This is a genomic window from Sphingobium sp. SG1 (genome assembly GCF_057063145.1).
The window spans coordinates 332,394-436,781 of record NZ_JBVVOJ010000001.1 but is presented as its reverse complement, the minus strand read 5'-3'; the positions used below and the strand labels follow the sequence as shown (position 1 = coordinate 436,781).

151 protein-coding genes and 10 tRNA genes (1 of these 161 cut by a window edge) are annotated in these 104,388 nt (G+C 54.2%); 128 read left to right on the top strand and 33 right to left on the bottom strand.

Going from position 1 to position 104,388, the window contains the following annotated elements; genetic code table 11:
- The 15 genes from AC0KVN_RS02515 to AC0KVN_RS02445 all read left to right on the top strand — a co-directional run.
- Positions 1-505, top strand: the 3' portion of a protein-coding gene (locus AC0KVN_RS02515) for a hypothetical protein (protein ID WP_483655570.1). The gene continues 2 nt to the left of window position 1, outside the view; 505 of the gene's 507 nt are visible here — the last part of the coding sequence; the start codon is cut by the window's left edge — 1 of its three bases falls inside, at position 1; its stop codon occupies positions 503-505.
- Between the two features lie 130 nt (positions 506-635).
- Positions 636-725 (top strand) — tRNA-Ser (locus tag AC0KVN_RS02510).
- Between the two features lie 10 nt (positions 726-735).
- Positions 736-844: transfer RNA gene (locus AC0KVN_RS02505), tRNA-OTHER, on the top strand.
- A 17-nt stretch (positions 845-861) separates the two neighbouring features.
- Positions 862-1,263, top strand: a complete 402-nt coding sequence (locus tag AC0KVN_RS02500) for a peptidyl-tRNA hydrolase (protein ID WP_483655569.1) — start codon at positions 862-864, stop codon at positions 1,261-1,263.
- 54 nt (positions 1,264-1,317) lie between these two features.
- The gene (locus AC0KVN_RS02495; RefSeq protein ID WP_483655568.1) at positions 1,318-1,581 is read left to right on the top strand and encodes a hypothetical protein; all 264 of its coding nucleotides are present in this window, start codon (positions 1,318-1,320) and stop codon (positions 1,579-1,581) included.
- Between the two features lie 185 nt (positions 1,582-1,766).
- Positions 1,767-2,699 (top strand): Gabija anti-defense Gad2 family protein, encoded by a 933-nt coding sequence (locus AC0KVN_RS02490; RefSeq protein ID WP_483655567.1) that lies wholly within the window; start codon positions 1,767-1,769, stop codon positions 2,697-2,699.
- Positions 2,700-2,790: 91 nt separating this feature from the next.
- Positions 2,791-3,051: a hypothetical protein gene (locus AC0KVN_RS02485; RefSeq protein ID WP_483655566.1), complete on the top strand. Its 261-nt coding sequence runs from the start codon at positions 2,791-2,793 to the stop codon at positions 3,049-3,051.
- 9 nt (positions 3,052-3,060) lie between these two features.
- Positions 3,061-3,231, top strand: a complete 171-nt coding sequence (locus tag AC0KVN_RS02480; protein WP_483655565.1) for a hypothetical protein — start codon at positions 3,061-3,063, stop codon at positions 3,229-3,231.
- A 327-nt stretch (positions 3,232-3,558) separates the two neighbouring features.
- Positions 3,559-3,981 carry a hypothetical protein gene (locus AC0KVN_RS02475; RefSeq protein WP_483655564.1) on the top strand — a complete coding sequence of 141 codons (423 nt, stop codon included), beginning with the start codon at positions 3,559-3,561 and terminating at the stop codon, positions 3,979-3,981.
- 410 nt (positions 3,982-4,391) lie between these two features.
- On the top strand, positions 4,392-6,596 hold the full coding sequence (locus AC0KVN_RS02470) for an AAA family ATPase (RefSeq protein WP_483655563.1): 2,205 nt from the start codon (positions 4,392-4,394) through the stop codon (positions 6,594-6,596).
- 94 nt (positions 6,597-6,690) lie between these two features.
- Entirely contained in the window at positions 6,691-7,374 is a 684-nt protein-coding gene (locus AC0KVN_RS02465; RefSeq protein ID WP_483655562.1) for an HAD family hydrolase, read from the top strand.
- 38 nt (positions 7,375-7,412) lie between these two features.
- The gene (locus AC0KVN_RS02460) at positions 7,413-8,303 is read left to right on the top strand and encodes a phosphoribosyltransferase family protein (protein WP_483655561.1); all 891 of its coding nucleotides are present in this window, start codon (positions 7,413-7,415) and stop codon (positions 8,301-8,303) included.
- Between the two features lie 136 nt (positions 8,304-8,439).
- A complete protein-coding gene (locus tag AC0KVN_RS02455; protein ID WP_483655560.1) occupies positions 8,440-8,619 on the top strand; it encodes a hypothetical protein in 180 nt (59 codons plus the stop codon).
- Between the two features lie 88 nt (positions 8,620-8,707).
- A complete protein-coding gene (locus AC0KVN_RS02450) occupies positions 8,708-8,899 on the top strand; it encodes a hypothetical protein (protein ID WP_483655559.1) in 192 nt (63 codons plus the stop codon).
- Positions 8,900-8,910: 11 nt separating this feature from the next.
- Positions 8,911-9,108: a hypothetical protein gene (locus AC0KVN_RS02445; protein ID WP_483655558.1), complete on the top strand. Its 198-nt coding sequence runs from the start codon at positions 8,911-8,913 to the stop codon at positions 9,106-9,108.
- Positions 9,109-9,207: 99 nt separating this feature from the next.
- On the opposite strand, the gene AC0KVN_RS02440 is transcribed toward AC0KVN_RS02445, so the two are convergent.
- Both AC0KVN_RS02440 and AC0KVN_RS02435 read right to left on the bottom strand, forming a co-directional pair.
- On the bottom strand, positions 9,208-9,588 hold the full coding sequence (locus AC0KVN_RS02440; protein WP_483655557.1) for a hypothetical protein: 381 nt from the start codon (positions 9,586-9,588) through the stop codon (positions 9,208-9,210).
- A gap of 58 nt (positions 9,589-9,646) precedes the next feature.
- Positions 9,647-9,970: a hypothetical protein gene (locus AC0KVN_RS02435; protein WP_483655556.1), complete on the bottom strand. Its 324-nt coding sequence runs from the start codon at positions 9,968-9,970 to the stop codon at positions 9,647-9,649.
- 72 nt (positions 9,971-10,042) lie between these two features.
- Between AC0KVN_RS02435 and AC0KVN_RS02430 the strand changes: the two genes are divergently transcribed.
- From AC0KVN_RS02430 to AC0KVN_RS02380, 11 genes are all read left to right on the top strand, one after another.
- Positions 10,043-11,236, top strand: coding sequence for a DUF4419 domain-containing protein (locus tag AC0KVN_RS02430; RefSeq protein ID WP_483655555.1), 1,194 nt, complete (start codon positions 10,043-10,045; stop codon positions 11,234-11,236).
- Positions 11,236-11,481 carry a hypothetical protein gene (locus tag AC0KVN_RS02425; RefSeq protein WP_483655554.1) on the top strand — a complete coding sequence of 82 codons (246 nt, stop codon included), beginning with the start codon at positions 11,236-11,238 and terminating at the stop codon, positions 11,479-11,481. Before AC0KVN_RS02430 ends, AC0KVN_RS02425 begins: the two co-directional genes overlap by 1 nt.
- Before the next feature lie 224 nt (positions 11,482-11,705).
- Positions 11,706-12,041, top strand: coding sequence for a hypothetical protein (locus AC0KVN_RS02420; RefSeq protein ID WP_483655553.1), 336 nt, complete (start codon positions 11,706-11,708; stop codon positions 12,039-12,041).
- Positions 12,038-12,268: a hypothetical protein gene (locus tag AC0KVN_RS02415; RefSeq protein ID WP_483655552.1), complete on the top strand. Its 231-nt coding sequence runs from the start codon at positions 12,038-12,040 to the stop codon at positions 12,266-12,268. The genes AC0KVN_RS02420 and AC0KVN_RS02415 overlap by 4 nt, the downstream gene beginning before the upstream one ends.
- Positions 12,265-13,044: a metallophosphoesterase gene (locus AC0KVN_RS02410; RefSeq protein ID WP_483655551.1), complete on the top strand. Its 780-nt coding sequence runs from the start codon at positions 12,265-12,267 to the stop codon at positions 13,042-13,044. The genes AC0KVN_RS02415 and AC0KVN_RS02410 overlap by 4 nt, the downstream gene beginning before the upstream one ends.
- 23 nt (positions 13,045-13,067) lie before the next feature.
- The gene (locus tag AC0KVN_RS02405) at positions 13,068-13,613 is read left to right on the top strand and encodes a hypothetical protein (RefSeq protein ID WP_483655550.1); all 546 of its coding nucleotides are present in this window, start codon (positions 13,068-13,070) and stop codon (positions 13,611-13,613) included.
- A gap of 38 nt (positions 13,614-13,651) precedes the next feature.
- Entirely contained in the window at positions 13,652-14,083 is a 432-nt protein-coding gene (locus AC0KVN_RS02400) for a hypothetical protein (protein WP_483655549.1), read from the top strand.
- On the top strand, positions 14,080-14,352 hold the full coding sequence (locus tag AC0KVN_RS02395) for a hypothetical protein (RefSeq protein WP_483655548.1): 273 nt from the start codon (positions 14,080-14,082) through the stop codon (positions 14,350-14,352). The genes AC0KVN_RS02400 and AC0KVN_RS02395 overlap by 4 nt, the downstream gene beginning before the upstream one ends.
- 58 nt (positions 14,353-14,410) lie before the next feature.
- A complete protein-coding gene (locus tag AC0KVN_RS02390; RefSeq protein WP_483655547.1) occupies positions 14,411-15,049 on the top strand; it encodes a hypothetical protein in 639 nt (212 codons plus the stop codon).
- A 70-nt stretch (positions 15,050-15,119) separates the two neighbouring features.
- Positions 15,120-15,908, top strand: coding sequence for an SPFH domain-containing protein (locus AC0KVN_RS02385; protein ID WP_483655546.1), 789 nt, complete (start codon positions 15,120-15,122; stop codon positions 15,906-15,908).
- A 29-nt stretch (positions 15,909-15,937) separates the two neighbouring features.
- The gene (locus AC0KVN_RS02380) at positions 15,938-16,747 is read left to right on the top strand and encodes a hypothetical protein (protein WP_483655545.1); all 810 of its coding nucleotides are present in this window, start codon (positions 15,938-15,940) and stop codon (positions 16,745-16,747) included.
- On the opposite strand, the gene AC0KVN_RS02375 is transcribed toward AC0KVN_RS02380, so the two are convergent.
- Both AC0KVN_RS02375 and AC0KVN_RS02370 read right to left on the bottom strand, forming a co-directional pair.
- A complete protein-coding gene (locus AC0KVN_RS02375; protein ID WP_483655544.1) occupies positions 16,748-18,217 on the bottom strand; it encodes a hypothetical protein in 1,470 nt (489 codons plus the stop codon).
- 10 nt (positions 18,218-18,227) lie between these two features.
- Entirely contained in the window at positions 18,228-19,493 is a 1,266-nt protein-coding gene (locus tag AC0KVN_RS02370; RefSeq protein WP_483655543.1) for an ADP-ribosyltransferase-containing protein, read from the bottom strand.
- Between the two features lie 47 nt (positions 19,494-19,540).
- Here AC0KVN_RS02370 and AC0KVN_RS02365 point away from each other — a divergent pair, with 47 nt between their 5' ends.
- The 11 genes from AC0KVN_RS02365 (at position 19,541) to AC0KVN_RS02315 (ending at position 24,956) form a co-directional block, all read left to right on the top strand.
- Positions 19,541-20,107, top strand: a complete 567-nt coding sequence (locus AC0KVN_RS02365; protein ID WP_483655542.1) for a hypothetical protein — start codon at positions 19,541-19,543, stop codon at positions 20,105-20,107.
- A 106-nt stretch (positions 20,108-20,213) separates the two neighbouring features.
- Complete coding sequence (locus AC0KVN_RS02360) at positions 20,214-20,609, top strand: hypothetical protein (protein ID WP_483655541.1); 396 nt, start codon at positions 20,214-20,216, stop codon at positions 20,607-20,609.
- A 228-nt stretch (positions 20,610-20,837) separates the two neighbouring features.
- A tRNA-Lys gene (locus tag AC0KVN_RS02355) sits at positions 20,838-20,916 on the top strand.
- A 9-nt stretch (positions 20,917-20,925) separates the two neighbouring features.
- Positions 20,926-21,003: transfer RNA gene (locus AC0KVN_RS02350), tRNA-Lys, on the top strand.
- Between the two features lie 139 nt (positions 21,004-21,142).
- The gene (locus AC0KVN_RS02345) at positions 21,143-21,970 is read left to right on the top strand and encodes an NUMOD3 domain-containing DNA-binding protein (RefSeq protein WP_483655540.1); all 828 of its coding nucleotides are present in this window, start codon (positions 21,143-21,145) and stop codon (positions 21,968-21,970) included.
- A gap of 61 nt (positions 21,971-22,031) precedes the next feature.
- Complete coding sequence (locus AC0KVN_RS02340; RefSeq protein ID WP_483655539.1) at positions 22,032-22,433, top strand: hypothetical protein; 402 nt, start codon at positions 22,032-22,034, stop codon at positions 22,431-22,433.
- Entirely contained in the window at positions 22,426-23,190 is a 765-nt protein-coding gene (locus AC0KVN_RS02335) for a hypothetical protein (protein ID WP_483655538.1), read from the top strand. The genes AC0KVN_RS02340 and AC0KVN_RS02335 overlap by 8 nt, the downstream gene beginning before the upstream one ends.
- Before the next feature lie 12 nt (positions 23,191-23,202).
- The gene (locus tag AC0KVN_RS02330; RefSeq protein WP_483655537.1) at positions 23,203-23,775 is read left to right on the top strand and encodes a hypothetical protein; all 573 of its coding nucleotides are present in this window, start codon (positions 23,203-23,205) and stop codon (positions 23,773-23,775) included.
- A 139-nt stretch (positions 23,776-23,914) separates the two neighbouring features.
- The gene (locus AC0KVN_RS02325; protein WP_483655536.1) at positions 23,915-24,082 is read left to right on the top strand and encodes a hypothetical protein; all 168 of its coding nucleotides are present in this window, start codon (positions 23,915-23,917) and stop codon (positions 24,080-24,082) included.
- Complete coding sequence (locus AC0KVN_RS02320; RefSeq protein WP_483655535.1) at positions 24,082-24,429, top strand: hypothetical protein; 348 nt, start codon at positions 24,082-24,084, stop codon at positions 24,427-24,429. The genes AC0KVN_RS02325 and AC0KVN_RS02320 overlap by 1 nt, the downstream gene beginning before the upstream one ends.
- A complete protein-coding gene (locus AC0KVN_RS02315; RefSeq protein ID WP_483655534.1) occupies positions 24,426-24,956 on the top strand; it encodes a hypothetical protein in 531 nt (176 codons plus the stop codon). The genes AC0KVN_RS02320 and AC0KVN_RS02315 overlap by 4 nt, the downstream gene beginning before the upstream one ends.
- On the opposite strand, the gene AC0KVN_RS02310 is transcribed toward AC0KVN_RS02315, so the two are convergent.
- Entirely contained in the window at positions 24,957-25,265 is a 309-nt protein-coding gene (locus tag AC0KVN_RS02310) for a restriction endonuclease subunit S domain-containing protein (protein ID WP_483655533.1), read from the bottom strand.
- A gap of 82 nt (positions 25,266-25,347) precedes the next feature.
- Here AC0KVN_RS02310 and AC0KVN_RS02305 point away from each other — a divergent pair, with 82 nt between their 5' ends.
- The 4 genes from AC0KVN_RS02305 (at position 25,348) to AC0KVN_RS02290 (ending at position 26,997) form a co-directional block, all read left to right on the top strand.
- Positions 25,348-25,704 (top strand): hypothetical protein, encoded by a 357-nt coding sequence (locus tag AC0KVN_RS02305; RefSeq protein WP_483655532.1) that lies wholly within the window; start codon positions 25,348-25,350, stop codon positions 25,702-25,704.
- A 185-nt stretch (positions 25,705-25,889) separates the two neighbouring features.
- On the top strand, positions 25,890-26,507 hold the full coding sequence (locus AC0KVN_RS02300; RefSeq protein ID WP_483655531.1) for a hypothetical protein: 618 nt from the start codon (positions 25,890-25,892) through the stop codon (positions 26,505-26,507).
- A 56-nt stretch (positions 26,508-26,563) separates the two neighbouring features.
- Positions 26,564-26,830, top strand: a complete 267-nt coding sequence (locus tag AC0KVN_RS02295; RefSeq protein ID WP_483655530.1) for a hypothetical protein — start codon at positions 26,564-26,566, stop codon at positions 26,828-26,830.
- On the top strand, positions 26,830-26,997 hold the full coding sequence (locus tag AC0KVN_RS02290; protein ID WP_483655529.1) for a hypothetical protein: 168 nt from the start codon (positions 26,830-26,832) through the stop codon (positions 26,995-26,997). The genes AC0KVN_RS02295 and AC0KVN_RS02290 overlap by 1 nt, the downstream gene beginning before the upstream one ends.
- Here AC0KVN_RS02290 and AC0KVN_RS02285 read toward each other — a convergent pair whose 3' ends face one another.
- Complete coding sequence (locus tag AC0KVN_RS02285; protein ID WP_483655528.1) at positions 26,998-27,753, bottom strand: ADP-ribosyltransferase-containing protein; 756 nt, start codon at positions 27,751-27,753, stop codon at positions 26,998-27,000.
- 203 nt (positions 27,754-27,956) lie between these two features.
- The gene (locus AC0KVN_RS02280; protein ID WP_483655527.1) at positions 27,957-28,511 is read right to left on the bottom strand and encodes a hypothetical protein; all 555 of its coding nucleotides are present in this window, start codon (positions 28,509-28,511) and stop codon (positions 27,957-27,959) included.
- Positions 28,512-28,618: 107 nt separating this feature from the next.
- Between AC0KVN_RS02280 and AC0KVN_RS02275 the strand changes: the two genes are divergently transcribed.
- Positions 28,619-29,248 carry a hypothetical protein gene (locus AC0KVN_RS02275; protein ID WP_483655526.1) on the top strand — a complete coding sequence of 210 codons (630 nt, stop codon included), beginning with the start codon at positions 28,619-28,621 and terminating at the stop codon, positions 29,246-29,248.
- Between the two features lie 193 nt (positions 29,249-29,441).
- On the opposite strand, the gene AC0KVN_RS02270 is transcribed toward AC0KVN_RS02275, so the two are convergent.
- The 3 genes from AC0KVN_RS02270 to AC0KVN_RS02260 form a co-directional block, all read right to left on the bottom strand.
- On the bottom strand, positions 29,442-29,666 hold the full coding sequence (locus tag AC0KVN_RS02270) for an Acb2/Tad1 domain-containing protein (RefSeq protein ID WP_483655525.1): 225 nt from the start codon (positions 29,664-29,666) through the stop codon (positions 29,442-29,444).
- Positions 29,667-29,703: 37 nt separating this feature from the next.
- Positions 29,704-30,156 carry a hypothetical protein gene (locus AC0KVN_RS02265; protein WP_483655524.1) on the bottom strand — a complete coding sequence of 151 codons (453 nt, stop codon included), beginning with the start codon at positions 30,154-30,156 and terminating at the stop codon, positions 29,704-29,706.
- 72 nt (positions 30,157-30,228) lie between these two features.
- Positions 30,229-31,869, bottom strand: coding sequence for a polysaccharide deacetylase family protein (locus AC0KVN_RS02260; protein ID WP_483655523.1), 1,641 nt, complete (start codon positions 31,867-31,869; stop codon positions 30,229-30,231).
- Positions 31,870-31,979: 110 nt separating this feature from the next.
- On the opposite strand from AC0KVN_RS02260, the gene AC0KVN_RS02255 reads away from it, so the two are divergent.
- Together AC0KVN_RS02255 and AC0KVN_RS02250 are read left to right on the top strand one after the other, a co-directional pair.
- Complete coding sequence (locus AC0KVN_RS02255; RefSeq protein ID WP_483655522.1) at positions 31,980-32,225, top strand: hypothetical protein; 246 nt, start codon at positions 31,980-31,982, stop codon at positions 32,223-32,225.
- 1 nt (position 32,226) lies between these two features.
- Complete coding sequence (locus AC0KVN_RS02250) at positions 32,227-32,910, top strand: hypothetical protein (RefSeq protein ID WP_483655521.1); 684 nt, start codon at positions 32,227-32,229, stop codon at positions 32,908-32,910.
- On the opposite strand, the gene AC0KVN_RS02245 is transcribed toward AC0KVN_RS02250, so the two are convergent.
- Positions 32,905-33,510: a hypothetical protein gene (locus AC0KVN_RS02245; RefSeq protein ID WP_483655520.1), complete on the bottom strand. Its 606-nt coding sequence runs from the start codon at positions 33,508-33,510 to the stop codon at positions 32,905-32,907. The two genes, AC0KVN_RS02250 and AC0KVN_RS02245, sit on opposite strands and share 6 nt — an antisense overlap.
- Before the next feature lie 78 nt (positions 33,511-33,588).
- On the opposite strand from AC0KVN_RS02245, the gene AC0KVN_RS02240 reads away from it, so the two are divergent.
- The 5 genes from AC0KVN_RS02240 (at position 33,589) to AC0KVN_RS02220 (ending at position 35,473) form a co-directional block, all read left to right on the top strand.
- A complete protein-coding gene (locus AC0KVN_RS02240) occupies positions 33,589-34,266 on the top strand; it encodes a hypothetical protein (RefSeq protein WP_483655519.1) in 678 nt (225 codons plus the stop codon).
- 4 nt (positions 34,267-34,270) lie between these two features.
- Entirely contained in the window at positions 34,271-34,546 is a 276-nt protein-coding gene (locus AC0KVN_RS02235) for a hypothetical protein (RefSeq protein ID WP_483655518.1), read from the top strand.
- A gap of 37 nt (positions 34,547-34,583) precedes the next feature.
- Positions 34,584-34,769, top strand: coding sequence for a hypothetical protein (locus AC0KVN_RS02230; protein ID WP_483655517.1), 186 nt, complete (start codon positions 34,584-34,586; stop codon positions 34,767-34,769).
- 64 nt (positions 34,770-34,833) lie between these two features.
- The gene (locus AC0KVN_RS02225; RefSeq protein ID WP_483655516.1) at positions 34,834-35,211 is read left to right on the top strand and encodes a hypothetical protein; all 378 of its coding nucleotides are present in this window, start codon (positions 34,834-34,836) and stop codon (positions 35,209-35,211) included.
- A gap of 4 nt (positions 35,212-35,215) precedes the next feature.
- The gene (locus tag AC0KVN_RS02220; protein WP_483655515.1) at positions 35,216-35,473 is read left to right on the top strand and encodes a hypothetical protein; all 258 of its coding nucleotides are present in this window, start codon (positions 35,216-35,218) and stop codon (positions 35,471-35,473) included.
- A gap of 614 nt (positions 35,474-36,087) precedes the next feature.
- Here the strand turns inward: AC0KVN_RS02220 and AC0KVN_RS02215 are convergent.
- Together AC0KVN_RS02215 and AC0KVN_RS02210 are read right to left on the bottom strand one after the other, a co-directional pair.
- A complete protein-coding gene (locus tag AC0KVN_RS02215; protein ID WP_483655514.1) occupies positions 36,088-36,597 on the bottom strand; it encodes a hypothetical protein in 510 nt (169 codons plus the stop codon).
- A 14-nt stretch (positions 36,598-36,611) separates the two neighbouring features.
- Entirely contained in the window at positions 36,612-37,082 is a 471-nt protein-coding gene (locus AC0KVN_RS02210; protein ID WP_483655513.1) for a hypothetical protein, read from the bottom strand.
- Between the two features lie 82 nt (positions 37,083-37,164).
- Between AC0KVN_RS02210 and AC0KVN_RS02205 the strand changes: the two genes are divergently transcribed.
- The 11 genes from AC0KVN_RS02205 (at position 37,165) to AC0KVN_RS02155 (ending at position 46,007) form a co-directional block, all read left to right on the top strand.
- Positions 37,165-37,614: a hypothetical protein gene (locus AC0KVN_RS02205; protein ID WP_483655512.1), complete on the top strand. Its 450-nt coding sequence runs from the start codon at positions 37,165-37,167 to the stop codon at positions 37,612-37,614.
- 162 nt (positions 37,615-37,776) lie between these two features.
- Positions 37,777-38,568: a DnaJ C-terminal domain-containing protein gene (locus tag AC0KVN_RS02200; protein ID WP_483655511.1), complete on the top strand. Its 792-nt coding sequence runs from the start codon at positions 37,777-37,779 to the stop codon at positions 38,566-38,568.
- Between the two features lie 69 nt (positions 38,569-38,637).
- Positions 38,638-40,989: an AAA family ATPase gene (locus AC0KVN_RS02195; protein ID WP_483655510.1), complete on the top strand. Its 2,352-nt coding sequence runs from the start codon at positions 38,638-38,640 to the stop codon at positions 40,987-40,989.
- Between the two features lie 361 nt (positions 40,990-41,350).
- Positions 41,351-41,692 carry a hypothetical protein gene (locus AC0KVN_RS02190; RefSeq protein ID WP_483655509.1) on the top strand — a complete coding sequence of 114 codons (342 nt, stop codon included), beginning with the start codon at positions 41,351-41,353 and terminating at the stop codon, positions 41,690-41,692.
- A 28-nt stretch (positions 41,693-41,720) separates the two neighbouring features.
- Positions 41,721-41,894, top strand: a complete 174-nt coding sequence (locus AC0KVN_RS02185; RefSeq protein WP_483655508.1) for a hypothetical protein — start codon at positions 41,721-41,723, stop codon at positions 41,892-41,894.
- Positions 41,895-42,244: 350 nt separating this feature from the next.
- Entirely contained in the window at positions 42,245-42,877 is a 633-nt protein-coding gene (locus tag AC0KVN_RS02180) for a RyR domain-containing protein (protein ID WP_483655507.1), read from the top strand.
- A 66-nt stretch (positions 42,878-42,943) separates the two neighbouring features.
- A complete protein-coding gene (locus tag AC0KVN_RS02175; protein ID WP_483655506.1) occupies positions 42,944-44,332 on the top strand; it encodes an ATP-dependent DNA ligase in 1,389 nt (462 codons plus the stop codon).
- The gene (locus AC0KVN_RS02170) at positions 44,329-44,712 is read left to right on the top strand and encodes a hypothetical protein (protein ID WP_483655505.1); all 384 of its coding nucleotides are present in this window, start codon (positions 44,329-44,331) and stop codon (positions 44,710-44,712) included. The genes AC0KVN_RS02175 and AC0KVN_RS02170 overlap by 4 nt, the downstream gene beginning before the upstream one ends.
- The gene (locus AC0KVN_RS02165; RefSeq protein WP_483655504.1) at positions 44,709-45,011 is read left to right on the top strand and encodes a hypothetical protein; all 303 of its coding nucleotides are present in this window, start codon (positions 44,709-44,711) and stop codon (positions 45,009-45,011) included. The genes AC0KVN_RS02170 and AC0KVN_RS02165 overlap by 4 nt, the downstream gene beginning before the upstream one ends.
- Complete coding sequence (locus AC0KVN_RS02160) at positions 45,004-45,378, top strand: hypothetical protein (protein WP_483655503.1); 375 nt, start codon at positions 45,004-45,006, stop codon at positions 45,376-45,378. Before AC0KVN_RS02165 ends, AC0KVN_RS02160 begins: the two co-directional genes overlap by 8 nt.
- A 47-nt stretch (positions 45,379-45,425) precedes the next feature.
- Positions 45,426-46,007: a hypothetical protein gene (locus tag AC0KVN_RS02155; RefSeq protein WP_483655502.1), complete on the top strand. Its 582-nt coding sequence runs from the start codon at positions 45,426-45,428 to the stop codon at positions 46,005-46,007.
- On the opposite strand, the gene AC0KVN_RS02150 is transcribed toward AC0KVN_RS02155, so the two are convergent.
- Complete coding sequence (locus tag AC0KVN_RS02150) at positions 45,991-46,740, bottom strand: SAM-dependent methyltransferase (protein ID WP_483655501.1); 750 nt, start codon at positions 46,738-46,740, stop codon at positions 45,991-45,993. The two genes, AC0KVN_RS02155 and AC0KVN_RS02150, sit on opposite strands and share 17 nt — an antisense overlap.
- A gap of 192 nt (positions 46,741-46,932) precedes the next feature.
- Between AC0KVN_RS02150 and AC0KVN_RS02145 the strand changes: the two genes are divergently transcribed.
- The 11 genes from AC0KVN_RS02145 (at position 46,933) to AC0KVN_RS02095 (ending at position 55,544) form a co-directional block, all read left to right on the top strand.
- The gene (locus tag AC0KVN_RS02145; RefSeq protein ID WP_483655500.1) at positions 46,933-47,421 is read left to right on the top strand and encodes a hypothetical protein; all 489 of its coding nucleotides are present in this window, start codon (positions 46,933-46,935) and stop codon (positions 47,419-47,421) included.
- Between the two features lie 87 nt (positions 47,422-47,508).
- Positions 47,509-47,757, top strand: coding sequence for a DUF2312 domain-containing protein (locus AC0KVN_RS02140; RefSeq protein ID WP_483655499.1), 249 nt, complete (start codon positions 47,509-47,511; stop codon positions 47,755-47,757).
- Between the two features lie 46 nt (positions 47,758-47,803).
- Complete coding sequence (locus AC0KVN_RS02135; protein ID WP_483655498.1) at positions 47,804-48,001, top strand: hypothetical protein; 198 nt, start codon at positions 47,804-47,806, stop codon at positions 47,999-48,001.
- A 72-nt stretch (positions 48,002-48,073) separates the two neighbouring features.
- A complete protein-coding gene (locus AC0KVN_RS02130) occupies positions 48,074-50,986 on the top strand; it encodes a DNA polymerase domain-containing protein (protein WP_483655497.1) in 2,913 nt (970 codons plus the stop codon).
- Between the two features lie 6 nt (positions 50,987-50,992).
- Positions 50,993-51,766 (top strand): hypothetical protein, encoded by a 774-nt coding sequence (locus AC0KVN_RS02125; RefSeq protein ID WP_483655496.1) that lies wholly within the window; start codon positions 50,993-50,995, stop codon positions 51,764-51,766.
- A gap of 283 nt (positions 51,767-52,049) precedes the next feature.
- Entirely contained in the window at positions 52,050-52,517 is a 468-nt protein-coding gene (locus tag AC0KVN_RS02120; protein WP_483655495.1) for a hypothetical protein, read from the top strand.
- Complete coding sequence (locus AC0KVN_RS02115) at positions 52,514-52,822, top strand: hypothetical protein (RefSeq protein WP_483655494.1); 309 nt, start codon at positions 52,514-52,516, stop codon at positions 52,820-52,822. Before AC0KVN_RS02120 ends, AC0KVN_RS02115 begins: the two co-directional genes overlap by 4 nt.
- 6 nt (positions 52,823-52,828) lie before the next feature.
- Positions 52,829-53,395: an HhH-GDP family DNA glycosylase gene (locus AC0KVN_RS02110; RefSeq protein WP_483655493.1), complete on the top strand. Its 567-nt coding sequence runs from the start codon at positions 52,829-52,831 to the stop codon at positions 53,393-53,395.
- Entirely contained in the window at positions 53,392-53,577 is a 186-nt protein-coding gene (locus tag AC0KVN_RS02105; RefSeq protein ID WP_483655492.1) for a hypothetical protein, read from the top strand. The genes AC0KVN_RS02110 and AC0KVN_RS02105 overlap by 4 nt, the downstream gene beginning before the upstream one ends.
- Positions 53,578-53,618: 41 nt before the next feature.
- Positions 53,619-54,320 (top strand): hypothetical protein, encoded by a 702-nt coding sequence (locus AC0KVN_RS02100; RefSeq protein ID WP_483655491.1) that lies wholly within the window; start codon positions 53,619-53,621, stop codon positions 54,318-54,320.
- Positions 54,321-54,380: 60 nt separating this feature from the next.
- Positions 54,381-55,544, top strand: coding sequence for a PIN domain-containing protein (locus tag AC0KVN_RS02095; RefSeq protein WP_483655490.1), 1,164 nt, complete (start codon positions 54,381-54,383; stop codon positions 55,542-55,544).
- Here the strand turns inward: AC0KVN_RS02095 and AC0KVN_RS02090 are convergent.
- Positions 55,541-56,728 (bottom strand): CCA tRNA nucleotidyltransferase, encoded by a 1,188-nt coding sequence (locus AC0KVN_RS02090; RefSeq protein WP_483655489.1) that lies wholly within the window; start codon positions 56,726-56,728, stop codon positions 55,541-55,543. The genes AC0KVN_RS02095 and AC0KVN_RS02090 overlap by 4 nt on opposite strands.
- Before the next feature lie 95 nt (positions 56,729-56,823).
- On the opposite strand from AC0KVN_RS02090, the gene AC0KVN_RS02085 reads away from it, so the two are divergent.
- The 5 genes from AC0KVN_RS02085 (at position 56,824) to AC0KVN_RS02065 (ending at position 61,435) form a co-directional block, all read left to right on the top strand.
- Positions 56,824-57,345 (top strand): AAA family ATPase, encoded by a 522-nt coding sequence (locus AC0KVN_RS02085; RefSeq protein ID WP_483655488.1) that lies wholly within the window; start codon positions 56,824-56,826, stop codon positions 57,343-57,345.
- Between the two features lie 34 nt (positions 57,346-57,379).
- The gene (locus AC0KVN_RS02080; RefSeq protein WP_483655487.1) at positions 57,380-58,207 is read left to right on the top strand and encodes a hypothetical protein; all 828 of its coding nucleotides are present in this window, start codon (positions 57,380-57,382) and stop codon (positions 58,205-58,207) included.
- 29 nt (positions 58,208-58,236) lie between these two features.
- Complete coding sequence (locus tag AC0KVN_RS02075; protein ID WP_483655486.1) at positions 58,237-59,757, top strand: hypothetical protein; 1,521 nt, start codon at positions 58,237-58,239, stop codon at positions 59,755-59,757.
- A 46-nt stretch (positions 59,758-59,803) separates the two neighbouring features.
- The gene (locus tag AC0KVN_RS02070; protein WP_483655485.1) at positions 59,804-60,637 is read left to right on the top strand and encodes a hypothetical protein; all 834 of its coding nucleotides are present in this window, start codon (positions 59,804-59,806) and stop codon (positions 60,635-60,637) included.
- Between the two features lie 246 nt (positions 60,638-60,883).
- Entirely contained in the window at positions 60,884-61,435 is a 552-nt protein-coding gene (locus AC0KVN_RS02065) for a phiTE_072 family protein (protein ID WP_483655484.1), read from the top strand.
- Between the two features lie 36 nt (positions 61,436-61,471).
- On the opposite strand, the gene AC0KVN_RS02060 is transcribed toward AC0KVN_RS02065, so the two are convergent.
- From AC0KVN_RS02060 to AC0KVN_RS02045, 4 genes are all read right to left on the bottom strand, one after another.
- Complete coding sequence (locus tag AC0KVN_RS02060; RefSeq protein WP_483655483.1) at positions 61,472-62,119, bottom strand: metallophosphoesterase; 648 nt, start codon at positions 62,117-62,119, stop codon at positions 61,472-61,474.
- Between the two features lie 34 nt (positions 62,120-62,153).
- Positions 62,154-62,618 (bottom strand): hypothetical protein, encoded by a 465-nt coding sequence (locus AC0KVN_RS02055; protein WP_483655482.1) that lies wholly within the window; start codon positions 62,616-62,618, stop codon positions 62,154-62,156.
- Positions 62,619-62,658: 40 nt separating this feature from the next.
- Positions 62,659-62,732 (bottom strand) — tRNA-Gln (locus AC0KVN_RS02050).
- Positions 62,733-62,951: 219 nt separating this feature from the next.
- Positions 62,952-63,359 carry a hypothetical protein gene (locus tag AC0KVN_RS02045; protein WP_483655481.1) on the bottom strand — a complete coding sequence of 136 codons (408 nt, stop codon included), beginning with the start codon at positions 63,357-63,359 and terminating at the stop codon, positions 62,952-62,954.
- A 63-nt stretch (positions 63,360-63,422) separates the two neighbouring features.
- On the opposite strand from AC0KVN_RS02045, the gene AC0KVN_RS02040 reads away from it, so the two are divergent.
- Complete coding sequence (locus AC0KVN_RS02040; protein WP_483655480.1) at positions 63,423-63,749, top strand: hypothetical protein; 327 nt, start codon at positions 63,423-63,425, stop codon at positions 63,747-63,749.
- Here the strand turns inward: AC0KVN_RS02040 and AC0KVN_RS02035 are convergent.
- Positions 63,706-64,128: a hypothetical protein gene (locus AC0KVN_RS02035; RefSeq protein WP_483655479.1), complete on the bottom strand. Its 423-nt coding sequence runs from the start codon at positions 64,126-64,128 to the stop codon at positions 63,706-63,708. The two genes, AC0KVN_RS02040 and AC0KVN_RS02035, sit on opposite strands and share 44 nt — an antisense overlap.
- The gene (locus AC0KVN_RS02030; RefSeq protein ID WP_483655478.1) at positions 64,125-64,622 is read right to left on the bottom strand and encodes a thermonuclease family protein; all 498 of its coding nucleotides are present in this window, start codon (positions 64,620-64,622) and stop codon (positions 64,125-64,127) included. Before AC0KVN_RS02030 ends, AC0KVN_RS02035 begins: the two co-directional genes overlap by 4 nt.
- A gap of 67 nt (positions 64,623-64,689) precedes the next feature.
- On the opposite strand from AC0KVN_RS02030, the gene AC0KVN_RS02025 reads away from it, so the two are divergent.
- Positions 64,690-65,058, top strand: a complete 369-nt coding sequence (locus AC0KVN_RS02025; RefSeq protein ID WP_483655477.1) for a response regulator — start codon at positions 64,690-64,692, stop codon at positions 65,056-65,058.
- Here AC0KVN_RS02025 and AC0KVN_RS02020 read toward each other — a convergent pair.
- Positions 65,055-65,774 (bottom strand): DUF4376 domain-containing protein, encoded by a 720-nt coding sequence (locus AC0KVN_RS02020; protein WP_483655476.1) that lies wholly within the window; start codon positions 65,772-65,774, stop codon positions 65,055-65,057. The genes AC0KVN_RS02025 and AC0KVN_RS02020 overlap by 4 nt on opposite strands.
- Before the next feature lie 304 nt (positions 65,775-66,078).
- On the opposite strand from AC0KVN_RS02020, the gene AC0KVN_RS02015 reads away from it, so the two are divergent.
- From AC0KVN_RS02015 to AC0KVN_RS02005, 3 genes are all read left to right on the top strand, one after another.
- Complete coding sequence (locus tag AC0KVN_RS02015) at positions 66,079-66,693, top strand: hypothetical protein (protein ID WP_483655475.1); 615 nt, start codon at positions 66,079-66,081, stop codon at positions 66,691-66,693.
- A 306-nt stretch (positions 66,694-66,999) separates the two neighbouring features.
- Positions 67,000-67,221: a hypothetical protein gene (locus AC0KVN_RS02010; RefSeq protein ID WP_483655474.1), complete on the top strand. Its 222-nt coding sequence runs from the start codon at positions 67,000-67,002 to the stop codon at positions 67,219-67,221.
- Positions 67,218-67,817, top strand: a complete 600-nt coding sequence (locus AC0KVN_RS02005; RefSeq protein ID WP_483655473.1) for a hypothetical protein — start codon at positions 67,218-67,220, stop codon at positions 67,815-67,817. The genes AC0KVN_RS02010 and AC0KVN_RS02005 overlap by 4 nt, the downstream gene beginning before the upstream one ends.
- 13 nt (positions 67,818-67,830) lie before the next feature.
- Here the strand turns inward: AC0KVN_RS02005 and AC0KVN_RS02000 are convergent, their stop codons facing one another.
- Positions 67,831-68,790 (bottom strand): hypothetical protein, encoded by a 960-nt coding sequence (locus tag AC0KVN_RS02000; protein ID WP_483655472.1) that lies wholly within the window; start codon positions 68,788-68,790, stop codon positions 67,831-67,833.
- A 42-nt stretch (positions 68,791-68,832) separates the two neighbouring features.
- Here AC0KVN_RS02000 and AC0KVN_RS01995 point away from each other — a divergent pair, with 42 nt between their 5' ends.
- From AC0KVN_RS01995 to AC0KVN_RS01975, 5 genes are all read left to right on the top strand, one after another.
- Positions 68,833-69,867 (top strand): DNA polymerase beta superfamily protein, encoded by a 1,035-nt coding sequence (locus AC0KVN_RS01995; protein WP_483655471.1) that lies wholly within the window; start codon positions 68,833-68,835, stop codon positions 69,865-69,867.
- On the top strand, positions 69,867-70,034 hold the full coding sequence (locus AC0KVN_RS01990; RefSeq protein WP_483655470.1) for a hypothetical protein: 168 nt from the start codon (positions 69,867-69,869) through the stop codon (positions 70,032-70,034). Before AC0KVN_RS01995 ends, AC0KVN_RS01990 begins: the two co-directional genes overlap by 1 nt.
- 214 nt (positions 70,035-70,248) lie before the next feature.
- Positions 70,249-71,532 carry an ATP-dependent DNA helicase gene (locus AC0KVN_RS01985; protein ID WP_483655469.1) on the top strand — a complete coding sequence of 428 codons (1,284 nt, stop codon included), beginning with the start codon at positions 70,249-70,251 and terminating at the stop codon, positions 71,530-71,532.
- 23 nt (positions 71,533-71,555) lie between these two features.
- Positions 71,556-71,975: a hypothetical protein gene (locus AC0KVN_RS01980; protein ID WP_483655468.1), complete on the top strand. Its 420-nt coding sequence runs from the start codon at positions 71,556-71,558 to the stop codon at positions 71,973-71,975.
- Positions 71,968-72,162, top strand: a complete 195-nt coding sequence (locus AC0KVN_RS01975; RefSeq protein WP_483655467.1) for a hypothetical protein — start codon at positions 71,968-71,970, stop codon at positions 72,160-72,162. The genes AC0KVN_RS01980 and AC0KVN_RS01975 overlap by 8 nt, the downstream gene beginning before the upstream one ends.
- Positions 72,163-72,195: 33 nt before the next feature.
- Here the strand turns inward: AC0KVN_RS01975 and AC0KVN_RS01970 are convergent, their stop codons facing one another.
- On the bottom strand, positions 72,196-72,582 hold the full coding sequence (locus AC0KVN_RS01970) for a hypothetical protein (protein WP_483655466.1): 387 nt from the start codon (positions 72,580-72,582) through the stop codon (positions 72,196-72,198).
- Between the two features lie 157 nt (positions 72,583-72,739).
- Between AC0KVN_RS01970 and AC0KVN_RS01965 the strand changes: the two genes are divergently transcribed.
- The 22 genes from AC0KVN_RS01965 to AC0KVN_RS01860 all read left to right on the top strand — a co-directional run bounded on the left by AC0KVN_RS01965 (position 72,740) and on the right by AC0KVN_RS01860 (position 83,002).
- Positions 72,740-73,261, top strand: a complete 522-nt coding sequence (locus tag AC0KVN_RS01965) for a hypothetical protein (RefSeq protein ID WP_483655465.1) — start codon at positions 72,740-72,742, stop codon at positions 73,259-73,261.
- A gap of 18 nt (positions 73,262-73,279) precedes the next feature.
- Positions 73,280-73,489 carry a hypothetical protein gene (locus AC0KVN_RS01960; RefSeq protein WP_483655464.1) on the top strand — a complete coding sequence of 70 codons (210 nt, stop codon included), beginning with the start codon at positions 73,280-73,282 and terminating at the stop codon, positions 73,487-73,489.
- A 236-nt stretch (positions 73,490-73,725) separates the two neighbouring features.
- Positions 73,726-73,800, top strand: a tRNA-Val gene (locus tag AC0KVN_RS01955).
- Between the two features lie 19 nt (positions 73,801-73,819).
- Positions 73,820-73,897: transfer RNA gene (locus tag AC0KVN_RS01950), tRNA-Ile, on the top strand.
- A gap of 22 nt (positions 73,898-73,919) precedes the next feature.
- Positions 73,920-73,994, top strand: a tRNA-Val gene (locus tag AC0KVN_RS01945).
- Positions 73,995-74,015: 21 nt separating this feature from the next.
- Positions 74,016-74,088, top strand: a tRNA-Ala gene (locus tag AC0KVN_RS01940).
- A 17-nt stretch (positions 74,089-74,105) separates the two neighbouring features.
- Positions 74,106-74,181: transfer RNA gene (locus AC0KVN_RS01935), tRNA-Ala, on the top strand.
- A gap of 837 nt (positions 74,182-75,018) precedes the next feature.
- Complete coding sequence (locus AC0KVN_RS01930) at positions 75,019-75,318, top strand: hypothetical protein (RefSeq protein ID WP_483655463.1); 300 nt, start codon at positions 75,019-75,021, stop codon at positions 75,316-75,318.
- 234 nt (positions 75,319-75,552) lie between these two features.
- Positions 75,553-76,071 carry a hypothetical protein gene (locus tag AC0KVN_RS01925; protein WP_483655462.1) on the top strand — a complete coding sequence of 173 codons (519 nt, stop codon included), beginning with the start codon at positions 75,553-75,555 and terminating at the stop codon, positions 76,069-76,071.
- 3 nt (positions 76,072-76,074) lie between these two features.
- Positions 76,075-76,656, top strand: a complete 582-nt coding sequence (locus AC0KVN_RS01920) for a hypothetical protein (protein ID WP_483655461.1) — start codon at positions 76,075-76,077, stop codon at positions 76,654-76,656.
- Between the two features lie 41 nt (positions 76,657-76,697).
- Positions 76,698-77,282, top strand: coding sequence for a hypothetical protein (locus AC0KVN_RS01915; protein ID WP_483655460.1), 585 nt, complete (start codon positions 76,698-76,700; stop codon positions 77,280-77,282).
- A gap of 40 nt (positions 77,283-77,322) precedes the next feature.
- Positions 77,323-77,565, top strand: a complete 243-nt coding sequence (locus AC0KVN_RS01910) for a hypothetical protein (protein ID WP_483655459.1) — start codon at positions 77,323-77,325, stop codon at positions 77,563-77,565.
- Positions 77,566-77,604: 39 nt separating this feature from the next.
- Entirely contained in the window at positions 77,605-78,387 is a 783-nt protein-coding gene (locus tag AC0KVN_RS01905) for a hypothetical protein (protein WP_483655458.1), read from the top strand.
- A gap of 25 nt (positions 78,388-78,412) precedes the next feature.
- Positions 78,413-78,826, top strand: coding sequence for a hypothetical protein (locus AC0KVN_RS01900; protein WP_483655457.1), 414 nt, complete (start codon positions 78,413-78,415; stop codon positions 78,824-78,826).
- A complete protein-coding gene (locus AC0KVN_RS01895; RefSeq protein ID WP_483655456.1) occupies positions 78,823-79,206 on the top strand; it encodes a hypothetical protein in 384 nt (127 codons plus the stop codon). Before AC0KVN_RS01900 ends, AC0KVN_RS01895 begins: the two co-directional genes overlap by 4 nt.
- A gap of 83 nt (positions 79,207-79,289) precedes the next feature.
- Complete coding sequence (locus AC0KVN_RS01890) at positions 79,290-79,685, top strand: hypothetical protein (RefSeq protein WP_483655455.1); 396 nt, start codon at positions 79,290-79,292, stop codon at positions 79,683-79,685.
- Complete coding sequence (locus AC0KVN_RS01885; protein WP_483655454.1) at positions 79,682-79,930, top strand: hypothetical protein; 249 nt, start codon at positions 79,682-79,684, stop codon at positions 79,928-79,930. The genes AC0KVN_RS01890 and AC0KVN_RS01885 overlap by 4 nt, the downstream gene beginning before the upstream one ends.
- 65 nt (positions 79,931-79,995) lie before the next feature.
- On the top strand, positions 79,996-80,631 hold the full coding sequence (locus AC0KVN_RS01880; protein ID WP_483655453.1) for a hypothetical protein: 636 nt from the start codon (positions 79,996-79,998) through the stop codon (positions 80,629-80,631).
- Positions 80,628-81,266 carry a hypothetical protein gene (locus tag AC0KVN_RS01875; RefSeq protein ID WP_483655452.1) on the top strand — a complete coding sequence of 213 codons (639 nt, stop codon included), beginning with the start codon at positions 80,628-80,630 and terminating at the stop codon, positions 81,264-81,266. Before AC0KVN_RS01880 ends, AC0KVN_RS01875 begins: the two co-directional genes overlap by 4 nt.
- Positions 81,263-81,676, top strand: a complete 414-nt coding sequence (locus AC0KVN_RS01870; protein ID WP_483655451.1) for an ASCH domain-containing protein — start codon at positions 81,263-81,265, stop codon at positions 81,674-81,676. Before AC0KVN_RS01875 ends, AC0KVN_RS01870 begins: the two co-directional genes overlap by 4 nt.
- Before the next feature lie 74 nt (positions 81,677-81,750).
- Positions 81,751-82,005 (top strand): hypothetical protein, encoded by a 255-nt coding sequence (locus AC0KVN_RS01865; RefSeq protein ID WP_483655450.1) that lies wholly within the window; start codon positions 81,751-81,753, stop codon positions 82,003-82,005.
- A 262-nt stretch (positions 82,006-82,267) separates the two neighbouring features.
- Complete coding sequence (locus tag AC0KVN_RS01860) at positions 82,268-83,002, top strand: class-II aminoacyl-tRNA synthetase family protein (RefSeq protein WP_483655449.1); 735 nt, start codon at positions 82,268-82,270, stop codon at positions 83,000-83,002.
- Between the two features lie 5 nt (positions 83,003-83,007).
- Here the strand turns inward: AC0KVN_RS01860 and AC0KVN_RS01855 are convergent, their stop codons facing one another.
- Positions 83,008-83,712 (bottom strand): LEM-3-like GIY-YIG domain-containing protein, encoded by a 705-nt coding sequence (locus AC0KVN_RS01855; RefSeq protein ID WP_483655448.1) that lies wholly within the window; start codon positions 83,710-83,712, stop codon positions 83,008-83,010.
- Positions 83,713-83,801: 89 nt separating this feature from the next.
- Here AC0KVN_RS01855 and AC0KVN_RS01850 point away from each other — a divergent pair, with 89 nt between their 5' ends.
- Positions 83,802-84,158, top strand: a complete 357-nt coding sequence (locus AC0KVN_RS01850; RefSeq protein WP_483655447.1) for a hypothetical protein — start codon at positions 83,802-83,804, stop codon at positions 84,156-84,158.
- Positions 84,159-84,218: 60 nt separating this feature from the next.
- Here AC0KVN_RS01850 and AC0KVN_RS01845 read toward each other — a convergent pair whose 3' ends face one another.
- Entirely contained in the window at positions 84,219-85,139 is a 921-nt protein-coding gene (locus AC0KVN_RS01845) for a hypothetical protein (protein ID WP_483655446.1), read from the bottom strand.
- Between the two features lie 197 nt (positions 85,140-85,336).
- On the opposite strand from AC0KVN_RS01845, the gene AC0KVN_RS01840 reads away from it, so the two are divergent.
- The 10 genes from AC0KVN_RS01840 to AC0KVN_RS01795 all read left to right on the top strand — a co-directional run bounded on the left by AC0KVN_RS01840 (position 85,337) and on the right by AC0KVN_RS01795 (position 91,188).
- Entirely contained in the window at positions 85,337-85,681 is a 345-nt protein-coding gene (locus tag AC0KVN_RS01840) for a hypothetical protein (RefSeq protein ID WP_483655445.1), read from the top strand.
- On the top strand, positions 85,681-86,469 hold the full coding sequence (locus AC0KVN_RS01835) for a cyclic-phosphate processing receiver domain-containing protein (protein ID WP_483655444.1): 789 nt from the start codon (positions 85,681-85,683) through the stop codon (positions 86,467-86,469). Before AC0KVN_RS01840 ends, AC0KVN_RS01835 begins: the two co-directional genes overlap by 1 nt.
- Positions 86,470-86,478: 9 nt before the next feature.
- Complete coding sequence (locus AC0KVN_RS01830; RefSeq protein ID WP_483655443.1) at positions 86,479-86,916, top strand: GatB/YqeY domain-containing protein; 438 nt, start codon at positions 86,479-86,481, stop codon at positions 86,914-86,916.
- Positions 86,917-86,937: 21 nt separating this feature from the next.
- A complete protein-coding gene (locus AC0KVN_RS01825; protein ID WP_483655442.1) occupies positions 86,938-88,869 on the top strand; it encodes a hypothetical protein in 1,932 nt (643 codons plus the stop codon).
- Positions 88,866-89,216, top strand: coding sequence for a hypothetical protein (locus AC0KVN_RS01820; RefSeq protein WP_483655441.1), 351 nt, complete (start codon positions 88,866-88,868; stop codon positions 89,214-89,216). The genes AC0KVN_RS01825 and AC0KVN_RS01820 overlap by 4 nt, the downstream gene beginning before the upstream one ends.
- 13 nt (positions 89,217-89,229) lie before the next feature.
- Positions 89,230-89,421 (top strand): hypothetical protein, encoded by a 192-nt coding sequence (locus AC0KVN_RS01815; protein WP_483655440.1) that lies wholly within the window; start codon positions 89,230-89,232, stop codon positions 89,419-89,421.
- Between the two features lie 63 nt (positions 89,422-89,484).
- Positions 89,485-89,823: a hypothetical protein gene (locus tag AC0KVN_RS01810; protein ID WP_483655439.1), complete on the top strand. Its 339-nt coding sequence runs from the start codon at positions 89,485-89,487 to the stop codon at positions 89,821-89,823.
- Positions 89,820-90,338 (top strand): hypothetical protein, encoded by a 519-nt coding sequence (locus AC0KVN_RS01805; protein ID WP_483655438.1) that lies wholly within the window; start codon positions 89,820-89,822, stop codon positions 90,336-90,338. Before AC0KVN_RS01810 ends, AC0KVN_RS01805 begins: the two co-directional genes overlap by 4 nt.
- Positions 90,339-90,451: 113 nt before the next feature.
- On the top strand, positions 90,452-90,670 hold the full coding sequence (locus tag AC0KVN_RS01800) for a hypothetical protein (protein ID WP_483655437.1): 219 nt from the start codon (positions 90,452-90,454) through the stop codon (positions 90,668-90,670).
- 62 nt (positions 90,671-90,732) lie between these two features.
- Entirely contained in the window at positions 90,733-91,188 is a 456-nt protein-coding gene (locus tag AC0KVN_RS01795) for a hypothetical protein (protein WP_483655436.1), read from the top strand.
- On the opposite strand, the gene AC0KVN_RS01790 is transcribed toward AC0KVN_RS01795, so the two are convergent.
- Positions 91,189-91,770 (bottom strand): hypothetical protein, encoded by a 582-nt coding sequence (locus AC0KVN_RS01790; protein WP_483655435.1) that lies wholly within the window; start codon positions 91,768-91,770, stop codon positions 91,189-91,191.
- Between the two features lie 38 nt (positions 91,771-91,808).
- On the opposite strand from AC0KVN_RS01790, the gene AC0KVN_RS01785 reads away from it, so the two are divergent.
- From AC0KVN_RS01785 to AC0KVN_RS01760, 6 genes are all read left to right on the top strand, one after another.
- Positions 91,809-92,120, top strand: coding sequence for a hypothetical protein (locus AC0KVN_RS01785; protein ID WP_483655434.1), 312 nt, complete (start codon positions 91,809-91,811; stop codon positions 92,118-92,120).
- Complete coding sequence (locus AC0KVN_RS01780) at positions 92,117-92,338, top strand: hypothetical protein (protein WP_483655433.1); 222 nt, start codon at positions 92,117-92,119, stop codon at positions 92,336-92,338. Before AC0KVN_RS01785 ends, AC0KVN_RS01780 begins: the two co-directional genes overlap by 4 nt.
- A 61-nt stretch (positions 92,339-92,399) precedes the next feature.
- Positions 92,400-93,689: a hypothetical protein gene (locus tag AC0KVN_RS01775; protein WP_483655432.1), complete on the top strand. Its 1,290-nt coding sequence runs from the start codon at positions 92,400-92,402 to the stop codon at positions 93,687-93,689.
- Between the two features lie 13 nt (positions 93,690-93,702).
- Positions 93,703-93,972 carry a hypothetical protein gene (locus tag AC0KVN_RS01770; protein WP_483655431.1) on the top strand — a complete coding sequence of 90 codons (270 nt, stop codon included), beginning with the start codon at positions 93,703-93,705 and terminating at the stop codon, positions 93,970-93,972.
- Between the two features lies 1 nt (position 93,973).
- The gene (locus tag AC0KVN_RS01765) at positions 93,974-94,366 is read left to right on the top strand and encodes a hypothetical protein (RefSeq protein WP_483655430.1); all 393 of its coding nucleotides are present in this window, start codon (positions 93,974-93,976) and stop codon (positions 94,364-94,366) included.
- The gene (locus AC0KVN_RS01760; RefSeq protein WP_483655429.1) at positions 94,366-94,737 is read left to right on the top strand and encodes a hypothetical protein; all 372 of its coding nucleotides are present in this window, start codon (positions 94,366-94,368) and stop codon (positions 94,735-94,737) included. The genes AC0KVN_RS01765 and AC0KVN_RS01760 overlap by 1 nt, the downstream gene beginning before the upstream one ends.
- 527 nt (positions 94,738-95,264) lie before the next feature.
- On the opposite strand, the gene AC0KVN_RS01755 is transcribed toward AC0KVN_RS01760, so the two are convergent.
- From AC0KVN_RS01755 to pncA, 3 genes are all read right to left on the bottom strand, one after another.
- Positions 95,265-96,203 (bottom strand): radical SAM protein, encoded by a 939-nt coding sequence (locus AC0KVN_RS01755; RefSeq protein ID WP_483655428.1) that lies wholly within the window; start codon positions 96,201-96,203, stop codon positions 95,265-95,267.
- 66 nt (positions 96,204-96,269) lie between these two features.
- Positions 96,270-98,012: an NAD+ synthase gene (locus tag AC0KVN_RS01750; protein ID WP_483655427.1), complete on the bottom strand. Its 1,743-nt coding sequence runs from the start codon at positions 98,010-98,012 to the stop codon at positions 96,270-96,272.
- Positions 98,013-98,047: 35 nt separating this feature from the next.
- Positions 98,048-98,662: a bifunctional nicotinamidase/pyrazinamidase gene (gene pncA / locus AC0KVN_RS01745; RefSeq protein ID WP_483655426.1), complete on the bottom strand. Its 615-nt coding sequence runs from the start codon at positions 98,660-98,662 to the stop codon at positions 98,048-98,050.
- A 62-nt stretch (positions 98,663-98,724) separates the two neighbouring features.
- Here pncA and AC0KVN_RS01740 point away from each other — a divergent pair, with 62 nt between their 5' ends.
- The gene (locus AC0KVN_RS01740; RefSeq protein ID WP_483655425.1) at positions 98,725-99,621 is read left to right on the top strand and encodes a hypothetical protein; all 897 of its coding nucleotides are present in this window, start codon (positions 98,725-98,727) and stop codon (positions 99,619-99,621) included.
- On the opposite strand, the gene AC0KVN_RS01735 is transcribed toward AC0KVN_RS01740, so the two are convergent.
- The 3 genes from AC0KVN_RS01735 to AC0KVN_RS01725 are packed head-to-tail and all read right to left on the bottom strand — an operon-like array spanning position 99,611 to position 103,042.
- Positions 99,611-100,918: a nicotinate phosphoribosyltransferase gene (locus tag AC0KVN_RS01735; RefSeq protein WP_483655424.1), complete on the bottom strand. Its 1,308-nt coding sequence runs from the start codon at positions 100,916-100,918 to the stop codon at positions 99,611-99,613. The genes AC0KVN_RS01740 and AC0KVN_RS01735 overlap by 11 nt on opposite strands.
- 26 nt (positions 100,919-100,944) lie before the next feature.
- Positions 100,945-101,946: a GIY-YIG nuclease family protein gene (locus AC0KVN_RS01730; RefSeq protein ID WP_483655423.1), complete on the bottom strand. Its 1,002-nt coding sequence runs from the start codon at positions 101,944-101,946 to the stop codon at positions 100,945-100,947.
- 31 nt (positions 101,947-101,977) lie between these two features.
- Positions 101,978-103,042, bottom strand: coding sequence for an NUDIX domain-containing protein (locus AC0KVN_RS01725; protein ID WP_483655422.1), 1,065 nt, complete (start codon positions 103,040-103,042; stop codon positions 101,978-101,980).
- Between the two features lie 283 nt (positions 103,043-103,325).
- Between AC0KVN_RS01725 and AC0KVN_RS01720 the strand changes: the two genes are divergently transcribed.
- Positions 103,326-103,682 (top strand): hypothetical protein, encoded by a 357-nt coding sequence (locus AC0KVN_RS01720; protein WP_483655421.1) that lies wholly within the window; start codon positions 103,326-103,328, stop codon positions 103,680-103,682.
- Positions 103,683-103,774: 92 nt separating this feature from the next.
- On the top strand, positions 103,775-104,284 hold the full coding sequence (locus AC0KVN_RS01715; RefSeq protein ID WP_483655420.1) for a hypothetical protein: 510 nt from the start codon (positions 103,775-103,777) through the stop codon (positions 104,282-104,284).
- The last annotated feature ends 104 nt before the right edge of the window (positions 104,285-104,388 follow it).

Sequence of the window (104,388 nt, the reverse complement as noted above, 5' to 3'; positions counted from 1 at the left end):
GAGCGCCACAAGTTACACAAAGCGCGCCGTAAGGAAAATCGCTGCGGAGAGTGCGGCAGAAAGTTTGGTGGCTGATATGCCAATTGGATATGGTGATGATTTCCCACTGATTCCTGATGATGCTGATCCGGCTGACTATAAGGAACCTCGTAGCTTCGACCGGATATTCAAAATCCATCATCCCGCCCACGGACGTACATCCGAAAGTTGGTCTGTCAATTTCTCAACCAGTTGGGGTGCAGAGTTCATGTTCGTGGAGAAATTTGAACGCAACTGGCTCTACTACGAAATTGCACCAGTTGTGACTGATTGGTTGGCCGAACATGCGACTGACGTGCTCGTGAGCGACATTGATCGCGGTGACTGGGGTGAGGGCATCCCGATAGTCACGGTCGATTTCGCCAAGGAAAAGGAAGCGGACGCGTTTGTTGAGCGCTTCGGTGTCAGGGTCAACGTGCTCGCTTATAGCGCTCAGGGTATGAGTAAACGTTATGGTCGTGAGTGATTGGATTACACTACTGATTGCACCGATGTTGGTATGTTGGTCGTGGCAGTCGTTTATTAACGAGCATCACAAATTTCACACGGTGCGACGCTGGGAGCGACCCAGCGGAGAGCGCAATATAAAACTTTAAGGAAGAGTGGCCGAGTGGTCGATGGCATTGTCTTGGAAAGGCAACGAACCCGCAAGGGTTCCGGGGGTTCGAATCCCCTCCCTTCCTCCATCATTTAAACGTGCGGATGGGTGAGCGGTCGAAACCCTCTGATGCGCTAATTCTGACCCGAGGTCGCGCATGACCGTTTGAGGGAGGAATCGTGGGTTCAAATCCCACTCCGTGCGCCATTTTTCAAAGGAGTAAAATGAGCGAAGGCAAGGAAGACCGCGTCAAACTCTACTGCATCTTCGCGATGGAGAGCGTAGAGAAGATGGGCGGCAACAGGGGCAAACTGACGGCTCAGGCCGGGCATGCCTATCTCCACAGCGTGTGGAACGCCATGGAGCATTTCCCCGATGATGTCGCGGCATATCGCGCCGGGCGCGCTTACAAGATCACGCTGGTCGTAGACACGGTTGAGGAGCTTGAGGCTCTGGAGGCAAAATATCGCGATCGCTGTGGCACTTCATTGGTGGTCGATGCTGGACTCACAGTGTTCAAGAACGAGGATGGTTCACCGCAGCCTACCGTGACATGTTTGGGTCTGGGACCCGTTCGCGATAGCGCATTGGAAAAAGACATCAGGCGGCTTCGCCCTTTGAAGTAGACTGTTGCCATGTCATCAAACGTGGTATAGATGCCGGGTAAAGGAGATCACGCCATGAGTTTCATCGGAGACTTTTCCACCCTTCCTGTCATCATCGACGCTCCCGGTCTGTATATGACCCGCGACGGCCGCCGGGTGAGGATCGACCGGATCGACCAGCGCCCGGAATTTCTCGCGCGCGGGTTTGCGGCCAAGGGTAGCATCGAGCGGATGTTCCGTGGGAAAATGAAGTTCCACGATTACAACATCTGGCACGTCAGCGGCCATGCCGGAGCATTGCGGGAACATCCTCGCGACATTGTGGCAAAAGCCGAATAGGCAGAGAAGCATATTCATATGGCAGAAGAGGCAGGGCAAAACCCTGCCTTTTTTGTTGGTCGTAATCACGGTTGTATGTTCATTCATTAAAATTGACTTCGCAAAAACCAAACTCGCATTGCTGGAGGTGCATTTGAACCAAGCAATTTGAGAGAAGGTATTTTGTGATTGAAAATCATCGTGGCATGAAGCGCAAGACCATCAAGGCTGTCCTTGCGAAGAAGTTCAATTCGTTTCTCGCCTCGATCGAGGACGACGAGGTCCGCAAGCTGGTGGGGAAGAACACGATCATCACCGGTGGGTGCATCGCTTCGATGCTTCTGGGTGAGAAGATCAACGATTTCGATCTCTACTTCACCAACAAAAAGACGGCGGAAGCCGTGGCGCGCTATTACGTGCAGCGTTTCCAGATCAAGAAGAAGAACGGTATCGACTGCATGATCGACGTCGAGGCGACCGACGACCGCGTCAAGATCGTGGTCAAGTCGGCCGGTGTCGCAAGTGAGGAAGGCGCGGACGCTCCCTACCAGTATTTCGAGAGCCAGCCCGAAGGCGATGCCGGTGGCTACGTGAGCGAGGTGATGAGCGACGCCGGAGAGATCGAGGACACCTATCAGGAAACCGAGGAACTGGCGCTGAACGTGGAAGATGAGGACTATCGCCCCGTGTTCCTGTCTACCAATGCCATCACGCTGAGCGGCAAGGTTCAGCTTATCCTGCGCTTCTTCGGCGACGCGGAGGAGCTTCACAAGAACTACGACTTCGTTCACGCGACCAACTATTGGACCAGCAATGATGGTAGCCTGACCCTGCGGCCGGAAGCGCTGGAAAGCCTGCTGTCGCGCGAACTGCGTTACGTGGGTAGCCGCTACCCCATCTGTTCGGTCATCCGCCTGCGCAAATTCATCAAGCGGGGATGGGTAATCAATGCCGGACAGATTTTGAAAATGATGCTCCAAGTGTCGGAACTCGATCTGACCGATCCGCTCGTGCTTCAGGAGCAGCTTACCGGCGTGGACAGCGCCTATTTCATCGAAGTGATGGGTAAGCTGAAGGAGCACGATCCCGACAAGGTCGATGCGGCATATCTGGTAGAGATCATCGACCGAATGTTCTAAATATAGACATTTCATAAAAGGTGGTGTTGAAGTGCTATCCACCTTGTGTTAATAATCTGGTCATTCGATAGCCCAATTGAGTGACCAGATTATGCAGACGATCCACATCCCGTTCGCCCATCATCTTGGCGCACTCCATTTCATGGACGCATTCGTGCGGTTCGATCTGGCGATCATGGCGCTGATGTTCCTGTTCGTGCCATTGGCCGCAGGAAAAATGTGTTTCACCGAATATCGGGAGTTCCAGCGTGGAACCGCCTATCCCGATACGCCTTACATGATCGGGTTCATCCTGCTCGCGACCATTGCATTTGAAGTTCTTGGTCTGAGTTTTGCCACCCAGATGATTTGACAGGAGGATATGATGGAGCAATCGACTGATTTCGTGCGTGGTGAATTTGCTGCGCTGGATTCCCCGACGGGGGATATCATCAAGCTGCTGAGGCACATCCCCGACCGCGCTTGGGAAGTGGAATTTCTCAACGGGAAACAAGAGGTTATCCAGTCGTACCGTGTCCATGAAATCGACTGATCGGCGTAAATAGACGATCGGGGCGGTAGGCCGCACCAGCATGCGAGGTATTATGCCTTTATCACACATCGGAGGTAGCAATGGGATACGCGGGGCTCTGCGTTATCTTGTTCGCCATCGTCTGGGTGATTGGAGGCGAGTTCCGGAGCAGAGCCAAGGATCGCGCGCAACGTAAGCGGCAGGGTCCAGATCGGTTCCGTTCCGTGACTTGGCTCTGAACCGACATGGCAGGGATAACGATGGCCGTGAGAGCAATCTCACGGCCATTTTCGTTATTGCATGCGGCGCGCTACGATCGGTAAGCTAAGGCTTTTACGGAGCCATTTGATGTCACCCGATCTGGATAAAAAGTTGCGCGAGCGGCACCCTCTGATTTTCGCAAAAGCACCAGTCCGGGGTAACAGAGCGCCCGACGGGTGGTTCGATCTCGTTGACGAAATGTGCTCCGCAATCGCCCCATATTGGGCTGAACATCTTGAAGTGATCCAGATCATGTCGAAATTCGGCCGCCTGCACTTCTACTTCAATGGCGAGTTTTACGACCATCCTGATCTCTATCAAACTATCGGCGGGTTCGAGACACGCAGCCGTTTGCTGTGTGAAGAGTGCGGCCGTCCATCAAATGGAACGGCGGAATTCTACGGGCATGTGAGAAATCTGTGCCCCAATCATGCAAAAGCGTATCGGAAAGCGAGACGGTTCAAGCTCTTCCATTCAGGCAGAAATATTGAAAACGCTGATTGGCTTTGAATACCCTTAAATTACCAACATTTGGGTAATTTGAGAAAATGGGTTTCTGGTCGAGTTTATTTAGGAAAAAGAAAAAGCCTCTTCAGCAGGCAAGTGTTTCGCGAGATTATGGATCGTCGTCTGGTTATGCCGGATCATCCAGCTATTCCAACAGCAGCTACTCATCACCGAGCAGCGATTACAGCTATGCGTCTTCCCTGTTCGATAGCGGCAGCTATTCGTCATTTGACAGCGGTAGCAGCTACTCCTCCTGTGATAGCAGCAGTTTCTCGTGCGACGCCGGTAGTTTCGGCGGTTGCGACTAAGGATGGGTGGGGAGGGTAGTCTCTCCCCATTCGTCGATTTAATTTTGACTTAAAATCGAGCGGCCTCCTAGCGTGGGGCATCTATTTGATAGCAACGGATTTGAAATGAGCAGCAGCTTCAGCATTAGCAGTGGAAGTATTTCGGCGACCAAAATTAGCCCCGGTAGTATCGGGGGAGGAAGAGTTCAGGGCAAGCCGCCTATTCGTGGCGGTGAGGGTGAAATGTCCGATTCCACTTTCTTCGGCAAGATGATCATCAACGCTCTGGCAAACTGGTCGGGTTGCTATGGTGATGACACTGTGATCCGTGCCGTCATGGAACGTCTCAGTGATGATTTTGGTGGGTCGTGGCGCGATCTGGTCGACCAGCGCGTCGAAGAATACCAACAGAAGGAAATTCAGAAGCACGGCAAAGAGTCGACGTATGTCCTCTATGACAAGGCGCTGAGCAAGAACGACATCGACCAGATCATCGAAGGCATCATTGCGCATGTGCCGTCACTGGCTCATCCGTTCCGTATTTCGAAAAGTTCTGAGATTATCGGTGATCTTCTGGACCTCTCCGATACCGAAAAGCTTATGATGGATTGCGCCGCCCGCTTCCACAGCGGCGGGGACTATGACTTCAACTTCGTTCTGTCCAAGGTTCATCGCATCGAGCGTTTCGAAAACAAGCCCGATGAAATGTTTGCAGTGCTGTTCGGCGTCGATGTTGATGACGTCCGTGAGGCACTGGACGGCTTTCTGTTCCGGGCAGGCATCTGCATTCCAGAAAACCGTGCCCCCAAGGCTTTCTTTTCGATCAACGCAGACATGGCCACCGCGTTCACGCATCGCGATCTGACCTATGACAACATCGACAAATTGCTTTTCCCGTCGATGATCGAAACCAACCTCACGGTGCAGGACTATTCCTACATCGAGAAGGAAATCGGCTATTGCGCCAATAGCATCAAAAAGGGGTTGGATGATCGTTCCACGGCAGTCAACATCATGCTCTGGGGCGAGCCCGGAACCGGCAAGACCGAACTGGCTTTCGCCATGGCGAAAACCTACGGGTGGAACCTCAAGGTCATCGGCGATATTTCGGTCGATGATACGCAGGAAAAGTCGCGGCACAACCGTATCGCTAGCCTGAAGCTGGCCACCAAGCTGTTCAAGCGCGACCCGTCGGTCGTTCTCCTGTTCGACGAAATGGAAGACCTGTTCAACAAGCAGGACAACAACGCAGCATTTTCCAAGGCGTTTATCAACCGGATCATCGAAACCACGCAGGTTCCGATCATCTGGACGACGAACTCTCTGGGGATCATTGGTAACGCTGGTCTGCGTCGCATGACCTACAACATCGGCGTGGAAAATCCGCCCGCTGAGGCGCGGGCGCGTATCTGGGGCAAATATGCCAAAGAATACGGTCTCGACCTCGACGAGGCCACTCTGAAGGCTTTTGGCGAGACGTTTGACGTCGCACCGGCACTGATACGTAATGCCTCGATGGTCGCGGGTGGGGCTCTGGACGTTGACGGGCGCGCAGACCGTGAAGCCATTTGCGAGATCGTCACGGCTCTCGATCGTCTGGTGAACTACGGATACAAACGCAATTTCAAGCTGCCATCGGAGAAGGATGAGGAAGAGAGCACCTACGACGCTTCCTGCTCTAACACGGACCGCGATCTGGGGGAGTTCACCGAAAAACTGCTGAAGGCCAAGCCGCATTTCAGCCTCCTCCTCTACGGTGTTTCGGGTTCGGGTAAGTCGCAGTTTGGTCAGGAACTGGCGAAACGGATGGGCAAGAAGGTGCTCCTGAAGCGCGGCAGCGACCTCCTTGGTATGTATGTGGGCGAGACGGAGAAAAACATCGCAAGGGCATTCTATGAGGCCAAGGAGAAAGAAATGCTCCTCCTGATCGACGAGGGTGATACCTTCCTGCGTAATCGTGACACCGCTGTTCGTAGCTGGGAAGTCAGCATGGTCAATGAAATGCTGACTCAGATGGAGACGTTCGATCAGCCTTTCGTCATGACGACCAATTTGAAGGATGATCTCGATACTGCAAGCATGCGTCGTTTCACCTTCAAGCTTAGGTTCGACTACATGCGCGCCGATCAGGTTGAGAAGCTGTTCCGTGGCTATTTCAACGCAGAAGCACCCGCTGCGTTGCTGCGTGAAACCATGCTCTCTCCGGGTGATTTTGCAAATGTGCAGCGTCAGGTCGATATCCTCAACATCACTGATGTGGATGAAATCACCGCGCTGCTGATCGAGGAAGTGAAAACCAAGCCGAATGCCCGGCGACCGGTTGGTTTCTGATCCGAAAGGGGAGGGCGCAGGCCCTCCCCATTTGCCGTTTGACTTCTTCATAATTTTGGGTAATCCCAACCCAACTTGATGAAGGAATTTTGATATGCGGCATATTTCGCTCGATTTCTGGAATACCGTAGGCGCAGCACCGGCCAGCTATGGCCTTGAGCGCACTTACCTTCTCGCAGATTTTTTCGGCGTCACCTTCGACGTCGCGAAGGCGACCTACAAGCAGGTCAAGGATCATTTCGACGATGCTGACGAGCGCACCGGCTCCAGCTTCACGCGCGACGAGAATTTCATCGCGCTGTTCCGCGCGTTCAACCGTGTGCCGGTACGAGGCGACCTCGATACTCTGATGCGCATGATGGACGGCATTTTCCATCGATGCCCGCCGGTCATCGCCCCCGCGTTGCGCGAACAATTGCTGCGGGCGCACGCGATGGGCATTACACTCAGTATCGGCAGCAACACCAATTTCATCATGGGGAGCGAAATTCGGGAAATCCTCGCAGGCATCCCGTTCGCCTTCATGGTGTTTTCGGATGAGGTTCATGTTTCGAAACCTCACCCGCATTTCTTCGACATCGTCGCCAAGGAAGTGAAGCGGGTCCGCCCCGACATCAAGTCGCGCGTGGATATGCTCCACGTCGGCGACAACATGGCATGCGATGTTCGAGGAGCCAAGGCAGCAGGAATTCCGGCGCGCCTTGTCCTTGACGCCAACAACACGGCCGAAGTCATTTCGGGCATGCTCGATGGCGTGATGCAGGCGAGCGCCGCCTGACCTTCATTTTATGACGTTCATTATCAGGGGTATATTTTATGACGCAATTGACCTTCGCTGCGCATGATTTCACCGTGGCCGATTTCGACGCCGGGCGACTTCCGTTCGAGCCGTCGGACTATTCCCGCCTCAAGTTTGGCTGTGATGCCACTTCGAAGAATTTCGGCTGGCAGGTTGCCGACCGGTTCTTTGCCGAGCACCGCGAGCTTCTGATGCGCCGTCAGGCGATCGTCGTTCCGTCGGCCTACAATTTCGTCCCCAATGCCGCCATGGTGATGGCCAAGCACATGATCGAGCGCCTCAATCATCTGCTGGCAGCGGCGGGCGGCCAGCCCGTGGAATATTCGCTGGTTCGCCGGAAGCTCACCTTCACCACAGACTATGGGTTCCTGTCGAAGGAAGAGCGGGTCGACATTCTCATGCAGGATCAGATGTATTTCAACGCCAGCTACGCGCGCGGCAAGACCATCATCTTCCTCGACGACATCCGCATCACCGGCACGAACGAACTGTGCATGAAGGCCCTGCTGGAGCAGGAAGGCATGCTCGACACCCATGACGTGGTCTATCTCTATTTCGCGCGGCTGGTCGGCGGCGATCGCCCCGAGGTGGAGGCCGCCCTCAATCTCAACAGCATCCGCACGCTCGATGAATATGTGGCGCTGTCGAAAACGCCGAAGCATCATGTGATCGTGCGTCCGATTAAGTTCGTGATGTCGCGACCGGTGACCGAGTTCATCCCCTATCTCAGCAGCGCGACGGATGACCATCTTCTGGCCATCTATTACGGGGCGATGGGCGAGGGCTATTACAATGCGCCCGGCTTCGTCACCAATTTCTCGCTGTTGCGGACCTTCCTGAGCGAACGTGGTCTGATCGATCCCATCGGCGTCGAGCCTGTGGCGGAGCCGCTGCTGGCCACCGCCTAAAATGCGACGAGCCGACCCGAATAGGGCTGGCGAAGTCATTGGAAACGCGGTAAACACAGATTGTCGTCCTCTCCCGGCTTTCCCCCCCCGGAAGAGGAGGGGGCGGCAATTTGATAGAGCTATTTTAGGTGACGATATGAACCGGAAGATTGTTTCGACGCGTCCGTCGTTCTGGCCGCAGTTCCATTATGCGCGCGTCCGCGCAAAGGCTGCCATCATCAACTGGATCAACAACCACCCGACGGCTTTTCTCAGCGGCATCGCTGGTGGGCTCTATGCCTACAGTCTCTACTCCCTGACGCTGCCGATCGTCTGAGCGCGACATGGGAGAGAAATGCACGTTTGCCGTTCAGGTGAATGGTGGAGAGGTCCGAAATATCGACGTCCTCACTGGGGTCTATGTTGTGGCTGCGGCAGCCGTGCCCGCCATATTGGGGCTGACCCAAGAACAGTATCCGCTGACGATCAACATATGGGTGGAGAACCTCCTACCCGATTATGGTCCCTACGACTATTACATCGCCTATCCCGGCGGCCCGGTTGCGTCCCTGATGATGATTGGCGGACAACTCACCGCTGTCACCAGTCCGCAATAAAAGAGGGCAACATGGAAGACGAACGATATCTGGGCTATGCGTCAGAGAGCGACTATCACGCGCACCACACCCTGCTGGCAATGCTTGAGTGCGAACAGGATCAGGCTGAGCGAGCGGAGATCAGTCAGATGATCGAGGAGATTGAGGCACGCGCGGACAAAGGGGCCGGTTGCTGCACCTGCACAGATCGCAGCGCGCTGCTGAGCTAAATAGTCCGCGCCGATATGAATGATCGGACAATACCGTTCTGCGGAGCGGGATTGGGTAAAGAACGGAAGCCACCAGAGACCTCTCTGGTGGCTTTTCTGTTAGACGGTGAGGGTGGCGGTGAACCAGTAGCGGCCTCGGCCGCTACTTACATGTCCGTCGCGAGTGGCCAGCGATCGCGCAATTTCGATGGCTTCCGATTTGCTACGAGCCCGAATGTCGGAATAGGGGATGCCGTTGACCTCGTCCCATGCCGGGTATTGGAAGCGCATGACGACGTCATAGATGTCGAACCCGATCGGCGTGGCGACCGGCGCAGCCGTCGGAGCCATCTCAGCTTCCTCACCGTTGAGCAGAGCCATGATTTCCTCCGGCGTGTCACGCTCGGGGAATTCACCGTCGATGGCAGCATAGTAGACGAACTTGTTCGGACCACGAACCAGAACACCAATGCGGGGATCAGGGAGAGTGTGACCGATCATGAGAGTTCATCCTTGCTGCGTTAGAGCCTCAATACTACTTTTTATGAGGTCTGGCAAGCTATGAAGTGACAAATCTGTTTTGGCGGACGAACGCGCCGACATCGATGTCGATCTCTTCATTCCATGCAGCAGCTTCGGCCTGCTCGATCACATATTCGATCGCGCGCTCGATGTCAGCCTCTGCCGTCATATGGCAGCAGTCACACGGAAATTCCCCATAAACCGTAGGCGAAAAGCCGTTACCCGGCCGGGTGATCGCACTGACATACCGACGGCCGTGGCATCGAGGGCATGGGACGTAGAGGGTCCCTTGGGCTTCCTGCTTGAGCAGGACGGCGAGTTCTTCGATGATTTTGCTCATAGGTGATATGAACTCGTCCATAGTCAGGCTTCAATTTAATATTGATGCGGCGATCGCGGCTTAGTTACGCCAGTGTCATCTGATGGAGATGATATGAAGATCGAACTCAACACCGCGCTTGAACCCACCCCACTGCGCACTGTGGACGCCGACCGGCTGATCAATACGCTGAAATGGAAACTGGGTCGAGATCATGATCACAATCTGCTGCGCTATACGCAGGCTGACGAAGCCATCCAGCATGAATCCTTCCTCTACATGGCGAGCGCAGCTTATAGCGCGCACCATGCGGTGAAGATCAATCCGCATGATCTCTGGTATATCGTTCTGTGTGAGATCGCCGCCACCATCAATGCCAATAGTGACGCATTCCGACACCTGTTCACCACGTCTTCGGAAAAGAAGGCGATCATGGTCCCGACCGGCGATGTCACGCATCTTCCGCTCGATGCTGTCATTGTTCAGCTTCGCGATCTGGTTCCGGGTGATGTCGACCAGTTCATCCCCGAATTCTCCACCCACACGAAAGCCTCGCGAACGGCGTGCTATGCGGCCTTCGCCGACGCCGTGAAATCCTACTACAGCTATATGACGTTCTGCTGCGGCCTGCCCGCGATAGAAATCGGTGGCACGGCCGAAGACTGGGACATCTTCGGCATGAACCTCACCGGTATAGCCATGACGCTGAAGCCGGTGCTTGATGCTCTGACGCCACCGAATGCGATCGATCGGCGCAGGGACGATAACCCGGCCCATTACGTGACGTCGGAATATTTCGCACGCGTCCTCGACCGCATCGAGATGATCTGCGCTCTGTTCGATGGCGGTCCTACCGATTTCGTGCAGGATTTCTACAGCCATCGCAATGTCGGCTCTGGTGGCGAAAAGGATGTTACGGGTTGGATCAAGGATTTCTACGTCAATCCGACCAGTCGGCTCGACAATTTCAACCCCTGCATGAGCATCGTCCCATACTCCAACATGGAGACGGGCCGCCAGTTCAACGCCATATTCGGCGCTTTCAGCAGCAAGGTGGAGGATGGTTTCCTCACCGCCGACTATGGACATGCGGTTTTTGAGCAGGTCGCGAAAGCCGATGCCAAACAGAATGATAAGGTGGGTTCTTCAACTCATTTTGAAGTCGAGAAAGTGATCGTGCACACGCAACCGGAGGCTCTCGAAGGTTGGACATTTGAGGTCGCCGATACGATCGAATGTACCGTGGGAGATGCTGCACAGGCAGAAATAGAGAAGGCGCTGGGCCTCGAAATTCTGAAGGATCGGTAATGGCAGAGGGACCAGATGATTGGCTGCGCTGGGCCACCGAGGAAATGGAACGCAGTAATGGCAGCAACTATGTTGAGCAGAAAGCACGCGCGGCAGCGATATGGCTCGGCCGTGATGAAGAGGAATGGGAAACTCTCATTCCTCTTCTCATAGCGATCGAAACGGGTCGCAAGAAAGCGATATGGATGGAGCGCCAGACCGAAGAATATCAGCAGGGTTTCGCCAATTATTTGATGAACCGCTGATGGGTGCGCCGCAGTTAGGGGATTATGTCCTCGACCAGCCATGCTCGCACTGCGACGGAAAGCTTTACGAGCCCGATCACACGCCGAGCTATCTCGAATTGCGGTATGCAAGCCCGCCCGCTTGCAGTCGGTGCGAAGGGTGGGGTCGAGAGATAGACTGGACCGATTATTACATCGACTATGATTTCTATTACGGCATCAAATGATTTGAGAAAGGCGATTTGATGGCAGACTATTTGGGCGAGACCCTATTTGAAGCGAAGGACACGCCATTCGCAGATTATACAGCCGCCGACTGGGCTATGTATTGGATCGGCAGCTATGGGCAGATTGACGGCTCGCACCATAAACAGTGGGTGCTTGATCAGGTTGCTCGTATCCTCAATGGCACACCGGTGATCATCAAGCAGGCGGCATGGTCGAATGGCGAGACCGAATGGCGTTGTGATTTGACCGAACCCACGCAGGATTATCTCGACTGGGTCGAGGTGATGCGAGGAGAGTGGGATGAAGACGAGGAGGAATATGAATATTGGTATGATGAGGGTCGAGCACCATGACTGACGAAGAAAGCAGTGAAGACTTCATCCGTCGGATGTGGGCCGTCGATCGCGATATGGAGCAGCCCGACGATGGATCGGAACTCCACTTCACTCTGACGCAGCGCGAATTTACGCGGCTCAGGGAGGGATACAGCTTGTTTTTGCAAAGTTTGCATGATCCCGCGCTTGACCGCGCGCGGGCCGTCATTATGCGGGCCGCTGCCCTCATCGAGAAAGAGCAATGATTAAAGTTGTATGTGCGTCAGACCTCCACGTTGATTTCGCCCAGCCCCGTATTGAATGGCCCGAAGGCGACGTTCTCGTCATTGCCGGTGACGTTGCCAACACGATTGGCGATGCGGTCAAGCATATCGGCCGGGCCGCGAAACATTATCGCTACGTCATCTACGTTGACGGAAACCATGAGGGGTATTCCAATTCCCCGCAGGGGCGCACGATCGAGCAGACGATTGGGCGACTGATCGCATTGCTCCCAAGCAACGTCATCGTCCTCGGTCACCATCGCCCCACGGTCGAAATCGAAGGCGTCCATTTCGTCGGTTGCAACGGCTGGTATTCGGCCGACTGCGTCGGTGACGTGGAGAAGAACAAAAACGTGTGGGCCGACGTCATGAACGACAAGAAATGGGTCGGCTTCGGCGGCATTGAACCCAAGATGCCATGGGATCATGCCATCGACGATGCCGCGTTGATGCGTGAGGCAATCGCCAGTCTCGATGATGGGAAGCCGATCGTCGCCGTGACCCATACCGCGCCCCATCGGGATATGGTATGGTGGAAGCCGCACGATCCGGAATGGGATGCTTCGAATGCCTTCTACGTCAATTCTCACATGTCTTCGATCATGGAGGAATATGGCGAACGGATCACAATGTGGGTGCATGGGCACACGCATTTTCGTCAGGAACGAATGATCCACGGCATTTACTGTCTGGCAAACCCTCGCGGCTATCCTACTCAAAATCCCGGCTGGGAACCCGCAGTCATCGAAGTGGGTTGATCGGCATCAGCAAAGGAAAACAGATGCGCTATTACTTCGCCTTGGCGTTGCTCTTGTCGACTCCGGCCACGGCCGCGACCAGTGACGCCTTTGGTCTCAGTCAGGGACAGGCGGAGAATGCCCTCAAAATCCATCGCAAGACTGGTCGCCACTCCTACGAAGTAAGGGTTCCTTCTCCGCTTTCGGAATTCACTTCCTATCAGGTCGCCGCGACGCCCAAAACCGGAGTTTGCAAAGTGGTTGGTGTGGGGCGCACCCGTTATAGCGGAGAGGACCTTAAGCGGGCGTTCGATCGCCTGTCGCAGGACCTGAGCCGCCGATATGGGCACGGGGAACGACTGGACATTCTCAAACCGAGTTCGACGCTGAGGGCGGATGCTCAGTGGCTGGACGCTCTCAAGAAAGGCGATCGGACGCTTTCCCTGCATTGGGATCGTTCGGAAGGATCGTCCATGCCTTCGTCGATCGAGACTGTGATGCTCGACGTGAATGCACTCAATGCACGGGGAGGCTACCTCACGCTGTCGTTTGAGTTTCGCAATTTCAGGCAGTGTCGCCCGCTCCTATAATATGGAGTTTCCACTGATGAGACGGTTATGCTCATGGGATGGAACCCTCTCTGATTGATGAAATGGCCGCGCAAGCACGCGCTACAGGTAATTCAATGCTCCTGCGATATGAGCGTTGGCTCAGGACGAAAACACCCTTTCGCCGTCTTGTGAGGCATCTGCACGAGCGCCTCAATCGTATCCAATATGATCCGCTCAACCCGCGCAATCGAAGCGTGGACAACCCGGAGGGTGATTTGTCAGCGGACGAGCATGCGATCGCGGCCAGCATCGAGGCGGACAAGACGTTGTTGGATAAGATCGAGACCTACTTTAGGCTACGGCCGGTGTCGACCAGCATTCTGGCATTCTTCGTCATCTCGGTCGCCGCTACCAGCGCGCGCAACAATCCAGAGAAGATCGTTACGGTCCTTCTCGTGATTTTTGCGGCACTACCCCTTCTGCTGAGCCGTCAGGGGGATTTCGAATGACCGACCGGATGAAACATAGCTGGGAGGGATGGGGGTGGGACGAGACCCGTTGTCGTCATTGTTACGTCAATGGCTATGACACTCAAACTGAATTCTGTGACGAAGTCGCTGGGGAGAAAATGGCGAAGGTGGAAAAGGCTGAGCGCCGCCATGCGGAAACAGAGGAGGCGATCGCGATCGCGCGCAATGCCCTGAATGGGGCGCAATGGGATTTGCTCGGTCTGAACCGGGTCGCACCCTATCGGGACAGCGACTTCATCAAAGTATAGGCCTTGCCCTCTATACCACTTTTGTGTAGTTGGGTCTGATATCGGAAGGACCCATTTCATGAAGCTCATTGACGCGATTAAGAACGTTATCATCCCCAACGATGCCAATGTGCGAGATTGGCAGTGTGATGCTGACTACGAGGCGGTCAATGAGTCCCTCGAAATCTTTAATATGTGGAGTGGATGGTCCGAAGAACTGAACAAGAGGATCAGGGCCTATCCTATCTATCAGTGGCAATGCACTGATACATGGGTTGGTCTGAAGGCCATTTACTTCGACGGCAAGCCCGCAGGCGCATCTTACCAGAGCGCCCGTAAGTCCAGCGTCAATGTGCGATGGCTGTCGCTGGAAATTGCGCGAGAGGTGCGGGAGGCTATCCTATCCACGGTCGAAACCAAAATCGATCTGATCAATCCCGAGGAGGATATCGGCGAAGATTTTTCCGTCCAATATGCGGGAGAGGCGCTGAGCGATGATGGCTTCTATCAAGGCCGCCCGGTGCGCGCGCTGGTCTACTATGAGAGTTACACCCAAACCACGCCCCAGCAATATCGCCGACCCGGTCATTCATATACGGAGAGCGTGCCGTATGAGGACCCGAAGAACCATTGCGTCAAAATTCTCGATGAGGGCTGCGATCGCGTCATTCCGGTCAATGAACTCCGCTTTCGGTTTAATGTGCGGGAACCGGGCTAATTTATATTTCCTTTGGGAGGCGTGGTTCGCTACGCCTTCCTTCTCTATTTGAGAAAAAGGAATTTGATAGATGCGTATTTTGGCGGCCAGTTTCTTGGCCCTCAGTCTTTCGGCCTGTTCGATTGTAGCCCCCGACAGTGGGCAGGAAGCCGTGCTGGTCCAGAAGCCGTGGTTCTTCGGCCATGGTGGCGTGGTCGACAAGCCTGTGACCACCGGCAGCACCATCACTGCGCTGTCCACCGACGCGATCTTCGTCGACGTGAAGCCAGTCCAATATAAGGTCAGCTTTGAGGACCTGATGTCGAGCGACGGCATCCCTCTGCACTTCGATGCCAGCATCCGCCTTCAGGTCACCAACTCGGTCGAAATGATCCGCCGTTTCGGTCCCGACTGGTATAAGTCCAACGTCGAGGTCGAATTCTCGAACCGCGTGCGGCAAGCTGTCCGCAACCACGGGATGAACGAAGTCGCGATCAGCACCACGGCGATCGACAGCATCGACACCGAGGTGACCGACGCTATGAACGCATATATCAAGAAGGCTGGTCTGCCGATCAATCTGATCAAGATCACCGTGGGTAAGGCCAATCCGCCCGATGCGATCAAGAGCCAGCGCATCAAGACCGCCGAGGAGCAGCAGCGTCAGGTCACGGAAGTGAATACGCAGAAGGCTGAAGAGAAGCGCAAGGCGGCCGAGGAATCCCGTGCCGCCGCAGACAACGCCTACCGGACCGCGATGAACCTCTCGCCGGAACAGTTCGTCGAACTGGAGCGGATCAAGATGCAGCGCGAGACCTGTCAGAAGGGCAATTGCACCTTCATCGTTGGTGACGGCAAGCCGGTCATCTCGACCCGGTAAGGGAAATTTGCCGGGGCCATAAATAGGGGATGGCAATCATCCTCTACCACGGCTCCGGCAACCCCGATCTCGCGCTCAACGACATCTCTATCATCGGCGGCGTCGAACGAAAGCAAGGCAACCGCTACGGCGGGTTCTACGCGGTTGACAAGGCCGGATATGTCCATGCGCTTGCATATGCACGAATGCAGGGTGGCGAACCCACAATGTATGAAGTCACGGTGCGTGACGACGCGAAAATCTGGGACAAGCCCGGCGACATTACGCGCCTGAAGGTCGGTGATATCGAGACATGGCAGGGGCAGGGGGTCGACATCGTTCGCGGCAAGGACTTTCGCGGTCAGGTCGAATATGCGATCATCAACCGTGATGTGATCATGGGGATGAAGGCACTGGCTCTGGTAGAAAGTCAGGATATGCGGAGCCTGATCAACAGCGTCCAATTGAACGAAACATTTCTCAACACGCTTCAGGTGAAATGCGACAGCGGGGGCGTGGTAGCCACGGATGTTTTCATCAATCCGACACGACGTGAAGTGATGAAGCTGGTCAACGAAGATGAATATGGCACCGTGAGAGCTTCACTCTATCCCGAATTAGAGGGGGTAGGGGAAAGCCTATTTGTCTGGACTGCAAGTCGTGTTCAGCACCATGATATGGATCATGCGCTGTTTGAAGGGCAGACGCAATATTACATCCGCTTGTTCTATGACCGCACAGGTCTCTCGACACATCAGCCGCCCGAAGAAGAGATCGAGGACATGGAGCGAGACATCATCATGCACTGCCCGCTCATTACGCGAGCGTTCGGTCCAATTTCCGATATCCAGTTTAGCTGATCAACCCCAGCGATATATGCGGGCGATGTCACTTCCAAGCGTGTCCTTATAGGCATAGCTGTTATAGAATGTGATATCGTCCGCGTAGGCTTCGAGCATCACCGCTATTCCGCTCATCTTGGCCACCAGCCCGATGAACGCCCGATAGTCCTCCTCATAGTAGAATTTGGACGAGTAGCCATCCACGCTGGGATGCACACCCTCAAGGTGCTGAGAAAATTGCGTCACGAGGCTATCGCGGAGAGTGTCCTGATCATCGTCTCCGCTGGTCCCCTGTGCGATGACCGATCGCCCAACGCGGACGGTGACCCGATAGCTCGCCTTATCCGGTCGACTGATGCAGGTGACGTCATAGGCGATCGTCGCCGGGCCAATCGGAACCAGCTTTTCTGCGCGCACGATCATCATTTTCGACGAGTTGGAAACCTCTGTCTTGATCGTATATCCGGCACTATCAGCGATCAGCGCCTTGACGCCTGCGATCGCATCCTTTTCGCCCAGCATTGGGGTGAAGAACATGTCCTTCTTCGCCTTGGCCAGACGGCCATATTTTTCGATGATCGTCGTGAAGAATGCCTTGGCATCGTCCATGCTCTCGTTTTTGAATTTGTGAGCCGGGTAGCGGAAGCTGTCATCGGCGCGGCCGAACTGGACCTCGACCCGAATACCGGAATCGAAGCTCGAAACCCACTCAACCTTGAACTGAGCCCCCTGATAGTTGAACGATAGGATAGGGCGCTTGTCCTTCCACACAAGGTCGCCGCCATATTGCCCACGCAGCATTTTCAGCAATTCAACAAAGGGATAACGCTGCCCGTCGAAGCGCTTGTCGTCGGGAACGATCTGGTGGCCGCTATCAACGACTTCAAACGCCTGCGGGGAAAAGGTGATCAACTGGTTGGGCTCATAATCGTGAATGATGCCCGTGCCATCATCCCAGATATAGGCCAGACCTTTGAGTGCCTTCGTTTGGGAGAAACCATCGAATTGGCGATGGTGACCCAGTGTGCGGACATATTCCCAAAACACATAGGCGGCGGGATGATCACCCTGCGGCGTGGTTTTCTCGCGGAAGGCAGGCCAACTCAAAACGCCCTCTGTCGGCCATTCATTGCGCGTCGCCAGTGCCTCGACGTCGGTCATGGTGATGCGTGACAGGCGGACGCCCGGAGCGGATTGATTGAGACGAACGATCGTCCAGTAGGGAAAGTTGGTTGCATACTGGAGGCCGTCAGAGAAGCGCTGGCTCTGCGCCAACCAATCGAGGCTGTAGAAATAGGTGCCATGGGGATCGGATGCGCCACCAACACGGAATCCCGTAGGCTTGACCCCTACCTTGGTCGACGAACCAAAATGAATGAACAGCCCCTGCTTCATATAGGGCTGGAGATCGCGCCAGAGCGGGGTCTGGTGCTGATATTCTACTTCGTTGATCTGGCTTTCGGACAGGAGGTCTATGAACTGGCGCATAGCCTATTTATCAGGCTCGTCTGATCTGCTTCGGCGAGAAAGCGACATAATGCGTGCTCACGAAGCCACCCAGCGGACTATCATGAATATTCCGCATGATCGCACCATCATGTCCGCGCGCGATCGCTGCGTCGATGACATCCCCGATCCCGCCCTCTTCGGACCGGATGCCGCCGTTGAAATTAACTTCAAGGGGGTTCTGGATCGACAGATGGGCGGCGATGACCTGCACGTTTTCCATGGGATCAGCCTGCGGGGCATCGGTCTCAAACTGTTCCCACGTCGCATAGGCCTGCTCATAGGCTTCCCAGTCCTGCGCGCGGCCGGTGCGCTGCGCGACGCGTTCAAGACGCTCTGATGCCAATCTAAGGCGCTCGCTTTCAGCTTCGAATGCATCCATGTTAGCGAAGACCTTACGGCCCGCGCCTTCGGCATATTGTTGCGCCTCGTCACGATCGTCGGTGAAGAAGAACCCATGGATCGCTCCAGCGCCCGCGCCGGTCACCATGCCGCCCTTGGCTTTGGAGAAAGTGTCGAATGTCTGGTTGGTGCCGTGGTAGACCGTGAGTGGGTGTCCGGTCTCATCGACCACTTTGCTGTTGCCGAACCACGCTTCAAAATCTGAACGTCCGTCCATCTCTCTCACTGGCGCGCTCTCAGTAACATCGTCATGGTCTCTACGGAATGTTCCTTTGTTGCCACCGTGTAGCATCGGATATTCCCCAGATATGAGTTCATTCTCCCATCCTTGAAAATGCGCAGCTTTGACCTGATCTGGACGGAAAATGACATATGAAGTATGACGCCCCTTATTGGCGACGTTAGTATCAGGGTGAATGATGCCATCATACCCATGGCTATGTGCATATTCGATCGCAAACATGATGGGCTCTCGGTTTGTCCGCAAAATCCAGTCGGCGTCTCTATTGGCATAAGCAGGGTGTACGAAATCACTCAACCCGTCAGGAAACACGGACGAGACTACCGCCATGTCGCGAAGATCGAGGGGGTTGCGGATGCGAAGGTAACAAGCCTTGATCTCACCTTCATCACCGTAGCCCTGATCTGCATATCCATACGCCACGCTTGGACTATCGGAGAACCATGTAGTTCCCGGCGCTATGCGCCAATTGGTTCCTCCATGATAAACGACCAGAGGATTGCCGTGATCATCAACGATTTTGCTATCGCTAAACCATGCGTTGAATGCGGGATTATTGGTGACGTCCTCGTAACCAATTGAAGCTTGCTCGACGATGTTGATGAAATTGCGCATAGGTCTATTTATCAGCTAGTGTTGGGCTTGCAATTTGAGAGAGCGATATGACCCCGATCCCGCACCATCCGCGAGCCGATGAACCGCATCCTGTATTGGATGCGCCACCTCCCTACTTCCTCTACGCCAATGACGGCGGTGGAAATCGTCGGATGATCGGATATCTAACGGACGCTGATCGCGCGCATGACCTGTTTGCGACGCTAAAAGATGCGGTTTCGCGTTACTGCGGATGGCATACAGTCATTCGAACGGATGGCATCGATGATCGACAGGACGCACTGAATACGCTGTTTGAGCTTGACCCGTGCTTTAAAGAAACCACCACGAACTACTATCTTCAAAGCGTCAACCAATATGACAATCTTGAACGATATACCTTCGAGGCAAATTCCAAGCAAACCAGCGAATATGAGACCCTCATCGCGGCCGGGTTTGACGATTATGCCGCTCGCTGCGCTCTCCGCACCGATGATGACGGCGGGTTTTGTCACGCCTATTTTTACAGCGACGGACAATGGCGATTCCAGACTGGTGGAAGTGACCTCGCTTTGGGCACCGGCGAGATTGTCAAATGCGTGCTGACCAAACGCCTTTATGCCGATCCGCGTTGAACCGGGTTATTATTTTTCTCACCTCACGTTGAATCCCGACGATGATCATTTGAACCGGATTCCTGAAGGAGCTATCTGCGGGTCATCGATCAAAAGGTGAGTGACAATGACAGATTTTGAGTGGAAAGAAGTAGAGCACCCGGTATTCGCAGAGGCATTCTGGGAAGCAAAACAGGAACATTGGACCGACACTCAAGACGATATTTCGTTCGAGCGCTGGTTCATCGGATATCAAGGTGACGCCCCCACGGTTTTCGCAGTTCATACGGATGACCATGAGAGCGGTTTCATCTATGACAGTCAGGGCGAAAGTTCGCGTAAGGCTGCCGAGATTGTTATCTGCTCGCTGGAGGGGTGGGGTGATGCGGAACTCTATTGGGACGCGATTACGGGCGACGATATGACACCAGCCATTGAAATGTTGGTTGATCAAATAAAGGACGCATGCCTATCAAAGCTGATGGCGGATAAAGCCAGAAATGACGCTGAAGAGGCAGAATAGGATGGAGGGGCATTGCCCCTCCTTTTTATTTGCGAAACATGTTGACACCAAATGAGCATTTTGACTAAATAACTGCATCATGACGAACACCCGTCCCCTTGACGCGCTCAAGCGCACTAAAGCGAAACGCTTCTAAGCGATAGGCTATGGCCTGTCGCAACGGCAGGTCTCGGGGTTTTGAACCATAGGGTTCAGTGACAATTCTTCCAAACTTGCCGGAAATGCTTGGGGTGATTAGCTCAGTAGGTAGAGCGGCGGTCTCTTAAACCGCGTCATTGGCTGGGTTCGAACCCCAGATCACCCACCAAATTTCCACGGGCGCGTAGTTCAATAGGTCTCAGAACCTTCGACTTTTAATCGATATGTCCCGGTTCGAATCCGGGCGCGCTCACCATCACATTTAATTCAAACTAAATATCCGAGTTAAAAATTCGGGTGTTCAGTTGTTTTATACAGTCTACAAAATTACAAATCTCATTAATGGTAAATTCTACGTCGGAATTCATAAAACCAGCAATTTGCTAGATAGTTATATGGGTAGCGGCCGTCGTATTCGTGACGCCATCAAAAAATATGGCGTAGAAAATTTCAGGAAGGAATATCTGGCGATTTTTGATAGCCATGCCGAAATGGTGGCACTTGAGGAGGAAATCGTTGATTCCGAATTTGTGAAGTCGGAGAATACCTACAATCTCAAATTGGGAGGCGTGTCAAAGAAAGGGTGGATTAACGGCTTCAAAGGCCAGTCCCATACGAAACATAGCCTTCAAAAAATATCAATGAACAGTCAGCGCTGTTGGGACGAAGGTGTTTTCGATAGAAAGATTATGGGAGAGAAAATTTCAAGATCGTTACGTCATCTCTATGCATCAGGGGCAATTGAGCCTTCGTTTAAAGGACGAACACATACGGACGAGGCCAGACAGAAGCAGCGGGAAGCTGCACTTGCGCGGGACATTAGCGGAGATAAGAACCCCAATTTCGGCACTTGTTGGATTTACAGATCGACCGATCACGCCAGCCAACGAATTAACAAATCCGATCTCGATATTTGGTTAGCAGATGGATGGATCAAAGGCCGAAAAATGGCTCCCGTCTCTAAGTCCGATAGCGATACCTCACTAAAAATCGATAAAACCGATAGCGATCCGGTCGCAGAAAGTACGCGAGCAAAAGGACGTTTTCAAAAGGTATCCGACGAAGATTATATAGTAGCTTTGAAGGAGCATCCATCCATTAGTAAAGCGCTCCAATCACTTGGTTTGCAGCCACGAGGGAAAAATTACACACGGGCAAAAAGGCTACTAGGCTATGCCGATGATGTGAAATTAAATACCAATGGCACCCCGAAGCCGGAATGAAATTGACTGCTTCAACTCTGGTTCCGTAGCATCACCTCTAATCAATTAGAGAACTGCTAGCATGAAGCCTTCCTATTACCATCGCATCAAAGCACTGGATCAGGCCGCGCGTGATCTCGATGATCCCAGCCTGCTGGCACGGAACGCTCTCCGTTTCGAGCATACGCGCGAGTTTGAGAGCGATAACTATGATGGCGGCGACTTCGTATATTACGCGACAGTCTGGATCGATGATTTGCTCATCTACACCTCGCGCCTCACTCCTGAAATTCCGGCTGGTCCGTGGGACGATCTCATCCCCGCAACACTGGCCCAGCTTGAATGCGAATATCTTGAAAGGTTGGACCAACAGCAGATCGCGAAGGAGAATGAGGAAGCTGCACGACGGGAAGCCGAAGAGCGCGCGCGCCTTGCCCCCTATGAGGCTGCTGCGGCCAAGCTGAGGGCACTGGGGTATGCCTAACGTCCCTCGTCGCTACACCCCCGACGATCTATCGCCCTTCCTCTGCATTCAGCCGATGAAAGCGGACGATCCGCGCATGTGGCGGCTGGTTACCCGTTACAAAATAGGGAAGGTGGGTAAATTCGAACCCAACGGCGATGGAACGTTCATCATGCGCGAAAGCGAGGGACCACAACTGGCCTGCGATATTATTGCCAGTGACGTGGATAGTTATGAACGCGTGGCTTCCATCGAGGAAGCCGAAGATCAATACATGTCTCATGCTATTTCCGCGATACGTCACAAAGACGATCGTAGGCGCTACGATTATATGACTGTTTTTGACCTAAACGTGCAAAGCACTGCCCTTGGTCAATATTGTCGACGTGGTAATGGCTGGATTGCGATGATGCATCCGACAATGTTCAATCGCATACGAATGAACCCAGAAGACCAACGGGATAACCGCGAAACGCAGTGGGATTTCATTCCCGAAGACGAGCAGATACAAATCGGTCGCTGGACCCTCGTTGCGACCGAAGATTATCGCGGAATCAACGTCTGGCTGTCAGACCATCTCCCCCGGAACGTAACCTACTGCGCCTATCGCGGCCTGCATCACGAATATAATGGGGGGATCAAAAATCAGATGGTCGACGGGATCGTCGTATCCCCTCGCGATGGGGAGTTCGTTCTCTCGCCAATCGGGACGAGTGAAGAGGGCATCCCGCTATCCCATTATATCAGTTGCTGGACACATCCGGAAATTGAGCCCTGACATAAATAACCTATGCGCAACTTCATCGACATCGTGACGGAGACAACCGACACCCTCACCAGCGACGAAACCAAATTCTGGTATAACGTCAATGAGCACCGTTTCATCGATCACGATATCGACACCCATCACACCCGGATGGTCGCACAGGAACCTGAGAATTTCGGACTCACGCCGGATGACGTGGCCCATCATCCACACGCGCATGGTGACTATATGGCGGGGTGGCAAAGCGAAGAAGAGTTCGATGACGAAAACGAGGCCGAAGAGGACGCTGAAATCTGGGCTGACAATAATGATATGGGGCTGTTCGCCAAAGCGTTCGCGCTTGGCTGGGTTCGGGGCGGCCATGAAATGGACATCATGTCATATCACGAGTTTGGCGAACTTCGGCACGAAGGACGCATCTATCTTCAATCACCCAATATCAAGGACCTGCGAAAAACCGTTCGAGCCTGTATGAAGCGCTGGCCTGATATTGAGGGTTTCCGCATTGAGAGTGAGGAGGTACCTTATTTCGAACTCAACGCGGATCAGATTGACCGATTTGTGAAATTCGGGACTGTCCCAAAACCGATCCGCTGATCAGCAGCATCCCGCTTTTCCACGATATCAGTTGCTGGACCCATCCCGAAATCGAACCATAATTCATACCACCTTTGATGAAATCGTTTGAAGTGTTACCCAGTCTTTGTTATACGGCGGTCAACAAAGGGGAAATACTATGGGCGTGAATGCAAGAATGGTCGCAACGATGATGAGCGATGCCGGTCTCGACAACAGCGCAATCGCGGACGCTCTTGCGTCTCTTCGTCCGATCGCAACCTTCGATGGTGCGCCCTATTATTGCCCCACCAAGGTGAGCCGCCTCATTTCGAAGCTGGTGGCCTGATGCGCGAACAACTGGTTTTTCCCGGCCACCCCATCCATCTGGCTCTCCAGATCATGGACGCATTTCCGTCATTGGAAGCCGCGCTCGCCCTGACTGAATGGCACTGGCATGCGGCTCTGAGTTGCCAGAAAGTCGATGGAACCGGTGGGGCGGTCTATATGGCTCTTGAGGCCCTCAAGGAGGCGGACAAGGGCACGCCCGAAGCTGCGTTCGAAATCGCGCAGGACATGTGGATCACTGCGCGTTCGTCAGGTGATTTCATTCAAAATATGGATGAGGGTGTCGCGCAAGGCGAACGGCTGCACGAAGAATTTCTCACCGTGGCATCCAAGTGGGGGAAGGCATGATCCGAGCATTGATTTGCGCCGCGCTGTTGATGGCAACCCCCGCTATTGCGGCCGACGAAAGTGATCGGTATGCAACTTTGCCGGGCTGGAACATCGTCCGCAATGATGGCAAATGCATCATGTATGGCTATTTCGATCGAGGGACCACTCTCGTAGTCGACTATAACCAGACACTGAACAACGCGGTGGTGATTGTAGCCGACGATGTTCTCGCGTCGGTCGAAGATGGGAAGGAATATCGGCTGAAGCTCATATTCGTTTCACCCCATGCCTATGATGATGGCTGGGGCATCGTAAAAGCCACCGGAACGGTGCTGGAGGATGGGGGCAAGGGATTGACCCTCAAGTTCAACGGCACGGATTTCCTCAACGATCTCGCCCGCTATTCCACATTCGCCCTGATGCGCGATGACGTGATTGTCGAGAGCCTGAGTCTCAAGGGCACGGCGCTGGCTGTGGCGAAACTGAGAGCGTGTGCCAACGAAGAAGCGATTGCCCACCCCAGCGATCCGCTGGCAGGCATGTGATCAGCCGATCGGGACGGCCTTTACATCATCGGCTTTGATGTTGACCAGCTTGGTCGTTCCGGTCGCATGTCCACGCCAGTAACCCTGCATGTGGACATATTCGAGCGCATAGTAGAGGAAGCGGGGCAGGAGAACTGATTTGTCCCGGATGGTCAGCCCGTAATTCTCAGGGGCGTATCGGTGGGTCGGCTTCCCTACTGCATCAATTGATCCGCGACGGACAAGCCAGATGTCAGCGTCGGGGTCGTCGATCTTTACGTCGACGAAAGCGCCGAGGCGCTGGATGACTTTTTCCATGAGATCACGCATGTGGTATTTATCCCGAACGTGATTTTCGACTTTCCCGTAACCTCGCGCCTATGATCGGCTCCGCAAAGGAGTTTCGATTTTAATGGCGACGTATAAGGGTTTCTGGATTGTGTTTACCGCCCGTGATGGCGAGGTTTTCCGTGATTATTGTCGTCGTGAGGATGAGCTTGGCGCAGCGGTAGTCGACGCGGCCAAAAAAATCGAGGCGAGGGGGATCGAACCCCGTGCACTTAAAGTGACCACAGAGGATGCGTCGGTTGAATTATCGACAGCGCGTCGCCTGTCCCGTCACTATTTCTTCCAGCATGCGCGCGATCGTTCACATCTGCGCAAGCCCGATAAGGGTAAGGCGATCAAGAAAAAGCACTATGCCCCTAAGGAGCGCCAGAAAGGCTCACGACGCGATCGTCGTGAAAAGCGTGCCCCGAACCCTAAATAGGGTTATGGTGCGCTCCTGCACGGTTTGAGGACGGATTTATGCGGAAGTTTATCGATGTGGTCGCAGAGAGTTTCGAGACTCATGGAGACCTTCGTATCCCGACCTATCCGGCGCGCGCATGGTCCCACATGCTGCATGAAAACCTCAATGAATATGATACCATCCCTCCGTTCGAATATGATCCGATGAACCTCAGCGACGGGGACTATGTCGGTAACATCAGCACCGGCATGGGGCAACTCAAGGTCTATCGCATGCAATTCGGCGCTGAAGTCATTTTCGGTACCGGGAAGGAAGGCGAGGACACCATCGCGGACATCACCATCGAATATCTCGGCGACGGCCTTGGGATGATGCGCAGCGTGTGGACTGCCGCCGAAGCGAGAGGGATGGGCGTGGCATCGGAGCTTGCCCTGTTCGTGCATGCCGTGGTCGGTATGACGATCCTCAACGACACCACCCTGACGCCACAGGGTGCGGCATTGAGGCAATCCCTGATCCGGTCGGGAAATTTTGAAGTGTCGATATTCGACATGAAATTCCGGAAATATCATAAACCCTCTGAGATTGGTTCCGAAACCGAGGATGGCGTGGTTATCCTCGATCCCAAGGATGACGACGAAGTCGACTATATGTGGGCACCCAACCATCAGGATGGCCAGCGTTTCTTCTGGGCGCTGAAGGCGAAGGGTAAGATCACGTCGGTGGTCGAGGGGGAGACCTACGAATATAGCGTTTCTCCGATGCATCACCGCCCCGGCGCAACGCGCCCGCCAAGATATTTTTACGGCGAGAACGATTAATATCGACAGTCGAAAAATGAGCCGTCTAGCCTCCAATCATTCAATGGAGGTATTTGATGGACTACGACGTAATCAAGGGTCAGGCTCAGGCAATCATCGATCGCCACACATTTGCCCGCTTCAACCCGTCGGTGAAAACTGCGATCGAAGCTGAGCTTCGCATGTGGCTCAAGAACCTTGCGCGGGCTGGTCATATGGATGACGTCAATTACTTCATCAGTGTCGACTACGACACCGCCTCTGGCGAGCTTTCGGCTTTCGTCTCCGATCGCAATCCCGATGAACCGCTGACCTTCATCATCGCAAGCCGGGCAACCAACTGATGGCTCTGACGATCTTCCTGCTGATCGTTGTGGTTCAGATATGGTCTGCGCTGACGATATACGGGCAGTCCGACAAGGGGGAGATGTCCTATCTCATCCCCTTCTTCACCATCGTCCTGCTCCTGCCGCTTGCAGTCATCGTGTTTGGCAAAGCCACTATCTGCTGATCAGGCGTCTTCGTCGATCGCGGTCGACCCACCGTCGAACGTGGTATTGCTGATCGCAGATTTGATCTGACCGGGAGAGAAGACGAAATAGGTCGTTGCTTTGTGGGGGGTGCCCTTATGGACATCCTTCACATTGCGAATGATCGCCCCGTCATACCCATTATCCTTGCCCCATTGTGCAATCTCATTTGTGGTTACGATCTCCTCGCGCTGCCATCCACGCGGCTTGAAAATAATATCATCCCACCGATCGCCTTTTGCATTCACTACAAGTGGCCGCTCAATCCGCAAGTAGACCGGCATGGTGTTTCCGCCCTCGTGATATTCTGGCTCTCTGATCTGCGGATTATCATGGAGGAACTGCATCTGTTCCGCAAAAGTTCCTGTTTTTATGAGATTGTAAAACTCATCGGCTAATGCTTCATTAGCGAAGCGGGCGACCGAAGCCTGTGCCATATAATAGCTCTGCGCTACTTCAGGATTGTCGGTAAAAACGAATGAACCTGTGGGTACACCGGTCGCGGCGTTGGAGTTGGATTTTTCTGGATCAAAGGCTTTGAAATCAGCCTGCGTGCCATGAAAGACAACCAGCGGTCGTCCTTCATTGTCGACCACCTTGCTCTTCCCGAACCATGCCCAGAAGCGCTCGACGACCGAAGGATCGGCTGAGATAATACGTCCGGTCGAGTTCATGACGGTTTTGGCTCTCTTCATCAATGAAGTGAGGCCTTCGACTAGATTAAGAAATTCACGCACGCAATCATTCTCCCGATGTATCCGCTATTTATTTTGACCGGGTGTTTGGGGACCAGATATGGTAGCCACTCATTTGATGAAGCGAGTTTGAAATGAATTTCCTGAAGAACATCACTGCCAATGAATGGGTCGCCGCAATTGCTGGCTTCGTGATCGGCGTCATGCTTATCTGAAATGGAAAGGGGGCCAACGGCCCCCTTTTTTTATCCGTAAATTTCTGCGAGAAACGAAAAGTTCACCAGCTTGGTGTAGAGGAGGTTGTGACAATTTGCCCGCACGCGAAAATTGTTCGACCCATCAATCTGTCCCTTGGTCAGGTAACGGGAGTCCTCGAAATACGCCTTTTTGTCGATCATCCCCATGACATAGCAATGGGTATATCGATCTGTGCTCTTGTCCCGTAGCAGCGACGTGAAAACGTAACAGTCGGCTCGCTGATTCGGATTGTAATTCGCAATGGATGCCTCATAGGTATCGTCGGGCACCACAGTGCGATCCTTCGTCTTCACCTCAAGCTTGATCTCCTCATACTGGACATCATGCTGGTAGGTATTGAGCGATTCAGTGCCGGGGATTGCCTTGAGGACGGCAGCTTCACCCAGCATTCCCGCCATGTTACCCTTACCACCGCGAATTGAATTACGCAGGTGGCCAATATCATTGGCGCGGGGCTGAGCCCATTCATACATCTCGTCCGTGATCGGAACACAGAGCCAGCCTTCTGGCGTAACAGTCACATCATCGTTATTGAAAAGCATTGCCTCTTACCTGTTGGTCGATAAGGCATACTACCAAAGGTGAAGTATCGATTGCGATATTAAGCCGCAGACGATATGACTATTTCGAACATTTGATGGAGTTTTGCGTGACCGTTTATCTGGAAGAAATCCCCGATGAGGCGATTGATCGCATCTATGCGTTCAACTGGCATCAGGAGAAAGCCGGGGATGGAGTGAAAATTCTCGACCTCCAGAAACACGACGTCATCAACGTCACGGTCAGCGGAACCGTCGACATCGACGGTGTGACACACGGCTTTATCATCGACGATGGCGATCGCGGCGGCACGGAAGTGATTGCGTTCGGTGATCCGGAATTTGTAGGGATTGCAGAGGAGCGCGAGCGACCGGAAAGCCCTACGTTCGTTCCTTTGCGCAAGAACCTCTTCCGCTACGCCAAGTTTTCAGTATACCTTCATATGCGCCAGTATCGGGATTTCAAGGACAAGGAACGCGGACTGTCCTATGACCGCTATTTCGCACCCGGCATGAAGACAGAAGGGCATTACCGGGAATGGGCAGCACAGCGGCATTTGGAGGTCGGATATCTCAGCAGCTTTCCAAAGGAGGTAGAGGAGATCGTTCGCGCATCCGACAACGGCTCGCTAAAGATTCATGACGCGATGGAGAAGCTTCGCGCCCTTTATCCCCCGGAGGAGACGGAACAGCAGGATCGTTTGCTCCGCGAATTCACTACGATGCTGATGGAACCATAAAAAATGGGAGGTCGCCCTCCCATTTCTCATTCCGGTAATTTCCGACGGTAAAGGCGATGGCTGGTGAACAGAGTGTCCGGCGCAGGTTCACCGACCATTCTCGCCGGATACCAATTTCGGTCCACATCCTGACATTCATCGCCCGGTTGGATGATCTCGCCGCTATGCAGCGGGCGATAGCGATCGTCCCACATCAGAGGCGCTCAGGCTTCGCCACTGCCTTCACCATGAACATGAAGCCAGTTTCGGCATTCGTTGCACCGATCGAGAGAAAGCGCTGATCATAAAGATCATTGCCCCGCATACGATCGACAAGACGATTGAACTGGGCCTCGAACGATTTGATCTCGTTCATCATGTTGATTTCTTCTTCGCTGAGGTCGCGATAGCCTTTGATGAGTTTGTGTTGATTATCCATATTCAATCATACCAAACCGACTATCGCCACTTCAATATTATGCGTCGATGCCGAGACTGCGAGAGATACCAGCAAGATGCAGCAATACCTGCTTGGTGCCCTCATCGGTGCGGGCCAGCGCGCGCGGCGTGCTATTCAGCGTAGCGGACATCTGGTCGACCCAGTCAAATGCCTTGTCTCGATCATTGAAAATATCGGCTGCTTTGAACAGGATCAGGGCGAGATTCTCCGACGCTTGTTCATTGGCCACCAACTGCTTTTCCTTCGCCTCGTAGAGGTCTGGGAGTCCTCTCAAATGCGAATTTTGCCATAGGTTCGCATAAGCTTCGGGAAGATACTGGTCGATCAGTTGCGGGAAAGCATTTCCGTCGAGGCAAGCCAGAGCCAGCGCGTGTTCACGCAGGCGGGAAAGCTGCGCAAAAGAGAGGGCGGCAACGATGGTCTCTTCGGGTATCAGCCCCTCGGCCGGGGCTTGGAATTCAAATCGCATTGGTCAAATGGCTCCTTAGGAAGGCCCATGGTAGCGATCAACCATGGGCCTTCTCAATATTTCTGGAGCCTATCAGGCGCGCGTGGGGCGCGTCTGATGCTTGTCCAGCCATTCGCTGGGAGTTTCGATGTCGAGCAGACCTTGTGTGCGGTATGCCGCCGCATAATCGAGAAGCGCTGCGAAATCACTTTCATACCAGAGCAGCGTATCGGCGGGAGGCGTTGTGCCGGTCCCGCCGGGGGCGATACCGTGGCAGAATAGATCGATGCAGACACCGTAGCGGACCGCAGAGTCGACGAGTTTCTTCGCCACGGCCAGCGTCTTTCCACCAAGGTTGACCGCACCATGACCGATCAGTTTGGGACCAGCATCGAACTCAGTGGGATGAATCCACCACGGCCATCCCGATCGTGCCATCTGGACGCCCTTGGATAGCAGCATGGCATCGGTCGAGACGTCATTGGCAGACAGCGGGTAGGAGAACAGGTTGCGCGCGCGCGTGAAGCCCTGCTTGTCGAAGATTGCGCGGGCCTGATCGTAGTCGGAGCCCAACCGTGCGGCCCCTGCGACCGTATAGTCGGGGTGATACATACCCTGACTGATCGCGTCCCAACCCGCGTTGTAGACGATCTGGAGGAGGCGACGGGAATTGGTGTCACCGTCGATCAGGTTGGCGTCACCGGCCCAATAACCCTTGATCGAACGAGCTTGCATGAGGGGAAGAGCCTTCTCTACGATCGACGTCTCGCCGAACCGGTCGAAGCCAATGCGGATCGCACCCTTAATGGGAACGGCCCGATGGTAGAAAATGCCATCGAGATAGACATCGGCCGCATTGCCACTGCTGGTCGAAATGCTGATCTGGATGCCGTTGATCACTTCATCAATCGCCTGCGAACCGGTGTTGACCCATGCCGATCCATTGGGTGCCGTGGTGCCATCATCATCGGGACGGATGGTGAGTTCGTTCCAGCCCTTGTGAAGCTGCCCGGCATAGGCCCAGCTAAACTCACGGCGCTTGGTTGCAAACGCGTCGGAGGAGAAACGGATCGAAACGCTGCCTTGGTCAGCGCCCCAATAGAGACGCAAGCCGACCAGAGCGACCTCGGACAGCTTGAAATTTGCTGGGACAGCAGCCGTGCGCGCACCGCCAAATGTGCCGCTGGTGGGTTTGCTTATGCGAAGACCCGCCGTGCGACCCGAAGGGGAGACAACCGGATAATTTGCCGTTGCGATCGTTACACCGGATGCCACGGCCCAATTGGTGTGGGTCGTGGTGGCATTCAAAATGGTGGGTAGAGCAGGGGCATAGCTATGGAATGCAATGGTGCCCGCGCCCACGGACTGAGCACTTTTAGCTCGCGCCCATGTCAGACGGGTTCCCTGAATGGTGAATAATGTGGTGCTGAAAATGCGCGCCACATTCTCAACGGGATCGCTTGTCCCCGTGACAAACTTTGTCACCTCGATCGTGCAGAGGGATGCGCGTGCCGCAGCCTGCGGGCCGGTTCCGGATATCAAAGCAGTGAGTTCGTCGGCGGTTCGCGCCAATGCGCAAATCTTGGTGATACTCCCATCCAGCGTCGCGACGCGGAACCGCGAGGTCCCCACCTGCTTGATAATCTGACCGGTGACTATTGCGGAACCGTTATGAAATTTGACCGCTAGTGCCCCTTTCTTCGTTCCAAAGTTGCGCTTGTTGATCGGGTGCATGAACATTCCTCTTAAAGTGGGCACCCATATTTATGAAAACCGGCCATACCGAAGTGCTTGACCCGCCGTCATTCTTCGGCGATAGCCCGGATCGATTTGATGGAGTTTATATGATGCTGAAACGCTTTTTCCGGGCAGGTGCCCCCGTCGTTGCGCCATCGCCGCGCGAACATCTCGAAGCACTCGAACATAGCCTCATGGTGAAGCGCTATTCGGCCATGAAGCTCATTCTGGTCAACGCCGACTGGGCCAAGCGGCAGGTCACGCGTGCAATGGCGGAATCGCATGCGTTGCAGTTCCAGATCACAGAGCAGCGCGCACTCTGTGAGCGCATGGACCCGAGACTGGCGGCCTGACATGCATACCAGCAGCATATTCGGCGTGATCGAAAATGAAGTCGAGAAGACGATCGGTCGCGCCATCGCGATCGACCAGACCCTGCCGCACGCATGGACCGCACACACGTTCAGCAGAAAGCTGATCCAGATTTCCGAAACCCGGTGCGTCGCCCGCCTTTCGACCAATGGTGAGGTCCTCAAGGAAGATAATACGTTCACCGATTATTACGGCTTCCTGACAAGCTTCTCCGACCCGTTGGAAACTGCATTTGGTTGGTCGAAGAAATATGATTGCGGGATAGATCGGCCATTCAAGGTCGAAGTCATTCTCATGGTCGACCGCCACTATGGTCTCCGCGCTGATGACGACGTGATCGGCCGCCCGCGTTATATGAGCATTCCCGATGACTGGGTCGACTGCACTGATGCGTCAGCGGCATCGGCAGTGGAAAACTGGATGAACGAGGCGGACTGGCGTCGCAAGATCGACCTTCGCGAACAACTGTCCTTTATCTGCGACTGGAAACCAAGCTTGGAGCTTACTCTGTGGTCCAGTGATTGGGGGACGCCACAAGAAAGCGTCGGCGATATCGAAGAGGTCATCCGTTCAGTCGGGCGCGATCTGCTGTCTCAGTCTGATCTCAAGAGCCGGGTAGATTACATCCATGAGGCGATTGAGGATGTCTTCAGTCTGGACTCATAATGAGTCCAGACCAGTGATGTCCCAGCGCTTGAGCATTCCCGCCTTCACTTTGAAGAACGGACTTGCCTCACCGGCAAATGATCGTTCACCCTCATAGTAATTGATCGGCATCCGCCGAAAATGCGAATGAGGCGTGAAATTGAACCACCCTTGAGGGGCGTAGATCAGCACGTCCCCGAGATTGGCGAAGCGTTTCAGGGGGACGCCAAAAAGCGTTTCAGGGCGTGGTTGGTCCCCCAAGGGCATTGCCGCATAGGCAGCTTTGCCCAGAAACCATTCGCTGCGCACGCCTGTGAAAAACTGGTCACCGGGCTTGAGGCTAATGGTTCTGAATACAGCTTGCGTGACGCGGTCATAGAACCCATCGAAGCCGGAAAATGGAATCTCACCCATGCGCTCGACGTGTGATTCCATTTCGGAAATGAGCGATCGGGTCGTGTGATCGATCATTCGCTGCTGGACCATGCGCTCAATGTCGAAATCGTCGACCAGCGAGCAGGCAATTCGCTCTGGTGGCTGCCCACCAAGTTCGACGAATTGTTCGTTCAGGGCTTTGTCGAAGTCGGTAGTGAATGGTTCATCTTGAAAATAACGTGACATAAGACACTTTAATATTTGCGCCTTTGCTAGGTCACTATTTTAAGCTATGAACTAGCTGACATATTTTATGGGATGATTATGGGCTTCCGCACGCTTCTTGAAATCAATCATGACACGTTCTCGAATGTTCTCGATATGAGAGAAAACTTCGCCGGGGCGGTGGACCGATACACAAGAGCAGCCGACCCGGATTCGGCAGCCTATCTCCAAGATGTTTTCGGTGTTCGGGTGGTGGCGCTGCGCCTGTCTGGTAATCCATATGTCGTCAGCAGCAAAGCAGACGGCTTCCCCGTAAAGGCACCGTTCGAAGAGGAACTGGCGGAACTTATCGTCCGTCGCGAAGCTGCCCTCAGCACCGCCCGCGCCATGTGCGCGAGACAAACAGGCAGACTGAAAATCGATGACCTGCTTGATGTCATCGCGGGGCTCGTCGAGATCATTGATGATCAGGAAATGCGCGACATCATGCGCATTCTCTTCGAACGCTATCGTGATATGCTCGACAGTCTCCCCGTTTTGCTGGAAGGCGACGAGCATTCTCCTGCGCATCTGAGATGGATGTGCGAAATTTCGCTCAACAATATCGCGGAATATCCGACCGACAAACTCAATAGATGGTTGTCCTACGTCCAATGCGACCTGACCCATCTCGGACTCACCACGGTGGAGACCGAAAGGAATTTCACCCGTCCGCTCTTCCATGCCTATTATGCGAAGAAGGGGTTGAGCAGACCACCGACGCTCGAACGGAATTGAGATCATGATGGAATTGAGGCAGGGTGTGGGTATGTTTGGAAATCAGGAATATTCGATCGAGTTCGTGGAGCCGGGTCGCGTGACCAGCACGATAGTCGACTTCAATTCGCTCGATGCGGCGATGTCGGGCGCGGAAAAATTTCGTGAACTGTTCGGCGGAAATGACTTCATCGGTATCATCAAATGGGATGCGAAACAGGCGTTCCCAACCTGTGAATGGATCGTGAACAAAAAGGGGGTGCTATCCCCGATTTTTTACGCTAGTAAGTCGATTCACTGACCGGGAGGACCCGGTCGTTAGCGAGGATTGGCGACTGGTGTCCACCGAATATCTGCTTGAGATCGGTATGAACGACGATCAGGAATATTTCGTCCGATCGCGTGCAAAAGTTCGTTTTTACTTCACCGGCGATAGCGTGGCCAAAGTGCTGGCAAAGGCCGCGAAGGCTCTGACCAAATACCAAGAATATGTGGCGGAATACCCGTCACGGGCTCGTCATTAGGTATTGAACAATTCGCTTCCTCATATAAAGTGGTGCTCCATTTTATGGAGCTATTGGAAGCGAAATGATTACCGAAGAGAAGCTTAATCTTCCACCCATCGCCGATGACGTTCTCGAAGAGCGGATGGCGCGGGTCACCCCCCTGATCAACCGAGGCGGCAAGCTGCACAGCTTCGCGGCTGTCGATCCCCGCAATACGGCGTTCAATTGGGACCCGAAGGACCTCGTCGAGGTGACTGACTATGCAGAACATAGTCGCTCGCGCACCCACCATAAGTGCGGCTATCATGCATTCTTCAAGCCGTCGATCGCAGAGGTTCTGGCTCAGTTGCCTGACGATCCGGAAATCGCGGGTTTCTACATTGATGAGGACCTGAACATCGATATCCTCCACGATGGCGATGGCCACGCCGCCACCACCGTATGGCTGCGGAGGGCATGAAGTAATGCTAAAGCATGATTATGGCCAGCGCGAAGACTTCGAGGAAGAGCATCCGGGGAACCGGTTACGGGCGCGCCTGAGTGACGTGGAGCGGCTCGATGATGTCGACGACGTCATGGCGGAACTCCTCTACACTGCCGCAGAAACGGGGATTTTCGAGGATTTCGAGAGCATCAGCATGAACGATGCGCTCACGATCGTGCGCCTCTGGAAAATCGCAGAAACGCTCAAACGGGCCGATCTTCCATCACTTCGAATGTGATTATTGCGCTCCCGGTCGTCGGTCTCATATTGTGCCAACATAGACATCGACGCTCGGGAGCCAGTCTCCCTGACAAGGCGGGCTATGGGAACATGACCGTAGACGGCCGGGGTGAGCGCCCCAGAGGGACAGACTAGCGACACCCACAGTAGGTGAGCGCAGCAATGGCCGCCCAGCGGAAATCCGCTAAAACCGCACTATAAGAAGAGTAGAGCTATGTCTGAAGCATTTGACATCTCTACGTCCGGTCGGTGTCCTCTCATTGCTCCGATCGGAAGCCAGTCCCAAGACTGAACCGTCATGATAGATCACGATACCTACCAGATGCGCATTTTGAACGCATCCTCGTTCGGGTGAGGTAGATCAAGAATGGGCGGCGCATGCTGGTCTCGCATGACCACCAGCTACATTGCGTAAGCCGCTAATGAGACGACTACACTCAAGGTCGCATTCCCCCCACAAACCCTGTGGGGGGAAAGAAGGCATCCTAGCCTAAGGTCACATTGTGGATGATTATCTTGAATTATAATAGATGAGGTGAATAGAACGTAGCTCTGCGGAGTGTATTCACCTCATCTGGAGCGTGGTGATACGTCACCACCTCCCTGCAATGATTAAGACTGATAGGTATCGATCAGTGCATTGCAGTCGGAATTGCTCACGTAGGGATAGCTTTCACGAAGCCCATGCGATCCCTTCTCATCCATCTCGACGTTGAATTCTGCCGTGCTATGGGGAGCAATGAAGATGCGGCTGGAGCCATCGCTCTCTTTTGCGTCAAAGACGAAACGGGCTTCGTAGGCCCCCGGTGCGTTCTTGTATTCGCCGCCGCGATCATCCGTGCTGTCGAACGTGCAAGCGACATAGATATAGGTGATGGGTGTGTCTGACGAATTGGTGAACCGGAATTTGCCCTTCAGTTCCGGATAGTCGCTGGGCGACGCATTGTAGAGGCGGTGCTCGAACGAGAAGCCCTGCTGCGCATTATCCCTCTGCACCGAGCGCGACTTCCACGCCGGATTACCCGTGATGGTGGCCATCCCCTTGGTGAACATGTCCCAGCCAGAAGACAGGACAGTGGCAATCAACGAGAAGACGATGATGATGCCGATAATAGCAGGCATTTTACTAACTCCGCTCAGAACACGTTGGAAGACTGAATGCGTTCGCCATCGCGAAGCTGACGCCGATCTTTGACCTCGTAGGTGAAATCGCAATCCTTGGGTTTGAAGTCGAAGGACCATGAGGCCGAAGCGGTTTCGCCGCCATTGACCGAAGGAAGGTTCGCACCGAGCGAATTGTCGCACTTCATACGAACGTTCAGCATGTCGTAGCGCGACCCGTTCTTGATCACAGCGTTGATCGTGCGAGGGTCCTTGGCGTCATATTCGAGATCATATTTGAGGCCGAACTCGACGGCCTCTTTCATCTGATCGTCGTTCGCGTCCTCGTTCCAGAACGGGGTGAGGATCACCCCGGTGATGATCAGGAAGAAGAAACTGGTGCAGATTACCCAGAAGTTGTTCCAGATGAAGGCGATGATCCCGCCGATGATAGCACCGATCAACGCGCCTTTGGCATGGGTATTCACAGATAGCCTCTCGAACATAACTTCAAATGCGATATCCTAGATATCACACTTCAAGTTCTCGTCAAGACTAAATATCTGCGTTCTTTGCATGGAGCAGGTTATGTTTGCAACGGCAATATCATTTTTGGTTAATATCCGAAAATATCTGCCATGGCTGGTAGTCGCGGCTCTGATGATCGGCGTCCACGCCTTCGGGTCAGGCCTTTATAAGGACTGGAAGCAAGGTATCGAGAAGGTGGCCTTCGAGAAAGGCATTCAAGACGAACGCTCTCGGCAGGACCAGATCGCGCGCAAGATCGAACAGGCGCTAGTTCCTCGACTTGACGCCATTGATGAGAAAGCGGGCAGGGACCTCGCCGCACAGTCGACCAAGGAAACGAAATACGTCGAGAGGATCGTTCATGAAGTTCAGACAAATCCCGATTATTCTAATTGCCGCGTCTCTGGCAGCGTGCTCGACGACCGAAACGCGATTAGACGGTCACTCGACGCCACCCTCGATCCCTCAGGTGGGCAAGGTTCTGGCGGAGAAGCCCAAGGCGCTTCCTGATCTGACCGATACGTCCATGGGCGCGCAGGTGCTCGATGCGACCGCGACAGATCGGAATTATAATGCACTGGCGATCCGCTATGTGCGACTATTGGAATGGATAGACTGTGTGCGGGAGGCATTTGCCTCTGACAAAACACCGGTCTGCGACAAAGGAGTAGAATGAAGTCACCGCATGTGGTGTTGGGTGTGGCTCCCAACGCGTCGAAAGAAGAGATCAAGTCAGCCTATCGGAAGCTGGTCAAGCAATATCATCCGGACAAAACCAAGGATGATCCGGATGCGACCAAGAGGTTTCACGAAATTCAGGCCGCATATGATGACCTGACTGATGAGACCAAGAAAAACGCCAAGCCGACGGCTCACGCGCCTTGGAGCGGGTTTCCGGGCGGGCATCCGTTTTCCGGCTTTGATTTTGCTGGGGGGCAGGCGAATTTTCAGTTTCGGCAGACTGCTCGTATCCAATGCGACATCTCTGTTGTGGATGCTTACAATGGTTGTAAAGTGTCGCTCGACATCCAGACGCCCGATGGGCGAAACCCTACCATTTTCGTGGATATTCCCGCTGGTATCCCGTCAGGGTCAACGCTTCGGGTAAACACGGATGATCCCTCCCTGACCAACATCGATCTGATGGTGATCGTGATGGTCATCCCCAGTGACCGCTTCGCCGTCAATGGCGCTGATCTGTTCACCAAAGTCGAGCTTTCGGTTTGGGATGCTCTACTGGGTGGTTCGTTCAACATTCCAACGATCGATGGCAATGTCGATGTCGTGATCCCACCGGCGATCAATCATGGTGCGACCATCGTAGTTCCGGCAAAGGGCATGCCGCTGATGGGGCAAGAAGGCGTCCATGGAGCGCTCAATGTAATCGTCGAAGTGGTGATGCCGACGCTGACGGACGCGCAAAGAGACGCGGTTCGTCGCATTAGGGACGGGGACGCAGAATAATATTGCATACGGGAAAAACGGCCAACTAGCCTGAATGGGAAGACATTGGGTTAGTGGAGTTTTTCCCGCATGAGTTTTAGTAAAGAAGTGTCCGCACTGATCACCGACGCAGCAAAGGTTGCCAAGCGTTTCGGCCAAGTGGACATCGCGCCGGAACACCTCCTGAGTGTCATGATCATCAATGATGAGATCATGGAATGTCTGGCGTATATGAAGGCCGATTATGCCGAACTGATCGCGAACCTTACAGAGCATCTTATCAGCCGTCGCGTCGAAGTAGATAACGCTCAACAGCCCATGCCTGACGGGCTTTGTGCGCGTATCATCGAAGCGGCCGTTGCCGCCGTGGATGAGGGCGAAGAAGCCACTGTGTTCGACGTGTTCTGGGAGTTTCTCAAACTGCCGTTCGACGAATGTGCCGCCACCGCAATGCTTCATGAGAGCGGTGCGACATCGTCTCTGATGGAGAGCTATGTTCGCAAGCTCCAGCAGGAGTATGAAGAAGCGACGCGCCGCATCTACTATTTCGGTCCCGGTAGTTTCACTTCATCGGTCGACTTCTCCGGCTACACTCTCAGTGGAAACGCGGTCGGGCCAGCGCCGACGAAGGATGAAAGCACGGATCAGGATAAGGCGATCGCCGAGGCGACCAAGACGCTCGACAAGCTCGCTATCAATCTCAACGAGAAGGCGAAGACGTCGGCCATCGATCCCTTGGTTGGTCGTGAAAAGGAAGTGGATGAGGTAATCCGCATCCTTCAGCGTCGCCGCAAGAATAATCCCCTGCTGATCGGTGAACCCGGCGTTGGTAAGACCGCCATTGCAGAGGGTTTCGCCCGCCGTATCGTTGAGGGGAATGTGCCTGAGATGTTTATCGGCCAGACCATCTATAATCTCGACATCGGCTCTTTGATCGCCGGGACCAAATTTCGGGGTGAATTCGAGGATCGTCTCGATCAGTTGATCAAGGCGGTTCAGACGCGCGGCGACGTCATTCTGTTCATCGACGAAATCCACCAGATCGTGGGTGCCGGTCGGACCGGTGATAGTGCAGTCGATGCGGCGAACATTCTCAAGCCTGCTCTGGCACGCGGAACCCTGCGTTGCATCGGGGCGACGACGTATGACGATTATACGAAGAATTTCGAGCGTGACCGCGCCCTTATTCGACGTTTCAAGCAGATCGCCGTTAATCCGCCATCGCGTGATGAAGCCAAGGCTATCCTCATGGGATTGCGTTCGCATTATGAGACGCACCACGGCGTGTCATATTCGGTGGAAGCCATCGAGGCTGCTGTTGATCTGACCGAGCGCTATATCCGGTCCGCTACGCTGCCTGACAAGGCGATCGACGTCATTGATGAAGCAGGTGCCCGTGCCGCTCTGGAGAGACGCAAGACGCCGATTTCGGCCGAGGACATCGAGCAGGAAGTGGCGACGATCGCCCGCATCCCGTTGTCAACCATTCGCGAGGATGAGGGGTTGCGCATCGTGTCGATGGGCGATCGTATTTCGCAGAACGTGTTCGGTCAAAAGGCGGCGGTGAAGGCAGTCAGCGATGCGATCAAGCTGTCGCGCGTAGGTCTGCGTGATGTCGACAAGACCGCCAGCAGCTTCATTTTCTCCGGTCCCACCGGCGTGGGCAAGACTGAGGTGTCGAAAGCATTGGCGGCCGAACTGTCCATCCCGCTCGTTCGGTTCGATATGAGCGAGTATATGGAGCGCCACAGCATCGCGCGGCTCATCGGTGCCCAGCCGGGTTATGTTGGATATGGCGACGGTGGTGCAGCGTCGGGTCTCCTGATTTCCGAGATCGAGAAGAACCCGCATTGCGTTCTCCTTCTCGATGAAGTGGAAAAGGCGCATCCGGACATTTTCAACGTTCTCCTCCAGATCATGGATGGCGCGCGCCTGACCAGCGGTTCGGGCAAGACCGTCGATTTCCGGAATGTCATTCTGATCATGACGACCAATGCAGGGGCGGCGAAGAAGGCCAAGGCTGCGATCGGCTTCACCGGTAGCAACGCAAAGGCCGATGAAGCCGCACTGAAGAAGTTCTTCGCCCCAGAGTTCCTCAACCGGGTTGATAAGATCATCGCGTTCGATCCTCTGGGACAGGATGACGTGCGGAACATCGTGACCAAGTTCATTGGTCGTCTTTCGGATATGCTGACCAGCCGTGAAATCGGCGTGGTTCTGCATCCCTGTGCGGCCGATTGGTTGGCGACCAAGGGTTTTGATGCTGAATTTGGTGCTCGTCCTCTGGCCCGTCTGATCGATGAGCACATCAAGCTCCCGATCGCGGACATGATTCTGCTCGATCGGCTTCCCGCTGGCGCTAAAGTGGTGCTGAAGGCGAGGAATGAAGTGATTGAAATTTCGTCCGAAATGCCAACACTTCTAGCGCTGGAGCCCTGCTGATTTTTTTCAAAAGGGTATTGTAGGCGGGTTCGAAGCCCGCTTATTTCGACGCATTCGAGAGTGATATTTGATTACGATATTTTAAATTCAGAGTGATTTGAGAGCGAAGATTCCACGACTTTTTGGTCAAGGGCCTCCGCAGCAACAGGCTGCATTTCTCAACACATTTATGGATTTCAGAAGGGTGGCGCTGACATCGCCATCTTCCTGTCCGTTATGTGGTTTTGCAGCAAAGAGCCGATTTGATCACCCGTATGCGTTGCACTCATATGGGAGACACACGGAGGGGTGATTGTGTTCCATGACCCCCTCCGGTTTTTCGGCTCTGGATTTGATGAAGACATTTGAAGGAGCGAATTTCATGAACCCCAAGCTGTTTGAAACCCTCGCAGACCGTGGCATCATCAATGGTGACACATTCCTCACCGCCAAGGTGCGCAATCAGGATGTTTCGGGTATTTCGCGCATCAAGTTTTCTGGCAATTTCCAGTATCTCGTCCACGTCGATGATGGTGACCGGATTGCCATCATGGGGAAGAGCGCGGACGGCCGCACGATAACTTTCTACCCTGAAGATATTCAGGAGATCGATGGTATGGAAATCCGGCGCATCGCGTGCATCTATGCTCTGGATGAAGAAGGTGAATCGCTTTCGCAGGCTCGTCGTCGTGGTCGCAAGCCCAAGAACCGCGTCGCCGCCTAAATAGTTGGTCCCCTCAGGAGATCAACTTATGAAAATCGTTAAGAAGACTGTCGTGATCGACTTTGCCAAGCTGGTGGGCGATCGCGATGCCGCTGGAATTGAGATCGGTGACGATCTCGTTGAGACTCTGGCGCAGGTTGCCGCTGAACTGACCGGCGGTTCGCTGGTCGTCGAAGCTGCGATCCTTCCGGACAGCGAATAATATGTCATTTCCGGGCATGACATTCATGGGTTCGACCGGAACCATGACCGGAGATCAGGTTCGCGTCGATGGCTTCCCCGGCCCGGCGCGAACCCGACATGTCGTTTCTGTGAGCGTGTCCAACTTCAAGGGGAGCGTGATCCTTGAGGGCACGCTTGTCTGTGCCCCCACTGATGCTGACTGGTTCGAGATACGATCGGAAACGTTGGATGTCACGGGTCAACAGACCATCGCATGGGCATTTGACAGTCGCACCATATGGCTGCGGGTTCGCGATGATGCAGTTGAGCGTGGATATGTGCGCCGGGTTCTAGTGCGTTGATAAGTATGGAAACGCATAGGAGAACTTCATGAGCGCCGAGACCCAGATTCCATGCTTCGTAAGCCTCAACGTCGAGCGCGAATTTACGCGTGAGGCGGTGTGTGAATGGATGGCTCTACTGGACGAGCACCTGCCGCCGGGCGTGCGGACAACTGTTCGCGTGGACGGGCGTGATGGTGGGTCGGCATATGTCCCGATGCTCTGCAAGGCATCGAAGTCGATGTATCGCTATATGGTGCCGTTGACGCGCCACCTGATTGAAGATGAGGCTCGCCCGATTGCAGAGGCGGCCAGCGCAGCCTTCCCGTTCGACTTCGATATCGTCGTGAGCAAATGCGAGATCGAGGCCGGTCTCGCCAAGGACAATATTAAGATCGAGGATGAGCGCTATAAGGCGATCTGCCAAGCATTTGCCAAGCGTCAGCACGAGCAATGGGTGAAGGATCGTCTTTCAACTGGCTGGCGTTATTCCACGACCATGAGCGTAGCCGATAAGACCAGCCCTATGCTTCGTAGTTGGGATGACCTCCCCGAAAGCCTGCGACAGGTCGATTACAAACAACCGCAGGCTATGGTCGACCTTCTGAACGATCAGGGTTATGCCGTGATCAGTAAGGATGAACTGGCGGCGATCTATAAATTGGTTCGCAACACGATTTAATTTTGACTTGATCGGATCGGCTTAAATACCGTCCTGAAATCCATTTGAGGGATTTCAGTAAATATCATGAAGTCATTTGAAATCGTCCGCGCAGTGCGTGAGACGTCATCCAAGACCGAAAAGCAGGCCATCATTGAAAAGGCCTTTCTCGACGGCAATCGCGATTTTTTCGTGGGCGCAAAGCTTGCATATGATGGCTTGGTCACGTTTGGCGTGAAAAAGGTCATCGAGTTCACCGAAGAAGACGATGGAACGCCCAGTGAGGTTAGCTTCGGTGACTTTGCGGTTCTTGCTCAGAGCCTTCGCCTACGCGAACTGACCGGGCATGCCGCGCGCGACGCCATCAACGCATTTGCCGATCGATGCTCCATTTCGGAATGGAATGATTTCTACCGCCGCATCCTGCTCAAGGACTACAAGGCCGGTATCACCGAGAGCACGATCAACAAGGCACTAAAGGCTGTCGCGAAGACGGACAAGAGCGCGCTCGATTATATCGTGCCGACCTATGCCTGTCAGCTTGCGCCCAGCGAGTCCTACAATCGCAAAACGATCAGCGAACTCAAGGGGCGTGTGTTCATCGATGTGAAGTGGGATGGCATGCGCCTCAATACGGTGCTGGACAAGGAAAACCGGACCGTTACTCAGTATACCCGTTCGGGTCAGGTGAAGGACAACTTCCCCCATATCACCGAGCCGATGCTGGCTCTGCTGGATGAGCTTCCGGCATCGATCATGCTCGATGGTGAGATCGTCGGTGAAGACTTCAACAGCCTGATGAAGCTGGCCACCAGCAGCGATGCCGATACGTCATCGTCGCGTCTCATGCTGTTCGACATCGTGCCTCTGGATGATTTCCGCGCAGGCCATTGCGCAAAGACCCAGCGGGAGCGTCACGATGCACTGTGTGCGCTTCAGGAAAGTGGTTTGCTCCAGAAACATCTGGGTGATCTGGCATTCGTCCTCCCCAAGGTCGAGATCGATCTCGATACGGAAGAGGGGCAGGCCGAAATCGCACGCATGTTCGACGATGTCATGGAAAAGCGCAAGATTTCCAAGAAATATGAGGGGCTGATGGCAAAGAAGCCGGATGCTCCTTATCGCTGCAAGCGCTGGGATGGCTGGGAGAAGGTGAAGCCGTTCGTCGATGCCAGCCTTGAAGTGATTGGTATGGAGCCCGGCGGCGCGGACACCAAGAACGCGAACAGCGTCGGTGCATTGATCTGTCGCGGCGTCGAAGGTGATATGATCATCGAGACCAAGGTTGGATCGGGCATGACGCAGGAAGAGCGCGATACGTGGTTTGCCAAGCCCGAACTGGTCATGGGTATGATTGCCGAAGTCGAGGGGCATGAATTCTCACAGGACGAAAAGGCCCGTGGGTCGAACGTCTGGTCGATGCGCCACCCTCGGCTGAAGGGCTGGCGCGGGTCCAAGCCGGGAGAAAAGCTGTGACCTTCACAGCATCACAGAAACTTCGCCATCTCGTTTTGCTCGCTGCTGCCAATTTCGAGGATATCGATCTCTCGGAAGTGACGCCGGAGAACATCGATGAACTCTACTATGATAGTAGCGCTTCCTCATATGGTGATGAAATCCGTGGCGGCAAAGTAGAGACCAATGTCGGTGCGCCTTATTCGCGACATTACGAGTCCAGTTCGGTCGCGGCCCAGTATCTTGACGGATCGTGGGTGGGCTGGACCTATTGGTATGGCGGCGGCAAACACGGGAGCCCGGAAGAGATCGAATGGATCGATGACGCTTACGACCTCGACTGTGTCGAGGAAGAGAAGGTGGTCGTAGTCCGGACCTTCACACGGAAAACGGGCGAATGATGAAATTCACCATCGGGGAGATTGCAGCGTCCATACGCTGCAATCTCTATCGCTCGGACCCCAACATGCCAGCCTATCCAGTTGGTATCGTAGAGGCCGTTCTAGCGCCCCTGTTCGACAATTGGGAGAACGAGTTGGCTCAGATGTCAGAACACGCCAAGGAGGGCTGGGAACTGGCTCACGCTCACATGTATCGTGCCGACGGATTGCGCGAGCAGGTCGAGGACCTTCTCGTTGAGAAGGAACGATTGGAAGCCCGGCTGTCCAGCCTTGAGAGCCGAAGCCTGCTTGATGGGTGAGGTGATCGAATTCCCCACGCCTGATCGAGGCTGGTGGAGCGCGCGGCCGTGGTTCACGACTGAAGAAGTCGGACATGTGCCGTGGAAGCGCATTGACCGGTGCACGAAATCGCTGGAGCGCATCGCGTTGTGGAAGGGGATGCCCCATATTGTGAAATGTGATGCAACTTCATACGATGCTTTCAACCGGTTTTCCGCCGCGCTGGAGGAGTTGATACGCATTGAGTTCCCGATGCAAAAGTGGACTACCCTACTGTATGACCGTCGCATTCCTGTGGCGCTGTTCCGCTGCCAGAAGGATGCAGACACTTTCGCCTGCTACCTAAGAGACAACTTTGCGTCGGGTGATCATTCGACGCGGGCATGAATAACTCGAAATCATAAAAAGGAGTATCGGGCAGGCCTAAATATGGCATGTCCGATAATCTCCACAACATGCGCTCGCGCCATGAAAAGTTCGAAACATTCCGCACGCCTGACTATTGTTTCGCCGAACTCTATAGCTACCGTCCCGAATGGTTTTCCGGCTCGGGCTTTGACCCTTCCGCTGGTGACGGCCGCATGCTGCGACATGTGATCGAGCAGGGCAACGTTGGTCCCCATTATGCCAATGACATCCGCGAAGAGGAACTGGCCACACTGAGTGCGATCCCGAATATGACGGCCACGGTGGGGGACTATCTGGAGATGACAGACCTCCCGGATGTTGATTTTCTCGTGACCAATCCACCTTTCACAAAGGCGGTTGAGTTCGTCCAGAAAGCACAAACGCACGTCAGCGGTCCGATCTGCATTCTCCAGTCGATCGCGTGGCAGACGACCAGAAAGCGCAGTGACTGGCTCAGGGGATCGGGATTGGCCTATGTGCTCAACATCACGAAGAGGCCGAAATGGGAGGTCGACAGCGGCGGGAAGGCTCCAAGCAACATCTGGGATTTCGCTTGGTTCGTATTCCTCCCCGGTCACACCGATCGCCCGATCATGGATTGGTTGTGATCGCCGCCTGATATAGAGCCACAACCTCTGCCTTTCCTATGCTGGGATTACCGGCCGTGTCATATTTGACCTGATCGAACGGCAGGGATTGCATCACTTCTATGACCGCCGGGATATCGGTTCGGATGAAGTGATGGCTCTCTCTACTGAGGTCGGCGACATTGGTCTTCACTCTACCGGCATTTACCCCGACCCTCTGTATTGCGAACGACGCATCCGCCTGTTTGACGAACGTGAAGTGTGCATGGGTGGTGGGCCGCTTTTCGTGGACGCGAACCTCATCACGGTGCTCCCATATCTGGAAGACGCAAGGGACGTCATAGGGTTCGCCGTCGGCGATGAAGGCGTGATCGGGAACTATCTCCTCATGGGTCAGGTGAAAATTGCGGTCCAACCGTTTGACCAGACTTTCCTTACGAAAAGTTCGCGGGACGATCATAGCTATGGCTTTTGCGAACTGAGCACTGTGGTTGAAAAACCGAACTGCAAGCGATGCGTTTTTACCAAATGGTGGATTGCCGATTACGATGATCGGTCTCTCGCAACCTATGTGAAGTTCCGGTTTGAAGTCGAAATAATCCATTTTGACTACACCGGTAAATTTGGGCTCCAGATCGCATCCGAAACTTTGAAGTGGCAAATGGGCGTAAAATGCACCCGTTCCTGCGCTTGGCTCTACATACTGATGTTCAGTAGGAACGAACCGTTCCATCGTAAAAGTGGCGTATTTCAAGGCAACTTCTGGATTTGTGTAAAACTGATCTAAGTGCATGAGTGCAGATTAGTTTCTGCACTTCAGCAACTTCAATATTCATATAACATCAAAGAACGGAAATTAAATTGACTGACGAAAGACGAGTACGAGATTTTAAAGTTACTGAAACAGAATGACTGTTTCGGGAGCTTATTTTAAGAAGGTTATTTTATGTCTCTCCATTATTTTCGCCCTATGGAATACTGCATCAACTTTGGTCGCGGAAAGTCGAAACAGGTCATCGCAAATGCATTTGCAAAAGGACAGGTTCGTGGTCTCGCGTTCGATGCGGTAGCAGCCGTTCTGCTGGGCGACGAAGTGGAATATGTCGATGAACGCGGATATGACTTCATCAGCAAGGGTTCGGGCAAGAAAATCGAAGTTCGGACCGTCCTGAACAATGGGCAGGCTGTTTTTGCTCCCAGTTCGAATTACGGCAAGGGTCGAAAGATCGACTATGCCGCATTTGCTGCCGAAGCAGAGGAGAAGGACTATTTCCTCGCCGAAACTGTGATGACCAGTAGTGGCGTCAAATATCGCGCAACACTCATCCCCGGTTCGATGGTCCGCGAAGAAGGACCAAATTGGAGCAGCGTCACAGTGAAGACTGTGTTCAATAATCTCAAGGACGATAATTTTGATCCAGTTCGAGGTTGGTAAAAATTGACTATCTGATTTTCGTTCAAATAGGGTTTGTTGGCCAATTAGATTTCGGCAAACCATATTTGATAGAAGGTATTTCAATTAATGACCAATGCAAGTGACACCGTTGCCGCCGAACAGCTTCGTCAGTACATCGAGCGCGTAGAGCGTCTCGAAGAAGAGAAGAAGGGCATTCAGGACGACGTCAAGGATGTCTACTCCGAAGCCAAGTCGCAGGGCTTCGATACCAAGACGATGAAGAAGATCATCAGCCTGCGCCGCATGGAGAAGCACGCCCGCGATGAGGCGGACGCCCTGCTGGAGACCTATCGCAACGCGCTGGACATGGCCTGATCTGGCTGAGGGGAGGGCGACCTCCCCTCATTTGATGGAGCCAAACATGAGCAAGAATATCTACATGGAAGATGTCGGTGAGATCGCACTGGAACTATCCGACTATCTGAAGGCGCAATATGGCGACGCGCTGAACAAGGAAGGCATCGATATGGATGCCGACGAACACTTCGTGAAGTTGCGGAACAAGATCGAGGACCTGCTCGACGAGTTCACCGAGGGTGAATATCAGAACTATAACTGATCATCAGCCAAATAAATAGACTTGAGCGCCGCCCACCCAATAGGGTCGGGCGGCATTTTATTGAGAGATTTGATGAGCTACGTTGACGCTTACTATGATCGTACCCGTGACACAATTCGTGTAGTCGAGCGGGTTAACGGAGAGCGTCGCTTTGTCGAACATGCGCCGGATCACTGTTTCTATTACACCCATCCGTCCGGCAGCCACCGTTCCATTTTCGGCGACCCTTGCAAGAAATACTCCAGCACCAGTTCGCGCAAATTCCGCAAGGAACTGATGACGGCGAAGGCCAACGCTCGAATGAAGGTGTTCGAGAGCGATATCCGGCCGACCTTCCGCAGCCTGTCCGACCATTACAAGGGCGCGGCTTCGCCGACGCTCAACGTGTGCTTTTTCGATATTGAGACGGACTGGCACCCGGTCCTTCGATATGCCGATCCCAGTGATCCGTTCAATGCGATCACGGCGATCACTCTATATTTGAGTCACGTCAACCGCCTGATCACTCTGGCGCTGTGTCCGCCCACCCTGACGATGGCGGAAGCCGATGCCATTTGCAGTCAGTTTCCCGACACGATCGTCTTTGATGACGAGCGGGACATGCTGCGCGCGTTCATCGATCTGATCGAAGATAGCGATGTCCTCTCGGGTTGGAACAGCGAAAGCTACGATATTCCCTATACGGTGAACCGTATCCGTCGCATTCTGAGCGAGGATCACGCGCGCAAGCTGTGTCTGTGGAACCAATCGCCGCGTGAGCGCGAATATATGCACTTCGGCAAGGCGGCGATCACGTTCGATCTGATCGGGCGCGTCCACCTTGATTACCTTCTGCTCTACAAAAAGCACGTCACGCAGCAGCGCCACTCCTACAAGCTGGACTTTATCGGTGAGATTGAAGTGGGAGAACGCAAGGTTCCCTACGAGGGAACGCTTGATGATCTCTACAAGAAGGAGTTCAAGAAGTTCATCGAATATTCGCGGCAGGACGTCATGCTCCTGTATCGGATCGATCAGAAGCTTCGCTACATCGAACTGCACAATCAGGTTGCGCACGCCAACTGCGTCGACCTCAAGACCACCATGGGTTCGGTGGCGCTGGTTGAGACCGCGATCATCAATGAAATGCACGACATGGGTCTGGTTGTCCCGGATCGGAAAGAGCGCGTCGAGCTTGCCGACATGCTTCATTCGACTGGCGAGCAGGGCGACTTCCATGATGACGATGATGACAATGGCGTCATCGGTGGGCGCACGCCTGTCGTAGGTGCATATGTCGTCAAGCCGAAGAAGGGGCTCCACGAGCACCTTGCCGGTATCGACATCAACTCCCTCTATCCGTCGGTCATCCGCGCGCTCAACATGAGCCCGGAGACGATCATTGGTCAGTTGGTCCCTGAAGAGACCCAGCGGATCATTGCGGAACGTGCTGCGCTGCTTGGTAAGTCGAAGAAGGCGGAGGCGTGGGAGGGCGTATTCAGTTCGTTTGAATATGGCCACATGATGGCGCGTGACGCTGCACCGATCACGATCAAATATGAAGACGGCCGCACGCGCGAAATGTGCGGTTGGCAGCTTCACGACTATATCTTCAATCCGAAGAACCATCTCTGCATTACGGCCAATGGTACGATCTTCCGCACAGATAAGGAAGGGATCATTCCCGCCCTGCTGGCGCGCTGGTACGCCGACCGTAAGAAGATGCAGGGGTTGTCCAAGGCCTTCAAGGCAATCGCCGAGGGCAAGGGTCGTCCGGACGGTTTCAAGAACGATGCCGACCTGATCGAAATCGGTGGTGCTCTCATCGTCGCTGACGGTGATTGGTTCAAGGCTGCCGATGACGAATATCTCCCGGCGATCAAGGCGCTCGCGCAGCTTTACGACCAGCGTCAGTTGGCGCGTAAGATTCTGCTGAACTCGCTCTATGGTGCCCTGTTGAACGAAGCCCTGCGCTTCTACGACGAACGTCTGGGTCAGTCCGTGACCATGACCGGCCGAATGATCGGTCGTCACATGGGTGCCAAGACCAATGAAGTGGTTGCTGGCGAGTATGACCCGATTGGCGAAGCCATCATTTATGGCGACACCGACTCCGTCTACTTCAGCGCGGTTCCGACCATCAAGCGCAAGCCGGATGATTTCGAGGGCTTCGAAGCCACCAAGGAAAACTTCATCGCGCTCTATGATGGTGTCGCCGATATGGTCAACGACAGCTTCGCCGAGTTCATGGACAAGCAGTTCAATACTGGTCTCGAACGTGGTGCCATCATCAAGGCGGGTCGCGAACTGGTCGCATCGCGCGGTCTCTTCATCAAGAAGAAGAAATATGCGGTGATGATCTATGACTATGAAGGCGATCGCACCGACACGAACGGTAAGCCGGGTAAGCTCAAGGCCATGGGTCTTGATCTCAAGCGCGCCGATACGCCGAAGATGATGCAGGACTTCTTGAGCGAGGTTCTGACCGACATTCTCACCACGGGAACCAAGGAGGACATTTTCGACAAAATCCGGGCGTTCCGTAAGACGTTCAATGCGCTTGATTCATGGGAGAAGGGGTCTCCGAAGGCGGTGAAGGGCTACACGGCTTATTCCAAGCGTCTGGAGCGCTCACGCGCTATGAATGCAACGGATCGCCGCCGCGTGACTGACGAGGCCAAGATCACGATACCGGGTCACGTTCGTGCGTCGATCAACTGGAACGCGCTGTGCGAAACCTACGGTGACCGTTACGCGACCCGGATCACTGATGGTGATCGTATCGTGGTGTGCAAGCTCATGACGAATGCCCACAACATGACCACGGTCGCCTACCCGTTCGATGAAGTTTATCTTCCGGGGTGGTTCAAGAAACTGGCATTTGACGATGACGCGATGGAAAACGTGATTATCGACAAGAAGCTTTCAAATCTCGTAGATGTTCTGGGTTGGGATTTGGACGAAACAAAGCCGAAGCCCGGAATTGAATATTTCACATTTCATTGATGGTATATGATGCAAGATTGTCTTCGGGAAATTATCAAGCTCAGTTCCTTCGCCAAGATCGAAGGTCTGAAGGTCATCGGAACTCCGCGTTCCACACGAGTCAGTGCGGTCGACGAAGATCGGGAACTGATTATCAACGTCGAGCTTAAGGAGCCGGTGCCGGAGTTTGAAGGGACTTTCGGCATCCCTCACCTGAAGCTTCTCGACAGCCTGCTCGGTTTTGACAAATATCAGAAGGGCACGGTTGAGATCAAACGGTTCACGCGGACCAACCGTGAGGAAGACGGAACGGAGAAAGTAGTGGAAGTTCCTCAGAGCATCACGTTTACTGATGCCAAGGGAGGCTCTGCGAATGTCTGGTTCAATCATGGCCAGTCGCTCCCGCCCGGTGCCGATACGGACAAGCTCCGGTGGGATGTTTCCTTTGAAGTGTCTAAGGGCGCAATCGCCGAGTTCAACAAGATGTCGTCGATCTTCTCAACCCCCGAGTGTCGTGTATTCGGCATGAAGACGGTGGATGGCGCGCTGCGGTTCACCTTCGGTATCGAGGGGGCCACAACCCACTATGGCGAGATGGTGTTCGAGGAGGGCGTTTCCGGAACTGTTGTTGGTAACCAATACTGGGATTCGGCGAAGTTCACCGCGTCGGTGAAGGCTGCTCTGGGAAGTGGCAATCCGATCACTTTATCGATCACCAATCGTCTGCTTTGTGTATCGACCGAGACCGAATTTGGTCATTATCGATATTTTCTGCGAACGCAGAAGGCTCCTGACGAATAATATTGCACCGCTTCAGCGGAGGCAGTAATTTTAAGTTCTCAAATCCAAGATTGTCTTGGTGACTGATCGACACAAGTCGAAAGGTCTGGTCCTCCTGCCAACCATTCACTTAGGAGGTGATTTCCATCGGTCGCGGCAGTGACTGCGGGAGGACATAGGAGCAAGGCTCCGGAAAGAGGAGGGCTGGTCCCTCCTCTTTTTTTGTCAGAAAAATAATGAAACCAGCCGCCGCGTTTTTCTAATGTCACTCCATTGGATTGGAGCAGATTTGATGACGAACGCTATGAGCATCACTGACGTCCTTGGTGCTGTCGATCGAGAGATCGAGTATCAGGACAAGAAATGGGGCGCTGACAAGGAACAGAGCCTCGCTGGTTACCTCATGATCATGAAGAAGGAGATCGACGCGGCGATCCACGGGTGGATGCATGATTCCACTGGTCGTAATTCGCCGCTGTCGGAGGTTCTCCAGACCGTGACGGTCGGTCTTCGCTGCCTTCAGGCATATGGTGTGGAGGGGAGCACCCGGTCGACCAATGACATCGTGCCAGCACGAGAGCCTGACGCACCCAAGACCATCACGCTTACGACTGCGTTTGAGCGATCGGTAGTTATCGGTGTTGCGATGATCATCGACGTCTTCCCATATGAACCGGACGTCGCCGGGAATGGTTCTTTGATCCGAACCAACACCGGGACGATTTTTGTCCAAGAGGACGTTGAAACGATCCAGCGGATGATGGCGGCATGAGCGGCCGGGTCTATGGTTTTGGTGTGCTCGCGCAGGGCCTCATGACCTATTTCGTGGGCCTGCATCAGACCGATGACGGTGTCGTCCCATCTGGTGCGATCGAGACGGTGCTTCTCGACGGCTGTCAATATGATGGCGAAGACCTGCGGGGCGCACCGTGGATTGGTGATTGGTATTTCACCCGCCGGGCAGATGGCCTTCTTGATCAGCCTAGCTGCTCATGGGCGTCCGACGCGCACTTTTCAGTTGCCGAAATGGTGACTGAAATCATCGAACAATTTGAGAGTGAACGGACGGTTCACTGAAGAGATATGATAGACCCATTTGATATTACGAATTTCGAACGTTCTGACGCTGAATTGGAAGAGTTTTTCCTCTTCTGTGCTGTGGTGGCGGGTAAGACTGCGACCACTCAGGCTAAGCTGCTTGACGGATTTCTCTCTGTCGTTTTCGGCAAATCCCCGTTCGACAAAATCAAGCGCTTGATCCGCAATGGATCGCTGCATGAGCATCTGAAGGAAAGCCGTCTCGGTCAATATAACCGGCTGTTCAAACTTTTCACTGATGCCGTTGAGCTTGATCTGCGAACCTGCACGGTCGAAGACCTTGAGACACTTCGCGGTTGTGGCCCGAAAACCGCTCGCATGTTCCTGATGCACACGCGTCCGGATCAGAAAATGGCTGCGATCGATACCCACGTCCTCAAGCATCTTGCCGCATTGAAAATTCGTGTCCCCAAGGCAACGCCGCCCGCCGGGCCGACCTATCGGCGTCTGGAGGCCGACTTCATCCGCCTTGCTGAAGAGGCCCAGATGTCGATCGCCGATTATGATCTCATGGTCTGGTCGAAATATGCCGGGAAGAGGGCTGCGGCATGAACATCGATGATATCATCGGCATGACCAAGGCGGATGCGATCGCGCTTCTGAAGGAGCACAGCATTTCATATCGGGTTCGCTCCACCGACGGTGTTGCCCATATTGGAACCGCTGACCTGCGGCCAGATCGGGTCAATCTGTTCATCGCTGACGGAAAAATCACTTCTTACCGGTTCGGCTAAATCACCGATGGTAAATAGTCGCACTTAATGAGGAGTATTTGATGTCCAAACTGATCCCCTTCAGGTGGCTTCCGGGTAGCTGGGGGCTCAAGGGTAAGGCTTATGAGCGGGCCGAAGCCGAATATCTCTATGAGGGTGAGACGCTAGAGCGCCACCTGATCGACATCGATTACCCGATCGATGATCCGGCTCTGGCTTCAGAACGGGCTGTAAAGCTCGCCACGCTCAATTTCGCCTATGGGCACTGTGATGAGTTCGAGCGTGATGAGCGATGCCTGAAGGCCACCATAGACGACGAGAAGGTGCTTCGTCAGGCACTCCTCAATCTGTCGCACGCTCATGGGAAGCTCACAGACTATGAGCATGAGCGAGCGATGGTCGAATTCAACTATGAGGATGAGATCGACCAGAAGATCGCTCTGTATGAAATCGACGTCCAATATGGGCATGTGACGCCGCAGATCGGCGAAAAGGAAATCGCAACCCTCAAGGGGGAATCGTGGGTCGGCGGCGACGGAAATTACGAGGGCGATGGCAAGATGCGCTTCGACTTCGAATGGAATGAGCAGTGGATCGAAGAACTCCGGCAGAATGGTTATGAGGGCGCGACGGACGAGATCGTAATGAAGAAATGGTTTGCAGCAATCTGCTTCCAAGAAATCATGTCCTCAAACCCAGATGGCGTTGAGCCGTGGGTTTACGATATGGCGCTGAATTCATTCCAGCGCGGCCAAGGCGAATAGGTCATTTAATTTTGACTATTGAGAAGCGCGCCAACTAACTTTTCCGAAAGGAGATTTTAGTTGGCGCGTTTTGTTATTGTTGATTTGAAGAATCTTTACACGCGGGCGATTAAGGCCGCCGGTCCAAAGGTGAATGCTTTCGATAAGGCCGGGTTTGGTCTCCACATCGCCTTCCAGAGCATGAACCGGCTCTATCGCGATTTCCGGATCGATCATATCGTGATCTGCGGGGAAGGGCGCTCATGGCGCTACGATATCTTCCCGGAATATAAGGCGAACCGTCGTCTCCTGCGCGCATCCATGACTGCGGCCGAGCGCGATGAAGACGCGATCATCAACGACACGTTCAATGAATTCACCGACTTCCTGCGCGACAAAACCCGCATGACGGTTTTGGCTGGTGGTCGCGGCGAGGGTGATGATTATATCGCTCGTTTCGTTCAACTTCATCGGCATGACGAGCATATCATCCTGTCCAGCGATAGCGACTTCATCCAGCTACTGGCCCCAAATGTCCGCATCTATGACGCGATGATGGAGCGTATCGTGACTGTCGACGGTGTGACCAACCTCGCCGGGGAGCCTCTCTATTTCTACGTCGATGGCGGCAGTGGCAAGCTCAAGGTTGGAGACCCCGTGCCGCTGGCGCGCCACAAGCACGAAGAGGCGGAAAAGATGAAGGTGAAGGATGCGGTCAAGAAGGGCAAGAAAAAGCCCTACGAACCCAAGCCATTTGAGTTTGAAGTGAAACCGAACTGGTGGCGCGAGGCTCTGTTTATCAAGCTGATCCGTGGCGACAGCGGCGACGGCGTTTTCTCGGCCTATCCACGCGTCCTTTACAAGGGGAGCAAGGACAAGATCGGAATTCGCGAAGCATGGGGCGACAGCGTCGAAAAGGGATATGCTTGGAATAACTTCATGCAGTCGACATGGGACAAGTTGGTGGGCTCAACGCCCGATGGCGAGCCTCTGTCTCAGAAGGTTACGGTCAGGGAGTCCTATGAATTCAATGAGGTGCTGATCGATCTTACCAAGCAGCCTGAGGATGTGCTGGCCGCATTGGATGAGGTGATCGTGGGGCAGTTGGTGAAGGAACCCAAGCCTACGCTGGCGTTTGATTTCCTCAAATTCTGCGGGAAGCACAATCTCCCCAAGCTCGGCGGAGAAGTGGGCGCTCATGCTCTCTACATGAACGCCCCCTATCCCACTGGCGATCTGGGCTAGTCGCCCATCCATTCAGGATAACCGAACTGAGGAGCGGCTGCCAGCAGTTGCTCCTTGGTCATCCGGTAATCGGAATGCCCCCACACGGCGCGCAGCCGCTTGAGCAACGTGCCCATATCCGGCCCCGGCTTCACGCCCGCCGCGATCAGATCATTCCCCGTTACGGGGAAGGTGGGGGCGGTCCAATCCGACATACGCTTCGCGGATGATGTCCGCCCACCGGCTTTGAGGGCTTCGATGACATAGTCGAGACGAACGCCATCGACTGCGACGTCGAACTTCATCTCTCGTTCGGTGCGAACGACATTGCGCAGCTTGAGAACCTGCGTGGCGCGATCCAGTTCGTCATTGGACCACTTCCACTGACGGGCAAGCTGGGGCAGGGCGAACGAATGGTGGCGAAGATACATCGCCATCAGCACCGCCGGATCGCTGGTATATTGGCGGGAGAACTGCATTTCATCCGCATCACCAAGCGGCAGGTCGATGTTCTCGCTGATGCCGAGATAATAGATTTCCTTGAAGATCGGACCCGGACGTTCGTAGGTCATGAGCTTGGAAATCTCCGACCAGACGCGCTCTCGCGAAATGCCCTTGAGTCCCTCAGCGTGCCGACGAGCGGCCAGTGCGGTTTCGTAGTCGAGCGCTGCATCACCGGCGATGCGCGTGTGGAACCGCAGCCAGCGAAGAATGCGCAGATAATCTTCGCGCATGCGATCATCCGGGCTGCCGACGAAGCGAACCTTGCGCTGTTCAAGATCGTTCTGGCCGCCATATGGATCGATCAGCGTGCCGTCGAACGCCAATGCCATGGTGTTGATCGTGAGATCGCGACGGCCAAGATCGTCCTCGATCGACCGAGTGAAAGTCATGTCAGCGTGACGGCCGTCGTGATTGGCCTCCGTGCGCAGCGTGGTGACCTCAAATTGATCATCGCCGACGAGGACCGTCACCGTCCCGTGCTGGAGGCCGGTCGGAATCCAGCGCAGCCCCACGCTGTCATAGAGCGCGATCTGCTCTTCTGGCGTGGCATCGGTGGCGAAATCGAAATCGGCGGGCATCTCGCCCAGCAGGGCATCACGCACTGATCCACCCACGAACCACAGGCTGTAGCCCGCGTCATTGAAGTGGGCATTCAACGTCCGCATGGAAGCCGTTGAGATTTTATCGATCAGTGTCGTCATGAAATAGCTCCTTGAATGCGCCATCATACCACTTTTAGTGAAAAGGGCAAAGAGAAATATTGAGTTACTGAACCTGACTTCTCCATCGTTCTTCGATGGAAAAGAAAGTAAATGCCTACGGTGGTAAGCCCACCTGTTATGTTCTCATTGGTCCTCCCGGTTGTGGTAAATCGACTTGGGTAAAGGAGCATTTGAAGACGGCTTGTAATCCGACTCATATTGCTTCGACGGATAATATCATCGAGGAGATCGCAGCCAGTAGATCGCTCACCTATAGCGACGTTTTTAAAACTTCATTCAAGGAGGCGGATCAGCGTTTTAAGGCTGAATTGTTCGAAGCTGCTCGGGACAATTATGACATCATCGTTGATCGGACCAATATGGGGGCAAAGGCGCGCGCTAAGATCGGTGCGTGGATTACCAGCCACACTGCAACCCCATATCGCATGGTCGGAGTCCTGTTTGAATGGCGGGAGGATGTTCTGCGTGAGCGCCTTGAGCGCCGTGCCCACGCCACGGGGAAGGATATCTCATGGGGCGTGGTCGAAGGGATGCTGGAAACCTATGCGGAACCGACCCGTGACGAGTTCGATCTATTGACAGTCGTGAAACTGTGACTTAGTCAGACATTTCACAAAACGGGTTATAGACATGACTGCTCCGCTCAATATCAAACCGACGGCCGCGTTGGAGCTTTTCTGGCAAATGGCCGACAAGCATGAGCGGATGCAGGCATTCTATAAGCTGGATGCGATGGTGGATTTCACGAACTTGCAGTTCTGGAAGACATTCTGGAGCATCTGGACGGGTCATGAGAGTATGTATCGCGACCATGAGGAGATTACGTCTCTTCTCGAATCCCGGCCGGGCTCCGATCCTACGATCGGTCTGAGCGCAAAGGAGCGGATGCGCCTGTCCCGTCTCCCCGACAAAGTCACGGTTTATCGTGGCTGCTGGGAGGGCAATCGCCATGGTTGGTCATGGACGCTGTCGAAACAGAAAGCGATTTGGTTTGCAGAGCGGTCGGCGGTAGATCGCAAGCCGATCGTGGTTCGCGCAAAGGTCGACCGATCTGATATCATCGCGTATCTCGATGGGCGTGGTGAAGAGGAGGTCGTGATCAACCCCACTCATGTCACGGATGGCATTCGAGTCACGCGTCTCTCACCCGTTCCGCTGTCGGTTCACAACAGTGCTCGGTTTTACCAATTGGCGCAGGGCGGGGGGTTGTTTAGCCCCGAGTTCGAAGTCGTTAAGGCACGGCTGATGGTTCGACACCATCTCGCACACGGCAACGGGGAAGACGCCGAATTTCTTGCCGATTTGACCAACGGCGAGGAGTTCTGTGAGCGTCTGGGGCTGGAGAAGCTCGCGTTCATTCGTTCGGTCAGGGACCAGTTGACCCGCTATCGCGCCGGTGACCCGGTAATGGTGGCGGAATTGACGGATATGCCCCCTATGGCCTTTTTTTCGATTTGAAATTACCCCGATTTGGGTGAAGGAATAACGTGCTTACCGGCTTTGCAGAAAACGGCGTGATTGTCATAACCGCAGCAGATAACCTGCGGGAATACAAGGTCAAAACCGGTGATCTGGCAGATCGTGGCCTTGAAACCTACTCCCCGTCCGTGGGTGATCTGACCAGCGATCCGATGTATCATGGCATGGTTATTCCGCCTTTCATTGTGCAGGCGGGCGACTTTGATGACCCCCTCAACATCATATCGCGTGAGGAAGCTGTAGAGCAGCAACATATTATGGTCTTCGATGAAGACGATGAGCACGCCGAATTGAATGAAATGTTTGCTCTGTATGAAGTGAACAAAACACGCCCAACCTATGCGTCGGGAGCGACCGGGTCCTTCGTAGTTTCCCCAGCGTCGATCATAGCCGAAGAGTGGGAGGAAGCTGACGCCGATATCGCGCAGATTTCCGATGTCCCTCAACCGTCTGAATTTTACTTCGTGTCTTATGCTCTTCAGGGAATGGGGACGGTCGTGGTCATCACATCTCGCCGTTTCTATGAAGGCGTGGAGCGCAGGCTTTATTCTCAGTGCCTGCCTGACCACCATCGCATCGAGCCGCTGATCGCCGGTATCATTCCGCCTTCTCTGGAAATGGAAATACTGCCCGGCTGCTTCCTTCATGCCGGATCGCCACTCGCGGCCAAGCATGAGATGTTGGCAGCGGGCTTCACCTACGATAGCGGTTTTGTCCGGAATGTGATTTCCGGTTCGTCTACCGTATCGACCGGTAACAGCCCGGAGGAAATATCCGAGGAACTCGGACTGTCGTTGCCGGTGCACCCTGATGAATTTGTCATGGGCTTGCAAGCACATGGTGACGGACACTCGACCTTCGTCATGATCGTCCCCGCTGTCCATCTGGCCCGCTATGGTGATCGCCCCTATGACGTGTTCCTCGATCCGATGATCGAGGAGTTCCTCCCTTTGGGCTATGGCGAGATTGCTCCCGGCGTGTTTGAGGTTTTTCGCGGTGTGGAGAAAGTGCGCGCGGAGCTAGTCGCTCTGGGTATGGTCTATGACGACCAGTTGACCGATATGCTGCATGAAGTCCTTTTCGGTGAAGTAGTGCCTCGGAGGAATGTTGAAGCGCCGATTGTTCCTGAGCAGGTTGCAAACCATCAATGGGATGCGCTGGCCGAGAACTATGATGCTTTTGATGAAAATGAGCGGATCGCGCTTCGCAAAACGTTCGTCCCACAGGAGTTTTTGTTCTACTCCTTCGAGGATTACGAGACGTCCAAGACGGTCATCGTGACTGCCCCCAAGGCTTATTTTGAGAAGCACGAGGGACTGTTCCCGCATGATCTTGGTCTGGAGGCTATGATGCCTCCGGGGATGTCCCATGTGACCCAGAATATTTTCGTAATGAGTGGGCTGGAGACGGCACACGCGACCATCTGGATGGTGAAGCAAGGGTTCGAGGAATCCATGACATTCATGATGTGGGGGAACTTGGCCCTATACGATCTTGGGTTGCTTAGCGACTTGGGTTTGACGCGCTAGAAATTAGTGGCTAGTTGAAGTGTAGCTAACACGATGGAGCTATTTTATGGAACTGATTTTAAAGGGAACAATGCAGGAACTCGGCGTCATGATGGCGCATCTGGGCAACGGTATCCTCACGGCCAAGATCGCCGAAGATGAAGCCGCGCTTGCTGAGCAGGCGGCCCTCGCTGCTCCGGTGCCTGAACCTGCCACGATCCCCATCAGTCTCACGCCGCCCGTCGACGCACCGCCGGTTCCCGAGCCGGTCGTCGAGCCCGCCGCAGTCGCCATTGCTGAGCCGCAGCGCAAATCCCCGGCCGCACCCAAGGCGACCAAGCCGTCGAAGAAGAAGAGCGGCACGAAGCGCAAGAGCAAAGTTCCCAATTTCCTGCTGCCCGGTGCGCCGTGCCGCGTCACGCTCGATGTGATCGAACAGCATCCCGGTATCACCAATCAGGAAGTCGCGGACGCAACCGGTTTCGACCTGAAGAAAGCTTCCAACTGCACCAATCGTCTCGCGACGCCCGGTGTGATCGCGCGTGATCCCAATGATCGGATGCGCGCACGCTGGTATACGGCAGCGGAGGTGCCCGCCCTTCGTGATGGTAAGGCGGCAGCCGACGCGGAGCCGGTGACCGAACAGGTCGCCACCCCTCCTGAAGTCACGCCCCCTCCCGCGCCGGTATCAACGGTTGTCGAAGAAGCGCCGCTTTCCGATCGAGCAATGGTGGTCATCCGCGAAACCCCCGGCCTGATGTCGCGTGAGGTCGGCGAGCGAATGGGTATTCCCTACAACAGTGTCACGGCGCTGATGACCCGCATGCGCAAAGCCAACTTGATCCGCTCCGAAGGGGAGGGCGGCGGTAGCGATCCTTATCGTTTCTACGCAGCCGATTAAAATTGCATCTCAGGGCGGTCGCTTTTTACGATCGCCCTGAGGTGATTTGATGACGAACCATTCTACTGTTTCCATTCTCGATACTGCGATTTCACTCCGCCGGGCGTTGATTTCGAAACACGCCCGCCGCGCGCGCGAACTGACCGCCGAAGAAATCAGCAAGCAGGGGCTTTTGCCTCGCTCTCATGATGAACGTCTTCGCTCTCTGGACCGGTGGATTGCGCGCCTCCTTGGTGGAGTTGCCCGATGATCCGCATGGCAAGCGCGAATACCTTTTACGTGCCGAGTTCACCCCACGAGGGTTGGGCATATATCTGCCTGTGTGACAAAACAGGGCTGGTAGCGATCCACAGCGATTATGGCAGCTTCGCCCATGTGTGGCTCCCGGCGTATCGCAGTGAGCATCTCTACGCCTTCCTGAAGGGCCTTAACCGGGACTATTTCATGGGTAAGATGATGGGGCGTGACTGGATGGTTCCAGATACAGCCCGCATGGCGAAGAGTGCGAAGCAAATCATCCTCCGCGCCCGGCGCGACAAAGAGATCGATTACCGCACGGCGCGCGAGGACTGGTGGTGCGCCGATGCCATCGAAGGGTGTAGTGAGATACACGAAATCGTCGACGCGATCAGCACCGCTGAAACGATCGGTAATTTCCTGTGGGAGCAAGATATCCCGTATCGACCGGATCAGCTAGGAACGCGCTTCTGGAACGAAGTGTGGCTCAAGTTCGTCGCCGCACTACCAAATGAGCGTTGGTCCGATGAAGGGGCGCAGTTGAGCTTCGATTTCAGTTGATAAAATGAGAGCCCCATCGCGATGATGGGGCTCTCTTTATGGTATCTGCATCAGGGTGAGGAAGCCATCCTCATACGCACCACCCGTGTCGATCCAGTAGACATTATTGCGGTTGATCGGTTGCTTGAGCGGCGTGTGGCCATGGACGACATAATCGATCCCTTTGATACCGTCGGGAAACGGATATTTGATCTGATCACGATCCCATAGACATCGATCTTCGAACCGTTCGGCTGCGACTTCAGCACTTGCCCAGTCATCAAATGGCAGGCAGGCGTGGATGATGCCGACATGGTTCCCGGCCGGGGTGTGAACTTCCAAAATGGTTGGCGCTTCGTCCCACAGAATGCGCACATGCTCGACCTGTTCTTCTGGCGGGAGGTCCATGAACCATTTACCGCCATTGTTGAGGTGGTTGCATGGCCGTCCCTTCGCAGTCAGGGCACATAGCTCTTCGTGGTTGCCGCGCACATGGTGGAACCATGGCTGCACCGCGTATTCGATCGCGAGGTGTGACTGAGGTCCGCGATCGACCAGATCACCGACGCTGAGTAGATGATCCTGTTCTTTGTCAAAAGAGACGGCTTCCAGTTTGGCTTCCAGTCGATCAAACCGCCCGTGAATGTCACCTACGGCAAAGACCCTGCGCGCATGGCGGAGGTCGAGTTGTTTCAAAATACCCATTGCCGATATTACCACACTTGATGCTGGCTATTCATTATTTGCGGCGGTTGCGGTTAACGATTTCCATCGACTTTGCAATGCTATCACGGATAGCAACCTGCTCAGGTGTAGGACTGGTCTTGATGCGAAATTCCGCATTGTTCTCGTCCAACATCCGGAATTCCGCTTCTTTTTCTGCCTGATCTATCGCGGCAGCTAGTCCGGAACAGGTCGACCGGAGATCGCCACCGCTAGCGGTTTCATATTTCTTGTGCGAGAGCCAATCTGCGCGCCGACTTGATTGTGTGCGGCGATATTCGATTTCGTAGACTTCTGCCCACGCTTTATATGTGTCTCCAGTCGCCCACGCTGTTATCGAGACATGAATGTCTGGTCGATCGGCGCGAGGAAACTCTTTCTTCATGCGCAGGATGGATCGATATCCATGCCCGGATTGAGGCCGGAGAGGGCGGTAACCCTTGGCTGTCAGGTGATCGATGATATCGCCGAAAGGTTCCATAACGGCTTAATACCACATTTTATGAGATAGTAAAGTGGTTTGGATGCCCCGGCCGGGATTGAACCAGCGTTCCAACATTCAAAGTGTCGTGTCTTACCATTAGACGACGGGGCAATGCCCGTCCTGAATATGGCGCTGTTTAGATGCCCTGCCACGGTTCGAACGTGGGTTGATAGGGTCAGAACCTATTCTCTTACCATTTAGAGGACAGGGCACCAAAACAGCGCCCATCAGGACGCAGTATCAGCGTTGCTGTCGTTGAGCCTCGAAGGGCAGAAGGGTAAGAAGGTTCGTCATGATGAATATATTTATACTTGCAGCGCAAATCGTTGGTCAAGAATTATTTTCCGCGCCCATCAGTTCCTTCGCATTTTCGATCAAGGCAGCGGCCTCTCTGCGATCAGCCTCAATCTGACCCTCGTCAAAACCATAATGGATCGCCGCTTCGATCAGTTCCTGTTCGGACACTACGCTGCCATCGGCGGGTGGCTCTATGCGACCATTCCAATCATAGACGGCATCACCGACGCGCGCCATCGCATGAACGAACGAATGAGTGACCAATAGCTGCGCCGGTAGCCCCATAGCGGCAAATTCGTCGTGAAGAGCCAGTGCCATACCCCAGCATCCACCTTCCTCCCAGTAGAAGCCATATTCGCCTGCGGCCACGGCATCCCACAAATGATAGGTGAAGGGCACGGTGTCATCGACGGTTTCGCAGAGCACTATCCAGTTACGCATGGGATATTTATCGCTTCGGCGCTGGCGTCAGGGATAAATAGCTCCGTATTTCAGGAGCATATTATGGACCCCAAGAGATTTGCCCAATTGGCCGGGCTTGACCCCGAAGAGCGGGAAATGGAACGCGCAAAGAACGTAGAAAATCTTATCCGCGCAGCGTTCGACCACATCGGTCTGACTATCAATTATAACAGCTATTCAGTTCACTACATGAGCAGCGATCGCGAGGCGGTGGTTAACCTTGAAGCATATTCGGTCAGCCTGCGTGATCTGAATAAGCTGGAGGCATCCGGTTTGTCGGATGAATATCATATCGCTTCATCCGGTGATGGCCTTCAGGTGACCTTCAAGGTGCATCCGGCACTGGATGACGCTCGGTTCGCGAATTAGATTCCATGATGGCGGGGAACGCTTCGAAGTCGACGGTGTTCTCCACTTCAAAATAGGGCTGGGCTACCAGCACCTGATTGGAATGAGCAGATCGCCGCCCGGCGCTCCGGTCGATTGACCATGTGACGTGATATATCAGTCCGTCAGGTCTTTTGTGGCTGGAATGTTCGGGCGTCGTGACATGGATGACCAATGCCTGCACACCCGCGTTGTCATCCACCGTTCCGATGACGCGAAAAGTGGCAGGTGGCGGCATCGTAACCTCACCGCCATGTTGGAGGGTGATGTGGTGTGCCACAATGTCAGGGTATGCGGGGGTAAACAGACTGAGCAATCGTTCGCGATCGCTTTCGGATAAGCGCCAGCCGGAGTATTTCATTTGCACCATCCCTGTTTGCGCCCGCCGAAATATGGCCGGGCCAAGCCTGCATCGATCAAATGGTCACCAAGCGATGTGCCATCCGACAGGGTGACGACGGCGTCAAAGCGTCCGCCGTATTTGTCGTGCTGAACAGCCGATAACCATACAATATATCCCTGCCCTCGTATTGACAGTCGTTCGCGAATGGGTAGGGAACTGCGCCGCAGCCGTTCGCTACGGTTGAGTAAGGAGATAGTGGTCTGATGTGCCTTTCGTGCGAGTGCTTTTTCAAATGCGCACTTGCCCCGCTTTTCGGGGGTATCGATTCCGCGAACACGCACTTTCCACGTCAAGTTGGGGAAGGGTGACCAGCCACTACCGTCGAAGGTAAACGTGTCGCCATCATACACCTCTGTGACTCGAACAGGAAAGCCGTATTTTTCCCGGCTAGTGTTTTGGGCTGATGCCGGTATGGTTGCGAGCATAGCAAACAGAATAAAATAACGCTTCATGCCATCACAATACCACGTTTTATTAACAATGCAAGTGCTTGAGGATTAACCAAGGGATGGTCCAACCATGTTAAATGGCGGCATACTGTTTGTCGATGATGATGCCGATCTGGTCGCAATGGCCAAGTCTGCATTGTCCTCCCATGGTTTCACTATTCGCGTCGCCGCGAGCGCCGATGAAGCTATTGGGATTGTCAATTCGGGCTTCAGCCCAGACATCCTATGCACCGATATCGTGATGCCGGGAGGATCGGGGGTAAACTTGGCCCGCGACCTGCGGAAGTTGATTCCGGACCTAAAGGTTTTGCTCATTACCGGGAAGGATGAGCAGGTACTTCCCGATAACATGCGTGATGGGTTTGACGTTCTGGGTAAGCCCTACTTGTTCAGCACGCTGGCGCGTCGCCTTCGCGCCATGGTTCCGCCACAGGATTAGGGCGTCGGTTCCGGTTCCTCAGTTGGTTCTTCCGGAGTAGGTTCTTCCGGAGTGGGTTCCGCCTCGGGCTCTTCGGTATTCCCGGTGCCCTCTTCAGGGGGCGTGCCTTCGCCTTCACCTTCGCCGGGTGCCTCGGGCTCTTCAGGTTTCTCCGGCGGCACAGGCGGGGTAGGAGCGGGGACACCTGCTGGCCAGCCCGATTTTACATCTATGGCGGCCAGTTCCGTGGTGGTGGTTGCATCCTGCGCTATCTGCATCAGCGCCCGTGAGCGATCGAAGCAACCCTGAAAATAGTTGAACGACGCGTCGGCAAGCGCATACATCATTTCGCGCGGAATGGTCACGAACTTACCGATCGACACCTGCCAATTGATAAAGAGGCGGTTCGGGTCTCGCTCCAGACCAGCTACCGCTGCCGTCATGTTCGCGACGGTTGTGGTATCAAGGGCGACCATCATTCCCATGAAATCAAATGAACGAGCGCGCTCCTTTCGTTCATTGTCGATCGCGAGCAGAACGTCCGGACGCATGACTTCGGTATAATAGGTATGGTAATTGTCAATGGTATCACGCATCGCATCATATGAGTCGATCGAATAGACCACATGAATTCCGTCTTCACGGATTTCCCATCCATAGTTGTTGGTCAGATTTGCCTTCTTGATAACGAATTCAACGTCGTAATCCAAAGGGATGATGCTTCTCGATCCGGTCATGCAAATTTCCTTCCTGTAATCGCTGCCTTGAAAGGATTATTTAGTGTCCTACCAGAGCATGAAGTCATTTTGTGAATATGCTCCATACCGAAACTGGTTCGACTCCCTCACTTCAACCATGGAGTGATGGGAAATTTTGCAACCGAGATTGTGTGTATGAATACCTAGAACCGCCATATGTGGTGGTTCGGTCGTGGTTTTCCGATAGGTGAAAACACTTCATACTACCAATGACGAATAACTTGACAATCTCGCCGGGGGCCGCGATTACACGGAGGACATTTGATTTCAGGGATTTTGAGACGTGAAGAAAGTTAATCTGAAGAAGGCGTCCGAACTCGCCCGAATGGCGATCGAGGCGGCTCGGGATGCCGAAGTGAAAACCACCGCACGGGTCACCATTTTCGATCGCGGTAGGACAACGGCGGCGCTGGAAGCTGCGCGTGACGAAATGCTGGATCAGGTCGAGCAGCCCATCGCCCTTCTGACCGTCGGCTACAATATTCGGAAGCTGCTGGCACACGCAAACGTATTGAGCGGCGTCAGTGATGTTCTCACTGATATCGCTCTCGTAGATGCGCGTATTGCGCGATACGCCAAAGTGACCGATGATATCACCCTGTATGGCGTGTCCGATGACAGCTTCGATGTTATCGCGGAGAAGATTTCCTACAGCATCCAGTTACGTGAACAGCAACTGGAGGGCAAGTCGGTCGGCGCGAATGCCAACGCGAACGAGACCATCACAGCAAGTCTGGTGACGAGCGAAGTCCGTGAGCAGTTTTCGCGGTCGGTGGCGGCTCTGAAGCTCGAACGCACTGATCTGCGTGATCAGCTTGCTGCACTGAATGCCAAGGAGACGGTCGAACTGACTGATGAAATGGTCTCGGTGCTCCAGTCTTACGGCCTGATGGCCTAACTTCTTGACGTGGGCCTTCGGGCTCACCGATGGGCACAGGGTGACCAGTGCGTTTCAGTGGCGATCCGTTTCGAGATGATCGAGACTTGGCAAAAGAGTAATCGTCGGTAATTAATTCACGTATGTGATTGCTTTGTTGCTCCGACGCGACACTCACCTTTTTGCAATTTGCTGCTTGATCCATTGATTTTTGTCATTTGTTTTTGGCGCTGGAACCGGTCGCCCTGTGTTTTATTCATTTGATCGGGGGATTTAATGAATTCTCATTTGAAACTTGTCCATGACAGCGACAATCATGGAGTTCCTATGGTTGACGGATTGCAGAGCACCAAGGGCGATATCATCACTCACGCGGTGCTGTGGGCGGCATGGAAAGATGCTTCCCAGCGTCTGGCCTCGCAGCATATCGCACCGGCGGCGCAGGTTCGCCTTGTGGAAACGATGGCCGCCGCGCTGGGGGAAGACGCCACGGAAACGCCGAGCGACGAAATCAACAGCATTCTGGCCATGTTGAGGATCGCGGTATGAGTATCCATCCCGGTCAGGCCAAGCACGTCATCGAACTGCTCGAAAATGTGTTGGTCCATCCATCATGGCATCTGAGTGACCGATCGGCAGTTCGCGAGATCGTGGAATTTCTCAAGCAGCCCGCAAAAATGGTCCGCCCAAGCGTGGACACGACCGAATGCGTCGATATACTTCAAGGGTTCATCGACCACCCTTGGTGGAAAGGGCTCGATCGTGATGCACTGCGAGCCGTAGTCGATGGCCTGAAGGCGCAAAGACTGACGATCCTTCCCACGCAGCCGAGCTTTGCCATTCCCGGTGAAGATATCATATTCAGTGCGCGCGGCGGATGGGACTATCAGGTCACATACGCCAAGACGATACTCACCGAGGGTGCCGAATATAGGGTTGAGGCACTGAATGTCGGCCGCAGCAGCAGCACCTACACGCTATCTGGTATTGAGGGACGGTGGAACACCAGCATGTTCGATTTCGCCGACCCTGATGCAGTGTTGTGGGAAGGCGACGAGGCTCGTAAGGCGCGCGACGATGTCATCTTGCGCAATTACGATTACATCCACGTACCGATGGGCGAATATGAGAAACTGGAAAGCTGACCTTGTGGCGGCATTACGAATAACCATACGTTATGCCGTCACGCATCCAGAATGTTAGATATTCGCATTGTGGGTTTTTATCCAAAATGCATCTGATTTTCAGATCGTCGATCGTGGCCTGCTGCCATTTTGTGTGACGATTGTTTGAATACGGGGTTGCTGGTTCGTGTTCGTGTCCAGCAATCTCATCAATTTTGTAGTGCCAAGGGCCTTGAAATTCTAAGACTATCTCGATCTTAGAGGCATCTCGGTTTTTCGCGCCTTCGTGGTCCAGAAAAACCACTAAGTCGTAGCTCACGTATTTTGATTTATGACACCAAGGGACTTGGATCATTTGAAAATATTCGTCACGTCCTTCCGCATTGAACATGCATAGATCAGGGTCAATGACACGGAATTCTATAAAATCTCGGATGAACTTTTCGGCTGCTTTCGAGCTATATGCGCCCATAACTCCGGGGTTTGCAACGCCATAACGCTCTAAGCAGGTTGCTGCCTTTTTAGCTTGCACTTCGGGCTTCAGTGCCGCAGCCGACAATTTGGAACGCCACTTTTCATCCAATTTACGACCTCGTAGCGCACGGGAAGTTTTCTGCGCCTTCGCTATCTTTTTTTCTGGTGATAGGGACGTTGTGGGTTGGTTGTAAGCGGCATTGCATCGGTAAGAACAAAAAGGGTTATATCCTTTCGTTGTGTTGACGAAGCGTGTGGGTTTTTTACAGTTGGTGCAGCCCGTTGAAACTTCCAGATCATGGGTCAAGCAATATATTGCCTCACCGATCGTTTCGGCATGAGGACACGCTGATCGGATATTTCTCATCAGTTCGGTGAGATTATGTCGCTCAATATATGAATGTCGCGCCGCTATTGGCTTCACAGTTCCGCGAGCAGTCAGTAAATGTTTATTGATCTGAAGCTTTAGAGCATCTAGCGACAGGGATGTGATTGGTGTGAGGCTTGTAAAATAGTTCATATCATTGATAATAGCATTTTTTGATAGAGAAATTGGAATACTATGATTATCACCGAACTGAGAAAGCAGGGGTTGATTTCCCCCCCAAAATTCCTCGACGAAAACACGGCCTATCTGTGTCGGATGGGGTCTGAAGCATATGGAGCGGCTATCGGTGGCGTGTCCGACGCTGATATTTATGGATTTGCAATTCCTCATAAAGAAGATGCGTTTCCGCATCTGGCGGGTTTCATTTCTGGTTTTGGAAGCACACCAAACCCATTCCAGCAGTGGTCTGAACAGCACATCAAAAGCAAGGATGGTCGGCACGAATATGACTTCACGGTTTATTCGATCATCAAATTTTTCCATATGGCTTATGACGCATCTCCGAACATCGTAGATGCGTTGTTCGTCCCGAGGCGCTGCATCATACATACGACGTCGATTGGTAATGTGGTTCGTGAGAATCGGAAGCTATTCCTGTCACGGAAGTTGAAGCATCGTTTGATGGGCTATGCATTCGCGCAGCTTTCGAAACTGAAGAATGCGGTGACCCCGTTCGTGACCTTCGTTCGGGAGCATGAGATCGATGCTCGTGTATTCGCCGATGAAAAAGGAACGGAGATCGATGAGTATTATCTCTCGTCGTTGAGCGAGAGTGATAAAGTGCAGTTTTACGAACTGTTCAATCAGTTTCCTATCAAGCAAAGCGCGCGCCGCAGGGCTGACATACTAAAAGTCGGCTACTCCACGAAAGAGGCGTATCATATCGTTCGACTGGCTCTGCAATGCGAGCAAGTCCTTGCAGAGGGGGACCTTGATCTGGAAAGGAACAGTCAGGTTTTGCTGTCGATACGTCGCGGAGAATGGTCGTTCGAGCGCCTAAATTCGTGGTTCGAGACTAAGGAGAAATCCTTGGAGGGGCTGTATGCCACATCTGTGTTGCCTCACAGCCCGGATGAGGCTGCGATCAAGCAGTTGCTCGTCGACTGTCTGGAAATGCACTATGGCAGTATCTCGACAGCGATCGCGCGCGACAGTTCAATCGAGATGGTGCTGTGGGACATGAAGGAAGTCATTGAACGGTATTCCTGATGACGATCTATCGGGATTTCGATCCTGCGGTCCTGCTGAGTATTTCGACCGGACGCATGTTCTGCGACTTCGTCGACTTGTCCGAAGGGATAAAGTGGCTCTGCGGGAACATTGAAGAGGACCTCGCCACGATCGGGGTTCTGCTGATGAACCCGATGGCTCAGTAACGCCTATGGGCACAGTTCCCGGATTTTCCACGGGAATGCCCAGATGATTGGGAGCCATTCGTTGCTGAGTTATCTTATCTCTATGGTGATAAAATAACGGTCGACGCAACAGTGTAAAAAAGGCCGCGCAGAGATGCTCGGCCTTTTTACTTTCGCCAAAATGGTCAAAAGAATAATATAGCCTTCGAGTATTCGCGATCACTACTGTCGCGACATGACCTTCAATCTATCTGAGCAGCAAGATTACGCGATCAAAGAGATCGTCAATTGGTATAATGACCCGCAGGGTAAGCAGGTTTTCTACTTGGGTGGACTGGCCGGAACCGGTAAGTCCTATTTGATCCCTGCGATTATCGATGCACTGGGCCTCGACGCTGAAGAGATCACTCTGTGCGCACCGACTGCCATGGCTGCACGCGTGGTGCGTGGGAAGCTGGAGGCCGCTGGATTGGTCGCCTCGGTTGCCACGATCCACCGCGCAATCTACCAGCCCAAGCTGCTCAAGGCTGAAGTGCTTGAGATGGAACTGGCCAAGACGCTGTCGTTCCTGCGCGCACAGCCCAACAATCAGGTACTTCAGGCCAAGGTGCGCCTTCTGGAGCAGAACCTCAATCAAGCCTATGACATCAACGATCTGAGCTTCCGGCTCAACCCAGATAGCACCGTAATCAATTCGCGTCTGGTGGTCGTCGACGAAAGCTCGATGGTGGGCCAGTTGATTGCGGCCGACCTCAAATCTTTCGGTGTGCGCATCATCGCGATCGGTGACCCCGGCCAGCTTCAGCCGGTTGATGACAAGCCCGGCCTGTGTGTGGGTAAACCCGACGCCCTGCTGACGGAAATCCACCGTCAGGCCAAGGACAACCCGATCATCCTCTACAGCCATCTCGTGCGCATGGGCGAGCAGATGCCGTTCGGGGATTACGGTCCGCTCAAGATCATCCGGGCCAAGGATGACGAATACACGTTCGCCAAGGATCGGACCGCGCAGATCATCTGCGGTATGAACCGCACGCGCTGGGACATCACGCAGTGCCTGCGTCTCATGGCTGGTTTTGAGAGCAATGCCCCTCAGATGGGCGAGCCGCTGATCGTCTGCAAGAATTCCAAGACGATCCCAAGCCTGATCAATGGCGCACATGTCACTTCAATGCGGGATCACCCCGATCTCGAAGATGGTAAGGCATCGTTCAAACTCCATCTTCAGGATGAGGATGAAGCCCGGCACGTCGTGACGGCCTATCAGGGCCTGTTTGAGGAGCATATCGGCCGCACGAAGAACTATGCCTCGGTCGACAAGAAGGCGCGCTTCGCTGCCCAGAAAAAGCACCATCACGTCGATTTCGGATGGGTGATGACGTGTCACAAAGCGCAGGGCTCTGCATGGCCCTCTGTCATTGTTCATGATGAGAGCAGAGTGTTCAGGGATGACGCCACCAATTGGCTTTATACGGCTGCTACTCGTGCCTCCGAGCAATTGATCGTTGTCTGCCAATGAGAACGTGTTCGAAGTGTCAGGTTATGAAAGACCTGACGGATTTTCCGCCAGACCGTCGCGCAAAAGATGGTTGTCAGGCGCGTTGTCGCATCTGCATTAACGAATGGATGAAGGTCCATTACCGTAAGAAACCGGAGTGGTCTATGTGGCGGCGTGCGAAGGCGCGCGCCGCTAAAAAAGGATGGGAATTTGACTTGACCGTCGAGGACCTTTCTCCATTGCCGTCAAAATGCCCCGTATTCCACGAGCCTCTAACTATATCAGATGGTGAGCAATCTCCGTGGGCTTACAGTCTCGACCGAATTGATAATTCGCGCGGATATGTGAAAGGCAACATCGTGATCATGTCCTACAAGGCCAACCGTTTAAAGAATGACGGCACAGCCGCAGAGCATGAAGCGATCGCAAAGTGGATGCGCGATCAGGAGGGAGGCGATGTTTGAGGTGCTTGGAATGGTCGCGCTCGGTCTGATCGCGATGTGGTTTGCCTATGCCGGTTTCGGTATTATCGTGGCCAGCCTGATTTTTGACAAGAACCGCACGGGAGCGGTCATAGGGCTGTTTTTCATCGGGGCGGCGGGCGTGTTGGCGAGCACGCTGGCATCACACATTTCGATCAGTGTGACATAAGGGCGGGGCCACGCGGACGTGGCCCCAGACCTATTAGAACTCGTCCTTGGCGGCTTCGTCCTTGTGGACCATTTTCAGGCGCTGCATGGCCTTCACAGTCATCTCACTGCTGTCACGCAGAAGGGAGATGAAGCCCTTCGACAACTGGGTGCGCTCGATGATGGTGAGGGTCTCGATGCTGCCGCGTAGGACCTTGCGGACGGCGCTGACGAACGGATCAAGCTTATCCACTTCCGGCAGAAGCTTGGCCAGTGCGCGGGCGTCGAGAGTGCCCGATAGAGCATCGTCGTCACCGGCGAGTTCCTGAACGATTTCGGCATTTTCGACGACTTCAATGTCATCGAAGATTTCTTCAGCAACCATCGGTTCGACGCTTTCGGCGAGAAAGGCCTTGTTGATGGTGTCGATATATTCACGCATATTTCATCCCCTAAGGTAGTAGGGGGTATTTAGCTCCGGTTACAGAAGCATCCGGGGAAGGCAGTTAATTGGTCATTTTTGACGCGTTAGGTGGCATAAAACCTCATATCTGACGATTAAAATTGCGTTGCGATGGTCGGTTGCGATTTATGGTCATATGACTAGCAAAATTAAACAGAACAAGTTCCTGTTGGAGCAGTTGCAGCAATCGCTACGCCCTATGAGCCAGCATGAACGTGATTTGGTCGATTATGTCGATAATCTGCCTATCGTGGAGGTGTCTACCGCTTCGCGCTCGGTAATCGAATGGATGCGGATGAAGCCCAATGAGTGTCATCAAAACACTGCTGCATACACGCGCCTCGACCCATCTAAATCTAGCAAGCAGGTTATGGGATGGATGGTAGATGAGGCGATATATGTCGCCCATTCTGTTATTGAAGTTGATGGACGTCTCACTTGCATTACGCCGAAATCAGACAACTTGCATAAATTTAGATTCGCCAAAGACCCGCGCATGGTTTGCGATATTGTGGAAATCACTGGTGGCATATCTGTTAAGCCAAAGCATCTTTCTGGGGAGTTTATGATTAATTTGCGTAGGAACCCGGAGTTGATTCGCGAGACTGCGTTACGAGCGCGTCGGCGCTTGCGTATGGGATTGAACCCATATTACTGAAGCAATGCGGGAGGTTTCTTGTCCCGCGCTCTTATCGATCGGGAAGATGGTCCATTCGCCTTCATCGCTTTCGAGCCTGAGCAGGGAATAACCATTGGGCCACACGGGGAGAAGTTGTTCGGTAAACATCAAATGTCCTTCATCAAGTCCGACGGCTATACCTCGTTTGATGAAAAGCGCAAAAACGATTTTTTAATTGTTGACATTCGAAACGAGCAATTTGTATAAATAAAAACATGAACAACCGTCCCTCCATTATCGCCCCTGTGGCAATTGTCGCGGCAGCCGCCGCGATTATCGTGGTCGCCTAGACCTCGGACGTGTTCTATGCGTCCGAGAGATCGGACGCCGGGAAGAAATCCCCATAAGTCCATTCTCTCAGTCGCAGCACAGGAACCTTGGTTTCTGTTAGGTTCTGATCGGCTACTGCACGGCGGTAGGGTTGATCGGGATAATCATGTGATGCGACCTTGGCGCAGTGGTAGCGCGTCCCGCTGACTTCGGGAAGGTCATAGGTTCAAATCCTATAGGTCGCACCAGATGATATGAATTGGTTGATGGGGTGTAGCTCAGCTTGGTCAGAGCATCGGTCCGATAAACCGGTGGTCGGCGGTTCAAATCCGCCCATCCCAACCAACTTGTAGATTGAATGAGGTGTGGCTCCGTGGCGCAGAAGTAGCGCAATCCCTTTACACGGGAAAGGTCGGGATGGCAGAATTCCCCGGAGCTACCATTTTTGTTGATAACCGTGAGAGGGGGATGGGCCGATGGGAACCCAGTCATCCCTTGCACGGAAGATGAGATCGGTTCGAGCCCGATATCCTCCACGGTTATCATCAACAATGGGGCCTTAGCTCATCAGGGAGAGCGTATCCTCGGCAGGGATAAGGCGATCGGTTCGAGTCCGATAGGCTCCACCATTTGTTTCAAGAAACCATAACTCCATCGATCATGATAAATAATCGATGGAAAAATCTTATGTCTGTCAATGCTGTAATCCTCCAAAATCTTATTCCCGATCTGATGTCCTTTTCAAGCACAGGCGGAAGTATGATCCAGAGTTTACCGAATATGTAGATGTTAGAAAAACAGCTAGGGAAGCTTACGAAGCGAATGGAACACCATGTGCGGAGCCTTTATGTGATGCGATCATTCCTTATGAAGTCAGAAACAAGCATCGCTACTGCTCACAGTCGTGTGCTGCCAAAGTTTCGAATAAGCTGCGGGAGCGATCCAGATTATCGTGCCGCCAGAATAACAACAGGCTGTGTGCAAAGGAATGTCGGCGTTGTGCATCGCCACTGAAGCAAAAGCAATTCAAATACTGTAGCCTTGATTGCTCGAAGGCGCAGGAACGAGAGCGCTTCGCGGCGAGACGCAAAAAGTTGGTTGAGGATTGGATATCGGGGAAAGCTACGGGATCGCTAGCAAATGGTGAACTCTCTATGTGGGCAAGAGAGCACACTATCGAACAGGCTCAGTTTAAGTGCAGCAAATGCGCATGGAGCGAGGTTCATCCGATAACTGGTCGCATTCCGCTTCAGGTTGACCATCGGGATGGCAACTATAAGAATAATTGCCCAGAAAATTTGAGAGTTCTCTGCCCGAACTGCCACTCATTAACCGCAAATTTCGGTAGCCTCAATCGAGGTAACGGCAGAACATATCGAGTTGATCGAATGAATAGAAGTAAATGATTGTAAGGAGGATGCAATGTCACAGCGGGAAGCCTAAAGCTTGGTAAGAATTTCAGAAAGATGGTGCCGATCTATGAGTTTTTTGCCCGTCACTGGAAGGATTGCCTGAATTTCGACGATACCGCTCTGCTCGAACTGTATGAGTTCGAAAGCATGGGGAAGGGATCGATCTCGCCTGACAATGGGTTCGCCGTGGGTAAAAAGTGGATGGACGTCGCGGTCGCGCAATGGCGTGAAGATATGTGGCGGACGCTCTGGCCTTGGGAGCTTTATGAGGACCCCGACCTGCTGGTTCCGGATTGGTGGCTGGACAAAGTGTTGGGTCCTGCTGCAAATCCGCGCACCGCTCCATATAAATAGTATACGTGGCGAATGGTTGTTTCCGCGTCAGAAACTGCTATATGGGGAGAGTAAATTTGCGATACGAGGATATTGTGGGCGAGGCAACGTTGCCTGTTGAGCGGGACGACCCGCTTCTCGATAATCCGTCAGTGAGAGAACTGATGCGTCTTGCTGCGCGCGCCGAAAAGGGTAGCACCACGGTAGTATCTGGCCTGACGAAAGAAGAGCGTCGCAAACGTCTCTGGGGGAAGGATGCTCGATAGACTTCGCTTACCACGAATTGAACGGAAGCCGAAGAAAGTCGAAATTGCCGGAACCCATGGCCTCCAGAGATCAGTGATCGTCACTGACGCGATGCAGGATATCCTCGACGAAATCATCACAAACATCGAGGCTGGAAAGGGGCTTGAAGAGCGTTTTTATCGCGCATCCGATGGTGACGACGAACTACTGCAAAACACTGGGATCATGCATATTCATCTAGGTGATCCGCATACGGCGGAATGCCTATATCTAATCCAGTATGACGACGTCGTATTACTACTGAAATTGAGCATGCACATAGAATTGCGTGATAAGCCTCGTGGTAGTGTGATGATGGGCCAGTTTGGTCGCCGGATCGATGATTTTGAAAACGCAGAAAAGGCCAAGCGTGTGGCGGCAGCGCAAGAGAAAGCGGCTGAAATGCAGCGCAGATTGGCTATCAGCCGAAAGGGTTTGCTGCCTCGCCGCAATCGGTCTGTGCCACCGCCAACAGATGATAATAAATAAGCCATGCGTGATATCATCAACATCGTCACCGAAAGTGGCGCAACCGTATCCATTCCTCGTTACTGGTATCGTGGGGTTGAGGATCACGCGATCCGACCATCACAGGTAGGTCGCCGTCAGCCTTTTGAAACGTTGCCGGATGAAATCCGGGACGACGTGGCTGCCGTGGCTGATACCGAAGCCTATCTGTTCCGGAATTATGATTTCCGTATCAGCAGAACATATAGCGGTATGTCCAATTGGGGCTTCGGTGTGTATCTCGCCTCGACGCCGCGCTGGGCCAAATTCTACGGGGATAATATCATTGTGGCGACGGTCGATCCCGGCGTCATTCTCCATATTCATCACCATGATTTTGTTCAACGAACGGAAGGAACCGCAGGTGGTCGTCTTGCCAACCTACTCTACGCCGAGACAAGCAGCATGCGCGAACAAGCGGCCATCATGTTCCATATGGTGAAGAAAATAAAGCGGGACGCAAAAGCACTTTATGTCCAGACTGATCCGGACGGTCAGGGGCAGATGTGTGTCTTCAATAAGGATTATGTCACCACCCAATTGGTCTTCAAATGGAAGGAAGACTGATCGCTGCGAATTTCGCTAGGACCTCTAGGCATAAATAAGCCATGCGCGATCTCATCAACATGCTCACCGAAAACCAGTCCATTGCCATCCCCCGCTATTGGTTTCGTGGTGTCGACGACAAAGGCATCAGTCCGTTCAGTCATTTCGGCCCCCGCGTCGATGCGACCGATCTGCCTATCGAAATCCAGAATGAAGTGGCGGAAAAGTGCGAGGACGGTCATATCGTCACGGGATATGACTTCCGCATCCGCCGCACCTACGATGGTATGGCCAATTGGGGCTTTGGTGTCTATGTGGCGCGCACGGTCGACTGGGCGGCCCGCTACGGTAAGAACATCCTTGTCTGTGAGGTCGACCCGAGCGTCATTCTCCATATCAATGCTTCGGATTTCTCAAAGCAGATCGAGGGCACGCCGGGTGGTGACCTCGCGATCAAACTCTACTCGATAGCTGACTATTATGAATGGTCGGATCAGGCGGCGAAGATGTTCAAGGCCGTCAAAACGATCAGGCGCGACGCCAAGGCGTTATTCGTCCAGACGCACGAGGATGGCGACGGTCAGATGTGCGTGTTCAACAAGGCTGCGATCAAGGCCAAATGGGTATTCCGAGCGAAGGACGATTGAAATATTGAAGCTAGGGAGCGGGGCTTCGTAGGGTGAAGCCATGTTTCACGACCCCGATAGCCGCATCGTCCTTGGCTTTGACCATGACGAGTTCCAAGATTGCGAAATCGGCGTAACCGCTGACAACCGCACCATCTACAGCTATGATCTGCTCATAGCCCATTTCGCAAGAATGCCCCAATTCACGCTCGATGACGCGATCGAATGGGTAGATTTCAACATTGTGGGCCTCATGCCGATGATTGTTGTCGACTTCGATGGCGACGAGGTTGACACCTCATAAAAGGTGGTATAGACGGTATATCAACGAAGGGAATTTGATATGTCGAGCTACAAGATCAAGCACGGTTCCAGCGAAGTCGTCCAGACCACTGTTTTCTCGTTCGACTATATCGAGATCAAGCCTGACATGTTCGCCTATCGGTGGAACAGCAAGACGTCGGCGTCGACGGCTTTGCTCGACGGGGTCACGGACGGCAAAACGGGCGTGACCAATCACGAAGGGCTGGAACGTCTGCGTGTCGGTGTTGTGCCGAACGATTTGCCCGGTTGGTGTTTCGTGACAGATGCTCTCTATGATGCATTGCTGCGGTTTGGATACACGGCAATTAGCCGGTCGGAATATCGCACGGACCTCAGCGGCAAGGTTTTCGCGGCCCTCAAAAAGGGTCGGCCTCTGGATCGTCTGTTGCACTTCAACAGCTACGACCACAGCATCCATCGTCTGGATGGAACGTTGCTGCCGTCGGCTGAATATTTCGACTACATCCAAGCTCGGATGCATGACGGATGCTACGATCTGGACAAAGCCATTGCGATTTTGCGCGAGCGCGACGACGTGACGTTTGTCGACGATCGCGGCGATGCGAGTGAGCCCCGGATCATGGCCGTGCCGGGCTACAACCGGAGTGACGAGCATAGGAACTATATCAATTTCTTCTTCTCGCCCAACCAAGAGCAGGCCGACCTGCTGCGTTTGGAACATGTCGATCGATATCGGGTGATTTTCGACCGCGACATGTTGGGACTGCGTACCGGTGGAGCGGCGCGGGTCAAGGAATTTTACGACACGGTCTATCTGGGCAGTGACGAAGACGACGATTGATCAACGCTGATTTGAGGAATTCGACATGAGCATTTACGAGGATGTGAAGGCGGAGTTTGCCGCCGATGCGCCGCCGATGGCGATCAAGAGCAATTTCAAGACGCTCTATGGCTATGCCAAGGGCGTGGCGCTGGGCACGTTTCCGGACAAAGCCGCTGCCACGGCGGCTGGTGCCACGACGACCGAGACGGTGGTCGATGAGGATGCCTACAAAGCAGCCAAGCGCAAATATGATGCGTTCTGGAGCCGGGTCCACGATGAGTGGTATAGTCGCGTGCGTGCCGAGCACCCGGAGGTCAATGACGAGGTGTTCGCTTCAGTCTACAGCATGGCCTATGATCGTGGTCATTCCTATGGCTTCAACGAGGTGGAGATGTATATCTCCGACTATGTCGAGTTTGCCGTGAAGGTGATTGCGGCCTCGAAGGTGGCGGCATGACCCGGCTCGCCTCGCGTCCATGGCTCCCCGGTGACCCACTCCCGGCCGTTGGTTCGGTCGTGATGGTCGCGGGGGCCAACTCCGACATCACGTCGGATCAGGATCGTTCCTATCAGGAACGTCGTGTGATCGGATACTCGCCCGACCTCAATTTCGTCTGTTTCCAGACGCGCGATTGCTGGCCGACCGTCGAGCGGCTCCCCAACTGCTGGTTCTTCGGCGACATCGTCGAGGAGGAGAGTAAGCCCGACGTGGAGAAGCTTCTCGCCGCCTTGACGAAAATCGCCAAGGGGCAGATCGACTGGGTGGCCATGTCGACAGATGACATGATGCAGATCGCCGAGGATGCGGTGAACGAGCATTTCTCAGCAAAATATTGACCGGCGCAGTCCGGCAATGGAAGGGTGCGTTGGGACCGGCGCATCCTTTTTCCTGTTCGGTCCATATTTGAGAGAGACATTTGATGCAGAAATCGATGATCTTGCTGGCAGCCGCTCTCGCGCTGTCGGCCTGTGGTCCGCAGCCCACCCAGCAGATGGCGCAGCAGCAGACCTATCGCCCGAACGTTCAGCCTGCCTATCAGGGCGAGGACTGTGACTTCGACGACATGCTCGAACGCGACGAGGACTGCGGCTTCCGCAAGCGTCGCAACCACTATGGCAGCCATTATGGTAGCCGTCCGACCCATACGGTCGTTCACCACTATGTGCCCCGGCCGACGACCAAGACGGTCTATCGTCCTGCCTACAGGCCCAGCCCGGCTGCATATCGTCCGAGCACGAGCAGCTTCAAGCCGAGCCGCACCACATTCTCCGCGCGCTCCATTTCTCCCTCGCGCCGGAGCAGCAGCCGCCGATGACCGATCCCCAACGTTACGAATTTTGCGCATGTGATCAGTGCGGCTGGTTCGGCAAGGTCACCGATCTCAATGATCATAGCACGCGCCCCATGGCCATGGATTTGGGCTTCTGTCCCGAATGCCCGGTCGACATTGAAGTCGATTTCATCATGACCAAATCGATGGCGATCGATTATCTCCGAAAGGAGTGCGATCAGACCGACGACGAGATTATGGCGGTAATGCAGATTTCTTCGCTCGATTGAGCAAATAAATTGAATCCACATGATGCCTTTTGATAGTCTCCATCAAATTTAGATGGAGACTATTTTTGTTTAACGTTGATATCCATAATCCCAGCTTCATCGCGCGCGTTGCAGCAAAATTCTTTGCCGCTACCCCTGACTGGGACAATCTTGATCGCGAAACCGCGATCTCCAATGCCGCCTTCATCTACAAGCACGGTATCGTTGAGTTCCGCAAGCGCGCTGAAATCGAGAATGGCACTGTCGCCACTTTCCATCGCATGCAGGTTCAGCAGGCGCAGGTTTCACTCCGGCAGTTCAAGCAATATAATCCTGCGCCGGAAATCCTCGATATCCGGCTTGGTGACGCGATCGTTGATCTGGAAAAGGCCAATCAGGAACTTCTGGCGTTCGACAACGATCATGATGCGATCACTCAGTTGAGTGATGATGCCGTAACCGCTCGTGCGGTCATCGCAAACCGTATCAACAAAGCCGAAGAGAAGATCGCCGAAACGCAAAAGACGATCGATGCTCTGGCTACGCTGACGGAGGACCTGCGCCTCTGGGAGATGCGGCTTACCAAGAGCGAGAAGCTGGTGGCCGAGGACACGCCGATGGAATATTTCCGCTGGTGTCTGTGGGTTGTTGCCAATCTCGATGAGATCAGAGCGGCTGCGGCCGGACCCGTCGCGGCCGGGAAGAAGGTGGTGGGCAAGTGAGCCTCGATCCCTATGTCGTTCTGCGCAGCATCACTGAAGCTGCGCCCCATATCACCGACGCGAACAATTACGCCATTTGGGTCCATTCGATTGTGAAAGAAGCCTTGGAACAGTCTGAAATGACGGCAGAACAAGAACCAGTTATCGCGGTTGACCCAGTGCGCCTCGAAGTGGTTTCCAGCCTGCTTTATGACTTCTTCTCGCCCTTTGGGGCGGACAAGGATTGGCAGAATGTGGAGATCGATGCCGCGTTCAAGCAGCATATCCGCAAGGGCGCGCAGGCCGTTCTGGAGCGGCTGGTTGACCAGTGGTTCCCCATCGACACTGCACCGGACAACGGTGAATCCGTCATGCTGCTCAATGCGGTAACTGGCGAGCAGGCTGTGGCGCGGATGATGTCGGTCAAGGAGCAGGAGCCCTGCTGGATTTTCGCTCAGGGCTTCACGGCAGAAAATTCGCAGATTTCGTTCCGGTTCAATGATCCCACACATTGGAAGCCGATCAGCACGGATCATCCCGTATGGGCGCGACCGGACGAACCGACGGTCGATCAGGTTGATGAAGTGGTGGCAGCAAAACCGGCCACTGACGCACCTTTTGAACAGGCTCAGCCTGTCGAGCCCATCGAACCGTGAAAGTGATTTCACTCTGGCAGCCCTTCGCCTCTCTGATTTTCGTAGGGGTGAAGGGCTACGAGACGCGCTCGTTCGTTTATCCGAAAAGTTTGGAGGGACAGCGAATTGCGATCCATGCGACAGCCAAATTCACGCCTGCCTCAATGATATCGGATGATCTCGATGCACTGTGCGTTGGCTATTTTGGTGAGGATTACCGCCATACCCTTCCGCGATCGGCCATTTTGGGGACGGTATGCTTGTCGGGTGCGCATAAAGCTGAAGACCTGAGAGATCAGATGAGCCCGGCAGAGTTGTGCGCCGGTGATTGGTCCGATGGCCGCATCGTCTGGAACCTGCGCGACGTTGAGAGGCTGGTTGAGCCTCTTCATAAAAAGGGTAATCAAGGCTGGTGGTCTTGGGAACCCTGAAGAAATAACTGGCGTTGTTGGTTCGCTTTCATTATTACCGATGTTGATTTGATAGGTGGATTTGAGAGATCGTTATGTCTGACGACGCCAGTGACCTTTGGTGGAAAGAATTCCAGCAGCACTATGACGACTTCAAGGTGTGCTTCGTGCGCGCCGGGGTGGGTTATCTGACCGATGATCTCGTCGCTGCCGTTGAAGAGGGCAATCTGGAGGAGACCCATGCGCTGCTGGATCAGTGCTGGTTCGCGGCCCCGGATGTTCCTGAAATCCATTCATGGCCGTCGTGGGGCGTCATGTGCGATCTGCTGAGTGATCCGCCTATCAAATGAAATATTATCGCATCCGACAGTTATCTAACGATGGTTACTGTCCACAATACCGCCATCGGTGGTCCCCGTTCTGGAACAATTTCCGGGCCGCTCATAGCGGCTTGGATGGCTACGTGTTTTCAGATGTGGTCAAGCCCACGATCGATGCGGCGAAAGATTATATCGACTCTGTGCGTGTCGCTAATATAGATACACGCAACCCAAAGGGCAATCCCCGCACGGTCGCGGCGATTGACGATCATACTAACCAATGGAGGTTTTTTTGAGCTACGCACTTCACGGCCTTGGTGGTCTACGTTTCTGGACCCCTGAGGAGGTCCGACGCCGGGATATCATCGAACGGACGCTGGTCAGCACCGTGGATGGCACGTTGCAGGACCTCAACCAGATGTGGCGCACGCTCAAGGTCGATACCCCGCTCATGATGCCGCGTGCGCGCATGAACGCAGCCTATGACAGCAGCGACATCTTCCTGCTTCAGGATGCACCGGGCGGCACCGATGAATGGGCCATGCGTGCGGAAACCACCGATGGCACCTATCAGATCGCCACGCAAATCCTGCGCGAGACGTCGGTGCGCGCACCGGTATGCTTCTATCAGGCTGGTAAGTCCTTCCGCCGTGAAACCAGCGACGGCGCTACGGCCGCGAAGCACCGCTACAACGAATTCTACCAGTTGGAATTCCAGTGCATCTTCAGCACGACTACTGCTGCGCCGATCGCCGAAACGCTGCGCTCGGCCCTGCTGCCGGTCGTTAGCCGCCTGACCGGCCGACAGGCTCGCCTGATCGCCAGTGATCGTCTCCCCGCCTATGCGACGGAAACCATCGATATCGAAGTCCTGCTCGATCCGACCGAGGAAAATCCGGAAGAATGGCGCGAAGTGGCCAGCACCTCGCGCCGGACCGATTTCCCGCAGATTCCGGGTCAGAAGTTCGAATGCACCGTGTTCGAAGTGGCGTTCGGATTAGATCGCCTCTGTGCTCTATCTGCGTAATTTTGCTAGGATGGGCGTAGAATTGCCCATCCTTTCATTCTGCCGCTGGCAGCAGGTTTGGCTGTTCTGGATATTCCGTAGGCAGTGTCCATTGGAAAATTTTTGCTTCTACACCACTCTCTGATGCTGACGAATTCCTCCCGTTCGCCGGACGGAGAAACCGCTATCCATTTCTTCGAAGCGTGGTTGTCGGCACCGAAGCGAGCAATTTTAGCTTTTGTCTCGGTGGTGTGAGGTCTAGAACGATTTTTCGCGGCCTCTGATATTTTTTTGCGAGCTTTCTCTGAGTGGCTTTTACCGTAGAAAGAATTGCGTTTACCAAGTGTCGCAACCCGTTTTCGATCTCTTGCTTCTTGTGACCAGTTTCTCTGCCTCCGGCCTTTTAGGCCGCCTTCTCGTAAATTCGTCAAAGAACCAGTTCCCAGATCAATCCGGCCTAAACGTGCAATGACCTCTTCTTCAATCATAAAAGCATCTACGCGGCTACCCGTGAAAATAATATCGATCTGAGGAGTTAAGCCTTGTTCAAGAATGTCAACGATCGCACCGAGTTTAGTCTTGTTTTCCCGCTTAGCTGAATTAGTTCCAGCAACGTAGCTTTCGGCTATATACAAATGGCGTAAATGCCGTTCCTGTTTAAGCGAACCAGCACCGACATAAAATATCTCTTTTGATATGGGATGTCTGTAAATGTAGGTGATGTACTGCATGGGTTACTCTATTTATATTCACTTACTCTAATATTATTGATAATAATATTTTTAATGGTGTGAAGGGATGAGAAATTGATATGAGGGATTTGGCTTCGCTGCTGGACCCGGAATTACTCGAAGCGATCGAGGAATGGGTACTCTCTTTTGAGCAGAAGATCAACGTCGGGCCGGTGCAGGGTGAACAAGACGAATTTGTCCAGTCCACGGCCGGTGCCACGGTCGACCTGATGCGTCACCTGCGGTCGATCATCACGCCTGATCCGGCCGACACTCAGGCCATGGCGTTGCGGGATGAGATAGCCAAGATCATCGCGCCTGAATGGTTTGGCGACCTGCTGAGCAATGGCAATCATATCCTCGACAACTATCCCGGCCAGCACAAGTCCTATCAGGATCGTGCGCGAGGTCAGGCCAACGTCATCATGGCGCTTTTGGGGCGCTGATCGCCCGAAACGCAAAAGGCCCGATCCGAAGATCGGGCCTCCTCCGCGACGAGCTTGTGATCAGAGGCCGAGCAGATCGACGATGCGCGCCCACTTGTCGGCCGTCATCGAAACCGTGACGGTCAGTTCCTCTCCGGCTGCGATTTCCTTTTCGGTCAGTTCGTCTTCCACGACCAGAGCGCCATCGAACAGGCCGAGCAGTTCGGCGCGCTCTTCGCGCAGCTTGATCTTCTCCGACTTGACGCGCTCGCCACCCTTGCCGCCGACGAACTTGTTCGAGGCCTTGGTGCGACCGGCCGCAGCGGCGTTGTCGACCGCTTCGCGCAGAACCGAAATGGTCTGCTCATCGTCGCGGCTGTTCGACAGGAACTGGGTCCATGCCAGCGAGGCGGTGATGCGCTCATCGCGGATCATCTGCTTCACTTCGGTCGGCAGGGCCTGATAGTCGAGCAGCGAGATCACGCGGCGCTTGTCGAGGTTGGCGCGGATGGCGATCTGTTCGACGCTGACGCCGAGCTTGACCATCTTCACGAACAGATCGCTCTGCTCCATCACCTCGAAACGCTTGCCCGAGTTCGAGGTAAGCTGGGTGAACAGGCGGTCGGCATCGTTGGTGAAGCGCTCTTCGGTGCGGACCGGCACGGTCTCGATGTTCGCGCCTTCAGCGCCGCCGGTGGCCTCGAACTTGGCGATCAGGTTGCGCACGGCGCGCAGGCGGCTCTCACCATTGGTGATGATGATGCGGCTGCCGAGCGTGTAGGCCTTCAGCGGCTCCTTGATGCCTTCGCTGGCGATCGAACCTTCGAGCCATTCGACGTGGGCGATGTTGGCCGGGCTGCTGAAATCGCGAGCGTTGAATTCGGGATCGATTTCGATCAGGCGGGGGTCGACCATGAAGACGTCCGAACGGCCAGCGGCCTGACCCTTGATGCCACCCTTGGTCTTGGCGGGGGCTTCCGAAGCGGTCGAGAGCATGTTCATATCAAATCCTTCCATCAAATTGAGACCGTCGCGGGGTCTGTGCCCCCTTCATACTCCATTTTATGAAGTTCGCAATAGGCAAAATGCACTTTTCTTTCACTTCATTCATCAAGACGGAAAAAAGTTGACCGAAAGCCGATTTACGTAGATGGGAGTCTCATTCGATGAAGACATTTGATGAGAAGGGAATTTGAGGCATGGAACTCGATCCTTATGACTGCGGTTTCCGGCCGGGCAAATTCATCACCGATCTGGTGGGTCGCGAGAATGGCTGGTATGTCCTCAAGCTGATCCTCAACAACCACCGTGGTCTCGACGGCTGCATGTATCAGCGCGATATCTATTCGTGGCTCTTCGATAATTGCGAAGATGGCGATTTCTTCATGCTGCACGGCCCAACGCCTGACGAGGATTATCCCTCGCTCGCTTTGTGCGAGGCCGATGGTAATAATTGCTATGTGCTGCTCAATCGGTTCGCCGATCTGATTGCCTTCGACAACAAATTCCGCGTTCGCGACATCGAGCAGATTACGGTTCACTGATGAAAATCTTTCTCGATGACACGCGGGTTAAGGTCAAGCCGCATGGTTGGGTCATTGTGCGCAACAGCAGCGATTTCGCCGATCTGTGTAACAATCCCCCTGAACCCATCTCTGAAATTTCCTTCGATCACGATCTGGGTAATGAATCGGAGACGGGGCATTGGTGCCTCCATCATGTGATCAACTGTGTTCTGGACCATCCTGAGCGGTGGACTGGTCTGGAACGCATCGTCATCCATTCGGCAAACGGCGTCGGCGTCGAAAATATGATCGCATTGGTTCGGAATGCGATCCGGGATATTCCAGCTTTCGCGAATGTGGCCTTGCACAAATACAGCCAGACGATGGCGACGGGATGGGCGAAAGAGCCGGACAATATCCGTATCGACCTGACAAGCGATCATACTCGCCATGCGGAAATCGGGCTATTGGCTGCTCGCCTCTGTTACGCCGATCCGGCGAATGCGGGGTGCCAGAATAGTATTTGCGTAGGTTCCTGTGCGGCTGTCGTCCCTAGCACGAAATATCTCGAACAAGCGTCTGAGCAGATATTCGCCAAATACTGGCAGGATCATGAGACCAAATTCTCAGCAAAGAGCTTGTGTCATACCACCAATTATGATACCGATCTTCGTGTGAATTCCTGCCACGCTCATAGCGATGGCGAATGTTCATGGGCTGGCTGTCCGCAATTGCGTGATGATGAGCCCGCCGTATCGGGTCGGCATTGTCCTTTGGACAAGGGCTGTCGCCGGTGCGGATACGACGATGACTACTGCCAATGTTGAGGGAAGAAGATGAGTGAACAACTGAAGAAGCTGCGCAGTGACATGATCGCGGCGATGAAGAGCGGTGACAAGGATCGCAAGAACGGCATTTCGCTGATCGTCAACGAAGTCAGCCTGATCGCCAAGAATGATGGCAATCGCGAGCCGACCGATGCCGACGTCATTCAGGCACTGAACCGGACGGTCAAGAAGGCCAACGAGACGCGAGACATTCTCGTCGGTCGCGGCGAAGATGTGTCGACGATCGATGCCGAGATCGCGCTGGCCATGGAATATCTGCCCAAGCAGATGTCGGCCGACGAACTCGAAGCCCTGATTGTGAGCATCCTCGACACCACCGATCGCTCCAAGAGCGCGCGCGGCATCGTGATGAAGACGCTCAACGCCGACCACAAGGGCGCGTTCGACAACAAACTGGCTGGCGAAATTCTCGGCCGCCTGCTTTAACGCCTATCGGAGGGCATGATCATGTCGAAGGATATCTCGTCGGTAAATCGCGAGCACGACCAGATCGTGCCCTCCGAAAGCCTGCTAGGACAGTGGTTCTGGGTCAAAGGCCGCGAAGGCGAATGGTTCGCCTGCGTGACTGAAGAGGGCAGCAACTATGTGAAGCTGTCCGGTATAAATGAAGGCCGGGGTGGCATCGAGCAGCGCATTCATCACAATGATATGGATGAGAAATTGCGCGCCGAAACCAACCCCAATGCCGTGATCACCGAACGTGTCGGCCATTTTCAGGCGGTGGCCGCCCAATTGATGACTGACGTGCAGGAACTCACTTCGCGTCTCGGTGTGGTTCCGACGAAGGCGATCGCCGATCAGTCCTCGTCCGGCATGGGCGCGCTCGCTGTCGTGTCCGAGCAGGCCGACACTACCGCCTACAAGCAGGCTCTGATCAAGGCGAAGAAGGAAACCCTTCCTGAATTGTTCAAGGAACTCGAACTCGCGAACAAAGCCGTAGCGGGCTGGATGGGCGCTCCCACCCTTTCGCTCATGGCAACGATGGTCCCGCTCAAGGAAACGTTGAGCCACATCGATACGCGGATCGAAACCATCTCGCTCTATGCTGGTCTCACAGAAGAGGCGGTGAAGTGCTGCGATGGCGATCCGGCCGGGCAATGGGAAAAACTCCACGTCATGCAGCGCCGCCTCTATATGGATGAGGAGTGCATGCTCTCCTACACCGGTGGCGGTATCGATATCAACGACATCGGCGAGTTCGACGAATGGATCGCTCGCCCAGAAAATCGCGATCGCCTGTTGCCCTTCCCCCGCACCATTGCGGCGTTTCGCGTTCGTCGCGATGAGAAGGAGCGCGGCGATGACGGCAGTTTCTTGGACGTTTTCGTCAAGTTCATGATGCGTGATGCGGACAAGAAAACGTTCTTCTACGTGCGTAATGGCGAGCAGGTCTGGCGCATCGATGCTGACTTCATGTTCCCGGAAATGATCTTCCCGGACCTGACGACGTTCGATCCCACGCAGCCAATGATGTTCAAAATGTTTGGCAACAGCATCGACGAAATCATTCCTCTGTCGCAATGGGAAGGGATGCGTGACGACTATCTGCGTGCAATGGAACAGTATGAGGAAAGGATGCGGGAATATAACGAATGGGAGGCGACCCATCCCGGTCAGCCGAACCCCCATCGTTATTATTCCGAACCGCGATCGCGCCATGATGAGTATAAGCGCCTCGACCCCAGCACCGTGTATTTCGATGATGCGTCATCGCACATCAGCGATGAGATCAAGCGCTACAACTGGATCGCGGTGATCATTCAGGGGTTGTTCGATCGGTCGCTGGTTCTGCATCCGCATCCTCCGGTGAAGGTCTGGGACCCGGCTAGTTTCTCCGCCTCGGTGAAACTCATCTATGACAGCACCACGCTGACCAGCGGCGAAAAGCCCGACTTCGCGGCATATCGTGCGAGCCTCAATGCACTGATCGATGAGGACAGCGTTCTGACCGGGCAGGAAGACTATTGGATGCGTGTATGCGCAGAGAAGCGCAACGAACAGTCGAAGAAAGATTCCTACCGCCACGGCAGCCGTCACAGCACCAACTACAGGCGTTATCGGCCATATGGCGATCCCGGTCCGGGCATGGTTGCTCTCGCAAGCAGCATGATGCCACGCGCGAAGAAGGCCAAGTTTTCATGGCGTAAGGAAGCGGAATGGCATCAGGAAGAAGGCAAGGCCCGCAGCATCACGGTCCCCTTTACCGAAATGCTCAATGTGTCGGCATACAAACCGGGTGATTTCAAGCAGTTCTTCCACGATCCCCGCACACGGATGGAATATCTCAAGTGGGCACCGCTGATGCTGGCAGCCGAAGATTATCATGCTGGTAAGGCGACGTTGGGAACGAGCAGCCGTATGCGGGATCAGTATCGATGATGGAGGAAATGAAAGGGTATCCAACGCCCGAGGTGTCATGGGCATGGATGGCTATCGTTACGATAGGCGGCGAGACATTCGAATATGGACTTCACTACCCCCTTGCCGATAGTGAAGACGCGGACGCGGTTGTCTCCACTTGCGTTCAGAATGGCATCGGTCACACGATCAATCTGTTGGGCTGGGACAAACCGTTGACGGCCAAGGGTAAACGCTACGTTGGTCGAGCGACGATCGCCTTTGATGATGCCGATGAAACCGTAAAGGACTATGACCCCGATACGATTTGCGTGGTCGATGTTACGGTCAATCAGGTGAACTATCGGCCGGAGAGCGAATTAATTTAACAGAGGTAATTTGATGATTTATGTTTTGTGGGCAATGTTCGAAGTCGTCATGTTTGGTGGCGCGGCTGTCACCTATTTCGGGCTGGATATGAACCAGTTTCCGTTGCTGCTGATCCCGATCGTGATGACGGTATTAGGTGTCATCGGTCTGATGCCCATTTTGGGTGATGCCGTGGGTGACATACTGGAAGCGATCGTAAACTAATAATATAGACATAGCCACGCCTGTATTTCTACCATCTCCGTAATATTTGAGAAGGTGGATTTGATGAGCGTGGTTTTCTATCGACTGATGTTTGAGCGCACTGCTGAGCGCGAACCGATCGACACCGTGGAGGATTTCCGCGCATGGGTCGATCGCAATCTTACTGGAATCAATAGCCTGTGTGCCGGTTACGGTATCCTCGACGCTGATAAGCGCACGGTCTCGCGCGGTGACCCTCTGTGGCAGGTTCTGGTCCGCCCTGAAGAGCAGGATGCTGATTTCAGCATCTTCGGCTACATGGCCAGCCACCAGTGGACCATCGACGGCTATCGCGTCCACCTGTGGATCAAGCCCGCGCCGGGCGAGAATGAGGAATATTTCCCTATCTGGACGCGCGCGTGAGTCGCAAGCTCAACACGGAATGGCAACCGGTCGGGCTCTACGATATCGAACGTCGGGACGGGTTGGTTGGTTTTCATCCACTCGTGGCAGTCGGTATATTCGATATGGACCTGCTGCTTGACGAACGACTTTATCAAAAGTGCAGGGCGAGGTGGTATCCCCAATCGTCCAAACACGCCGATACCCCTTGGTATCTGCATGAAGCCGGGAAGGGTGATCTCCACTGGATTTCCGAAGAGGATTTGCTTCGCTCGCAAGTGCGCTACCGGGCTTCCAAGAAAATGGACGCACACAACCGCTATGCTGATGAAGTAGAGGTTGGAGACTTTGTCCGGTGTAGCGGCTCACGAGACAAGCTTAGCTGGCGCAAGATAGTCGCCGTCCATGATTTCGTCATCATGGGGACGAAATATCGGGAGCCATTCGACGTCCCGGAATTCGCTACCGGGAACGGCAGCACCAACTTCATTCACACGATTGTCGAGCATCGAAAGGCTTCGGATTGCATAGTCTGATGGAACGCCTCTGGGGCTATTTGAACCGCACCGCAACCACGTCGGACTATGTGGTCTGGATCATGCTCTTCCCTTCGCTGCTGACTCTCCTATTCACGCTGCTCTGGTGACCAATGCGGAACATAATTGAATATCCAATCACGTTTGACGAAAAGATCGAGACGCTGGCGCGGCTGAAGACCGACTATGAAGAGTCAGGGATGATCGGTGGCGCGACCAGCCTCGTGCTCGATCTCATCATCAACGACCTCAATATGTTTGCTGATCGTGATCCGGGCTATCGCTTGCGGACATACCCGCCTGCGAAAAAGGTCAATGCTTGTGAAAGTTGATCCGAACAATCATACCACTCTTTATGATTGAACGGTGACCCTGAAACTGGTATCCCGATCGCATGAAAACGAAAAATCTCACAGTGCATGGTATGATTGTCATGCGGTCGAGCACCGATCCGGTAGGAGATCATTACCCCGGATATAATGGGCCGCAGCTTCGCGCTATCGTGGCGACCAAGACCAAGAAGGAGGCCGCTGAGCTTCTGGGCGTATCGCTGCACCATTTCAACGAGTATGCCTCGCCGACTGGGAACGATGCTGAACTTGCGGCGGCCTTATCTAAGCCGGGGCAGGTTTTTGCCGCCCCTACGCAATCGCAGTCTGATATCTATTTCGAGATCACGCGGCGACCTCCCATAATCCGCAAGCGGCGCAAGGCGGTGCCCTATACTCCGTCCGCGACCAAGCCGACGTTCACGCGCGAGGAAATCGAGGTCATCATGGATCGCTTCGCGATGGCGAATGATCTGGTAGGCCAAAGCATCGCGGACAAAGCCAAGCAGATGCTCGACTGATTATTCCGACGTCTTCACATACTCGATGCCGAGTTTCGCGCGCTGAGCCTTGATCGCTGCCGCCATATCACCAAGGTGGAAGGGTAGAACCTTCATCGTGCGCTGACCGTGCTTGCAAAGAATGCCTTGTAGGTGGGGGTTGCGGATCGAGGGGTAGCGAACTTCGGGAATGATCGCCATTCCAAGCTGGGTGTCTATATATTGCATGCCCCAGAACCGATAGGCAGGGCAGGTGCAGTGGAAGCGGATGTTGCCGCCCCATAGGAGCAGGCGTGCTGCCTCGACGGGTGAAATGCTGCTGTCCTTGACCTGTGCCATCCACTCCTTGAACTGGACGTAATTGTCCCAGCCGTTATATTTGTTCGGCACGAAAAACTTCATCACCGAACCCTTGTAGCCCTGATACTTCACATATTTGATCAGGTGGGAATAATCACGGTGCGGCAGGTCTCCCGGCGAGATCGCCGCCATGATGTCCTGATAGGTTTCTTCGTCCAGTCGAACCGGATGATCATCGCCGAAATAGGGGTGGAGGTGCTGCATAGGGATATTTATGCAGAGAATGATTGTTGCATAGATCATAAAAGGTGGTATGGTGCGGGAAACGTTGAGGTTATATCATGGCTATCTGGAAGCGCACGGACAACTGGCTTGCGGGGATCGCGCATGCGGATCATCCCAATCACACGATCACAGAGATAGCTGATCTCACCCCGGAAACGGCGCAGGCCGCGTTCGATGCCAGTTACGGGGCAGGGCGGTTCAAGGTGACCGATCATGGTTCTGTGATTACCGTCTGGAGCAATGATGGCTATGCAGCGCAGCTTCGGCGATACGCAGCCAATGCGCGGGATCGCGGTGACATGGAGCATGCGTGCAAAATGGAAGCCAAGGCGGCTGCGGTCGCTGTGCCCGGTTGGAGGCCGCAATGACCGAACCACGCTATGAATTCGTCAAAATTGACGTAGGTAAAATTTACATCATGGGAAGGGACGGTGGCCGCTATGGCATTCTTCACCATTTCGGCGATGATGTCTGGAGCATCGAGATCGCAGAGCATTACATGCAGATATCCGGGCTCGAAGCTGCAAAACGTCGTGCGAGCGCTGCGCTTGATGCCCTCCAGTCGGTGCTGCAAGCGATCGAATAATTCCCTCTTGCGCTAATCATAAAAAGTAGTAGAAGGGCCGTATTGGAACGGAGGACATTCGATGGACACGCAGGTTTCTCAGCCCGAAGGCACCAAGACGGTTTCGGTCATCGCGATCTACGCAGGTGAAGCCCGCGAGACGCTGAAGAAGCTTGCCAAGCGTGCGGCCAAATATGGCCAGACCATCGAATGGACCGAACGCGCCTATACCCGCGAAGTTGTCCGCAAGCTGTGGAACGGCAAGAAGACCGTCACGCTGGAAGACATGATCGATTTCGAAGTCACGGGTTCGGCTCCGCGTGTGGGTAAGTTCCGCTTCCTTGCCAAGCTCGAAGCCGAGAATGGCGGCATCATGATCTCCAGCGTCACTGGCGTCGAAATCGGCGATCTGGGCCGCGACTGGGACGGTCGCTGCGATCACTGCGGCGTGAAGCGCAACCGCTCCAAGGCATTCGTCGTCGAGGGCGAGGATGGCCGTCAGATCGTCGGCAAGTCCTGCCTGCGTGACTATCTCGGCACTGATGAGCCCGCTGGTTTGATCGCGCAGTTCGGCTACCACGCCAGCATCGACGCCATGGGCGAAGATGAAGACGGTTTTGGTGGCTGGGGTGGCGGTCGTTGGGAAGAGAGCACCCTTGGTGTTATCGCCGCCAGCCGTGCCGCGATCGCTCTGTGGGGCTGGAAGCCGCGTTCGGCCTGCGCTGAACATGAGCGCTCCACCTCCGACATGGTGCATCTGATTTATGGTCGTCGCTCGAAGCCCGACGCCGACCGCGATCGCCTGCTGGAGGAAATGAAGCTGCGCGGCGAACACTATGAGGAAATCGCCGAGAAGGTGATGGAGTGGGGCCGCAATCTCAATCCGCGCAATGATTATGAGCACAATCTGCGCGTCGCCATCGGCGGCAGCCACGTCGCGTTCAAGAACCTCGGTATCGCGGTTTCGGCATCGGCCGCCTACGATCGTCAGGTCGCCAAGGAATCGGAATGGGCTGCGAAGAAGGAAGCGGCGGTTAAGGCCAAGGCTGCTCTGCCCAAGAGCACTCATTTCGGCGAGATCAAGAAGCGCGCCAGCGTCATCGTCACGATCGACCGCATCATCGGTCTTGCGGACAATGGTTGGGGTGCCTCGATCCTCTACCTGATGCACACCGACGCCGGTCACATCCTGTCGTGGAAGACCTCGGCAAACACCAACACCGCAATTGATGGCCAGCGCCTCGAAGTCGGCAACCGCGTCCTCGCCACTTTCACTCCGAAGGAGCATGTGGAATATCGCGAGGAGGCGCAGACCCGGATCACCCGTTGCAAGGTGGAGGCAGAGCCGATGCCGGGAAAGTTGGCGGCCTGAAGGGGGAAGAACAATGACGAAAGTTGCCACAATGCGCGATCAACCCATAGAAGCTGATTTCGCCTATATCCGCCTGAAGGTGACCGACGACGAATGTGAGATCGTCCGCACCCATGTTGCCTGCGTTCTGCGCTCCGATTATGAGCGCGAACCCGAATATGTGACGAGAGGCGCGAAGGTCGAAGCCGAACAGCAGATGGGTCACGACCTGTTGCACCCTAAGGCCTATGGCGCTGAATATTTCCCCAACATCGAGGCGCTGCGTAGCGCACAAGGACACTGAGATGAAGAACGACCCCACCCCAATTCTGACCGCCGCCCGCGTCGAAACCATTTTTCGCGAATGCCTCGTCAGCGATGCCGAACTCCCCGATGCGCTGGTGGTCGAGATGATCACCTGCACGGTCGGCCTGCACAAGGAACGCCTCGAAGGTCACCGCGAGGAAATCGCTGCGATGCTGCATGAGCTTCCGGTCAATTTCCGGAAAGGTTCCGGCGACGGCTGGTCGTTTCTTCAGGCATGCGAGGATCGGCATGGTAATCAGTGGACCGGACTGCATCGGCGAATGGACGAACTGTTCGCGCTCGGCATTGCGACTGAGCAGGTCACTAGCCTCGTTCCGCGCGAAATGTGGTCGGTGCTCCCCGGTGGTATGCCCTACTTCATGGTGAACTGATGGCGGAGATCAAGGTGCGTGATCTGCCACCAGAGGCCAGCCGGGATGACATTGATCGGCTGGCTTATCGACTGTGGTCGATCCACCCAAAGGATATCCCGGCCGGAATGACCCGTGCCCGCTTCTATGCGGACGAAATTCGCAAGACGACGGGGAACGAACAAGCGATCATCCATAGGGAGGCGGTGGAGACGTCTCCCGGCCTCCGTGAGGCTCTTCTCGACATAGAGGCTGATCTCGTAGGGGTAGCGCGTTATCGCAACTGGAATGCCTTCCCTGTCGTCGTCAGCATGTGCAAGAAGGCGGCGAACAAGGCAGCGCAGGCTTTGGGGCGAAGAGTGCCGTTCGACGATCCATATGAAAAGGGGTGAAGCTAGGCTTCACCCCTTTTTTTGTGCCGCGACCAGAATCCCGATTCTCCACTGGCTCTTCCTGACTTCCGACCTTTCAGCGCGGATGACCTTTCCACTTGATGTGGCGAAGGCCCAAGCCAACAGGCGTGCAATTTATTGATCGTATCTTAACGCCCCCAGACCTTCGAAAGGGGGATCACCACACCACACGGCACAGGCGTAAAGTAGGTATTGGACTGCGGTCGGTCAATATTTGCTGAACACAAATTATCCCGCAAATCGCGATATTGTCGATTTGCGGGATAATTCTTTGACCATAGGGTCAACGCGTCAGAACGGGGAGGGGACTGGTCCTATGAACTGATCGTCGGCATAGTCTTCAATCCAATGATTTCCCTCTTGATCGATCGACCATACACCCAGTTCTCCCTCATATTCTCCGATGGTGAAGCGAAGGATGCTCACCACCGTGTAGAATGGCGGGTATTCCGTCCGAAGATACCACAGACCGGGCGTGATCTGGTCGTGGGGGACGTGCTGCTGGGTCATGCGGCCACCGGCGCATGCACGATTTCGCGGCCGTGACCGATGCTGGGACGAGCCAGATCAGGGTGCTCTTCCATCCACTGTTGGACAAACCACAGTTGCCCGCATCCGCCGCCGATCGTATCCTGTCCGGCCGGATCGAAAACGCGCGTGTCATAGCCCTGCTGGAGCAGTTTCTCGGCAAAGTCGACGGCCAGATTGCGCTGGTGGTCGTTGGTCGCAGGGAGGCCTTCGTTTCGCTCGCACACCACCGAAATCGTCGCGTTGAAGATCGCCGGATGATACAGGTCCGTGATGCGCTGAGCATCATCGACTGTGCTGTTGTTGTCGTGGGCGCAATAGTTGAAGAACGGCCGACGACCGGTCACGTCGAAGAACCGTTCTCCGCAATCGGCCATCTGTTGAAGGGTCAGTTTTTTCTTGAACGGAACCAGTTTGTCGCGAGCTTCGTCGGTCGATTCATGAACCGAAAACTGAAGGCCGATCGTCGGAATTTCGGTGGCCGCCATGAAAAGCGGTTCATAGTCGACATCGGGGCCGGAAGTTGAAATCAGCAGCGCGGCATTGGGGTAGCGCGCATAGAGTTCGAACATGGCCGGGATGAGGTGCTTCAGGTTGAGCAATGGCTCGCCCATCGACATGAACATGATCTGGAGACGTTTCATGTCGCTCGCGGCGATCCCGGTTTCTTCGATACAGTGGGCCGCCTGTGCCACGATCTCGTCGACGGACAGTGACCGGACGAAATAGTCGCCAGCGCCGCAGAAACGACATCCAACGGGGCACCCGCTCTGCGTCGAGATACAGATCACCGTGCGCTCAGCATAGGTGGGATACCGGTAGAGCACCGATTCCGCCACGGCATTGTCGTTGTTGTAGATGAATTTGGTGACGTTCTGGTCGGGGTCTTCAACCCGCTTGATCTGGCTCCAGACCATGTTCAATTGCTCCATCAAATAGGGTAGAAAAAAAAGGAGGAGGTCGTCAGACCCCCTCCCTGTGTATCATTCGCCGCCGTAGCGGTTCACGATCGGATAGCGACGGTCACGACCGAAGCTGTTGTTGGTGATCTTGGTGCCGGGGCAGGCCTGACGGCGCTTGTATTCGGCGCGGTCGACCAGCCCACGGACCCGCTTCACGACTTCAATGTCATGGGGCGTGTCGTGATCGTTGTTGCGATAGGCGACGATCTCGCTGTTGCTCAGTTCATATTCCAGCATCAGCTTGAGGATATCGTCCAGCACCGGGTAGGGCGGCAGGCTGTCGGAATCCTTCTGGTCCGGCCGCAGTTCCGCGCTCGGCGGCTTGCTGATGATCGCTTCGGGAACCACTTCGACCGCCCGGCCGAGGAAGCCCATCTGGAGCAGTTCGATCTGCGTCTGGTTATTGCGCCAGCGGCACATGTCCCAGACCGTGGTCTTGTAGCAGTCCTTGATCGGGTTGAAGCCACCCGACATGTCGCCATAGAGGGTCGAATAACCGACCGAGGTTTCTGTCCGGTTGCCGGTGCTGAGCAGCAACTGGCCTTCCTGATTGGAAATTGACATCAGGATGTTGCCGCGCGCGCGGGCCTGAATATTCTCGTCCGCGATGCCCTTGAGTTCGAGAATTTCGGGCGCACCGTTGTAATGACGCTGCTGCTGGCTGTAGGCCATCCGCAGAGCCTCCACGACGCCTTCGATGGGGATCGTGCGGATCGGTGCACCAAGGCGCTCAGCGGCCTCCTCAGCGTCGCTCAGCGAGTGATCCGACGAAAACTTCGACGGCAGACGCACCAGATCGACATTCTCCGGGCCGATGGCGTCACAGGCGATCGCCGCGACGATGCCACTGTCGACGCCGCCCGACATACCCAGCGTGACGCGCTTGAAGCCCTGCTTACCCATATAGTCACGCAGGCTCAGGACCGTCGCGCGATAGATGCTGCCGACGCTCGATGGCGTGACCACCGGATAGTCATCCACAGTGACCCGTTGGGGGACGTCGAAATCCCAGACGAACTGCGTTTCCTCGAAGAACGGAGCGGCGTAGAATTCACCGTCATAGGCGAACGAGCCGCCGTCGAAGACCAGTTCGTCTTGACCGCCGACCATATTGACGTAAAGGAAGGGCTTACCCGTTTCCTCGATCCGCTGCTTGATCACCTCGTGGCGAACGGCATTCTTGCCGATCTCGTAGGGCGAGCCGTTGATCGCGATGAGGAATTCCGCGCCCTGCGCCACCAGTTCCTGCGACACGCGCGGGTGCCAGCAATCTTCGCAGATCATGACGCCGATATTCACCGGACCATCGGCGGTCTGGACGACGATCGGGGCACCGGCCGACTGCGCCATCTGGAACGTGCGCAGTTCATCGAACACGCCATAGTTGGGGAGTTCGACCTTGTCGATCTTGCGCTCGTGACGCAGCGCGCCGTTCATGACGAAGGCACTGTTGCGGGCGACGCCGACCTTGGGGCCGGTGGGATTGCCTGCGCGGGTCGGCGCGCCGAAGATCAGCGTGGGACCGGCGACGAGATGGTTGGCCGTGACATGGTCCCAGATACGCGCGACGCGCTCGGTGACGGCGTTGAGGAAGGTCGGCCGCATGACGAGGTCTTCCAGCGGATAGCCGGTCAGCATGCACTCGGGCAGCACCACGACATCGACGCCTTCGAGGACGCCAGCATCATATGCCTTGATGATCTTGTCGGCATTGCCGTCGAGATCACCCACGACGGGGTTCAATTGTGCGACGAGAACTTTCATATCAAATGTTCCTATTCAAATAATAATTGGTGGTATCAGACGATCTGGACGCCCGCAAGCTCCATTATTCGGCTTTGCTCGGCGGCCGAACCATTGAGGTTGATCGCGCGAGTCATATTTTTCACCACGATCACGTCCATATTGGTGTGCTGGATTGCATCCAGCGCCGAAAAAGCGACGCAGAAATCATAGGCCAGCCCCACGATGAAGATGCGCTTGATCTTCTTGTCGTAGAGGAAACCACGAAGCCCGGTCGACGTCTCGCGGTCATTCTCATAGAATGCGCTGTAGCTGTCGACGAAGCGGTTCATCCCCTTGCGAATGATGAGCGACGCCGCGTTCACCGCAGGCATGACGTCGGGATGGAAATCTGCCCCCGGCGTTCCCGCAACACAGTGGTCGGGCCACATGGTTTGCTCGCCGTAGAACATCGTCTTGACCTCGAAGGGCTCGACCCCCTGCGTGCTGGCGAACGATGCGTGATCGGCCGGGTGCCAGTCCTGCGAGATGACGACATGTTTGAAGTCTTTCGCGAATTCCGCGATGCCCTTCATGATCGCGTCACCTTCGTTGACCGCGAGTGCGCCACCGGGGCAGAAATCATTCTGCGGGTCGATGATGAGCAGGGCATCATTGGGTTGGATATCCATCGTAGTTCCTCTAAAATCCGGTTGACTTTATAAAGTTATCATAAATAAGGCTATGGAATATAATGCCTTATGTCTATCTAATCGGTTGGTCATACCTCAACGTTTGGTATTACGGAGTTGAGTTTCGTCGAAAGGGACGAAAGGCTCACCCATCGAACCTGTGGGTCACTTATTTTACGTCGAGTGCTGCCGTTCATCGTTTCAGAGCAGAACATGGGGAGCCCGATGTCGTTCAGGTGAGAAGAACCTTCATCGACGGCGATGCCGCGTTCCGATGGGAACAAACCGTTCTTCATCGTATGAAAGTAGTTTCCGACCCTAGATGGCTTAACCGTGCAATCTATGGTCGAAAAGATTTCACCAACGATCCGGAAAGAACCCGCAAGATTGTGAAAACTCGAAAGTCGACCAAAGAACCGTGGCATAGCGTAGAAACTAAACGTAAAATATCCTCCGCTAAAGCAGGAAAGCCGCTTGAACTTACCGACCATGAAATCGACCGTCGCAAAAACGATTTGTCTCAGAGAAATCGGTCTGATCCTGATTTCATTGCTCGCAATTCGGAAGGCCGGAAACGTCGCTGGGAGCGACCTGACCAAGTCATCGCCCAGAAAGAGCGGATGCGTTACGTCGGTGGAAACCCGGCCTTCGTTCAAAAGCGAACTGAGAAAGCCCGCACACCAGAGGCGCGCAAAGCCAAATCCGCCAAATCGCAAGCCAATTGGGAGAATGTGGTCGACGCTATGCGCGCTGGTCATCAGAAATTCCTGTCTAATCCCGACGCTCAGGAGGCTCATAGGAGAAAGCATATAGAGAGCCTCGTTAAGCGTCGGGGGTGGAGTGTAATCGAGTTCGAAAATTTACGGTTCGAGACTTACGCCGATTGTGCCGCCCATTTTGGCGTTGATCCGACCACGATACGTAAATGGGTAAAAAGCGGTCGGCTGGTTACACGGTAGGCGGCTTGCCTTCGATCATACCAGCGTCACCGAATATGCGGCGGTAGCGAGCGACTTCTTCGACAGGGCCGGTGGCTTTGCTCTTCACATCCGACAATTTTACGGCCGGATGACCGTTGGCATCCTTGACCTTGCAGACCAGCGAAATCGGCTTGAGGTAAGTCGGATCGCCGGGAACGCAGCCCATGAAATCATTGGTCAGGTTGGTGCCCCAGCCGAAACGGACGTCGACGCGATCGCGGAAATAGTCATGGATCGCCGCGATGTCATGACCGTTCTGCTTGTAGCCGTCGATCGACACATCGAGCCCGTCGGCGAAAATGATGATCTTGTTCTTGGGATCGAGCGTGCGCTTTTCCCAGAACCGGATCAGTTCATTCCCCGCTTCGATGGGGTCCTTGGAATCGACGCGCGCACCCTTCCAGTGCGACAGCCATTCCGGCGCGCCTTCGAGGAACTGCGTGGTGCCGAACGTGTCGGGCAGGAAGATCAGCATGTTGTCGCGATATTCCGACTGCCATTCCTTCAGCACCTGATACTGCGACTGCTTGACCGCCGCATCGTCGCTGCCCGCGATCGCCGCGAGCGACATCGGAAGCTCGTGTGCATTCGTGCCGGTGGCTTCGAGGCCCAGACGATAGGCCAGTTCGACGTTCGACGTGCCGCCGAAACGCGTACCCAGAACTTCCGCCGCAGTCTCGACCGCATATTGCTGCCACAGATAGTCATGGCGGCGGCGCGTGCCGAAATCGGTGATCTTGAGATCGGGGATCGCCGCCAGCTTTTCCAGCTTGGCATAGAGTTTCACCTTGGCGCGCGCATAGGTGATGTCGAGTTGGCTCTTGCTCATCGTCTTGAGCAGCGCGCGCACCCGCATCGTGTTGATGATGACCATCACAATGGTTTCCCACGGCGACACTTCCCACCACCGGCCGGTGACCTTGAATTCGATCTGGCCGGAAATGCGATTGAAGTTCAGATCGTATTCCGGGAGACGATATGCCTTGAGGCTGTCGAGATAGCCCTTCTTGAAGAAATCATCGCGGCCGTAGAACGTCTGGCCGCGAAGCCAGATCAGCAGGCTCTTCTCGAAGCGCAGGGTCCGGACATAGTCCAGTTGCTCGCGCAGTTCAGCTTCATCGATCAGATCGGCCAGACGAACGTCGGCGGTGCGATTGGTGATCGAGAAAGTCACGATGTCGTTGAAGTGGCGCTCCCAGATCAACTGACCCATGCTGAGCTTGTAGAAGTCGATGTCAGCCAGCGACCGCACGATCGGGTCAATATGCCACGACATATCGTAGGCGCGTCTTGCAAAATCTCTCATATCAAATCATCCTTCATCAATTTCCAGCCATGACGTGGCTTTTTCGCTTCTTTGTAAATGATAGTTGTGACCTGCACCATTTTAAGGCCAGTGTGGACTATGAAATCGTGGCGGGTGCCAGAAAAAACCTCTCCAGTGAATATATTTTCGAAATTATGGACCGGGGAACTGGCTAGGCGATGCTCGCGGTTGGCGTCGCTCAATTTCTTCTTATGTTCTTTACGACGTTCATCGCTCCATGCTTCGATAGATGCACGCCGCCTAGCTGTGATCTCCGAAATATCCTCGACTGACATATTTTGCCAGAAGAGCGATATTTTTTTGTTTCGTTCGCCAATTACGTCTGTTGACGTCTCGGACCACCACCGAAAATTACGTTCACTAAGTTTCTTCCGCTTTGATCCGTCTGGGTCATCCGCCCACCACTTTCCAATTACATTCTTAATTTTTTCCCGCGTTTGTTCGACGTGTTCGGTTCGTGATTCCCACCATCTAGTTTTGGCTACTGACAATTTGGCAGAAATACTTGCGCGGTCCCTCTCCGAAAAATCTGCTTTGGTCGCCTTGGTTCGTTCAAAAATAGCCGCTTTCTCTTCTTCTGACCAACTGGCCCACATTGCCCGACTAGCATCTCCGATCAATTCACGAGATGCATCGCCATGCGAGAAACCGCCATCTCCTCCTATCGCAATATTATATGTATCTTTGCGTTGAACAAACTCGGCATTTACTATCTCGCGCTCCAATGCAGAAAGCTCTTCATGACTATCGCAGAAGCAAATGATGTCTCTGACGAAATTGGACCGCCCATGCTTCTTGATCGCCTTTATAAGCCTTCGTCCACTTCCAATATAGCCATCTTCGATGATGGAAGTGGTGTGTTGTCCAACATATATTTTGCCATTGACGATGTTTGTGGTGAGATAAATGAAATGAAAACGCTCCAAGAAATATTCCCCTGAAAAGGGATTATTTATGGTCATGAGCATGTTTGGCATTTCTACTATCTCATTCAAATCGTTGTCGGCTTTAGCGCTGATCGGGGAGGTGATCCAGAGCGCGCATGATCATGCGGAAATGGTCGAACGCCATCAAATGGCGGTTCTCGCGGACCCACTGGATCGGTTTGAAACCGGCCCAACGCGCGTCGTCGCAACCCTTGACCTTCGGCGGCATGAGGAACTTCATGATCTCTTTGGGGTCGATCATGTTCGCAGGTGGCGTCGGGTTGAGGTGGAAGAGCGATGCCACGCCATAGACGCGACCACGCGGATCGCGGAGCGGGTCCGCATACCAGTCGGTCCGAATGTAGGACTTGCGAAGGACGATTTCCGGGACCTTCATTTCGGTCTCTTCCTTGGGACCTTCGCGCAACGCCGCCTCGACGACATCTTCGTCGTTATGAACGAACCCACCGGGGACAGCCAAACAGCCCTTGAACGGATGGCCACCACGTTCGATCAACAGGACGGAGTCGCCATGGATGCAGATAAAGTCGGCGGCGACGAACGGGCCGTAGACCCATTTCTGTGCTTCTGGGTCGAAACGACCGAAAGCCTCGCGATCGCGCTGGCACTTTACTGCTTCTTCGACGAGATGGGTATATATACCGGTTTTCGTGAAGTCGACGAGCCAGTCGCGCACTTCCGGCGAAATACCATTGAACGCGCGCAGTTGCTCGATCTTGAATTCGGGATTGAAGAACATTTTCCGCACATCGGTGGCGGACAGGTTCTCCCCGTAATTTTCGGTGTTGGTCGACGTCCAACCGGGGAACGCCTTCAAATAGAAGGACGACGAATCCTTGCCGTGGCCGACAAGCGTGATCTTGTTATTGTCGGGCTCGATGGTATTTGCCGCTGCCCGAACGAGGCTGGCCCACGCAGGCGTGTTGCCCTGATCCTCGATCCCCACGACATGCACGCGCCGATTTTCTTCAGCCGTCAGCGCCAGACGCAGCATCTGCGTCCGTTCGTCGGTGGTGAATGGGAGGAGGTCATGGCGGCGGGCCGCGTTGTGCGACCCCCAGCAAACGAGGACTTCATCTGCGACGCGCAGGCCCTCTCTGACATTGTATGTGTGCGCATCCGTCACGGGCTGACCCCGCATGACAAATACGCCAAGAGTGTAGCGCCGTTTGGCACCACTTGGCTGCGATCGCATCTCTCAGAACCCCTGAAAGCTATATTGCAACGGTCCATCCGCTGCGTTGTCTCTATTTAGGCTTGTGCATCATGTGGGGTCAATAAGTTTCGGAAATTATTTTTCGCCTATCTTGGTGCGATTAATATTGCATCGTGATGTGCGGCCTCCGTAGGGTGAACAGGTCATTAGTGCTGACCGAACCACTTGCCTGTCATGCAAGTGGAGAAATGTTATGTATTATGGTGACTGGGACTGTCGTGAGGACATTCTGAATGATTTCGGTATCTCGTCATTCGATGGCGTGGTGATACAGGCCTATTATGAATATGCCGATTACACGGGCTATGCCTATGTGATCTACTATCATGAGGGCAGGTTCTACTATGTCGCGGACAGCCATTGCTCCTGCAACGGTCTGGAAGATTGGGACCCGGAAGAACTCACGCTGGAAATGATCCTTCATATGATCAGCAATGGTCGAATATGGAGGGCTCATGGAACGGACCACCTCGCTGAGGTGGTGAAGAAGGTAGCTGCGTTCGAGGGTTCTCCCGAAGAACTTGAAGACTACATCCGATCGCAATCCTAATGAAAGGGCTCCGGAGGAAACTCCGGGGCCTTTTTAAATCGACTTTCGAGAATTCACTTCTCTATCCTGACCGGGATTTGAGGAGATATTATTTGAATTATGCAGAATGGGTGAAGGATCAGCCTCCCCAACTTTTCTTTGACTCAGATGGCGTTTATGCCGACTTTGACGCTCGCATCATCGAGATGACCGGTATGTTGGGCCATCTGTATGAAGAGAAATACGGCTCGAAAGCATTCTGGAAGCTGATCGAGGATCACGAGGATTTCTTCGGCAGCCTGCCGCTGATGCAGGATGCGATGAAGCTCTACAATTCGGTCAAGCATCTGTCGCCCGTGTTCCTGTCTGGTGTTCCCGCTGGAAACTGGGCCTCGCCGCAGAAATACCGGTGGTATGATATGCACTTCCCCGGCGCGCGCCTGATCACTTGCCCGTCGCGAGACAAGTCTCTCTACATGCGCAAGCCCGGTGACATCCTTGTGGATGACTTCATTAAGTGGCGGCACCTATGGGAAGGCCGAGGTGGGGTGTTTGTTCTCCACACCTCGGTCGAAGATAGTTTGCGTCAGCTTGTCGAACTGGGTATCGACGTCCGGATTTGATTTTACTTTGGGCCAGACGATCGTCTGGCCCAACAATTGATGGCAGGACTATGTATGTCTCTTTTACGACCTGACGACATTACGCCCGATACGATCATCGAAGG

Coding starts and splice junctions, on each gene's coding strand:
- AC0KVN_RS02500 (WP_483655569.1), top strand. CDS start 862: ATGAGCGAAGGCAAGGAAGACCGCGTCAAACTCTACTGCATCTTCGCG.
- AC0KVN_RS02495 (WP_483655568.1), top strand. CDS start 1,318: ATGAGTTTCATCGGAGACTTTTCCACCCTTCCTGTCATCATCGACGCT.
- AC0KVN_RS02490 (WP_483655567.1), top strand. CDS start 1,767: ATGAAGCGCAAGACCATCAAGGCTGTCCTTGCGAAGAAGTTCAATTCG.
- AC0KVN_RS02485 (WP_483655566.1), top strand. CDS start 2,791: ATGCAGACGATCCACATCCCGTTCGCCCATCATCTTGGCGCACTCCAT.
- AC0KVN_RS02480 (WP_483655565.1), top strand. CDS start 3,061: ATGATGGAGCAATCGACTGATTTCGTGCGTGGTGAATTTGCTGCGCTG.
- AC0KVN_RS02475 (WP_483655564.1), top strand. CDS start 3,559: ATGTCACCCGATCTGGATAAAAAGTTGCGCGAGCGGCACCCTCTGATT.
- AC0KVN_RS02470 (WP_483655563.1), top strand. CDS start 4,392: ATGAGCAGCAGCTTCAGCATTAGCAGTGGAAGTATTTCGGCGACCAAA.
- AC0KVN_RS02465 (WP_483655562.1), top strand. CDS start 6,691: ATGCGGCATATTTCGCTCGATTTCTGGAATACCGTAGGCGCAGCACCG.
- AC0KVN_RS02460 (WP_483655561.1), top strand. CDS start 7,413: ATGACGCAATTGACCTTCGCTGCGCATGATTTCACCGTGGCCGATTTC.
- AC0KVN_RS02455 (WP_483655560.1), top strand. CDS start 8,440: ATGAACCGGAAGATTGTTTCGACGCGTCCGTCGTTCTGGCCGCAGTTC.
- AC0KVN_RS02445 (WP_483655558.1), top strand. CDS start 8,911: ATGGAAGACGAACGATATCTGGGCTATGCGTCAGAGAGCGACTATCAC.
- AC0KVN_RS02440 (WP_483655557.1), bottom strand. CDS start 9,588: ATGATCGGTCACACTCTCCCTGATCCCCGCATTGGTGTTCTGGTTCGT.
- AC0KVN_RS02435 (WP_483655556.1), bottom strand. CDS start 9,970: ATGGACGAGTTCATATCACCTATGAGCAAAATCATCGAAGAACTCGCC.
- AC0KVN_RS02430 (WP_483655555.1), top strand. CDS start 10,043: ATGAAGATCGAACTCAACACCGCGCTTGAACCCACCCCACTGCGCACT.
- AC0KVN_RS02425 (WP_483655554.1), top strand. CDS start 11,236: ATGGCAGAGGGACCAGATGATTGGCTGCGCTGGGCCACCGAGGAAATG.
- AC0KVN_RS02420 (WP_483655553.1), top strand. CDS start 11,706: ATGGCAGACTATTTGGGCGAGACCCTATTTGAAGCGAAGGACACGCCA.
- AC0KVN_RS02415 (WP_483655552.1), top strand. CDS start 12,038: ATGACTGACGAAGAAAGCAGTGAAGACTTCATCCGTCGGATGTGGGCC.
- AC0KVN_RS02410 (WP_483655551.1), top strand. CDS start 12,265: ATGATTAAAGTTGTATGTGCGTCAGACCTCCACGTTGATTTCGCCCAG.
- AC0KVN_RS02405 (WP_483655550.1), top strand. CDS start 13,068: ATGCGCTATTACTTCGCCTTGGCGTTGCTCTTGTCGACTCCGGCCACG.
- AC0KVN_RS02400 (WP_483655549.1), top strand. CDS start 13,652: ATGGAACCCTCTCTGATTGATGAAATGGCCGCGCAAGCACGCGCTACA.
- AC0KVN_RS02395 (WP_483655548.1), top strand. CDS start 14,080: ATGACCGACCGGATGAAACATAGCTGGGAGGGATGGGGGTGGGACGAG.
- AC0KVN_RS02390 (WP_483655547.1), top strand. CDS start 14,411: ATGAAGCTCATTGACGCGATTAAGAACGTTATCATCCCCAACGATGCC.
- AC0KVN_RS02385 (WP_483655546.1), top strand. CDS start 15,120: ATGCGTATTTTGGCGGCCAGTTTCTTGGCCCTCAGTCTTTCGGCCTGT.
- AC0KVN_RS02380 (WP_483655545.1), top strand. CDS start 15,938: ATGGCAATCATCCTCTACCACGGCTCCGGCAACCCCGATCTCGCGCTC.
- AC0KVN_RS02375 (WP_483655544.1), bottom strand. CDS start 18,217: ATGCGCCAGTTCATAGACCTCCTGTCCGAAAGCCAGATCAACGAAGTA.
- AC0KVN_RS02370 (WP_483655543.1), bottom strand. CDS start 19,493: ATGCGCAATTTCATCAACATCGTCGAGCAAGCTTCAATTGGTTACGAG.
- AC0KVN_RS02365 (WP_483655542.1), top strand. CDS start 19,541: ATGACCCCGATCCCGCACCATCCGCGAGCCGATGAACCGCATCCTGTA.
- AC0KVN_RS02360 (WP_483655541.1), top strand. CDS start 20,214: ATGACAGATTTTGAGTGGAAAGAAGTAGAGCACCCGGTATTCGCAGAG.
- AC0KVN_RS02345 (WP_483655540.1), top strand. CDS start 21,143: ATGGGTAGCGGCCGTCGTATTCGTGACGCCATCAAAAAATATGGCGTA.
- AC0KVN_RS02340 (WP_483655539.1), top strand. CDS start 22,032: ATGAAGCCTTCCTATTACCATCGCATCAAAGCACTGGATCAGGCCGCG.
- AC0KVN_RS02335 (WP_483655538.1), top strand. CDS start 22,426: ATGCCTAACGTCCCTCGTCGCTACACCCCCGACGATCTATCGCCCTTC.
- AC0KVN_RS02330 (WP_483655537.1), top strand. CDS start 23,203: ATGCGCAACTTCATCGACATCGTGACGGAGACAACCGACACCCTCACC.
- AC0KVN_RS02325 (WP_483655536.1), top strand. CDS start 23,915: ATGGGCGTGAATGCAAGAATGGTCGCAACGATGATGAGCGATGCCGGT.
- AC0KVN_RS02320 (WP_483655535.1), top strand. CDS start 24,082: ATGCGCGAACAACTGGTTTTTCCCGGCCACCCCATCCATCTGGCTCTC.
- AC0KVN_RS02315 (WP_483655534.1), top strand. CDS start 24,426: ATGATCCGAGCATTGATTTGCGCCGCGCTGTTGATGGCAACCCCCGCT.
- AC0KVN_RS02310 (WP_483655533.1), bottom strand. CDS start 25,265: ATGCGTGATCTCATGGAAAAAGTCATCCAGCGCCTCGGCGCTTTCGTC.
- AC0KVN_RS02305 (WP_483655532.1), top strand. CDS start 25,348: ATGGCGACGTATAAGGGTTTCTGGATTGTGTTTACCGCCCGTGATGGC.
- AC0KVN_RS02300 (WP_483655531.1), top strand. CDS start 25,890: ATGAACCTCAGCGACGGGGACTATGTCGGTAACATCAGCACCGGCATG.
- AC0KVN_RS02295 (WP_483655530.1), top strand. CDS start 26,564: ATGGACTACGACGTAATCAAGGGTCAGGCTCAGGCAATCATCGATCGC.
- AC0KVN_RS02290 (WP_483655529.1), top strand. CDS start 26,830: ATGGCTCTGACGATCTTCCTGCTGATCGTTGTGGTTCAGATATGGTCT.
- AC0KVN_RS02280 (WP_483655527.1), bottom strand. CDS start 28,511: ATGCTTTTCAATAACGATGATGTGACTGTTACGCCAGAAGGCTGGCTC.
- AC0KVN_RS02270 (WP_483655525.1), bottom strand. CDS start 29,666: ATGGATAATCAACACAAACTCATCAAAGGCTATCGCGACCTCAGCGAA.
- AC0KVN_RS02265 (WP_483655524.1), bottom strand. CDS start 30,156: ATGCGATTTGAATTCCAAGCCCCGGCCGAGGGGCTGATACCCGAAGAG.
- AC0KVN_RS02260 (WP_483655523.1), bottom strand. CDS start 31,869: ATGCACCCGATCAACAAGCGCAACTTTGGAACGAAGAAAGGGGCACTA.
- AC0KVN_RS02255 (WP_483655522.1), top strand. CDS start 31,980: ATGATGCTGAAACGCTTTTTCCGGGCAGGTGCCCCCGTCGTTGCGCCA.
- AC0KVN_RS02250 (WP_483655521.1), top strand. CDS start 32,227: ATGCATACCAGCAGCATATTCGGCGTGATCGAAAATGAAGTCGAGAAG.
- AC0KVN_RS02245 (WP_483655520.1), bottom strand. CDS start 33,510: ATGTCACGTTATTTTCAAGATGAACCATTCACTACCGACTTCGACAAA.
- AC0KVN_RS02240 (WP_483655519.1), top strand. CDS start 33,589: ATGGGCTTCCGCACGCTTCTTGAAATCAATCATGACACGTTCTCGAAT.
- AC0KVN_RS02235 (WP_483655518.1), top strand. CDS start 34,271: ATGATGGAATTGAGGCAGGGTGTGGGTATGTTTGGAAATCAGGAATAT.
- AC0KVN_RS02225 (WP_483655516.1), top strand. CDS start 34,834: ATGATTACCGAAGAGAAGCTTAATCTTCCACCCATCGCCGATGACGTT.
- AC0KVN_RS02220 (WP_483655515.1), top strand. CDS start 35,216: ATGCTAAAGCATGATTATGGCCAGCGCGAAGACTTCGAGGAAGAGCAT.
- AC0KVN_RS02215 (WP_483655514.1), bottom strand. CDS start 36,597: ATGCCTGCTATTATCGGCATCATCATCGTCTTCTCGTTGATTGCCACT.
- AC0KVN_RS02210 (WP_483655513.1), bottom strand. CDS start 37,082: ATGTTCGAGAGGCTATCTGTGAATACCCATGCCAAAGGCGCGTTGATC.
- AC0KVN_RS02205 (WP_483655512.1), top strand. CDS start 37,165: ATGTTTGCAACGGCAATATCATTTTTGGTTAATATCCGAAAATATCTG.
- AC0KVN_RS02200 (WP_483655511.1), top strand. CDS start 37,777: ATGAAGTCACCGCATGTGGTGTTGGGTGTGGCTCCCAACGCGTCGAAA.
- AC0KVN_RS02195 (WP_483655510.1), top strand. CDS start 38,638: ATGAGTTTTAGTAAAGAAGTGTCCGCACTGATCACCGACGCAGCAAAG.
- AC0KVN_RS02190 (WP_483655509.1), top strand. CDS start 41,351: ATGAACCCCAAGCTGTTTGAAACCCTCGCAGACCGTGGCATCATCAAT.
- AC0KVN_RS02185 (WP_483655508.1), top strand. CDS start 41,721: ATGAAAATCGTTAAGAAGACTGTCGTGATCGACTTTGCCAAGCTGGTG.
- AC0KVN_RS02180 (WP_483655507.1), top strand. CDS start 42,245: ATGAGCGCCGAGACCCAGATTCCATGCTTCGTAAGCCTCAACGTCGAG.
- AC0KVN_RS02175 (WP_483655506.1), top strand. CDS start 42,944: ATGAAGTCATTTGAAATCGTCCGCGCAGTGCGTGAGACGTCATCCAAG.
- AC0KVN_RS02165 (WP_483655504.1), top strand. CDS start 44,709: ATGATGAAATTCACCATCGGGGAGATTGCAGCGTCCATACGCTGCAAT.
- AC0KVN_RS02160 (WP_483655503.1), top strand. CDS start 45,004: ATGGGTGAGGTGATCGAATTCCCCACGCCTGATCGAGGCTGGTGGAGC.
- AC0KVN_RS02155 (WP_483655502.1), top strand. CDS start 45,426: ATGTCCGATAATCTCCACAACATGCGCTCGCGCCATGAAAAGTTCGAA.
- AC0KVN_RS02145 (WP_483655500.1), top strand. CDS start 46,933: ATGTCTCTCCATTATTTTCGCCCTATGGAATACTGCATCAACTTTGGT.
- AC0KVN_RS02140 (WP_483655499.1), top strand. CDS start 47,509: ATGACCAATGCAAGTGACACCGTTGCCGCCGAACAGCTTCGTCAGTAC.
- AC0KVN_RS02135 (WP_483655498.1), top strand. CDS start 47,804: ATGAGCAAGAATATCTACATGGAAGATGTCGGTGAGATCGCACTGGAA.
- AC0KVN_RS02130 (WP_483655497.1), top strand. CDS start 48,074: ATGAGCTACGTTGACGCTTACTATGATCGTACCCGTGACACAATTCGT.
- AC0KVN_RS02125 (WP_483655496.1), top strand. CDS start 50,993: ATGATGCAAGATTGTCTTCGGGAAATTATCAAGCTCAGTTCCTTCGCC.
- AC0KVN_RS02120 (WP_483655495.1), top strand. CDS start 52,050: ATGAGCATCACTGACGTCCTTGGTGCTGTCGATCGAGAGATCGAGTAT.
- AC0KVN_RS02115 (WP_483655494.1), top strand. CDS start 52,514: ATGAGCGGCCGGGTCTATGGTTTTGGTGTGCTCGCGCAGGGCCTCATG.
- AC0KVN_RS02110 (WP_483655493.1), top strand. CDS start 52,829: ATGATAGACCCATTTGATATTACGAATTTCGAACGTTCTGACGCTGAA.
- AC0KVN_RS02105 (WP_483655492.1), top strand. CDS start 53,392: ATGAACATCGATGATATCATCGGCATGACCAAGGCGGATGCGATCGCG.
- AC0KVN_RS02100 (WP_483655491.1), top strand. CDS start 53,619: ATGTCCAAACTGATCCCCTTCAGGTGGCTTCCGGGTAGCTGGGGGCTC.
- AC0KVN_RS02090 (WP_483655489.1), bottom strand. CDS start 56,728: ATGACGACACTGATCGATAAAATCTCAACGGCTTCCATGCGGACGTTG.
- AC0KVN_RS02085 (WP_483655488.1), top strand. CDS start 56,824: ATGGAAAAGAAAGTAAATGCCTACGGTGGTAAGCCCACCTGTTATGTT.
- AC0KVN_RS02080 (WP_483655487.1), top strand. CDS start 57,380: ATGACTGCTCCGCTCAATATCAAACCGACGGCCGCGTTGGAGCTTTTC.
- AC0KVN_RS02070 (WP_483655485.1), top strand. CDS start 59,804: ATGGAACTGATTTTAAAGGGAACAATGCAGGAACTCGGCGTCATGATG.
- AC0KVN_RS02065 (WP_483655484.1), top strand. CDS start 60,884: ATGATCCGCATGGCAAGCGCGAATACCTTTTACGTGCCGAGTTCACCC.
- AC0KVN_RS02060 (WP_483655483.1), bottom strand. CDS start 62,119: ATGGGTATTTTGAAACAACTCGACCTCCGCCATGCGCGCAGGGTCTTT.
- AC0KVN_RS02055 (WP_483655482.1), bottom strand. CDS start 62,618: ATGGAACCTTTCGGCGATATCATCGATCACCTGACAGCCAAGGGTTAC.
- AC0KVN_RS02045 (WP_483655481.1), bottom strand. CDS start 63,359: ATGCGTAACTGGATAGTGCTCTGCGAAACCGTCGATGACACCGTGCCC.
- AC0KVN_RS02040 (WP_483655480.1), top strand. CDS start 63,423: ATGGACCCCAAGAGATTTGCCCAATTGGCCGGGCTTGACCCCGAAGAG.
- AC0KVN_RS02035 (WP_483655479.1), bottom strand. CDS start 64,128: ATGAAATACTCCGGCTGGCGCTTATCCGAAAGCGATCGCGAACGATTG.
- AC0KVN_RS02030 (WP_483655478.1), bottom strand. CDS start 64,622: ATGAAGCGTTATTTTATTCTGTTTGCTATGCTCGCAACCATACCGGCA.
- AC0KVN_RS02025 (WP_483655477.1), top strand. CDS start 64,690: ATGTTAAATGGCGGCATACTGTTTGTCGATGATGATGCCGATCTGGTC.
- AC0KVN_RS02020 (WP_483655476.1), bottom strand. CDS start 65,774: ATGACCGGATCGAGAAGCATCATCCCTTTGGATTACGACGTTGAATTC.
- AC0KVN_RS02010 (WP_483655474.1), top strand. CDS start 67,000: ATGGTTGACGGATTGCAGAGCACCAAGGGCGATATCATCACTCACGCG.
- AC0KVN_RS02005 (WP_483655473.1), top strand. CDS start 67,218: ATGAGTATCCATCCCGGTCAGGCCAAGCACGTCATCGAACTGCTCGAA.
- AC0KVN_RS02000 (WP_483655472.1), bottom strand. CDS start 68,790: ATGAACTATTTTACAAGCCTCACACCAATCACATCCCTGTCGCTAGAT.
- AC0KVN_RS01995 (WP_483655471.1), top strand. CDS start 68,833: ATGATTATCACCGAACTGAGAAAGCAGGGGTTGATTTCCCCCCCAAAA.
- AC0KVN_RS01990 (WP_483655470.1), top strand. CDS start 69,867: ATGACGATCTATCGGGATTTCGATCCTGCGGTCCTGCTGAGTATTTCG.
- AC0KVN_RS01985 (WP_483655469.1), top strand. CDS start 70,249: ATGACCTTCAATCTATCTGAGCAGCAAGATTACGCGATCAAAGAGATC.
- AC0KVN_RS01980 (WP_483655468.1), top strand. CDS start 71,556: ATGAAAGACCTGACGGATTTTCCGCCAGACCGTCGCGCAAAAGATGGT.
- AC0KVN_RS01975 (WP_483655467.1), top strand. CDS start 71,968: ATGTTTGAGGTGCTTGGAATGGTCGCGCTCGGTCTGATCGCGATGTGG.
- AC0KVN_RS01970 (WP_483655466.1), bottom strand. CDS start 72,582: ATGCGTGAATATATCGACACCATCAACAAGGCCTTTCTCGCCGAAAGC.
- AC0KVN_RS01965 (WP_483655465.1), top strand. CDS start 72,740: ATGACTAGCAAAATTAAACAGAACAAGTTCCTGTTGGAGCAGTTGCAG.
- AC0KVN_RS01930 (WP_483655463.1), top strand. CDS start 75,019: ATGGTGCCGATCTATGAGTTTTTTGCCCGTCACTGGAAGGATTGCCTG.
- AC0KVN_RS01925 (WP_483655462.1), top strand. CDS start 75,553: ATGCTCGATAGACTTCGCTTACCACGAATTGAACGGAAGCCGAAGAAA.
- AC0KVN_RS01920 (WP_483655461.1), top strand. CDS start 76,075: ATGCGTGATATCATCAACATCGTCACCGAAAGTGGCGCAACCGTATCC.
- AC0KVN_RS01915 (WP_483655460.1), top strand. CDS start 76,698: ATGCGCGATCTCATCAACATGCTCACCGAAAACCAGTCCATTGCCATC.
- AC0KVN_RS01910 (WP_483655459.1), top strand. CDS start 77,323: ATGTTTCACGACCCCGATAGCCGCATCGTCCTTGGCTTTGACCATGAC.
- AC0KVN_RS01905 (WP_483655458.1), top strand. CDS start 77,605: ATGTCGAGCTACAAGATCAAGCACGGTTCCAGCGAAGTCGTCCAGACC.
- AC0KVN_RS01900 (WP_483655457.1), top strand. CDS start 78,413: ATGAGCATTTACGAGGATGTGAAGGCGGAGTTTGCCGCCGATGCGCCG.
- AC0KVN_RS01895 (WP_483655456.1), top strand. CDS start 78,823: ATGACCCGGCTCGCCTCGCGTCCATGGCTCCCCGGTGACCCACTCCCG.
- AC0KVN_RS01890 (WP_483655455.1), top strand. CDS start 79,290: ATGCAGAAATCGATGATCTTGCTGGCAGCCGCTCTCGCGCTGTCGGCC.
- AC0KVN_RS01885 (WP_483655454.1), top strand. CDS start 79,682: ATGACCGATCCCCAACGTTACGAATTTTGCGCATGTGATCAGTGCGGC.
- AC0KVN_RS01865 (WP_483655450.1), top strand. CDS start 81,751: ATGTCTGACGACGCCAGTGACCTTTGGTGGAAAGAATTCCAGCAGCAC.
- AC0KVN_RS01855 (WP_483655448.1), bottom strand. CDS start 83,712: ATGCAGTACATCACCTACATTTACAGACATCCCATATCAAAAGAGATA.
- AC0KVN_RS01845 (WP_483655446.1), bottom strand. CDS start 85,139: ATGAACATGCTCTCGACCGCTTCGGAAGCCCCCGCCAAGACCAAGGGT.
- AC0KVN_RS01840 (WP_483655445.1), top strand. CDS start 85,337: ATGGAACTCGATCCTTATGACTGCGGTTTCCGGCCGGGCAAATTCATC.
- AC0KVN_RS01835 (WP_483655444.1), top strand. CDS start 85,681: ATGAAAATCTTTCTCGATGACACGCGGGTTAAGGTCAAGCCGCATGGT.
- AC0KVN_RS01830 (WP_483655443.1), top strand. CDS start 86,479: ATGAGTGAACAACTGAAGAAGCTGCGCAGTGACATGATCGCGGCGATG.
- AC0KVN_RS01825 (WP_483655442.1), top strand. CDS start 86,938: ATGTCGAAGGATATCTCGTCGGTAAATCGCGAGCACGACCAGATCGTG.
- AC0KVN_RS01820 (WP_483655441.1), top strand. CDS start 88,866: ATGATGGAGGAAATGAAAGGGTATCCAACGCCCGAGGTGTCATGGGCA.
- AC0KVN_RS01815 (WP_483655440.1), top strand. CDS start 89,230: ATGATTTATGTTTTGTGGGCAATGTTCGAAGTCGTCATGTTTGGTGGC.
- AC0KVN_RS01810 (WP_483655439.1), top strand. CDS start 89,485: ATGAGCGTGGTTTTCTATCGACTGATGTTTGAGCGCACTGCTGAGCGC.
- AC0KVN_RS01800 (WP_483655437.1), top strand. CDS start 90,452: ATGCGGAACATAATTGAATATCCAATCACGTTTGACGAAAAGATCGAG.
- AC0KVN_RS01795 (WP_483655436.1), top strand. CDS start 90,733: ATGAAAACGAAAAATCTCACAGTGCATGGTATGATTGTCATGCGGTCG.
- AC0KVN_RS01790 (WP_483655435.1), bottom strand. CDS start 91,770: ATGATCTATGCAACAATCATTCTCTGCATAAATATCCCTATGCAGCAC.
- AC0KVN_RS01785 (WP_483655434.1), top strand. CDS start 91,809: ATGGCTATCTGGAAGCGCACGGACAACTGGCTTGCGGGGATCGCGCAT.
- AC0KVN_RS01780 (WP_483655433.1), top strand. CDS start 92,117: ATGACCGAACCACGCTATGAATTCGTCAAAATTGACGTAGGTAAAATT.
- AC0KVN_RS01775 (WP_483655432.1), top strand. CDS start 92,400: ATGGACACGCAGGTTTCTCAGCCCGAAGGCACCAAGACGGTTTCGGTC.
- AC0KVN_RS01770 (WP_483655431.1), top strand. CDS start 93,703: ATGACGAAAGTTGCCACAATGCGCGATCAACCCATAGAAGCTGATTTC.
- AC0KVN_RS01765 (WP_483655430.1), top strand. CDS start 93,974: ATGAAGAACGACCCCACCCCAATTCTGACCGCCGCCCGCGTCGAAACC.
- AC0KVN_RS01760 (WP_483655429.1), top strand. CDS start 94,366: ATGGCGGAGATCAAGGTGCGTGATCTGCCACCAGAGGCCAGCCGGGAT.
- AC0KVN_RS01755 (WP_483655428.1), bottom strand. CDS start 96,203: ATGGTCTGGAGCCAGATCAAGCGGGTTGAAGACCCCGACCAGAACGTC.
- AC0KVN_RS01750 (WP_483655427.1), bottom strand. CDS start 98,012: ATGAAAGTTCTCGTCGCACAATTGAACCCCGTCGTGGGTGATCTCGAC.
- pncA (WP_483655426.1), bottom strand. CDS start 98,662: ATGGATATCCAACCCAATGATGCCCTGCTCATCATCGACCCGCAGAAT.
- AC0KVN_RS01740 (WP_483655425.1), top strand. CDS start 98,725: ATGCCTTATGTCTATCTAATCGGTTGGTCATACCTCAACGTTTGGTAT.
- AC0KVN_RS01735 (WP_483655424.1), bottom strand. CDS start 100,918: ATGTCGTGGCATATTGACCCGATCGTGCGGTCGCTGGCTGACATCGAC.
- AC0KVN_RS01730 (WP_483655423.1), bottom strand. CDS start 101,946: ATGCCAAACATGCTCATGACCATAAATAATCCCTTTTCAGGGGAATAT.
- AC0KVN_RS01720 (WP_483655421.1), top strand. CDS start 103,326: ATGTATTATGGTGACTGGGACTGTCGTGAGGACATTCTGAATGATTTC.